The sequence below is a fragment of the Streptomyces sp. Y309 genome (assembly GCF_056712025.1).
In genome coordinates, this window is sequence record NZ_CM160048.1 from 3,673,588 (window position 1) to 3,785,465 (window position 111,878).

Below are 111,878 nucleotides of genomic sequence, written 5' to 3' on the forward strand. Positions count from 1 at the left end.
TCGCGGCGGACTTCACGGACCTGCTGGTCCGGGACCGGGCGCGCTGGACGGCCGCCGCGATCACGCCGCCCGCGCTGACGGCGGTGGCGGCGACGACGGTGGTCGGCACCCGCTTCTCGCTCCTCGGCTGGCAGTGGCTCGCCATCACCCTCCTGGTGATCGCGACCGTGGTGTGGCCGGTCCTCCTGCTCGCCGTCGTACGGCACTGGCAGCGCGGCATGCCCGGCGGCGTGTTCCTGGTGTGCGTGGCGACGCAGGGGCTCTCCATCCTCGCGGCCACGCTGTACTTCGCGGGCGAGGGCGAGTGGCTGGGCGACGCGGGGCTCGCGCTGTTCGCGCTGGGGCTGCTGCTGTACGCCGACGCGCTGCTGCGGTTCGACTTCCGGCAGGTGTGGGCGGGGGCCGGGGACCAGTGGGTGGCGGGCGGGGCCCTCGCCATCTCCGCCCTTGCCTGCTCCAAACTGACGGCTTCGCCGCTGTGGACCGGCGCTGGCCACGAATTCCTGCGGAACCTCACCTACGTCTTGCTCGGCCTCGCGCTCGCCTGGTACGCCGTCCTCGCCGCCGCGGAGGTGGCCCGGCCGCGCTTCCACTACGACGTCCGCCGGTGGGCCACCGTCTTCCCCCTGGGCATGACGGCCGTGGCCACCCTGTCCACGGGCGTCGTGACGGACGTGCCCTGGCTGCGGACGCTGGGGCGGGTGCTGTTGTGGGTGGCGGTGGCGGGGTGGGGGCTCGTGTGGGTGGGGTTCGCTTGGGCGCGGGCCGAACCTGGGGCTCCGCCCCAGACCCCGCTCCTCAAACGCCGGAGGGGCTAGATTCTTGCGGCACGTTGTCAGCCCGTCCGGCGTTTGAGGACGAGGCCGTTCAGGCCGATGGTGTGGCCGTCACCGCCGTCAACAGGACCACCGAGTCCTCCAGGCCCAGCAGCCCATGCCGCTCCCGCGGCACCGCGCACAGCTGCCCCGCGGCAAGCACACTGTCGGCCCCCGACCCGGTGGTCAACCGCACCTTCCCCCGCAACACCTGCAGACTCGCCGCAGGCGGCGTGCTGTGCTCGTCGAGCGCGGAGCCGGAGGCCAAGGCGATCACGCTCTGGCGCAGCGCGCCGTCGTGCACGATCAGCTGCGCGCTGCGGCCGTGGGCGGCGGTGCGGGCCTGATTGAGGTGCTCTTCGGCGAGGGCGGTGAGGTCCTGGGTCTCGTGCATCGGGGGTCCTCCGTACGTCGGTGGGGCCGGTCGGGACGGTCGGGTACCAGGGTTCACGGCCGGAAACGCGCCGTACGGCATTGACGCGGCGGCAACACCGCACCCGACCCGTATTCTGACGTTATGTCAGACAATCAGCCGTCCCGCGCCACCCAGCTCGCCGAGGCCCCCGAGCCATCCGGGCCCTCCGACACCGATCTGCTCGGCATCGACAACGCGCTGTTCCCGGTCGGCGACCTGGACGAGGCCGTCGGCTTCTACGAGCATGCCGGGTTCCCGGTCGCGTACCGCCTCGACGAGGCCGGTCTCGCCATCCTGAAGGCGGGCGCCGAGACCCCCGGCGTGCTGCTGCGCGTCGAGGACGGCATCGGCCGCCGCCCGCCGCCGTGGCCCGCCCCGCGCTTCTGGCTCGAGGTGCGGGACGCCCGCGCCAAGGCCCGCGCCCTCGCGGCGGCCGGCATCCCCGCCCTCACGGAGCCGTTCTCCACGGCGACGGGCTGGACGGTGGAGATCACCGACCCGTGGGGCAACGTCGTCGGCTTCACGGACTACTCGAAGAGGCCGGAACTGGCCCGCAGTTAGGACCCTCCCTCCGCCACCACCATGATCCGGCGCAGCAGATCCGACAGCTGCGCCCGCTCCGCCTTCGACAACACCCCGAGCAGCCGGTACTCCTCGTGGCCGAGTACGTCCATCGCGCCCAGCCACACCGCCCTGCCGGACTCGGTCAGCTCCACGTCCACGCGGCGGCGGTCGGCCCTGGACGGCGTGCGGCGCACCAGGCCGCGCCGCTCCAGTCCGTCGAGCCGCCCGGTGACCGAGGCCGGCGCGAGGTCGAGGTCGGCGGCCAGCTCGGACGGGGAGGCGCGGCCGTCGCGGCCCGCCAGCTTGTGCAGGGTCTCGAACTCGTGGCGCTCCAAGTCGAAGTCCACGAGGGACTGTTCGCGCACGCGGCGCAGATGGACGGTGAGCCTCTTCATCCGCGTGACGGCGCCCTCGACGTCGGGGTCCAGGTCGGGCAGCACCGGCTGCCAACGGGCGACGTGCCCGTCGGTCCAGTCCTGGGCGCGGGCCCCGCCGGGCCGCTTCGTCTCATCGGTCATGCCCACAGATTACGTCGGCCTACTTCGGCGCCAGATAATTCGTTGACGAATTATTCGCCAACGAATTAAAGTCCGGCACCATGCCTCCGCGCCTGCTCCGCCGCAACCGCCCCTTCCGGCTCTTCTTCATCGGCCGCTCCCTCTCCCTCGTCGGTGACGCCGTCATCCCGGCGGCGCTCGCCCTGGCCGTCCTGCGGATCACCGACTCCGCGTCCGCGCTGGCCCTCGTCCTCGGCTGCGCGATGGGCGCGCGCCTGGTGCTGCTGCCGCTCGGCGGAGTGGCGGGCGACCGCTTCGACGTACGGAAGATCGCGCTCACCACGGACCTGGTGCGCTGCGCCACCCAGCTCTTCGTGGGCGCCCAACTCCTCTCCGGCAGCCCCGAGGTGTGGCACCTCGCCGTGGCGGAGGGGGTGAGCGGTGCGGCCTCGGCGTTCGCCCTGCCGACGCTGCCGCCGCTGATCACCGGCATGGTGGCCGGCAAGGACCGGCACGCGGCCAACGCCGCGCTCGGCGTGGTCAGGAGCGGCACGCGGGTCGGCGGGCCCGCGCTGGCCGGGCTGCTGATCTGGGCGGCGGGGCCGGGCTGGGCGTTCGTGCTCCAGGGGCTGTGCTTCGCGGCGAGCGCGTGCCTGCTGTCGGCGGTGCGGGTGCGGCGGGCGGCCCCTGGCCAGGAGCGGCGCTCCCTGCGCAAGGACCTCGTGGAGGGCTGGCACGAGGTGCGCTCCCGCGACTGGTACTGGACGAGCCTGGTGGCGCACGCCGCGTGGAACGGCGCGGCGGCCGTCCTCATGACGCTAGGACCGGCCCTGGCGGTGCGGGAGTTGGGCGGAGAGGGGGCGTGGGTGGTGATGCTGCAGACGGGCGCCGTCGGACTGCTGCTCGGCTCCCTGCTCGCGGGCCGCGCCCGCCCGCGCCGCCCGATCCTCATGGCCAACCTGGGCCTGGCGACGTACGCGCTCCCCTTGAGCCTGCTGGCCGCCGGGGCCCCCGCTGCGGCCGTCATCGCCGCGTACGGCGTCGCGCAGGCCGGGCTCGGCTTCCTCTCGCCCGTGTGGGAGACGTCGGTGCAGGCGGCGATACCGCCGGGCGTGCTCGCCCGCGTCACGTCGTACGACTGGCTGCTCTCGCTGGCGGCGATGCCGCTCGGCTACACCCTCGGCCCGCTCGCGGCCGACGCGTGGGGTCCGTCCGTCCCGCTGTACGCGGCAGCGCTGACGGTGGGCGTGCTGTGCGCGGGGACAGCGGCGGTACCGGGCGTACGCACCTTCCGGCAGCCGCCCTCCACACGGCCGCGCACCTCCATGCCCGAAGGCACGACCGACGCGGAAGCCGACGGGCCGGCCGAGGCCGAACCCGGGGCCGGAGCCGAGGCCGAACCCGGAGCCGGAGCCGAGCCCGCAACCGTGGCCGTGGCCCACAGGCCGACCGACGCCGGAGCCGCTCCCGGCACCGACCCCCCGACCGAAGCCCACCGCCCCTGACTCCCACACCAGCCCCGCCCGCCACCGACCCGGCACCCGGCCGCCCACACCAGCCCCTCACCCCAACCCGGCCCCCACCCCGCCCCGACCGCCCCGGACACCACGCCCCCGCGCCCCTGACCAGGCCTCACCCCTCCCCGCCCGCACCCCCCGCGCTGCACGTCGCCCGCCCGAACGCCCCAACCGCCGCGTCCCGGTGGCGGTGTTCGCCGCCGACGGCGAGCGCGCAGCGCGCCTCCCCGCCCCGCTCGCCGAGCCGGACGCTCACCACGGGACGTGCCCCGGCCGGCACGAACACCGTCTTGCGCCAGGGCAGTCGTACGTCCGCCTCCACGGCGGGCCGCGCGCCGTCGCCGGTCTCGCTGCGCGCGAGGTACGAGATGTCGGCGCTGCCCTTCCCGGTGATCTCGTAGGTGACGGCGGCGACGGGCGGCCGGCCCCGGGCGACGTCCTCCGGCCGGAAGCCGTTGCCGCCGTCGCCGCCGTTCCCACCGTTCCCGTCCCCGAACATCCCGCGGACGACGAAGGCCGCGCAGATCACGAGCAGCACGGCCCCGGTCGCCACCACACGGCGGTCCGGGACCTCCCCCACCAAGCGCGCCTTCTCCTCCTCGGTCAGTTCGACCACGGTCTCCGAAAGCTCCGGCATCCCCACCCCTTGAGCCCCCCTCACACGTCCTCGACCGGCATGAATCCGGTGAGCGCGGCGGTTATACAACAGCTCGGCGGCCCGTCACCACGCCCGGTGGAAACCGGGCATATCGCGGCCCGGGGGACGGGTTTGCGGCAGCGGTTCGCGGACCGACGATCAGGGCGAAAGGTTGTACGGGCAGGGGGAGTTGGGCATGTGAGAAGGGACACCGGTGGCGGCCGTGACGGTGGGGATCCTGGTTGCGCTTGTTAAGCGGAGAGTGCGTTCGGTGCTCTCGCACAGGGTGAGGCGGAGCCGAAGGGGTGGGGACGACGTGGCCGGTGAGGGGACGAGAGCACCGAGAGCGGAAGCACCGAGAGCAGAGGTGCCACCAACAGCGGAACAGATGCGCGGGTACGCGCGAAGATTCGTCGCGCGTGTGACGGAGCGCGAGCGCGTGGCGGAGCGCAATCGATTACCGCTGGACTTCTCCGTACGGAGCCTGCGCGTCGTGGACTTCGTGATCGACGGACTGCGCAGGAGCGGGCGGGAGCGGGCCGAGGTCGCGGGCACGCTGTTCGGGTTCGGTGCGTACGTCGGGGAGGTGCTCGTGCGCCGCGCGGGGGCCACGTGGATCGACTTCGACGCCGGTCAGCGGGAGTTCTTCGGGCAGGCCGTCGGCGTACGGATGCCGGACGGGCGGGTGTGGAGCCCGCTGGGGAAGGTCGTGAACCGGTACGAGGTCGGGGCCGCGGAGTCGCTGCAGACCTTCTATCTGACGCTGCCGGGGCGGCACGCCGCCCGGATGCCCGACGCGGAGCCGGAACCCGCCCGCCGGTAGGCGCCGCGGGGACGGGAACGGACATGGGGGCACGGGCACGGTGCGCAGTGTCAGCGGGGGTTAAGAGGAGCGCGTGGGCGCGGGTGGGGACCAGCAGCGTGGGGGCCGGGGACGGGCGGACCACAGACGTGGGCGGGGGGGATTTTGGGGACCGAGGAGGACGGAGCAGGATCGGTGACGCGGCGCTGACGCGCGCGCTCGCCGACGCCAGGGAAGGCGACGAGGCGGCCTTCGCGCTGGTGTACCGGTGGGTGCACCCGGGGCTGCTCGGCTACGTACGCTCCCTCGTCGGCGACGAGTCGGAGGACGTGGCCTCCGAGGCGTGGCTGCAGATCGCCCGTGATCTGGGGCGGTTCACCGGCGACGGGGGCGACTTCCGCCGCTGGGCCGCCGCCATCGCCCGCAACCGCGCCCGCGACCACGTCCGCCGCCGCATGAGCCGCCCCCGCCTGAGCCTCACCGACGGCGACGCGCTCGACGTGCCGGACACCCGCGACACGGCCGAGGAAGTCCTGGAGTCGCTGGCCACCGACGAGACCGTGGAGCTGGTCGCCGCGCTGCCGCCGGACCAGGGCAAGGCCGTCTTCCTCGGCGTCCTCGTCGGCATGGACAGCCCGTCCGCCGCACGCGTCCTCGGCAAGCGGCCCGGCGCCGTCCGGATGGCCCTGCACCGCGGACTGCGGCGGCTGCGGGCGCAGTTGACCGGTGCGGCGCAGCGGGAGCGGCGGGGGCGGCGGGAGGACGGTGGTGGGCCCGACCCGGACCACCGGCACTGCCCGAACGGCGGTGGCCGCCCACGGGGGAGGGCGGCCACCGCTGTGCCGGTCGTCCCGCTCGCCGCCCCGTGGGCTCGGGTGGTCGCCGGCGCGCGGGCGTCCCGGCTGTGAGACCGGCGGGCGGGTGCAGCTCCGCCCCCGGCCGGGTCCGGTTCAGGTCACGGCGCCCACCCCGCCGCCGACCGCCTCCACCAGCTCCAGGTCGTACGTCAACGGCCCGTCGCCGAGCATGATGTGGCGGGCCCTGGACGCGTATCCGGGGGCGGTCGCCGCGAGCAGGTACACGCCCGGGGCGGGGGCCGCGAGGATGTAGGAGCCGTCGGCCAGGGACGACACGCGGTCCAGCCGGCGGCCGCCCTTGGACAGCAGCGTGAGCGTCACGCTGTGGATGGGTTCGCCGTCCGGCGTGACGATGAAGCCGTGCACCACGGAGGCGCCCGGGCGGGTGCCCGCGGGCACTTCGGCGCCGCAGCCCGCCGCGTCCCCGAAGGTGTCGCGGGGAGCGTCCCCCGTCTCGTACGCGTGCGCGGCGTCCCCTGTCTCGTACGCGTACGCGGCGTCGTACGTCTCGTACGCGTGCGCGGCCTCGTACGGATTGACCGCGGCGCAGGCCCCGGGCGGGACCGTGCATCCGGGCGGGGCCGTGCACCCGCCCGCCGAGCCAGGGGAGGTCGGCGGGCGGGAGTTTCCCAGGGCGGCCGCGACCAGGACCTCCAGGTCTTCCGGGGCCGGTGGCTCGGCCTCCTTCGGTTCGACGGCGAGGTGCGGCAGGCGGCGCTCGAGCCAGGCAGGGAGCCACCAGTTGGCGCGGCCGACGAGGTGCATCACGGCCGGGACGAGCGCCATGCGCAGGATGAAGGCGTCGAGCGCGACGGCCGCGGCAAGCCCGATGCCCGCCATTGCGCCCTCCAGGTCGCCGCTGAGCACGAACGCCGCGAAGACACAGATCATGACGATCGCCGCGCAGTTGATGACGTGGCCGGTCTCCGCGAGGCCGACGCGGACGGCGCGCGCGTTGTCGTGGGTGTGCACCCACTCCTCGCGCATGCGGCTCACCAGGAACACCTGGTAGTCCATCGACAGGCCGAAGAGCAGCGACAGCATGACGACGGGCAGGAAGGCCCCGATGGGCCCCTCTTTGCCGAGGCCGAGGACGTCCATGCCCCAGCCCCACTGGAACACCGCGACGAGCACCCCGAACGACGCGGCCGCCGCGACCAGGTTCATCAGGGCCGCCACGAGCGGCACGAGGAGCGAGCGGAAGGCGACCAGGAGCAGCAGGAAGCCGAGGGCGACGACGGCGCCCACGAAGTACGGGAGCCGGTCCGAGGTGACCGCAGCGAAGTCCTTGAACACGGCGGTCACGCCGCCGACATGGGCGTCCGCGCCCGCCTGCGGCAGGACGTCGCCGCGCAGCCGGTCGATCAGCCGGTCCGTCTCCTGGGACTGCGGGGAGGTGGTGGGCACGACCTCGATGACAGTGGCGTCGGGGGTGCCGGGGGTGTCCGCCGCGGCCGGTGGCGGCGGGGCCGCCGTGACGTGGGCGACGCCCTCGGTGTCCCGGATCCGCTCCACCAGGCCTTCGGTGTCCGCGGGGCCCGGCTTGTCCACGACGACCTGGAGGGGCCCGTTGAAGCCGGGGCCGAAGCCCTCCGCGAGCAGGTCGTAGGCCTGCCGGGTCGTCGTCGACTCCTGATGGTTGCCCTGGTCGGTGGCGCCGAGGCGCAGGGAGAGCAGCGGGATCGCGAGCGCGGCCATGACCGCGACGGCGAGGACGGCGACGGTGCGCGGGCGCCGCTCCACGGTGGCGGACCAGCGCGCCGCGAGGCCGTCCGGCTCCTCCGGCTCGGTCCCGGACTCGGCCTCGGACTCGGCGAGCCGGCGCCGCTGGCGGCGGCTGAGCACCCGGGCGCCGAGGAAGCCGAGCAGGGCCGGGAGCAGCGTGATCGCGGCGAGGACGCTGAGCACCACCGTCAGGGACGCCGCGATCACCACGCCGTCGAGGAAGGGCAGGTCCATCACGAGCATCCCGGCGAGCGCGACGCACACCGTGCCGCCCGCGAACAGCACGGCCCGCCCGGAGGTGTTGAGGGCCTGCGTCACCGACTCGCCCGGTTCCAGGCCGCGCAGGATGCCACGCCGGTGCCGGGTGACGATGAACAGCGCGTAGTCGATGCCGACGCCCAGGCCGATCAACGAGCCGAGCAGCGGCGCCACTTCGGGCACGTCCGTGACGTGGCTGAGCAGCATCGTGGCGAGCATGCCGGTGCCCACCGCGCACACCGCGGTGACGATCGGCAGGAGCATCGCGAAGAGCGAGCCGAAGGCGAGGAACAGCACCACGGCGGCGGCCGCGACGCCGACGGCCTCGGAGATACCCGCGGGCGGCTCCTGGGTGCGCGTGACGGCCTGGCCGCCCAACTCGACCTGGAGCCCGTCCCGTTCGGCGGCGCGGGCGGTGTCGACGACCCGCTCGATCAGGCCCTTGGGGATCTCGTCGGCCTGGCGTACGAAGGTGACCTGCGCGTAGGCGATCCGCCCGTCCGCGCTGACCTGGGCGGCGGCGGCCCGCCCCGGTCCGTACGGGCTCGTCACGGCGCCGACGCCGTCCAGGGCGGCGATCTTCTCCAGCGCGGGCTCGATCCGGTCGCGTACGGAGCCGTCGCGGACCGAGGAGCCCGCACGGGTCCGCCACACCACGGTGTCGGTGTCGCCGCTGCGCTCCGGGAACGCCTCGGTCATCAGGTCGTGGGCGCGCGCGGAGTCGGTGCCGGGCAGCGAGAAGACGTTGGAGTAGGCGGTACCGGCAGTGCCGCCGGCGGCGCCCAGGCCGAACAGGGCGCCTAGCCAGAGCACGAGGACCACAAGACGGTGCCGATGGCACCACCGTGCCCATGCCTCCACGTCGCACGCTCCTTCCCGCCGCCTGCCGAAATCCGATACCCCGAGGCCCGGACCCCCGGGGGAACGGGGTCCGGACCCGGGAGCTCTACGGGTTTCCGCGCCCAGCATCAGGGATCCGGCACGACGGCGGCGCGTCGCGGAAGTGATTCTCAAGGAACTCCAAAGCGGAGACCGGCCCTTCGGGCGACGAGCGTGCGGATACTGGGGGTCATGAGCCACGCCGAAGGTCACCGGGGAGCACCTGTCGCGGCGGCAGGACCGGCCGGGCACGGCGACGCGGCGCGGGGCCGCGCGACCGTCCTGGTCGTCGAGGACGAGCCGAGCATCGCCGACGTCCTCGCCATCGCCCTGCGCTTCCACCACTTCGACGTGATGACGGCGGGCACGGTCCGCGAGGCGCTCGCGGCGGCCGAGCGCACCCGGCCGGACTGCGCGCTGCTCGACGTGATGCTGCCGGACGGCGACGGGCGCGCGCTCGGCCGTGAACTGCGGGCGCGGCGGCCCGAGTTGGCACTGGTCTTCCTCACCGCCCGGGACGCCCCGGCGGAGGTCGTGGGCGCGCTCGGCTTCGGCGACGACTACATCACCAAGCCGTTCAACATCGACGAGGTCGTCGCCCGCATCGGCGCGGTGCTCCGCCGGGTGCGCCCGCACGACGTGCTGCCGCAGCGCCCGCCGCTCAGGTACGGCGACCTGGAGCTGGACGAGACGACGTACGTGGTGCGGCGCGAGGGCGGCTCGGTGCAGCTCACCCCGACCGAGTACGCGCTGCTGCGCTTCCTGGTCCGCAACGGCGGCCGGGTGGTGCCCAAGGAACAGCTGCTGCGCCATGTGTGGCACATCGAGCACACCGCGGAGTCGACCGTCGTCGAGACCTACATCAGCTATCTGCGGCGCAAGCTCGACCGGGTGGGGCCGCCGCTGATCACCACGCGGCGCGGCGTCGGGTACGGGCTGGCATGAGGCTCCGCGTCCCCGGCACACCGGCACTCGCAGGCGGCGGTCGGCGCGGGCGGCCCGGCCCCGGTCAGCGCATGCGCCCCGGCATGAACTCGCTGCGCGCCAAGCTCACGCTCGTGAACGTGGCGCTGCTCGCCCTCGGCATAGTGGCCGCGACCGCCGTGAGCCTGATGGGCATGCGGCACTACCTGCTCGACAACGTCGACACCGGGCTGACCGAGTCGCGCTCCACGATCCAGCACAGCGGCCTCACGCTCGACAACCTCCGGTACCTCACCGGGCTCGGCTCGCTGGAGGGCCTGTCGCCCGACTCCAAGCGGGCCGAAGGGGTGCCGCCCCCGGATTCGACGTTCGTCGTGATCGACCGCGACGGCAGCCCGGCCGACATCGGTCCGCTGCGTCTGACGGGGCTCCAGCGCGCGCTCGCGAAGGCCGCGGGCGACCCGGCGGAGCTCGCGCGCGACGCCTCGCCCCGGGACGTGACGGTGGGCGGCGACGCCTACCGCGCCATCGGGGTGAGGCTCGACGACGACTCGGTGATGCTCCTGGCGGTGTCGACGGAGAACGTCCAGTCGGGCGTCGCCAAGGCCCTCAAGCTCGACCTGGCCTTCGGCGCCGTGCTGCTCGGGCTGCTCGCGGTCCTCACGATGATCGCCGCGCACCAGCGGCTGCGGCCTCTGGAGGACATGGTGGAGACGGCGTCCGCGATCGCCGACGGCGACCTGAAGCGGCGCGTTCCGGCCCACCCCGGGGCGGTCCTCGAGACCGAGCAGCTCCGGCTCGCCCTCAACTCCATGCTCCAGCAGGTCGAGGCGGCCTTCGCCACCCGTGAGCGCAGCGAGGCGCAGCTCCGCCAGTTCGTCGCGGACGCCTCGCACGAACTGCGTACGCCGCTGTCGGCGGTCCGCGGCTATCTCCAGCTGTACGACAAGGGGATGCTCAGCGATCCGGAGGACCGCTCGCGGGCGTGGTGCCGGGTGCATGCCGAGACGGACCGCATGAACCACCTCGTGGAGGAGCTGGTCACCCTGGCCCGCCTGGACCAGCAGCCCGAACTGCGGTTCCGCTCGGTCGACCTGAGCCGGGTGGTGCGGGATGCCGCGGACGATCTGCGGGCGCAGGAGCCGGACCGGCCGCTGACGGTGCGCGCGGACGGCGCGATCCTCGTGCAGGCGGACGAGCAGGGGCTGCGCAAGGTGCTCGCGAACCTGCTGGCCAACGTCCGTACGCACACGCCCGCCGACGCGCCCGTCCGGCTCGGCCTCGACCGGTGCGAGGGCGTGGTGCACCTGACCGTGGCGGACCAGGGGCCGGGGATGGCGTCCGAGGACGCGGCGCGGGTGTTCGACCGGTTCTTCCGGGCGGGCCGGGGCGCGGGCAGCGGGCTCGGGATGGCGATCGTGCAGGGGGTGGTGGCGGCCCACTGCGGCGAGGTCGCCGTCCGCACGGCCCCCGGCAAGGGCCTGATGGTCCTGGTCACCCTGCCCCGGGTGCCCGCGCCGCCGCGCCCGGCCGCCCCGCCGCACCCCACGCGGCCGCCGCGCCGTACGCCGCCGCTGCCCGAGTCGGCGGCGCCGCTCACGCGTGCCGGGACGCCAGCTCCACCACGGTGATGTCGGACGGGGCGCCGACCCGGACCGGCGGGCCCCAGGCCCCGGCGCCGCGCGTCACGTACAACTGCGTGTCGCCGTAGCGCTCCAGGCCCGCGAGGGTCGGGTTGGCGAGGTCGGCGACGAAGTTGTTGGGCCAGAGCTGGCCGCCGTGGGTGTGGCCGGAGAGCTGGAGGTCGACGCCGTGCTCGACGGCGTCGTGGACGACCACGGGCTGGTGGGCCAGCAGCACGGACGCGCGGGTCCGGTCGCGGTCGCCGAGCGCCTTGCCGAAGTCCGGGCCCTCGCCTTCGCCCTCGCCCTGGACGTCGTTGACCCCGGCGAGGTCGAAGTACGGCAGCTCGGTGCGGGCGTTCTCCAGGGGCCGCAGGCCCAGGCCGCGCACGTGCTCGACCCATTGCTCGGCGCCGGAGAAGTACTCATGGTTTCCGGTAACGAAAAAGCTTCCGAAGCGCGCCCGCAGGTCCGCGAGCGGGCGGGTCGCGGGGGCGAGGTCCGCCACGCTTCCGTCCACCAGGTCGCCCACGACGGCGATCAGGTCCGGCTGCGTGGAGTTGATCGTGTCCACCACGCGGCGGGCGAAGGCCTCTCCGAGGACGGGGCCCAGGTGGATGTCGCTCACCACCGCGATGCGGAAGCGGTGCGCTGCTCGCGGGAGTTTGGCGAGGGGGACCGTGATGTGCTTCACGCGTGGGCCGCGTAGGACGCCGTAGGCTCCGTAGCCGACTGTCGCCGCGGCCACCGTGGCTGCGCCCGCGGCCACTGTGCGGGACACGAACAGGCGCCGTGTGACTTCGGCGTTCTTCTGGGGCTGCGCCCCTTTCCCCGCCTCATCGGCCCTTCGGGCCTCGTCCTCAATCGCCGGACGGGCTTGATCTGGGGTCCCGTCGTCAGTCGCCTGACGGGCCTGATATCTCCGCCGCACCGCCAGGTGTACGAGTTCCCCTACCAGCAGTGCCAGCAGCAAATACAGGGCGAATGCCATCCACAGGAAGCCCGGCCAGGCCAGGATCTGCTGGAGGAGGAACGGTGCCCCACCCCGTTCGGCGGCCAGGGCGGCGAACATCAGCAGGGGGCCCGTGAAGAAGACGACGGAGCCTCCCAGCCGCCAGCGTGAGCCGCGCTCCGTCGTGTCGCGCACCATGCGTCGCCACACGTACCAGAGCAGGCCGCCGAACGCGGTGAGCACGGCGGCGGCGGTGAGGATCGCCAGGGCGATGGTCACGGCTATGACGTTCGGCGCAGTGCGCGCACGCCACGGAACCCGATGGTGCCAACCACCGTCCCCAAGACAAAGGAGACAACGGCGAGCGTCAGGTGCACCCAGAAGTACCCGGTCGGATCGCCCGCGTCGTCGAAGGCGAGCCCGCTGCCGTCCTTCCACAGGTTCTTGACGAAAGTGATCCAGATGAACCAGCTCCACACGCCGAAGGCGAGCAGGAACCAGGAGACGGGGCGGCTGAGCTTCATGGGCTCAGTATCGCCAGCCGGCCTGACACGCGGCCTTCGGGGTGGGGAGTCGGGCGAAGGGGACGGGTCGCCGGAGCCGACCTCGGCCGCGGGGCGCCGGAACCGGCCCCGTACGCTCGCGTCCGTGCCCGCCTCCAAGAAGACCGCCGTGCTGCTCGCCACGGCGACGCTGCTTTCCCTGTCCACCGCCGCTCCCGCGCTCGCCGACGACAAGCCCGGCGGTGCCCCCGGAAACAAGGACAAGCCGAAGCCGCCCGCGTCCATGTCGACGGTCGGCGGCGCGCGGCTCGGCGAACCGGGCACGCAGGTGGACCTGAAGGCGGGCGCTCCGGTGCTGCCGAAGGATCTGTCGGCCCGCTCCTGGATGGTGTCGGACGCCGAGTCGGGCGAGGTGCTCGCCGCGCACAACGCGCACTGGCGGCTCGCCCCGGCCTCCACCCTGAAGATGCTGTTCGCGGACACGGTGCTGCCGAAGTTCCCCAAGACCGCCAAGCACCGGGTCGAGCTGAAGGACCTGGAGGGCGTCGGCGCGGGCAGCAGCATGGTCGGCGTCAAGGAGAACGAGACGTACTCGGTCCACGACCTGTGGCTCGGCGTCTTCCTGCGCTCCGGCAACGACGCGGTGCACGTCCTGTCGTCGATGAACGGCGGCGTCGCCCAGACCGTGAAGGACATGCAGGCGCACGCCGAGGAGCTCCAGGCCCTCGACACGCACGTCGTGACGCCCGACGGCTACGACGAGAAGGGCCAGGTGTCGTCCGCGTACGACCTGACCCTGTTCGCCCGCTCCGGCCTGCAGAAGAAGGACTTCCGCGAGTACTGCTCGACGGCCACCGCGAAGTTCCCCGGCGAGACGAAGAAGGTCAAGAAGGGCAAGGACAAGGGCAAGACGAAGCGCGGGGCCTTCGAGATCCAGAACACCAACCGGCTGCTCACGGGCGACCTGGGCCTGGACCCGTACAAGGGCATCGCGGGCGTCAAGAACGGCTCGACGACCAACGCGGGCACGACGTTCACAGGTGTCGCCGAGCGCAACGGCAAGGTGCTGCTCGTCACGGTCATGAACCCCGACTCCGGCGAGGACCACGCGGTCTACAAGGAGACGGCCCGCCTGCTCGACTGGGGCTTCGCGGCCAGCGGCAAGGTCGAGCCGGTCGGCGAGCTGGTCGCCCCGAAGGGCGCGCACACGGGCACCGGCAAGGGCGCGCCGGGCAAGGGCCAGGCGGGCGGCACCGAGGGCGCGGCGAAGGCGTCCGACGAGGGGTCGGGCGGCGGCATGGGTGTCGCGCTCGGCGTCACCGGCGGGGTGCTCGCGCTGATCGCGGGCGGCCTGTTCCTGCTCAACCGCCGCTGGCCGCTGCCCGACCTGGTGCGTCGCCGCCGCCCTTGACGGCCTTCGCGGGCTCCTCCGCGGTGGAGGGGCCCGCTTCGTCCTTCGCTCCGGAAGGGGCCGCTTCGTCCTTCTGCGCGGAGGGTCCCGCTTCGTCGTCGGTACGTTCCGTGTCCGCCGTGTCCCCGCCCCTGCGCGTCGCCGTCCACGCCGCGCAGAACAGCAGCAGCTTCGCGGTGAAGTTGATCCACAGCAGCAGGGCCACGGGCACGCCGAAGGCGCCGTACATGCTCTTCGCGGCGACGCCCTTCATATAGCTGCCGAGCAGCACCTTCAGGAGCTCGAACCCGGCCGCGCCGATCAGCGCGGCGACGATGAGCGCGCGCCGGGGCGGCTGCACGCCGGGCAGCAGCGTCAGGACGTACAGCAGGAGCAGGAAGTCCGCGAGGACGGCGATGGCGAACGCGGCGATCTGGAGCAGCACGCCGCCCGCGCCGTCCCGGTCCACGCCGAGCCGGTCGGCGGTCCATCCGACCGCCGTCGAGGCCACGGCGGAGGCGATCAGCGAGGCGAGCCCGGCGCCACCGAGCCCGGCGAGCACCCCGGCGTCCTTGAGCTTGCGCAGGACCGGGTTCTCCTCGATGTCCTCCAGCTCCCACACCGCGCGCAGGCACTCCCGCATCGAGCCGACCCAGCCCACGCCGGTGAACAGCAGCAGGGCGCCCGCGACGAGGCCGACGGTGCCCGCGTTGGCGATCAGCGCGTCCAGGTCCAACTGGTCGGAGATCCCCGGCACCTGCTCGGAGATCTTGTCCTTGGCGCGCCGCACCTGGCTGTCGCTGAGCGTCGCGGCGGCGACCGCGGCGGCCACGGTGATCAGCGGGAACAGCGCGATGAAGCTGATGAAGGTCATCGCGGCCGCGAGCCGGGTCCAGTGGACGCGGTCGAGCCGTTCGTAGGAGTGCCACGCGTGCGTCCGCGTCAGCCGCTCGACGAGCGGCCCGATGCCGGGAAGCTTCTTCAGCCAGTCCATGTCACCCCGTCGATGTCATCTGTCTCGGCCGCCCCGCCTGTCCGGCCTGCCCGCGCGCGGCACGCCGGTAACGGAATACCAGAGTCCGAGTACCCCAGAATCGCAGGACAGTGGCCATCGCCATGCCGATTCCCGCTCCCGAGACGGTGTCCGCGTGCCGCGAGGTGAAGCCGAGGCCGTAGTGGGAGACGGCCAGGCACAGGAGCTGGACGAGGGCGCCCGCGACGTTGACGGCGAAGAAGATCCCGTACTGCCGCAGCCGCGACACGCCCGCGGAGGAGCCACCGCGGTAGGTGCCGAGGGCGTTGCCGGTGTACGCCACCGTGCAGCCGGCCACGAAGGAGAGGGCCTTGGCGGTCAGCGGGTCCAGGCCGACGGGCCCGCGCAGCCACACGAAGAGCCCGAGGTCGGCGGCGTACGCGCAGAGCCCGACGACGGCGAAGCCGGTCAGCTCGGGCCCGGCGGCCCGCACCCGCCGCGCCAGCGCACGCGGCCCTGAGCCCATCCCCCTCACCAGTCCGCGACCGCGAACCCGTACATGGCGAGCCACACCACGCCGATCAGCGCGAGCGCCCGGTCGCGCAGCACGACGTCCTCCGGCTCGCCCGCCGTGCCGCGGTCGGCGAAGACGGCGTACCGCAGGATCGCGAGGATGAAGGCGACCATCGAGAGCTGCCGCCACGGCAGCAGGCTGGTGCCCGCGATGCCGCCGCTCTCCATGGCCCACAGGCAGTACGCGAGGACGGCGACCCCGGCCGCGAGCTGCCACACGAAGCGCAGATAGCCGGTCGTGTACGAGGTGAGCAACGCCCGGGTGGCACCGAGCCGTTCGGGCCGCCCGTCGGCCGCCGCGTCCGCTGCGGCCTGTGCCATCTGCACGGCCTCCGAGTACCGCTTGGCCGACACCATGAACAGCGCCCCGAACCCGGTGGTGATCAGGAACCAGCGCGAGAGCGGAATGCCGAGAGCGACCCCGCCGATCATCGCCCGCATCAGGAATCCGGTGGTGACGACGGCGAGGTCGACGACGAGTACGTGCTTGAGGCTCACGCAGTACGCGAGCTGCATCACGACGTACGCGGCCAGGAGCGCCGCCGTGAGCGGGGTGCACAGGACCGCGGCGGCCGCGGGCGCGACGGCGGCGAGCAGCCCGCCCGCGGCGTACGCGACGGGCACGGGGACCTGTCCGGCGGCGACGGGGCGGCGGCACTTGGTGGGGTGGGCGCGGTCGGCCTCGGCGTCGCGGGCGTCGTTGATGAGGTAGACGGCGGCCGCGGCGGCGGTGAACAGGGCGAATACCAGGGCGACTTGGGCCAGGGCGTGGTGCGAGAAGAGCTCGCCGGCGGCCGCGGGGGCGGCGATGACCAGGACGTTCTTGACCCATTGGCGGGGGCGGGCGGTCTTCAGGAGGCCCAGCGGGACGCCGCCGGGGCCGGGCTTCGGGGAGCGGGGGCCGCCGGGGCCCTGCCGCTCCGGGACGGCGGTGCGTTCGGCGGCCGTGGCGGTGCGTTCGGCCGTGGCGGCTCGTTCAGGCATCGGTGCGGGCTCCCATCCAGGTCCGGCCCGCCCGCGCGGCGAACGCGCCGAGGGCCGCGCCCGCCGCGACGTCCGACGGGTAGTGGACGCCGACGACCATCCGGGACACGCACATCGCGGCGGCCAGCGGCGGCACAAGGCGGGCGCAGGCGGGGCGCAGCGCGCCGTACGCGAGCGCGGCGGCGACCGCGGACGAGGCGTGCGAGCTGGGGAACGAGTGACGTCCCGCGGTGCGCACCAGCGGCTCGACGTGGCCCGGCCGGGGGCGCCGCACGATCCGCTTCACGCCCATGCTGGCCAGGTGCGCGCCCGCGGTGAGCGCGGTGCCGCGCAGCCAGTCGGCGCGCCGCTCGCGGTCGAGCGCCGCCCCGGCGAGGCCAGCGGCGAGCCAGAGCGCGCCGTGCTCGCCGCTCCACGACAGGGCGCGGGCGGCCGCGGCCACGCGCGGGTTGGCGCCGCAGTCGCGCAGCGCGGACAGGAGTTGGTGGTCGGCGTCGCGGAGAGCACCTCTCCTCCGGAGGGAGCTCCCGCTCCCTGAACTCTTCGCATTCATCACATAACGACTCTTCTCCGTAAAGCCTCAATAACTACGTCAATCTTTCGTGACACTCCCTCAATCACCCATTTCGGTGAGAAGGCGGAGAGGAGCGATCAAACAGCTCATTTGCCCTCTGATGCGGGCGATACGGTCGCTTTCATGTCAGCCACCCCCGCGCCCCAGTCCGTGTCCGCGCCCGATTCCGCGCCGGTGTCCGTCTCCGGCTGGGGCCGCACCGCCCCCAGCACCGCCCGCGTGGTGCGGCCGCGTTCGCGGGAGGAGGCGGTCGCCGCGGTGGGCGCCTGCGCGGAGCGCGGTGGCATCGCGCGCGGGCTCGGGCGCGCGTACGGGGACGCCGCGCAGAACGCGGGCGGCACCGTCCTCGACATGACGGGCCTGGACCGCGTGCACGCCATCGACGCGGCGGGCGGCACCGTCGTGTGCGACGCGGGCGTCTCGCTGCACCACCTGATGGAAGTCCTGCTGCCGCTCGGCTGGTTCGTGCCGGTGACGCCCGGCACCCGCTACGTCACCGTGGGCGGCGCGATCGGCGCCGACATCCACGGCAAGAACCACCACGTCGCGGGCTCCTTCGCCCGCCACGTCCTGGCCCTCGACCTGCTCACCGCCGACGGCACCGTGCACACCGTCGAGCCGGGCAGCCCGCTCTTCGACGCGACCACGGGCGGGATGGGCCTGACCGGCGTGATCCTGTCCGCCACCCTCCGGCTGCACCCCGTCGAGACGTCCCTGATGGCCGTCGACACCGAACGCGCCACCGACCTCGACGACCTGATGGCCCGCCTCACCGCGAGCGACCACCGCTACCGCTACTCCGTCGCCTGGATCGACCTCCTCGCCCGCGGGGCGGCGACCGGCCGCGCCGTCCTGACCCGCGGCGACCACGCGCCCCTCGCCGCCCTGCCCGACCGCGCCCGCACCGCCCCCCTGGCCTTCCGGCCGCGCCGACTGCCGCCCGCGCCCCGCTTCGTACCCGAAGGGCTGCTGGGGCGCCGCTCGGTCGGCCTCTTCAACGAGCTCTGGTACCGCAAGGCGCCCCGCTCCCGCACCGGCGAGCTGCAGAAGCTCTCCGCCTTCTTCCACCCCCTCGACGGTGTGCCGCACTGGAACCGCGTGTACGGGCGGGGCGGGTTCGTGCAGTACCAATTCGTCGTCGGGTACGGCGAGGAGGAGGCGCTGCGCCGCATTGTGCGCCGCATCTCCGCGCAGCGGTGCCCGTCCTTTCTCGCCGTCCTCAAGCGCTTCGGCGAAGCGGGGGCCGGCTGGCTGTCCTTCCCCGTGCCCGGGTGGACGCTCGCCCTCGACATCCCCGCCGGCCTGCCCGGGCTCGGGCCCTTCCTCGACGAGCTCGACGAAGAGGTCGCCTGCGCGGGCGGGCGCGTCTACCTCGCCAAGGACTCCCGGCTCCGTCCCGGCGCGCTCGCCTCCATGTACCCCCGTCTCCCCGACTTCCGCGCCCTCCGCCAGGAACTGGACCCGCACTCCCTGTTCCGCTCGGACCTCTCCCGCCGCCTGGACCTGTGACGCTGCCCGTTCCTGGGGCTCCGCCCCCAGACCCCCATTTCCCACCCACCCGCCCTAACTGCTCCTAACGGGACGTAGTCGGCACACCCCGGCAACTACCAGCCCTCCCGGCGACGTTCCAGCCCGCTCCAGCAATGTTCCAGCCCGTCCGGCGTTTGAGGACGAGGCCGCAGGCCGATCGGCGGGGGCCTGTCCCACCCGCCCGGGACACCCACCCCGGGGGCCCGGGGGCGGAGCCCCCGGTTTCGGGAAGGGGCGGGACTGGGGAAAGCCCCGCAGGGCCGCCACCCGCACCGAACCACCGCCCCCCACCCCCAAAGGACCCCCATGAAAGACGCCTTCGGTACCCCCCAGTCCCTGCTGGTCCTCGGCGGCACGTCCGAGATCGCGCTGGCCACGGCCCGACGCCTGGTCGCCCGCCGCACCCGCAAGGTCTGGCTGGCAGGCCGCCCGTCCCCCGCCCTGGAAAAAGCGGCGGAACACCTCCGCGACATGGGCGCGGACGCCAGAACGGTCCCCTTCGACGCCCTGGACGCGGAGTCCCACACCGACACCCTCGGCGCCCTCTTCGCCGACCACGACATCGACATGGTCCTGCTGGCCTTCGGCATCCTCGGCGACCAGGCCCGCGACGAGGACGACCCGCTCGCGGCGGTCCGCGTGGCGCAGACGAACTACACGGGAGCGGTCTCGGCGGGCCTGATCTGCGCCCGCGCGCTGCAGGCCCAGGGCCACGGCTCCCTGGTCGTCCTCTCCTCCGTCGCCGGCGAACGCGCCCGCCGCTCCAACTTCATCTACGGCTCCAGCAAGGCGGGCCTCGACGCCTTCGCGCAGGGCCTGGGCGACGCCCTGCACGGCACCGGCGTGCACGTCATGGTCGTACGCCCCGGCTTCGTACGCTCGAAGATGACGGCGGGCCTGGAGGAGGCGCCGATGGCGACGACTCCGGAGGCGGTGGCGGAGGCCATCGAGACGGGCCTGCGCCGCCGCTCGGAGACGGTGTGGGTGCCGGGCGCCCTGCGCGTGGTGATGTCGGCGCTGCGCCACGTGCCGCGCCCGGTGTTCCGCCGCCTGCCCGTCTGACCAGGGCTCAGGGCTCGTACACCGCCACCGCGGGCATCGTCAGCGGATTCCCGCTCTGCATCACGTACACCTTCCCGGCCGCCACGAACCGCTTCGCCCCGGGCACCCGCGCCACCTGCTCGAACCAGAGCTGCTGCTTGCCGCCCGCGGTGACCTCGCCGGTGGCGGGCAGGCGCTGCCAGGAGAGCTTGGCGCAGGTGCCGTCGGCGGCGCGGAACCGGTGGCGTTCGAAGAGGATGCCGCCCGCGCCGTCGTGCGCGACGGGGGCGCGGGACAGGCAGGGGTCGGTGCCGGCGCCGGGCTGCTTGCTCCAGCGTGTGCCGTCCCAGCGGAGCAGGATGTGCTCGATGGACGGCTCGGGCCCGCCCTCGCCGTGGTTGAACGTGTGCGAGCCGTACGCCCACACCTCGTCCCGGTCCACGGCGAGCAGCCCGGCGAGCGAGGCGCCGGGCTCCGGCGGGACGGGGTCGGGGAAGCGGTAGACGGGCGTCGGCGTGAGCTTCCAGACGCGGGCGCGGGCGTCCCAGCGCATGGCGGCGGGCTGTACCGTCTCGCCCTCCTCGCCACCGCCGCTCACTCCGGGTCCGCTGTCGCGGTGTCCGACGGCCCACACGTCGTCCCCGGACGTCCCGTCGAGCGCGGCGGCGGTGGCGGGCAGCGGGGTGACGGTCCAGCGGGTGCCGTCCCAGTGCGCGGCCTGTTCACCGCCGAGCGCCCAGACGTCGTCGGGCGCGAAGGACTTGAGGCCGGCGACGGTGCCCTGGAAGGGCGGCTGTGGGACGGCGTGCCAGCGGCTGCCGTCCCAGCGGGCGAGGCGGGAGCCCTGCGTGGACGCCATGCCGTAGAGCCACACGTCGTCGGGCCCCGACGCCTCGATCCGGGTCTGTGTGACGTCTCCGCCGAGCTCGGCGGGCAGCGGGCTCCGCCGCCACGTGCGGCCGTCGTAGCGCAGCAGGTAGTGGTCGGACCGGTCCGCGCTGTCGCCCTGGTCGTTGCCCGTGGCCCAGATGTCGTCGGCGGCGACGGCCGCGACGCCTTCCAGCGTGCCCTTGGCCCGCTTGTCGATGTGCACGATCTTCCAGGAGCCGCCCTTGACGGGCGCGGCGGCCGACGCCGTGCCGCCGGGCGTACGGGAGGCGGGCGCTTCGCGCGCGCTGTCGCCGTCCCCGCCGCCGCAACCGGCCAGGAGCAGCGTCCCGGCGACCGCGACCGCCACGCCTGTGCGCACCCTCACTGAAGCCACCGTCCGCCCCCCGGGTCGGCTCGTCCGGCCGGGCGCTCTGGGCCCGGTCAGCGGGCGGGCAGCGTACCCCGCGCGGCCGGGGCGGACGCCTGCGGGGGCACCGTCGAGCCGCCGAAGACGAATTCGCGCAGCTTGCGCCACACGCCGTCGGCCCCCTGCTCGTACAGCGCGAAGCCGGTGCAGGGCCACTCGGCCTCGTACTCGGAAAGGTCTTCGTACGCGCGGTCCATGGCCTCGTCCTCGATGGCGTGCGCGATCGTGACGTGCGGGTGGTACGGGAACTGCAGTTCGCGTACGAGAGGTCCGGAGGTGTCGCGGACCCGCTCCTGGAGCCAGGAGCAGGCCGAGCCGCCCTCGACGACCTGCACGAAGACGACGGGCGACAGCGGACGGAACGTGCCGGTCCCCGAGAGCCGCATCGGGAACGGCCGGCCGGCGGCCGCGACCGACGTCAGGTGCTGCTCGATCGCGGGCAGCGCGCCGGAGTCCACCTCGGTCGGCGGCAGCAGCGTGACGTGCGTGGGGATGCCGTGTGCGGCCGGATCCCCGAAGCCGGCGCGCAGCTCCTGGAGCAGGCTGCCGTGTGGCTCCGGGACCGCGATCGACACACCGATCGTTACGGTCCCCACGTCGTACTCCTGTCGTCGTGTTGGTGGGCAGGGGGCTCCGCCGTGCCGGACGGCGGGGTGGTGCCCGGTCGGGTGGGCCCGGGGTGGTGCTCGGCCGGGTGGCCCGGGGTGGAGCTCAGTGCTTGGCGGGCAGGAAGCCCACCCTGTCGTACGCCTGGGCGAGGGTCTCCGCCGCGACGGCGCGCGCCTTCTCCGCTCCCTTGGCCAGGATCGAGTCGAGCGTCTCCGGGTCGTCCAGATATTCCTGGGTGCGGTCCCGGAAGGGGGTCACGAACTCGACCATGACCTCGGCGAGGTCGGTCTTCAGCGCACCGTAGCCCTTGCCGGCGTACTTCTGCTCCAGTTCCGCGATACCCGCGCCCGTGAGCGTCGAGTAGATGGTGAGCAGATTGCTGACGCCGGGCTTGTTCACGGTGTCGTACTTGATCACCGTGTCGGTGTCGGTGACGGCGCTCTTGACCTTCTTGGCGGTGGCCTTGGGCTCGTCGAGGAGGTTGATGAGTCCCTTCGGCGTGGACGCCGACTTGCTCATCTTGATCGCCGGGTCCTGGAGGTCGTAGATCTTCGCGACTTCCTTGAGGATGTGCGGCGCCGGGACGGTGAAGGTCTCGCCGAAGCGGCCGTTGAAGCGCTCGGCCAGGTCGCGGGTGAGCTCGATGTGCTGGCGCTGGTCCTCGCCGACCGGCACCTCGTTGGCCTGGTAGAGCAGGATGTCGGCGACCTGGAGCACGGGGTACGTGAACAGGCCCACCGAGGCGCGGTCGGCGCCCTGCTTGGCCGACTTGTCCTTGAACTGCGTCATGCGGGAGGCCTCGCCGAAGCCCGTCAGGCAGTTCATGACCCAGGCGAGCTGGGCGTGCTCGGGGACGTGGCTCTGGACGAACAGCGTGCAGCGCTCGGGGTCGAGGCCCGCGGCGAGGAGCTGGGCGGCGGCGAGGCGGGTGTTCGCGCGCAGCTCGGCCGGGTCCTGCGGGATCGTGATCGCGTGCAGGTCCACGACCATGTAGAAGGCGTCGTGGGACTCCTGGAGGGCCACCCACTGGCGGACGGCGCCCAGGTAGTTGCCGAGGTGGAACGAGCCTGCGGTGGGCTGGATCCCGGAGAGCACGCGAGGACGGTCACCGGGGAGCGAGCGGGGACGATCAGAGGCCATGCCCAGCATTCTCTCAGGTGCCGCCCGTTGGTCGGGAACTGGTGCGTGACGGGTGGGAACCGATTCGGTCCGGGCGGTGTACCAGGAGTGTGAGTGCACGGGGGAAGGCTCTGGAGGGCGCGGCTCCGGGGCGGGCGTTGGAGGAGGCTCCGGGGCGCGCGGCGGCGCGGGCGGCGGGGCGGGCGCTGGAGGGGGTCGGTATCGGCGTCGACGAGGCGGCGGTGATCGCGCGCGTACGCGCCGGCGAGGCGGAGGCGTACGCCGAGCTGGTGCGCGCCTTCACCGGCGTGGCGCTGCGCGCGGCGACGGCGCTGGGCGCGGGGCCGGACGCGGAGGACGTGGTGCAGCAGTCCTTCTTCAAGGCGTATCGCGCGCTGGGCCGGTTCCGGGACGGCTCGTCGTTCAAGCCGTGGCTGCTGTCGATCGTCGCCAATGAGACGAGGAACACAGTGCGTTCGGCGGCGCGGCACCGCTCGGCTGCGGGCCGCGAGGCCGCGCTCACGGAGCCGGAGCCGCTGATACCGCCCTCGGCGGACCCGGCCGTGGCCGCCGTGGAGCGCGAGCGCCGCGCCGCGCTCCTCACCGCCCTGGACCGCCTCGGCGAGGACCACCGCCGGGTCGTGACGTACCGCTATCTCCTGGAACTGGACGAGGCGGAAACGGCTGAGGCCCTCGGCTGGCCGAGGGGCACGGTCAAGTCCCGGCTGAACCGCGCCCTGCGCAAGCTGGAGCGACTGCTTCTGGAACAACGGCTCCCGGAGGGACCGGCGGGAGGTGAGGGGAGGTGAGAGACGTGGCGGACGGAGACGGTCCGGGCGGCCGGGACGGGCGGGAGGAACTGCTGGCCGAGGAGTTGCGGGCGCTGGGGCGGGCCCTGGACCGGCCCGAGCGCGGCGAGACGATGGTCGAGCGGGTGCTCGCGCAGATAGTGGCCGAGGGTGCCGGGGCCCCGGTGGCGGAGCCGTCCGGCGCGGGGATGCGGATACGGCGGGCGCTGTGGCGCGTGCGGCTCGGTCTGCGGGCCCGGTGGCGTGCCCTCGTCGCGTCCCTGTGCGGCCTGCTGACCGTGCTCGCGCTGACGCCTCCGGTGCGGGCGGCCGTCTTCGAGTGGTTCGACTTCGGCGGCGTCGAGGTGCGGTACGACCCGTCGCCGCCCCCGTCCGGAGCGCGCACGCCCGGGTGCGGCGAGCACCAGGTGTCGCTCGCGCGGGCCGCGCGGGAGGCCGGGTTCCGGCCCGTCGTCCCGACCGCGCTCGGCGCGCCGGACGCGGTGGCGGTGACGCGCGAGCCGTCGGGCCGCTTCCTGGTCACGCTGTGCTGGCGCGAGGGCGGCGGGACAGTCCGGCTCGACGAGTTCCCGGCCCCGCTCGACCCTGGCTACACCAAGCTGCTGCCCGGCCCGCCCGAGTGGCTCGACCTCGGCGGGGACACGGGCCTGTGGTTCGCCCGCCCCCACCGCCTCGAACTGTGGATGCGGGACACCGCCGACGGCGACAGCTGGAAACGCACGGTGCGCCCCGCGGGCCCGACGCTGCTGTGGACGGAGCAGCAGGAGCTGACGTTGCGGCTGGAAGGGGTGCGGTCGAAGGCGCGGGCGACGGAGATCGCGAAGTCGGTGCCGAAGGCGTCGGCCGGAACGGAAGAGTCCGCGGCCTAGCTCGGATTGGGCGATCGCGGAGGGGAACCTGCGGGGCTCGACCGGTGTACCAGAAGTGAACCGGTACGGAGGCGCCGTGCCGGAGAGCCGCAGGGGGTCGGACATGCGAACAGCAAGGGGACTGACCGCGCCGGGACCGACGGCGTCGGCACTGGCCGCGCTGGTGGCGGCGCTGACGGTGGCGCTGGCCATGGTGCTTCTGTGCGCGCCTCGGGCGGTGGCGGGCGGGTCGACGAGCGTGCTGCTCACGTCGCCGGAGAGCGCGGAGACGGCGTCGCTGTACAACAGCCGGGAGGAGTATGCCGAGTTGACGGCCCTGCTCGGCCCGACGGCGGCAAAGAGCCGCAGCGAGCGGCCGCCCGGCCTGAGCGTGGGCGCCACCCGCCAGATCAACGTGACCTGGCTGGCGCACGACGTGCGGCCCTGGCGCGTGGACCGCGTGTATCCCGAGCCGTCGGCGGCGAAGGGCGCGATATGGATCCACACGACGATGGACCCGGAGACGATGAACGGCTACTGGCACCGGACCCGGAACCCCTCGGCACTGCGGGCCCTCCTGAAGGACCTGGGCCTCCTCGGCAAGCTGTCCGAGCAGAGCCATGCGGGGATACGCCCCTCCGAGTGGGCCCCACCGTCCGAGGCACCCGACACGTCCGACACGTCCGACGAGGAGAGCCGGTCCCCCGCCCGGGCGGCGGCTCCCGGTGGCGGCAGCGGGGGCGGGGGTGCCTGGGACGGCGACTCGGGCTGGGGGTGGGCGATACCGAGCGCGGCGGTGGGCGCGGCGGCAGGCGCGGGTGCCCTGCACTGGTTCCGCCGCCACACCCGGGAGGAGCAGCCCGGCCAGGAGCTGGTCGACGCGTGACGGGCCACGTGGGCGGGCCGGGCCTGAGCCGCAGCGTGGGCGGGCCTGACCGGACGCGTGGGCGAGCCTGACCGGACGCGTGGGCGAGCCTGACCCGCCGGGTGGGCGAGCCTGACCCGCCGGGTGGGCGAGCCTGACCCGCCGGGTGGGCGAGTCCGCGCCGCCGCGCGGCCGGGCGGCGGTGGGCCGCCGCGCCGCCCGGCCGCCCCGCCCTCAGGCCGTGGGCAGCCCCGGTGCCGGGAACGCGGCCATCAGTTCGGCCACCTCGCCGCGGATCTTCAGGAGGGCGTCTTCGTCGCCTGCACCGGCGGCACGGACCCCGCGGTCGATCCAGTCGGCGACGGTGTCCATGTGCGCGGTGCCGAGGCCGCGGGAGGTGAGGGAGGGGGTGCCGATGCGGACGCCGGAGGGGTCGAACGGCTTCCTGGGGTCGTAGGGGACGGTGTTGTAGTTGACGACGATCCCGGCCCGGTCGAGGGCCTTCGCGGCGACCTTGCCGGGGACCTCCTTGGGGGTGAGGTCCATCAGGATCAGGTGGTTGTCGGTGCCGCCGGAGACGAGGTCGAAGCCGCGGGCGAGGAGGGCGTCGGCGAGGGCCTTGGCGTTGGCGACGACGGCGTGGGCGTAGTCACGGAAGGAGGGCTGGGCGGCCTCGTGGAGGGCGACGGCGATGGCGGCGGTGGTCTGGTTGTGGGGCCCGCCCTGGAGACCGGGGAAGACGGCCTTGTCGATGGCCTTGGCGTGCTCCTCGCGGGCGAGCAGCATCGCGCCGCGGGGGCCGCGCAGGGTCTTGTGGGTGGTCGTGGAGATCACGTCGGCGTGCGGCACGGGTGACGGGTGGGCGCCGCCGGCGATGAGCCCCGCGATGTGGGCGATGTCGGCGACGAGGACGGCGCCCGACTCCCGGGCGATCTCGGCGAAGGCGGCGAAGTCGATGGTGCGGGGCAGGGCGGTGCCACCGCAGAAGATCAGCTTCGGCCGCTCCTTGAGGGCGAGTTCGCGTACGGCGTCGAAGTCGACGAGGCCGGTGTCCTGACGTACTCCGTACTGCACGCCGCGGAACCACTTGCCGGTGGCCGAGACGCCCCAGCCGTGGGTGAGGTGGCCGCCCATCGGCAGGGCCATGCCCATGACCGTGTCGCCGGGCTCGGCGAAGGCGAGGTAGACGGCGAGGTTGGCCGGGGAGCCGGAGTAGGGCTGGACGTTGGCGTGGTCGGTGCCGAAGAGGGCCTTGGCGCGGGCGGCGGCGAGGCGCTCGACCTGGTCGATGTTCTGCTGGCCCTCGTAGTAGCGGCGGCCGGGATAGCCCTCGCTGTACTTGTTCTGCAGGACGGTGCCGGAGGCCTCGAGGACGGCGGCGGAGACGTAGTTCTCGCTGGGGATCAGGCGGAGCGTGTCGGCCTGAAGGCGTTCCTCGGCGTCGACGAGGGCGGCGAGTTCGGGGTCGGCGGCGGCGAGAGCCGGGTGCTGGGGGGCAGGGGGCTGCGTCATGGCGTCCTCCGGGGCGAGCGGTGAGAGTGTCCGGTCGTGGTCCCGGGGTGCCCAGGCGGGCGGCACCTCGAAGGCATTGCCTCGCACGGCTTCCTCAGGGTCGATTCCCTGTACGCCAGTCGCCGTGCTGTGAAAAACCAGCCTATCGGGCGCTCCACCGTGTCGGGGTCCTTCGCCCGGGCCCTTCGTCCAGGATGCGAGCGACGATAGAAAGCAACGACAGAAAACAACGACAGGAATGGGCCACGTGCCCGCTCCATCCCTTCCTGTCCCGTCCCGTCCTGTCCTGCCCCGGAAGAACGCGCATCGCGCCGTGAACAGCCGGAAAGAGTGCGCACAACGACGTGCGCCCGCGAGAAACGGAGCCCCCCGTGACTGCTACGGAAGACCTCATCGCCTCGGCCGAAGCGCACAGCGCGCACAACTACCACCCGCTCCCCCTCGTGGTCGCCTCGGCGGAGGGCGCCTGGATGACGGACGTGGAGGGCCGCCGCTACCTCGACATGCTCGCCGGGTACTCGGCGCTGAACTTCGGCCACGGCAACCGCCGCCTGATCGAGGCGGCCAAGAAGCAGCTGGAGCGCGTGACGCTGACGTCGCGGGCGTTCCACCACGACCGGTTCGCGGAGTTCTGCACGCGCCTCGCCGAGCTGTGCGGCAAGGACATGGTGCTGCCCATGAACACGGGCGCGGAGGCCGTGGAGACGGCCGTGAAGACGGCGCGGAAGTGGGGGTACCGCGTCAAGGGCGTGCCGGACGGCCGGGCGCGGATCGTGGTGGCAAGCGACAACTTCCACGGCCGCACGACGACGATCATCAGCTTCTCCACGGACCCCGAGGCACGGGCCGACTACGGCCCGTACACGCCGGGATTCGACATCGTGCCGTACGGCGACCTGGACGCGCTGCGCGAGGCCGTCACGGACGACACGGTGGCGGTGCTGATCGAGCCGATCCAGGGCGAGGCGGGAGTCCTGGTGCCGCCGCCCGGCTATCTCCGCGGCGTCAGGCAGCTGACCAGCGACTACAACATGCTGTTCATCGCGGACGAGATCCAGTCGGGGCTCGGCCGGACGGGCCGGACGTTCGCGTGCGAGCACGAGGGCGTGGTGCCGGACGTGTATCTGCTCGGCAAGGCGCTCGGCGGCGGGGTGGTGCCGGTGTCGGCGGTGGTGGCGGACGCGGACGTGCTCGGCGTGTTCCGGCCGGGCGAGCACGGGTCGACGTTCGGCGGCAATCCGCTGGCGTGCGCGGTGGCCCTGGAGGTCGTCGCGATGCTGAACACCGGCGAGTTCCAGCAGCGGGCCACGGAGCTCGGCGAGCACCTGCACGCGGAGCTGGGCCTCCTCGTGGGCTCCGGCAAGGTCACCGAGGTGCGCGGGCGCGGCCTGTGGGCGGGCGTCGACATCGACCCGGCGCACGGCACGGGCCGCGAGATCTCCGAGAAGCTGATGGACCGCGGGGTGCTTGTGAAGGACACCCACGGCTCGACGATCCGGATCGCGCCGCCGCTGGTGATCAGCAAGGAGGACCTGGACTGGGGCCTCGACCAGCTCCGGACGGTCCTCGGCTGACGCCGGATTCGGTCGGCTCTCGGCTAGCCCGCGGCCCCCTTCTCGTACTCGTACGAGGCCTCGTACGCGACTTTGTACGCGGCCTCGAACGCGGCGGCGCCGAGGGCCGTGCGGGAGCGGGTGGTGGCGCGGTCGACGTCGGCGCCTTCGGCCGGGGGCAAGGGGGCGCCCTCGGCCGCGCGGAGGGCGGCGGCCTCGCCGAGGAGGGCGGCGGCGCCCGGGTGGTCGCCGGCCAGGGAGCGGGCGCCCGCCAGGCCTTCGAGGGCCAGGGCCACGGCCCGGTTGTCGCCGGTGCCGCGGGCCACGGCCAGGCCCTCGCGGTGCAGGGTCTCGGCGCGCGGGGCGTCGCCGCGCTGCTCGGCGACGTACCCGAGCTGGGCGAGGAGCAGCGCGGTGCCGGAGTCGATGCCGAAGCGGCGGTTGAAGTCGAGCCAGGGCAGCAGGTGCCGTTCGGCGCTGTCGAGATCGCCGCGGCGGCGGGCGCCGAGGGCCAGGCCGATCTCGGCGAACTGCTGCGCGGGCCGGTGCGACTGCTGGGCCGCGAGCCGGGCGGCCCGTTCGTGGTACTCGGTGGCGCGGGCGTCGTCGCCGGTGAGGAGGGCGAGGCGGCCGAGGCGGGAGAGGCGGAAGGAGACGTCGGTCCACAGTTCCAGCTCTTCGGCACCGGCCATGCCCTCGCGTTGCAGCCGGGCCGCCTCGTCGTAGTCGGCGGCGATCTCGGCGAGGATGCCGAGCTGTTCGGAGGACTGCAACTGCCCCCAGCGGTCGCCGAGTTCGGCGAACAGGGTGGCGGCGCGGGTGGCGTCGGCGCGCAGGGCGGGGAGGTCGCCGCCGTAGAGGGCGCGGGTGGCGCGGACGCTGAGCGTGGCGGCCTCGCCCCAGCGGTCGCCCGCGGCGCGGAACTCGTCGAGGAGCGCGTCGACGCGGGCCGCCTCGGCTTCGGTGCGGTCGAAGCCGCAGCGCGCGAAGGCGAGCAGCCAGCGGGCGCGGCGGTCGGCGTGCCCGCCCTCGGTCGCGCAGTCCGCGCCGTGCGCGCAGCGGCCCTCGCCGGTGAGGAGGCCGAGGGCGGCGCGGGAGGCGGCGGCGGTGGCGCGGGGCGTGGCGGCGGTGGCGCGGGCGGGGTCGCCCTGCGCTCGTGAGGTTCCGGTCGTCGCTCGCGAGGTCCCGCCCGCCTCCGGGGCGAGGGCGAGCCGGAGCCAGCGCAGCGCCTCGCTCAGGCGGCCGCGCAGGAACCAGTACCAGGTCAGGGAGTTGACCAGGCGCAGCGTCAGGGTGGCGTCGGCCCGGGTGGTGGCCCAGTCGAGGGCGGCGCGCAGGTTGACCGTCTCGGCGTCGAGGCGGCGCAGCCAGCGGCGCTGGTCGGGGCCATGCAGGGCGGGGGCGGCGCGTTCGGCGAGGTCCGCGTAGTGAAGGGCGTGGCGGTGGCGCAGGGTCTTCGACTCGCCGGCCTCGTCGAGGCGTTCGAGGCTGTAGGCGGCGACGGATTCCAGCATGCGGTGGCGGACGGTGCCGTCGTCGGGGGTGGGGGGTGCGGGGGTGAGGAGGGAGCGGTCGATGAGGCGGGTTACGAGGTCGAGGACAGGGGGGTTGTGCGGCGCCGTGTGCGGGGTCTCGTCCGGCCCCTTGTGCAGCGCTTCCTGCGGCGCCTCGTGGTGCAGCGCTCCGTCCGGCGCCTCGCCCGGCGCTTCGTGCAGCGGCTCGTGCAGCGCTCCGTGCGGCGCCTCGTCCGGCGCCGCGTGCAGGGCTTCGTCCGGCGCTCCGCCCTGAGCTTCGTACGGCGCCTCGCCAGGCGCTTCGTGCGGCGCTCCGTGCAGCGCTCCGTGCGGCGCCTCGTGCAGCACCGCTTCCGCGCTCTCCAGCGTGAATCCGCCCGAGAACACCGCCAGTTGGCGCAGCGCCCGTTGTTCCGGGGCGGTGAGGAGTTCCCAGCTCCAGTCGATCATCGCGCGCAGGGTGCGCTGGCGGGCCGGGGCGTCGCGGCGTACCTGGTTCAGGAGGCGGAAGCGGTCGTGCAGGCGGTCGGCCAGGGCGTGCACGCCGAGGGTGCGGACGCGGGTGGCGGCGAGTTCCACGGCGAGCGGGATGCCGTCCAGGCGGCGGCAGATCAGGGCCGCGGCCTCGCGGTTGTCGTCGTTCAGGGTGAACCCGGGGGCGGTGGCCGTGGCGCGTTCCGCGAAGAGGCGCAGGGCTTCCTCCTCCGCCAAGGGGGCGACGGTTTCCAGGGTTTCGCCGGCCAGGGCGAGGGGTTCCTGGCTGGTGGTGAGGATGTGCAGGTGGGGGGCGGTGCGGAGGAGGTGGGCCACCAGGTCGGCCACGGGGTCGAGTAGGTGTTCGCAGTTGTCCAGGAGCAGGACGGCGTGGCGCTGGGCGAGGGCTTGGGCCAGGGGTTCTTTCCCCAAGCCCGCCCCTTCCCGAGACCGGGGGCGCTGCCCCCGGGCCCCCGGGTTGGTGTCCCCTTCGGGTGGGACGGCTTCCCTTGATCGGCCTTCGGCCTCGTCCTCAAACTCCCCCAAGCTCTTAAGGAGCAGGGAGGGACCCCCTCGACGGGCTGATATGTCCTCGCGGATGCCCAGGGCCGCCGCCACCGTCTCCGCCACCCCCTCCCCCGTCCCCGCCAGTTCCACCAGCCAGGCGCCGTCCGGGAATTCGTCCGCGTACTCGTTGACGAGGGTGCGGCTCGCCTCCAGGGCCAGGCGGGTCTTGCCCACGCCGCCGGGGCCGGTCAGGGTCACCAGGCGGGCCGAGCGGACCAGGTCGCGTACGCGGGTGATCTCGGCGTCGCGGCCGATGAGGTCGGTGACGCGGGCGGGCAGGTTGGTGCGGGGGCGGGCCGGGGCGGGCACCAGGGCCGGGGACGGGGGCGCGAGCGCCGGGTCCTGGCGCAGGATCGCGGCGTGCAGGGCGGTGACTTCGGGGCCCGGGTCGATGCCCAGGTCGTCGGCGAGGCGACGGCGCAGGTCCTCGTACGCGTCCAGGGCCTCCGAGGGGCGCCCCGCCCGGTAGAGGGCGCGCAGGTGCGCCGCGCGGAGGCGTTCGCGCAGCGGCTCGCGGGCCACGAGATCGGCCAACTCGTCGGCGAGCAGGGCGTGTTCGCCGAGGTCCAGGCGCAGCTCGGCCAGTGTCTCCGCGGCGGTGAGCCGCTGTTCCTCCAGGCGTGCGGCCGCCGCCCGCGTGAACTCGGCGTCGCGGAAGTCGGCGTAGGCGGGTCCGCGCCACAGGGCGAGGGCGTCCCTCAGGAGGGCGACCCGCGTACGGGGGTCGGCGGCGCCGTCGTACGCGGCTGCCGTCAGCGCCGTGAAGCGGCCCGCGTCGACGGCGTCGTCGGCGATCCGCAGTGCGTAGCCCGCCGGACCGTACGTCACCAGCTCCCGGCCGCCCGGCTCGGCGGCGAGGGCGCGGCGCAGCTGGGAGACCTTGGTCTGGAGGGAGTTGGCCGGGTTGGACGGGATGCTGCCCTCTCCCCAGAGGTCCTCGACCAGGGCGTCCACCGACGCGGGGTGGCCGGCGCGGACGAGCAGGGCCGCGAGCAGCGTCCGTACCTTCGCCTCCGGCACGGGGACGGCCGTGCCGTCGTCCGTGCGCACCGCCAGGGGGCCCAGCACCTCGAATTGCATGCGGCAACCGTAGTCGTGGGGCCTCGCGGGGCGCCCCTGGCCCGCCCCTTTCCCGAAACCGGGGGCTCCGCCCCCGGGCCCCCGGGCCGCTTCTCATGGGGCTGCGCCCCTCTCCCCCCTTGTCGCGCTTCGCGCTCGTCCTCAAACGCCGGACGGGCTTCGTCGTGCGTCGGCCGTCAGTTGTTCGTGCGCGGGCTCCGGCACCTTGTCCTCATCGCCGAAATCGCCACCGAAGGAGCCCCAATGACCGCCTCCCGTGAGATCCGCCTCGCCGCCCGTCCGGTCGGCTCGCCCTCCCCCGCCGACTTCGAACTGGTCACCACCAAGATCCCGGACACCGTGGCCGATTGCACCGATGGCCGGATCCTTGTGCGCAACACCTGGATGTCCGTCGACCCGTACATGCGTGGCCGCATGGACGACGTGCCCTCGTACATGCCGCCGTTCGAGCTGGGCGCGGCCCTGGAGGGCAGCGCACTCGGCGAGGTCGTCGCCTCGGGCAGCCCGGACGTGCCGGTCGGCGCGACCGTCACGCACTTCGCGGGCTGGCGCGAGTACGCCGTCCTGGACGCGGCCGCCGTGACGGTCGTCGACACCTCGCTCGCCCCGGCGTCCGCCTACCTCGGGCCGCTCGGCGCGACGGGCCTGACGGCGTACGCGGCGCTGACCCGCACCGCGCCGGTCAAGAAGGGCGACGTCGTGTTCGTCTCGGCCGCGGCGGGCGCGGTCGGCAGCGTCGCGGGGCAGGTGGCCCGCGCGCTCGGCGCGTCCCGCGTGATCGGCTCGGCGGGCGGTCCGGCGAAGACGAAGAAGCTGCTCGACACGTTCGGGTACGACGCGGCCATCGACTACCGCCAGGGCGAGCTGGCCGCCCAACTCGCGCAGGCCGCGCCCGACGGCGTCGACGTCTACCTCGACAACGTGGGCGGCGACCACCTCCAGGCCGCGATCGGCGCGATCCGGCGGGAGGGCCGCATCGCCCTCGTCGGCGCCATCAGCACGTACAACGCCACGACGCCCGCGCCGGGACCCGACAACCTCTTCCAGGCGGCGAAGCAGGAGGCGACCCTGCGCGGCATGCTCGTCACCAGCCACCTGGACCTGTTCCCGGAGTGGATCGCGAAGGCGGTGGAGCTGCGGGCGCAAGGTCTCCTGCGCACCGAGGAGACCGTCGTCCACGGCATCGAGCAGGCGCCGGAGGCTTTCCTCGGCGTCCTGCGCGGCGCCAACACCGGAAAGATGCTGGTCCGCCTGGACGGCGGGGCCAAGTGACGGCCCAAGGTGGCGGGGGCGCGTTCAAGGTCCTACCAGCGGCGTCCACTCCCGCACGGCGTGGACGCGTACGCCCGGAGCGTCGTAGTACGGATCGGCGGCCATGATCTGCTCCAGTTCGGGGCGGTCGACGTCGAAGATCAGCACCGCGCCCGAGTCGTCCGCCCAGGGCCCGGCGGCCACCAGCCGTCCTTCGGCGTGCAGTTGAGTGAGGCGCTCGCGGTGGGCAGGGCGCGCGGCGAGCCGTTCAGGGCGGCCGCTGAAGGCGAGTTCGAGTATCCACATGCGGGGGACGGTACGGTCGCGCTGTGACCAGGTCTGTATCGCGTGATACACGCGGGCGGTGGCACTCCTTGGGCGGCGTGCCGCTCTTCGCGGCTCTTCCGGACGACGTCCTGCGGCAGTTGTGGCGGGCGTCCGTGCCGTACGCGGTACCGGCCGGGCAGGTCCTGCGCCACGCGGCCGACCCGGCCGCCCGTCTCCTGCTCCTCCTGCACGGCTCGGTGGCCGCCTCCGCCACGACCGGCACCGGCCGGGTCGTGCGCTTCGGGGAGTGGGCGGCCCCCTGCGCCCTCGACAAGATCGCCGTGATCGACGGCGGCGGACACACGGCCACGCTCACCGCGCTCACGCCCTGCGCCGTGCGGAGTCTCCCTCGGGAGCGCTTCCTGGCACTGGTCGACGACGAGTCGTCGGTACGCCGCCACGTGCTGCGGGTGCTCGCGGGGAGCGCCCGCCGACAGCAGGAGCGGCTGGCCCGTACGGCCACGCTGCCCGCCGAGGCCCGGGTCGCGGCCTGGCTCCTGGAGCGGAGCGCGGCGGCGCCCCGCGGCGGCCCGGTGCCCTTGCCCGGCGGCACCCAACAGGCCCTCGCCGAACTGCTCGGCGTGACCCGCGTGACGGTCAACCGCGCGCTGTCCCGCCTCCGGCGCGACAGGCTGATCGACGTACGGCGCCGTGCCGTCACGGTCCTCGCCCCCGAGTTGCTGGAACTCCGCGCCCACGGCTGAGGGCCCTCAGGGCCGCGGCCGTCACACGGTGACGCGCGGCGCCTCGGCCGGCCGCCGCCGCTCCGGCGGCTCCGCCGCCAGCGCCTCGCCCTCCATGTCGACCCGGGGAACAAGCCGCTCCCTGGTGCCGGTGACGGCAATGTCCGCGCCGGTGCGCTGCTTCAACTCGGCGCGCTGGTCACGGATGTCGGTCACGAGCTGCTTGATGCGCTCGCTGTCGGAGCCGGTCTGCGGTACGGCGGTGACGACGGCCGTGCGGCCCTGGGCGTCGTACGCAGGCGGCAGCGTCGCCGCCACCCCCGGCAGCCGCCCGACCTCGTCGGCGACGCGGGCCACGGCCTGCTTGGGCTGCGCCGCGCCGGAGGCGTCGACGACCACCGTGAGCGGACCGTTGTAACCAGGACCGAAACTGTCCGCGACGACGTCGTACGCCTGGCGCGCGGAAGTGTCGGACGCGTGCGAGCCCGGGCCCGGCAGCCCGAGGCGCAGGTCGGCCGCGGGCACGGCGAGCGCGCCCAGGCCGAGCAGTCCGAGGAGCAGCACCGCCACCGGCCGCCCGGTGACGAGCCGCGCCCAGCGCACCCCGAACGCCTCCTTCCGCGGCGACCCGGCGACTCCCCACGCCGTGTCCGCATCAGGGGCGTCCTGCGACCCGCCCGTCCCACGGCCACCCCCGCCTCGCGCACGCCGCCCCACGATCCGCTCCCCCGCGAACCCCAGCAACGCGGGCACCAACGTCACCGCCACCACCATCGCCACCAGCACGGCCGCCGCCGACGCGACGACTCCATCGAGGCCGGCCTCGATCTCCTGGTCGCCGCCAGCCTGGCGATGGCGTGCAAGGACCCCAGGGACTGAAGAACCTCAGAGACCAAGGACCCCAGGGACCAGTGACCCCGGAGACCGGCACTCCTCGTCGTCGCGAGCGAGGGCTTGACCATCACATCAGTGTGAACGTTTAACCATGTTCACCGGACGCCGACGGCCCGTCGGCGTCCACGGACAGTTCCGAGGTGAATGTGATGGACAACCAGCTCTACGACTACAGCCCCATCGTCGGCCGCGAGCCGATCCGGTGGCCGGACGGCGCCAAGGTCGCCTTCTATGTCGGGCTCAACATCGAGCACTACGAGGTCGACAAGCCGTCGACCTCCACGTTCCCGGGCACGGCGCACCTCGCGCCGGACCCGCTCAACTACGGCTGGCGTGATTACGGCCCGCGCGTCGGCTTCTGGCGCACCCTGGAGACCCTGGACCGGCACGGCGTCCGGGCGAGCGTGCTGCTCAACTCCGATGTGGGCGACCGCTATCCGCAGATCATCCAGGCCGGCCGGGAGCGCGACTGGGCGTGGCTCGCGCACGGCAGGAACAACTCGATCTTCCAGGCGGACATGACGGAGGACGAGGAGCGCGCGTATCTCAAGGACGTGGTCGGGACCATAGAGCGGACCACCGGCACGCGGCCGCGCGGCTGGATGGGCCCGGCCCTGACGGAGACCTTCCGCACCCCGCACCTGCTCAAGGAGCTGGGCCTCGACTACGTACTGGACTGGACGAACGACGACCAGCCGTACGCCCTGAACGTCCCCGGCATGTTCAGCGTCCCGTACTCCGTCGAGCTGAACGACATCAGCCTGTTCGTCGGCAAGAGCACGACAGGCCCCGACTTCGTGCAGATCGTCAAGGACCAGCTCGACCAGCTGCACGCCGACGCGGAGGCGGCGGACAGCGGGCGCGTGCTGGCCCTGGCCCTGCACCCGTTCGTGATCGGCCAGGCGTTCCGCGCCAAGTACCTGGACCAGGCTCTTGAGTACGTGGTGAACCACCCCGGTGTGTGGGTGACCACGTCGGACGAGATCGCCGGGCACTACCGGTCGACCCGGCCCGCGCAGGCCTGAGGGCGCCTACCGGGGGCGCGCGGGACCGTGGGTCACCTCCACCGGTCGGCCGACGCTGGCCGCGCCTTCTTGTCGCTTCCGCCCCGGTTCGGGACTGTTGCGCTCATGATGAAGCGAACGAAGCTGGCGGTGGCGGGAGCCGCCCTGCTCCTGACCCCGCTCACCGCCGGGTACGCGAGCGCGGCCCCCGCCCCCACCACGGCGCCCGCCGCCCCGGCCGCCGCCCCGGCCCCCGTCGCCTGCGAGATCGGCGGCCCCCACACCGACTTCAAGGGCACCACCATCCACATGCGCAACCGCCCCGGCGGCGACCACGTGGGCTGGGCCAACCAGGGCGACTGCGCGTACTGGTACCAGACCGACTCCGGGCCGACCGTGCAGTGCCCCGACGGCAGCAGGACCGCGGCCTGGCAACTGGTGCAGAACAAGCGCACGGGCGTGGTGGGTTACGTCTCGGCCTGCTATCTGGGCTGAGGTTCCGCAGGCCTGCCCGGGCTGTCGGCAGGCCTACCTGCGCCGCGGCCGGTACGCGTCGTGCGTGTCCACCGGCGCGCCCCCGTGCATCGTGCCCCCGCCCGGGATGTGGATCGTCCCGGCCACGGCGGCGGCCGCGGTGCCGTGCCGGGGTACCGGCATGGGCGCGAGGACGTGCCAGCGGTCGCGGACGGTGTCGTACGCCTCGGTCTCGCCGAAGACGCCGTGCGAACCCTCGGCCGGATTGCCCTCGCCGCCGAAGGTGTACACCCGCGTGCCCACGGCCGCGGCGGCGATGCCGCCCCGGGGCGTCGGCATCGGGGCGCGTTCGCCCCAGCGGCGCGGGCGCGCCAGGTCGAGCGCGTAGACCTGGTCGCGGACGTTCTCCTGCCCCCGGTCCCGGCCGCCGAGCACGTACAGGGACCCCTCGACGACCGCGCCCCCGACGTGGTCACGGGCCTCGGGCAGACGCGGCAGGGAGTCCCAGGCCCGAGTCCGCACGTCGTACGAGGACACGGTGTCGACGGTGTCCTGGAGGCCGCCCGGAACCGGCGCGAGGCTGCGCATCCCGCCCGCCAGGTAGACCTTCCCGCCGTGCACGCCCACGGCGGCGCTGCCGCGCTCGGTGCCCGTCGGCATGGGGGCGAGCCGCGTCCACCGGTCCGCGCGCGGGTCGTACGCGAACGCCTCGCCCGTCGCCTCCCAGGACGCCCCGCCCGCGAGGCCGCCGATGACGTACAACCTGCCGCCGACGGCCGCCACGTTGGGGTGGTTCATGGCGACGGGCAGCGGGGCGGCCGTCGACCAGGCGCGGGTGCGGGGGTCGTAGACCTCGACGCGGCCGGTCGTGACGAACGTGCCGTCGGCGGCCGGGACGATGCCGCCGACAACGTAGATCCTGCCGCCGACGGCGGCGACGCCGTGCTCCTGGCGGGGGCCGCCGCCGACCGGGGGCATCGGCGCCCAGCCGCTTCGATGCGGCGCCCGGCCGCTTGCGTGCGGCGCCCAGCCGCTTCCGTGCGGGCGGTCCAGGCGGTCCAGGGCCCGCGCGGCGGTCGGCACGGTGAGCGCCGCCGTCACGGCCACCGCACCGGTCAGCACGGTTCGGCGCCGCATCACAGGGACCTTGAGGTTGGCGAATGGCATGGGTGGGCCCTCTTCCTGACGGTTCGGGATCTGACGTTCGGGATCTGTCGTTCGGGTTCCGACGGTTCGTGTGCCGAGGCCCACCCTGCGCGGACCCCGCGTCCCCAGCCAGCCCCCTCCCCACCCAGGGGTCGCCACCCCCTGGCTCCGCGCCCCCGCGCCCGGCACGATGGCGGGCGTGGACCTCCCCGAACTCGCCGCGTTCCTCCGCTCCCGGCGCGACCGCGTCCGGCCCCGCGACGTCGGCCTGCCCGTCGGCCCGCGGCGGCGCGTGCCGGGCCTGCGGCGCGAAGAGGTGGCCCAACTGGCCGGACTCTCCGCCGACTACTACACGGAGCTGGAGCGCGGGCACGGCGTCCAGCCGTCCGACCAGACGCTGGCCGCGCTGGCCCGCGCGCTGCGCCTGGACGGCGACGAGCGCGACCACCTGTTCCACCTCGCCGAGCGGCGCGTGCCCCCGGCCGCCCACGGCCCGGCCGCGCACGTGCAGCCCGGCCTGCTGAACCTGCTCGACCAGCTCTCCGCGACGCCCGCCCTGGTCATCACGGACCTGCACGAGACGCTGGCGCAGAACACCCTCGCGACGGCGCTGTTCGGGCCGCCGCCCGCGCTCCGGGGCCCGGCCGCGAGCTGGGTGTACCGCTGGTTCACCGACCCGGCGTCGCGCGCGCTCTATCCGCCCGAGGACCACCCGCACCACTCGCGGGTCTTCGTCGCCGACCTGCGGGCGGTCGCCGCCCGGCGCGGCCGGGACACCCAGGTCGCCCGCATGGTGGCCGAACTACGCCGCCGCAGCGAGGAGTTCGCGACGCTGTGGGACACCCGGGACGTCGCCGTACGCAGGGCCGACCACAAGCGGGTCGTGCACACGACGCTCGGGATCCTCGAACTCGACTGCCACAGCCTGCTCAGCGAGGACGGCCACCAGCGGCTGCTGTGGCTCACCGCCGCGCCCGGCTCGACGGCGGCGTCCAAGCTGGAGCTGCTGACGGTCGGGGGCATCGCGGCCCTGGGCTGAGGCGCGTACATGAGCTGAGGCACGTACAACTGAGGCCCGCGCGACGGCTCACCGGCCCCCCCCCCCCCCCCCCCCCCCGGCGCCCCGCTCACCGCGCCCAAGCCGGCCGCCAGGTCTCCGCACCCCCGAGGTCCGGCCGGGTGGCGAGCAGGTGGTCGCGGAGTGCGGCGAGGCCGGGGTGCGGGTTGTCGGTGTGCCAGAGCAGGGAGTGCGGGTAGACGGGCGTCGGGTCGCGCAGCGGGATGAGCCGCAGGTCGTGGCCCGCGGGCCAGACGAGCGGGGTCCGCTCGCTCAGGAACGTCGCCAGCGTCGCGGAGTCCGCGATCGTGTCGAGGAGCGACTCGACGCCGAAGTTCGGGCCGAGCACGTCGATCGTGAACCCGAAGGTGGCGGCGAGTTCGTCGTAGTACGCGGCCCACTCGGTCCCGGACGTGTTGCCCGGCATCCAGATCCGGCGCCCGGCGAGCTGCGCCGGGGTGACCGAGCGGGCGCCCGCGAACTCGTGGGCGGGCCCGGTGAACAGCATCATCGGCTCGTCGAACACGGGGACGGCCTCGATGTGCTCGGGGAGCCGCCGCCCCGGCATGGTGACCGCGCGGAAGGTCGCGTCGATCGTTCCGTCCAGGAGGGCGGCGATCGCCGCGTCGGCGCCGAAGAGGGTCACGACGTCGAGGTCGGTCCCCGGGTACGCGCGGTGGAAGTCCCGCAGCAGACCGGCCGTCGCCACCCGGCGGCCGACCACGTCGACGCGCAGCGCCCGGCTGCCGGGCCGCACGGAGGCCGCCGCCCGCTCCTCGGCCTGGAGCAGCGCGCGGGCGTGCGGCAGGAACGCCTGCCCGTCGATGGTGAGCCGGGCGCCGCGCGGCGTGCGCGTGAACAGCCGCACCCCGAGGTCCGCCTCCAGCGCGGCGACCCGCTTGGACACGGCCTGCTGGGTGATCTCCAGGTCGGCGGCGGCCTCCTGGAACTGCCCGGTGTCGGCGGCGGCGACGAAGGTGCGTACGGCGTTGAGATCCACACCGCCACCTTACGCGGTACGTGCACAACTCCTGGTTGTACGGGATGTCCCCCTGGTTGTTTGCGGGGGAGGCCAGCGCCTGGCTTTGATTCCCCGGGTCAACGCGAGGTTGTCCTGGAAGGGGGAAGCCAGGGATGGGGAAGCCGGGGATGGGGAAGCCGGGAACGGCGGACGGGCGGCGGCGGTCACTGGGCCGGGGCTTCGGGTGGCTGTGGGCCGCGTACGGGGTCAGCGCGTTCGGGACGCGGTTCGCGTTCGACGCGTTCGCGCTGATCGCGATCCTGGCGCTGCACGCGGGACCGGCGCAGGTGTCGCTGCTGTCGGCGGCGGGGCTCGCGGTGGGGGCGGTGGTGGCGGTGCCGCTCGGTCCGTGGGTGGAGTTCCGCCGCAAGCGTCCGGTGATGGTGGCGATGGACCTGATCCGCTGCGCGGCGCTCCTGACCGTGCCGGCCGCCTACGCCCTCGACGCCCTGACCTTCGCCCAACTCCTCGCGGTCTCCGTGCTGGTGGCCGCGGCCGACATCGCGTTCGGTGCGGCGGCCGGGGCCTGCCTGAAGTCGCTCGTACGCCCGCAGGACCTGCTCACCGCCAACGGCCGCCTGGAGTCCACGTCCTGGACGGCCACGGCACTCGGGCCGCCGCTCGGCGGGGCGGCGGTGGGGATGTTCGGCCCGGTGGTGACGGTGGCGGCGGACGCGGTGAGCTATCTGCTGTCGGCGGCGGGGATCCGCGCGATCGGCGGCACCGAGCCGCACCCGGCCGACGGCGGCACCGAGCACCCGGCCACCCGGCAGGCCGCGCGCACCCCACCCCGCCTCCGCGCCCGCGACCTCCCGGAAGGCTGGCGGTTCATCCTCGCCGACCCCACCCTGCGCCCCCTGTTCCTCAACACGGTCCTGGTGAGCGCCCTGATCATGGCGGCAGCTCCCCCGCTCGCCGTCCTCATGCTCGGTCAACTGGGCTTCGCCCCCTGGCAGTACGGCCTAGCCTTCGCGCTCCCCTGTGTGGGCGGTCTGATCGGCTCCCGCCTGTCCCGCCCCCTCGTCCGCCGCTTCGGCGAGCACAGGATCCTGCGCACGGTGGGAACCCTGCGCGCCTGCTGGTCCCTGGGCCTGGCCTTCGTCCACCCGGGCCCCACCGGACTCGTCCTGGTCGTGGTCACCGAGCTCGGCCTGATCACCTGCATGGGCGTCTTCAACCCGGTGTACGCCACTCACCGCCTGAAGCACATCCCGCCCGACCGCGTCGCCCGCACCCTGTCCGCCTGGACGATCACCACCAGGACGACGGTCGCCGCCCTGACCGCCCTGGGCGGCCTCCTGGCCACCGCCACCACCCCCCGCACGACGATCGCCGTGACCGGACTCCTCCTCCTGGCGACCCCGTTCCTGCTCCGGCTTCCCGAGCCGCCGGGCGGCCTTCCCGACCGCAAGGGGCCGTACCCCCTGGGCGCCCCGCCCCCCGTCCGAAACCGTTGACGTCATGACGGAAACCGTGGCGGGCGCCACGGCTTCCGGCGCCGCTCAATTCTCTCCAAGGAGTGCCTTCATGCGCCTTCTTTCCACCGCCGGCGCCGCCCTCGGCGCGCTCGCGCTCGCCATCGCCCTGCCCACCTCCGCCTCGGCGGCGGAGGGCCACTTCTTCTACACGTACAGCGGCCTCGACGGCTCCCCGCGGATCGGCGTCCTGGCCGACCCGCCGAGCTACGAGTGCCTGACCCTGCCGGAGGTCGGCAACCCTTCCTCGTCGAGCCCGGCGCACTCGCCGCTCAACCACACCGACGAGTACGCCACCGTCTTCACCGGCCCGCACTGTGACGGAGACTCCTACGTCCTGCGTCCCCACGGCGGCCAGGCCTCCGAGCGCCTGAAGCTCCGCTCGGTGCGCTTCAGGTAGCGCCTCAGGCGGTACGGGACCGGCCGACGGGGGCGCGGAGAGGCCCAACTCCACACCCCTGTTGGCCGACTTGGCGCCCTTGATCGCTTCCCGTGGCGGCGCCCACGCTTGGGGAGCCGCCACAGCGGCGGCACGGGGAGGAGCGAGGGGACAGCGCGCATGAACGAGAACAAGACCGACACGACCGCCAAGACCGCCAGGGCCGACAAGGCCACCGCACTGGGCAGCAACGAGGACGCGACCCGCAGCTACTACGAATCCAGCGACGTCGACGGCTTCTATGACGCCGTGTGGGGCGGCGAGGACATCCACACCGGCATCTACGCCCACGACGCGGAGCCGGTCGCCGACGCCTCCCGGCGCACCGTCGAGCGCCTCGCCGACCGGCTCGCGGACCGGCTCGCGGACCGCCTCGGCCCCGGCCGGAGCGTCCTCGACCTCGGCTCCGGCTACGGCGGCACCGCCCGCTACCTCGCCGACCGCTTCGGCTGCCGCGTCGTCGCCCTCAACCTCAGCGCCGCCCAGAACGAGCGCCACCGCGCGGCCAACGCCAAGCGCGGCCTCGACGGGCTCATCGAGGTCGTCACCGGCTCCTTCCACCAAGTGCCGTACGCCGACAACCACTTCGACGCGGTCTGCTCCCTGGAGGCGTTCTGCCACAGCGGCGACCGGCCCCGCGTCCTGGGCGAGGCCGCGCGCGTACTGAAGCCCGGCGGGGCCCTCGCCTTCACCGACATCATGGCCGCCGAGGACACGCCCGCCGAGGCGCTGCACCCCGTCGTCTCCCGCCTCGGCGTGGACGCCCTGGCCACGCCCAACTTCTACGTCGACCAGCTCACGGCGCTGGGCCTGGCGCCCGTCGAGTTCGACGACCACAGCGACCAACTCACCCGGCACTACGTCCGGTTGCTGGCCGAGACCCGCGCCCACGAGGCCGACCTGCGCGCCACCATCAGCCCCGCGTACGTCGACGGTCTGCTCGCCAACCTGCCCCTCTGGGTCGACGCCGCCCGTGCGGGACACCTGCGCTGGGGCATCTTCGGCGCCCGGCGCGGGGCCGCCTGAGCGGCGGATCCTGCCGGTGCGCCCGATCCTGCCGACGCGGCGGATCCTGCCGGTGCGGGCAGCCGTGGCCCCGGCCCGCGGAACCACTCCCCATGGAGCCGCGGCCGGGTTGCCTCGACCGGGACGCCGGGCGCGGGAATACCCGGCGACGGGAGGCGCACGGCAGACCGGGGTCCGGGGCCGCTTGGTGAGCGTAGTCTCGCCGGGGGCGCGGGCCCAGGGCGATTTCGCGTCGGTCAGGCCGCGGCCTGTGGCGGTACGGGGACGGGAAGCCGGTCCAGGATGTCGAATTCCAGGCGCAGTTGGGGATGGTTGAGCAGCTGCAGGGTCGCGGGGCGGGTGCAGATCAGACGCAGGCGCCCGTCGGGGCCGCTGATCCGGGCTCGGGTGCGGTCGAAGAGCCGTACGCCGGAGCAGTCCATGAACTCGACCGCACGCAGGTCGATCAGCAAGTCGGCGCCGATGGTGTGGGTGAGGGCGTCGAGGTGCCAGGTGATGCCGGGTGCGGTGTGGACGTCGATTTCGCCGCACAGGACCACCAGGGTGCAGGTTCCGTGGGGGCGGACGTCCTTGACGCAGACCATTGCAGGGGGTGGGGTCATGGCGACCCTCTTCTCCGGAGGTAGGTGTCCATCAGGACCGGTCACCAACGGGATCTGGGTCGGCACTCCAGGGTAATGCGCCGTGGTTGGCCTGCCGACGGGTTGCGCGAACAAGCTGCGGGCAGGCCGGCCCTCCTGCTACATGCCGTTCCCGTTGTCGTCCAGGTGCAGTCGGCGCGCCAGCACGTCACGGGCGATGTCCAGGAGGGGCCGGTCGCTGCTGAAGGCGTGGCCGCGCAGCCGGATCAGGGCGTGGTCGCAGTCGGTGCCCAGCTGGTCCGCGAGCATGCCGGTGGCCTGGTGGACCTCGGCGAAGTGGAGACCGGGGTCGTCGAGGAGTGGAGTGCGGGGCAGCGCCGCGTGGGTGGCGGTGGTGACGGTGATCTGGGCGATGGTGTCGGCCAGGCCGAAGGCGTCGGTGAGCTGGTCGGTGGACATCGGTCCCGGCCGGGTGCGATGGCCGGTGAGCGCGCCGAGCGCGATGACGCCGATGCGCAGGGGGAACGAGAACACCGCGCGTACGCCCAGCGCCTCGATGGCGCCCGGCAGGCCGGGCCAGCGGTCGGCGGCGAACGTGGCGGCGTCGGACACGTCGGGCAGCAGCATCAGGGCGCCGTGGCGGGCGGCGTCCAGGCTCGGGCCCTGGCCCTGGACCTGCTGCAGGTCCTCCAGCGCGAGCGTGCGCTCGCCGTAGGACTGCACGAGTTCGCCCTGGCTGCCGCCGGGGGCCAGGAGCAGGCCGAGCCCGTCCAGACCCAGCATGTCGGCGCAGGCCGCGAGGGGCATTGGTGCCAGACCGGGGCCGGTGTGGGAGCTGAGGGTGCGCAGATAGTCGGCCATCACCGGGTGGGCCACAGGAGGCACCCCCTTCCCAACACCATGCAGGTCGGCGGGCGTTGAGCCCACCAGTCGGCACCGATGGGCCGACGCTTCACCGATCGCGCCCCGTGAGCAGCGACGCGTCGGCCGTGCCCTGCAGGACCTGGCGGGCGATCTCGGTGAGCCGTGTCTGGTGGTCGCGGGCGTAGCGGCGCATGAGGGTGAACGCCTCTTCGACACCGGTGCCGCGGCGGTTCGCCAGATAGCCCTTGGCCTGCTCGATGATCACGCGGCTGTCCAGGGCGGCCTGCAGTTGCGCGGTCACCGTCATCTGCTCACTCACCGCCCGCTGTTGCAGGACACCGATGGTGGCGGTGTCGGCCAGTGCCTGCCCCAGCCGCAACTGGGGTTCGTCCAGGGGTCCTGGCCGGTCCCGGAACAGGTTCAGGGCCCCGATCACCTGGTTGTGCAGCCGGAGCGGGGCCGCCACGACCGAGGTGAACCCCAGTTCCACGGCCCGCGGGGCGAACCGGGGCCACCGCAGCTCGGCTCCCTGCGTCGCCAGCGGCACGTCGGGAACCTGCTTCTTGGTCCGGAAGCAGTCCCGGCAGGGGCCCTCGTCCCACTCGATGCTGGCCAGTTCCAGCTCGCGGGTGCGCTCGTCCGAGGCCGCGGCGTCCACCAACTGGCCGCCGGGAGTGGCGAGCAGGACCCCGGCGGCGGCCACCTCCAGAAGGTCCACGCAGTGCTCGGCGAGCGAGTGCAGGAATCCGATGACGTCGAAGTCCCGCACCAAGGTGTCGGCGAGGTCGACGAACGCGGCCGCCAACTGCTCCTCACGCGGAAGCTCAGGCATGCCCCACCCACCTCCAAGAGTGATACGCCAACACCTTCCCACAGGCCGAGTTCACCCGCCGCCGCCCAGCCGGACCGCCCCGCGCACCCACCGGTCCCAGCCGCCCTGACCGTCCCAGCCGCCCTACCCGTCCCGTAGCCGGACCACCGCGCGCCCGGACGCCGGGTCACGCTCAAGCAGCACGTACCGGCTCAGGACGGCGAGGGCGACGAGGCAGCCGCCCATCTCAAGCCCCTCCTCCACGAGCGTGCCCAGCATGAGCGTGGTGCTGTGACTGTGCGCATGCGCCCAGCCGTTGAACGCCTCGACCAGCAACGCCCCGCCCAGATACACCCCCAGCGCGCCGAGCAGCCCGTACCTCAGATCACGCGTGAGCTTCCGCGCCCACAGCACGGCGCACACCGTGCCCGCCGCCGCGAGCACCGCGCCCGGCAGCACCCACGCGTGCGTGGGCAGCGAGCCCCCCGCCCATTCCTTCCACGACTTGCCGACCTCGCCGAGGCGCTCGTGCAGCGACGCCGTCTCGTCGATGCTGAGCAGTGCTGTCGCGGCGACAAGTCCCAGCCAGGACAGCCGCCCGGGCCGCGCGTCGCGCCCGCTGAGCAGCGCGGCGGTCAGCGCCACGCCCGCCACGGCCAGCAGCAGCGTGCTGTTCCACCAGGTGGCCAGGTTCGCCTCGACGTCGACGTTCACGAACCTGCGTACGCCCGGGATGGCGTCGTAGTGGTTGTAGGCGCGCGTGGCGAGGTCGGCGAGGAGTAAGGCCGCGGTGGCGCCCGCCGCGAACCGCAGGACGCGGCGGGCCGGGGGTCTCGCGAGCTCACCCCCGAGTTCGTCGCGAGTTTGAATTTCGGTCATACGTACGGAGATTAGCGACTTGACCGAAGCCCGAAGCGCCCGGGGCGCCCCGTACGGCGCCGTTCCAGACAGATCTCCCGCGACCGCGCGTACGCGCTGAACTCGCCCCAGGCGTCAGCGAATCGCCCGGAACATCCAGCTCCGCCCACAGCGGCGACCGGCCCCGTCATGCGGCCTGCTGGGCGCGGTGGCAGATCAGGCAGGTCAGGCGGCGGGCCGGGACGGGCGAGGTGGTGCGTCCCAGGCCGGCTGCCGCCCGGCGCGCCTCGCGCTCGACGGTGACGGTGTGCCGGTGGCACAGGGCCGCGCCGCATTCCTGGCATATCGCCGTCGAGGTCGTGTGATGGCCGAGTGCGGCGCAGTCGAAGCAGTGCATCAGGCCGTCACCGGCGCGCTCTGCCGCAGGAGCGCGAGGAATGCGCGGAAGAGCTGCGGGTTCTCCGACCAGTCGCGTACGCCGACGAGGTTGCCGTCGACGACCGGGGCGTCGTCGACGAAGGTGCCGCCGCCGAGTTCGACCTCCGGGGAGACGCCCGGGAAGGTGGTCGTCGTACGGCCCTTGAGGACGCCGAGCGGGGCCAGGGCGATCGAGGCGTGGCAGGTGTGGGCGACGGGCTTGTCTGCGGCGAAGAAGTGCTTGACGACGCGCTGGAAGTCGGGGTCGTGGCGCAGGTATTCGGGCGCGCGTCCGCCGGGCACGAACAGGCCGGCGTAGTCGTCGGGCTCGACGTCGGCGAAGGCGAGGTCGGCGGGCCAGGACTTGCCGGGGAATTCGGTGAACGTGCCTTCATAGGTGCCGTCGAAGTCGTGCGAGACGAGCTTGAGCTTCTTGGCCTTCGGGGCGGCGATGGTGACGTGGTAGCCCTCTTCGGTCAGGCGCTGGAGTCCGTAGAACAGCTCCAGGTCCTCGGTGGCGTCACCGGCGACGATGAGGATCTTCGGGGCGGGCATGGGTGTCTTCCTTCGGTTGCAGGAGTGGAACTTCGGTTGCAGGAGTGGAATCCGAGGGCTGGGTCAGGCGCCTTTCTGGGCGTACTCGGCCTCGTAGGCGACCATCGCGTCCATCAGCGGGGCCCACTCGGAGGTGGGGTCGTAGCGCAGGCCGAGCCACTGGTCGACCAGGGCGAGGGCGTGGTGCAGGCTCACGCTCATCTGGCCCATGGTCATGACCTGGGCGTTGTTGAGGAGGACCGAGCCCTCGACCTGGTACGCGTCGTTGACGGTCACGGCGCGGATGCCGGGGACCAGGCCGGCGCTGATGGCCATGCCGAGGCCGGTGCCGCAGATCAGCAGGGCTCGGTCGGCCTCGCCGTCGGCGACGATCTCGGCGGCGTCGACGGCGATGTGCGGGTAGCCGGTGTTGGTGTCCTTGGTGACGCCGACGTCCTGCACGGAGGCGACCCGCGGGTCGTTCTGAAGGAATTCTTTGATGGCTTCCTTGTACTCGAATCCGCGGAAGTCACTTCCGATGACGATACGCAGCTTGTCGCTCATGACATTTCCTTCAGGTGGGGGGATTGTCCTTAAGAATCCTTCCGCCGGTTCGCCCCTATCGGCTTTTCCGGCGATACATCCACTGTGCGCGCACACCCACCCCGGAGCCAAGCTCAGACGTATGCCCGCTCTCCCCCTAGGCACGCGAAAACCAGCCTCCGATAACCCTGGGTACGCCCATCCTGGGTTTCCCGGTACCACCCTCGCCGTACGGCATGATGGACGCATGGATCGTCGATCGGAATTGCGCGAATTCCTGCGTTCCCGGCGGGCGCGGGTGCGCCCGCAGGATGTGGGCCTGAAGGGATATGGGGTTCGCCGCCGGGTGCCGGGACTGCGGCGGGAGGAGCTCGCGCAGCTGGCCGGGGTGAGCGTGGACTACTACGTGCGCCTGGAGCAGGGACGCGGCGGCAAGGTGTCCGCCGAGATCCTCGACGCCATCGCCCAGGCGCTGCAGCTGGACGAGACCGAGCGGCAGCATCTGCACGCCCTGGTGCACTCCAGGAGCGGCGCCCCCAGGCCGAGCGACGCGGGCTCCTCGCCGGAGCAGCAGGTCAGGCCGGGCCTGCAGCGCATCCTGGACACCCTGGAGAACGCGCCCGCCTATGTGGTGGGCCGCCGCCTGCAGATCCTCGCCTGGAACGACCTGGCCCGCATCCTCATCGCGGACTTCCCTCACCTGCCGTACGAGCGCCGGAACCTGGCGCGGCTGACCTTCCTCGACGAGACGGCACGGCAGCGTTACGTCAACTGGCAGAAGAAGGCCGACGACACCGTGGCCTTTCTGCGCGTCGACGCCGGCCGTCACCCGCACGACGAGGAAGTGGTGCAGCTCATCGCCGAACTGTCCGAGGAGAGCGAGGATTTCCGCCGTATGTGGGCCGACCACACCGTCCGCGACGAAACCCACGGCCACAAACCCCTCTACCATCCGGCCGTAGGCGCACTCGACCTCTCCTTCGAGACCTTCCGCATTCCCGACGACCCCGACCAGGCCCTGACCGTCTACGCCGCCGAACCCGGCTCTCCCGCGGCGCGCGGCTTGCACGTGCTGGCGACCAAGGCGAAGGCGGGAGAGTGGGAATGAACGGCCGGGGACTTCTCGTCTAGACGTCCAGTTCCGCCCACACTGTCTTGAGCGGCTCCGGGCCCAGCTCGACGCCCCACCGGTCCGCCAGCGCCGCCACGATCAGCAGGCCCCGGCCCGTCTCGTCCTCCCCGTCCGGCTCCCGCACCTCCGGCAACCGGTCACCCCGCGTGTCCATCACCTCGATACGCAGCACCTCATCGCTCGCCGTCAGCGCGAGCCGGAAGTCCCTCGCGGGCACGCGTCCGTACACGGCGGCGTTGCTCGCCAGCTCGGCGATGATCTGGCCTGCGGCCTCGAACGGGACCTCCCACGACCGCAGTTGCTCGGTCGCGAGCAGCCTCGCGAGGCGGGCTCCCCTGCGGGTGGCGGACAGCTGCACGCTGAAGCGGCGGACGGGGGCGGGCATTTGGGCCTTGGGGCGGGTGATTTCTCGGTTCACATAACTCAGCGTGGCCGCTGGCGCTTAGCCTGAACAGTGATGATTCGTGTGCGTACGGTGACTGTACGGTCCTGTCCCCGACCCGTACCGGCCGTACCCGTGACCTGGGGAGGTCCGCCTTGAGCATGGACGAGGACGACATCGGCTGGGAGGTTGACGCCGACGACGAGTCGAGCGCCATCGCCGAGCTCATCGGGCGGCAGATCAAGCTCTGGCGGGAGGCCGCTGGGCTGCGAGCCGTTGAGTTCGGCGACTTGATGGGGTACGGGGAGAACCTCATCCACAAGGTGGAGCGCGGGGCACGGATTCCCAGGCCGGAGTTCCTGGACCGGGCGGACGAGGTTCTCAACACCAACGGGCACTTGCGGGCGTTGAAGCCCGACGCGGAGCGGGCGCGGTACCCGAAGAAGGTTCGGGACCTCGCAAAGGTGGAGCAGCAGGCGGTGGAGCTCTGCACGTACAACAACTCGGTGATCCATGGGCTGCTGCAGACCGAGGAGTACGCGGAAGCTGAGGTACGGAACCGGCAACCACCCTTCCCTGAAGACGAGGTGGAGCGGCGAGTAGCCGGTCGCATGGCTCGACAAGGGATCGTCGACAACACGTCAGGGCTGCCTGTTTTCGGCTTCGTGCAGTGCGAGTCGACGTTGCGGCGCTCCAACGGGGGCAGAATGGTGATGCGCAGGCAGCTCGAACGTCTGTTGGAGGTCGGGCAGTTGCGGAACGTGTCCATTCAGGTCCTGCCGTTGGACCGCGAGGAGAACGCCGGGCTCGGCGGGTCGCTCACCGTGTTCAAGCTCAAGAACGGAACCACCCTCGGACACCTCGCAGTCCAGCTAATCAGCCGAGTGATCACCGATCCGCGAGAGCTCCAGACCCTCGAAATGCGCTATGGCATGATCCGGGCACAGGCTCTCACGCCCCGTGAGTCACTGGCCTTCATCGAGAAAGTGCGGGGAGAGACATGACGCTGGAGTGGGTCAAGAGCAGCTACAGCACGGCCGACGAACCCGAGTGCGTAGAAGTTGCCACCACCCCTGACACCATCCACATCCGCGACTCCAAGAACCCCGACGGTCCCCAACTCGCCATAACCCCCGCCGCATGGAGCGACTTTCTCCCCTGCGCGTGCAGGTGAACGTGGCCGCCCGGAGGTCGGCAGAATGGCGCTTCCGGGACGGAAGTCAAGGGCGCCCTTCGGGCGTCGGCTGCGCCGATTCCGCTGCGCTCCACCCTTGACTGCCGCCCCTCCAGCGCAAGTTGCTGTTGTCCGGGCGGCCCGGGGAGGGGGCGGCGGGCAGCCTCCGGTGGCGGCCAATCGGTCTCGTCGCCGAGTGCGGACCGGATCTTCTTGCGTGACCCCTCACGGTCGGGGGAACGGACGGGCCCGGCTGGTGGGAGGGCACGGTTTCGCCGCCGGGGGCGGACCGGATCTTCTTGCCTGAACCCTCGCGGCCCGGGGGAACGTGCGGGCCCGGTAGCGGGGTGGCTACCCATCACCGCCGGGTGCGGCTCCTCCGTCGGCTTCGCCGCCGACTGCGGCCAGCCCCCACCCCTTGCCCCTCCTCCGACACCTACTTCGGAAAAGTTGCGAGCAGCGCGCGAGGTGGCGCACTCCAACCCATTCGCGCCCCCTCCCCACCCGCACTACCCCACGCACGCCTCGCACAACTTTTCCGAAGTAGGTCAGAGAGCCCGGCCCAGCGCCCCAACGACCGACCCGCCACCCGGCGAATCAGGCGGACCGCCCACCCAGCGGCACCGTTGGGTCACCTTCCGGGGGTGCTGTGTGCGTCTGTGCCGGGCCGCACCCGGCAAAGAAACCGAATCGCCGCCACCGGAGGCCCCCCGCCGCCTCACCCCCGGCCGCCCGGCCAACGGCAACTCGCGCTGTAGGGGTGGGGGTCAAGGGTGGAGCGCAGCGGAATCGGCGGAGCCGACGCCCGAAGGGCGCCCTTGACGCCCGCCCCGGAAGCGCCACACTCCCCAACCCGGGCGGCCTCGGTCACTCCTTGTCACTGGCCCACCAAGCCAGAGCCCCGGGCACAGGCACGGGCACGGGCACTTCAGCGGAGCTGGGGATTTCCCCCCGGAAGGCCGGGGGTTGTCCGGAGTGTGCGTGAACGCCCGGACTTCTAGCGTTTTCCGTATGAAACTGAAACTCGCCCTGTGCACAACGGCGTTCACGGTCATGGGAGTGACCGCGACGACGGCCCTCACCGCCCAGGCGGCGAACGCCACCCCGGCGGCGCCCTCGCCGGAATCCGGGCTCGCCCGGTACTACGACCAGCGCCTCGACTGGCGCAGCTGCGTCCTCGGAGCCGACGACGAAGGCGGCAAGTACCTGGAGAAGGCGGGCGCGCGCTGCGCGAACGTGACGGTGCCGCTCGACTACGCCGACCCCGGCGGCCGTACCATCACCGTCGCGATATCGCGGATCAAGGCCAGCGACACCCGCCACCGCGTGGGCCCGCTGCTGCTCAACAACGGTGGCCCCGGGGGCCAGACGCTCTACTCGGGGCCCGAGATCCGCAAGGCGATGAAGGGCGTGGGCGCGCGCTACGACGTCATCGGCATGGACCCGCGCTTCGTCGGCCGCAGCACCCCGCTGGACTGCGGATGGCCCGTCAGCACGACCGTGTTCTCCGCCGGACTCGGCAGGGCGAGCTTCGAGCGCCAAGTCGGTCTGCACAAGCGGCTCGAGGAGAAGTGCCGGGCGACGAACGGTGATGTGCTGCCGCATGTCACCACTCGCAATACGGCTCGCGACATGGACGTCATCAGGGGCGCGCTCGGCGAGAAGAAGATCTCGTACTTGGGCTACTCGTACGGCACCTACCTGGGCACGGTCTACACGCAGATGTTCCCCGGCCGCTACGACCGGATGGTGCTCGACGGCGCGCTCGACACCGCGCGGTACCAGCCCCGGCTGATGCGGGGCGCCGAGCGCGAGAACGAGCGGGCCCTCGCCGACTGGGCCACGTGGGCGGCGAAGCGGCACGGCACGTACGGACTCGGCCGCACCCGCACTCAGGTGCTCGCCACCATCGACCGAGTCGTCGAGAAGTCCGCGGACGGGCTGACACTCGGCACCGCCCCGGGTTCCCCGCACAGGTACCGCATCGACGACACCCATGTGCCGCTGCTGCTCGTGAACGGCAACGCGGACGACACCGACACGGGCCGCGCGGCCCTGGCCGACACGGTGTCCGTGCTGGCCAGGGCCACGGCGGGGAAACCGACACGAGTGTCGCAGAGCCTCGGCGACACACTGCGGTTCGCGCTGACCGGTGTCGAGTCCCCCTTCGGCAGCTCGCAGACGGCGATCCTCTGCGGGGACGTGGCGGCGCCGCGCGACCCCGAGCGCTACTGGCGGGACGTACAGCGCAGCCGCGCCGCCCACCCGCTGTTCGGCCCGCTCGCCAACAACATCACCCCGTGCGCCTTCTGGGACGCCCCGCGCGAGCGGCCCACCGAGGTGCGGCACGACGCCCGCGCGCTGATCGTCGCCGCCACCGGCGACCCCCGCGCCCCGTACAAGGGCAGCGTCGCGCTGCGGCACCGGCTGCCCGGATCCAAGCTGCTCACCGTCAAGGGAGCCAACCGGCACGGCCTCTACGCCGAGTACGGCAACGCCTGCGTGGACGGCAAGGTCAACGCGTACCTGGCCACGGGCAGGCTCCCCGCCAAGGACCCGACCTGCGTGAAGTGAGCTACTTGACCGCCCACTTGAGGGGCTCCTTGTAGAAGCCCTGGGAGTACGTCACGGACGTGACCTTGTCGGCGGCCGGAAGAAGGTACGGCTCGCACACCGTGCGCTCCTCGCCCTTCTTCCAGAGGTCCTCGCCGCCGAGCTCCTTCTGGCCGTCATTGCCGACGCAGTCGGCGGGGCGGCTGGAGAGGTCTCCGATGAGGATGAACTTCGTGGCGGGGGCACCCGCGCTGGTCTCGGCGCCGACGTCGCTCATCACCGTCGGGCTCTTGATCGCGGCGGTCCCGCCGACGTGCTTGGCCTTGACGTAGATCCAGGCGACCTTCTTGCCCTTGTACTTCTTGTCGTCGCCGAGTTCCTTGAGGTCCGCCGGCTTGCCCTCGGTGACCTTCGTCGGCGTGAGGGAGAACTTCGCGGTCTTCTTGTAGCTGGTGATCTCCTGCTCGGGGCCCGCCTGACCGACCTTGAGGTTCTTCGGCGCCTCGGACTCCTTGGCGGCGCCGGGCTTCCCGTCCTTGCCCGAGTCGTCGTCCGAGCCGCCGCCGCACGCGGTCAGCGCCAAGGCGGCGATCACGCCGACGGCCGTCAGTCCGAGGTGCTTGTGGTGCGTGTGGTGGTTCCGGTGCTTCCGCATTCCGCGCTGAGTCCTCACATGTTTCCTGTCGATGCGACCGCCCATAGTGCCCTGCGCGGCTCCCGACCAATCCAGCGGCCCCTCGGCGCCCAGAGGCCAAAGGGGGCGTACGAGGGTGAATTTCGCGCACGGGATATGGGCAGCCCGCGCTCCCGGTGCCATTCTTCGCTCACACACTGTGAGGACGTTCCGGTGTGAGGGGGAACGTATGCGCGTACGTCAAGGTGTCGCAGCCGGAGGAGCCCTTTCAGCGGCCGTCATGGTGGTCGTCCTGGGCCTCGGAGCCGCCGCGTGCGGCCAGTCGGGCGGGCCGGGAGGAGGCACGCCGGAGCGGCAGGGCGGGTCGTCGGGCCCCGGGACGGTCCCGTCACAGGGGGTCCCCGGCGAGTCCGCCGCCGCGCCCGGCGGGCCGTCGCCCGGTACGCAGGGCAACGGCGGCGACCCCGGCGTTCCGCCGGTGCAGCCGCCGCCGGTCGACACCGGCCCGATAGGCGCACCCGGCCCCGGCGTCACCGGCTCGACCCCCGCGGCCCCGCCGGGCTGCACCTCGCCCCCGGCCACGGGGGCCGAGGAGATTCCGTGCGTGCGTACGCCGGAGACGACCGAGCCGGGGGCGTCGCCGGGGTCGGGCGCCGTGTCAGGCGGTGGCGGCTCCGCGCCGTCGCCCTCACCCGACGGGAACTGACCGGGGTGGGCGGCCAATCACCGGGCCCGACCGGGGCGGGGCGTACACCCCGGCTGCGGCGGGCGCCGCGTTCGCCCGAGGTACGGCGGGCCGCCACCCGGCGCGGCCCCGCCCCCGCGCGCGTCCCGGAACCGCGCCCGGCGCCCACCGCCACCACTGTCGGCGGTGGCGGCAGTGGCAGAAACGGCAGCGGCGGCCCCGTAGAACTCGTCAACGCCGTCGTCGGAGCCGCCTCGTTCGCCGGCGCCCTGATGCTGTACGCGGGCTACATCTACACCAGCGCCTACTTCGGCTACTTCCACCTCGACAGCTTCGCCGTCGGCTTCGACACCTTCGAACTGGTCATCCGCAGCCTGAGCCTCGCCGCCCTGCCCGCCCTGGAAGCCCTCGTCCTGGCCCTCCTGGTCCCGTACCTGCCCCGGCTCCTGACGGCCCTGCGGGTCCCCGCCCGCCATGTGGGCCGGCTGCGCAGGGCCGGGCGGGCGGTGGCGCGGGCCCACGTCGGGTTCGTCGCCGCCGGAGCCGTCCTGTTGCTGCTGTGGCGGTGGATCCAGCCGTACGCCTGGTCCGCGCCGCTGCTCGTGGCGGCGGGGCTGCTGCTCGGCCGGTCCCGCGCCGCCAATCCCCCGGGCACCGCGCCCCCGCCGCCGTGGCGGCGCGCCGCCTCGCTGCTGGCCGCGGGCCTCTTCCTGATCTGGGTCGTGGCCCTGCTGGCTGGGGAGCGCGGCCGCCAGGACGCGCGCCACGACGCCGACCAACTCGTGCGCCGGGTGGCCGTGGTCGTCCTCAGCACCGACCGCCTCAGCTTCGCCCCGCCCGGACCGCAGGTGGAGGACCTGGGCCGCGGCACCCACTACCGCTACCGGTACAGCGGACTGCGCCTGCTCGTCGAACGCGACGAGCGCTACTACGTACTGCCGCTGGGCTGGCACAAGAGCACCGACCCCACGTACGTCATCAAGGACGACGACTCCGTACGCGTCGAACTCCACCCCGGCACCCGGCCACGCCTCTAGCTCCGGGCCGGAGGATCGTCAGAGGATCACGTGCGGCAGAAACCTCGCGTACTCGTCCGTGACGAGCCCCGACGACTCCCGGATGCCGAGGCCCGCCGCCTCGCCCTCGACGACCCACGCGCCGAGGACGACGCGGTTGCCGTCGAAGTCGGGGAGCGGCGCCAACTCCTGGTAGCAGCAAGGCTCTTGGGGAGGGGCGGGCGTCGGGGTGGTCGCCGCGTCCGGCTCGTGGATGGTCACGCCCGCGCCCTCTCGGCCGAGGAGCGGCTTGGCGACGTATCCGGTCGTGGTGGCCAGTTCCCGGGGGCCGTCCAGGTAGGCGGGGAGCAGGTTCGGATGGCCGGGGTACAGCTCCCAGAGGACCGCGAGCAGCGCCTTGTTGGAGAGCAGCATCTTCCAGGCGGGCTCGATCCACAGCGTCGTACCCGTACCGCCGCCGTTGTCGAGCGTCTCCAGGACGTGCGGGGCGAAGCGGTCCGTGGTCAGCCACTCCCAGGGGTAGAGCTTGAAGCAGGAGCGGATGAAGCGGAGCTTCTTGTCGACGAAGCGGCGCGAGAGGCGGTCCCAGCCGATGTCCTCCATGGAGATCGCGTCGGTGGCGAGCCCGGCCTGGTCGGCGGTCTCGCGGAGGTACGCGACGGTCATCAGGTCCTCGCCCAGCTCGTCGCCGGCGGAGTGCGCGAAGTAGAGAGGGCCGCCGGGCGGGAGCAGGCGGGCCTGCTTCTTCCAGGCGTCGACGAGCCGTTCGTGCAGGGAGTTCCACTGGTCGGCGCCGGGGAAGCGCTCCTCCATCCAGAACCACTGCGGGCTGGCGGCCTCGACGAGGGAGGTGGGGGTGTCGGCGTTGTACTCGAGGAGCTTGGCGGGGCCGCCGGTGCCGCCTCCGTCCCCGCCGTACCGCAGATCGAACCTGCCGTACAGGGACGGCAGTTCGTCCCGCCGCCGCCAGGCCTCCGTCACCAGGGCCGCGAGGCGCGGCTCCGTGATGCCGAGGTCGGCGAGGCGGTCCTGCCGGACGATGTGGTCGGCCGCCGCGAGGCACATGGCGTGCAGCTCCTCGACGACCTGTTCCAGGGCTTCCACCTCCGGGAGGCCGAAGACGTAGTACGCGGACTCGTCCCAGTAGGGGCGCAGGGTCCCGTCCGGGTGGCGGGTGAGCGGATAGATGAGCCCCTGCTCTTCGACGGTCTGCTGCCAGCCGGGGCGGGGGGTGGTCGTGCGGCGCTCCACGGTCGGGCCTCAGCCGCCGCCGGAGCCCGAGCAGCCGAAGCCGTCGCGGTCGACGGCCTCGCTGCGGCTGAAGGTGCCGTCGTCGGCGTAGCGGCCGTCGACGTCGGGGTCGTAGTACCAGGCGGCGTCGGCGCGGGCGGCTGTGCCGGTGCTGGTGCCTGTGCACTTCTTACTGCTGACGATCTTGTAGCCGGTGAGGAAGTCGTAACTGTCGCGGTCCACGCAGCGCTTGTCCGGCTCGGAGCCGCAGGAGGTGAGGGCGGCGGCGAGGACGCCCATGGAGCCGAGGGCCACGGTGCTGGAGCGCAGCCGCCGCCGTCGTCGTATCTCTTCGGCCATGTCCTTGCCGCTCCCCCGTGAGTTCTTCGCCGTACCGAGCCGTACCGGCCGTACCGAGCCCTACCGAGCCTTACCGACGACGCAGGGTAGATGACCGTCGGCACCGCCCCGCCGACGGGTCCCGTACCGCCCCCTGATCTACTGTCCTTTCGTGTCTCTTGGGATGATTTGCGCGCTCGGTTCGGCGGTCTGCTTCGGTACGGCGTCGGTGTTGCAGGCGGTCGCGGCGCGCTCGACCGCGCCCGGTACGGGGTCCGGGGTCGACCCGGCGCTGCTGTGGCGGGCGGTGCGGCAGTGGCGGTACGTGGCCGGGCTTGCCCTGGACGGCCTCGGCTTCCTGCTCCAGATCGTGGCGCTCCGCTCCATCCCCATCTACGCGGTGGGGGCCGCCCTGGCCGCGTCGCTCGCCGTGACGGCGGTGGTCGCGGCGCGGCTGCTGCGGGTGCGGTTGAGCGGGGTGGAGTGGGGGGCCGTGGGGGTGGTGTGCGCGGGGCTCGCGATGCTGGGGCTCGCGTCGGGCGCGGAGGGCGACGAGAGCGGGTCGACGGCGCTGCGGTGGGCGATGGTGGGGGTGGCCGTGGCCGTCCTGGTCCTCGGGGCTGTGGCCGGTCGACTGCCGGACGGGGGGCGGGCGTTGGCCCTCGGGCTCGGCGCGGGCTGCGGCTTCGGCGTCGTGGAGGTCACGGTCCGCCTCATCGACGACGTGTCGCCGGGAGCGCTCGCCGCCAACCCCGCGACGTACGCGTTGCTGGTGGGCGGCGGCGCGGCCTTCCTGCTCCTCACCTCCGCCCTCCAGCGCGGCTCGGTCACCACGGCCACGGCGGGCATGGTCATCGGCGAAACGATCGGCCCCGCCCTGGTAGGCGTCATCTGGCTGGGCGACCGCACCCGCGAGGGCCTGACCTGGCTGGCAATCCTGGGCTTCGGGGTGGCGGTGACGGGAGCACTGGCCTTGGCCCGCTTCGGGGAGGCCCCGGTGGCGGTGGAGGCGAAGGTGGAGGCCGAGGCCGAGGCCGAGGCAGACGCCGACCGCTAGCGCGAAGCGCACCTCCGACCTCACCCTCCAGCCCGAGGTATCGGCGCGTCATCGGGCAAGTCACTGAGTATCGGGCATGTCACTGGATGTCCAGGACAGGTCCATGCCGTGGATCGCTCCGGCAGACGAAGATCCGCATCTCTCCCGCCCTGCCCACCACTGCGCCTGTCGGTCGGCAGGCATCCTCGCTGTCCGCTTCGTCGAGCAGCGCGACCTCCTGCGGCTGCCAGCGGTTGCTCCCGCCGTCCCACTCGCAACTGTCGGCCTTGAGAAGGAGATCCACTTCGGCGCCACAGTCGGGACACTCGAGGTCGAGCTTGTCGGTCGAGTGCCAACTGGGCCACCCTCCCACCTTCCAGCCCATGGCGATCGACAGCGCGTACTGGTAGTCGAGGTCTTCGCGTTCGTCCAGGGCGGTCAGCCGCTCCTGGACATCGGCGGTCAGCTCATCCCTGTCCGGGAACTCGGCCACTCGCTCGGGGAAGACCACACAGGGGCGTATCAGATACGACTCCTCCACCGGCCGCACGCCCGCGCCGCTCTCGATCTGCTCGGCGCCGCAGGCCGCCGAGGAATCGAGCCATCTCAGTACGGCATCCGGGCCGCCGTACTCGGAGTTCGGGTACTCGATGTAATGGTCGTTGGGGCACCAGTAGATCTGCAGGAGATCCGTCCCCGACGGGAAGGGGATTTCCGGAAAGTCCTTCGCCCACAACTGCGCCACGGGCGCCATCGGCCGCGGCCCGATCGACTCACCGTCCACGTCGGCCGGATGTTCCTCGCACACCGGCCAAGTACTGTCCCGGACCCGCAGCATAGGGCCACCGACATGGCTCTCGTCGAGGCCCGGCCGCCCGGCCCGCGGATGCAGCCTGACGGTTTCCCGGCGCCATTCACCCAGCTCTGGAACCAGCTCGGCCACATTCACCGAGGGGGCAGGGGTGGTAAAAGACACCGGACGACCTCCAAGCGTGCACGGGGTATACAGGTCAAGAGGTGCTGCGGCCCCATCGTAACGTCCGGGACCGCAGCACCGCAGGTCGACTCAGGCGATCAGACACTCACCCCAGGGGCGTCCAAACTCCTCTGCGGTACGCCCAGTTGGGGAATGTGTTCTCCCTGGTCTCGCCGCCGCTGGTGGCGTAGAACATGCTCACCGCATAAGGGCGAGAAGCTCCTTCCTTATAGAGCGGCGTGACGTTGTAGTAGACGTTCTTGTTCGCTGCAACTTGCTGCTCCACTTCCGACTCGAAACGGTGGTACATGTTCGCCGAATTCGTCGGATTCTGAGCGCAGGTGACCAGGTTCTCGTGGATCTTCCCATTGCCGCCCAGGGTCTTGGCGATCAGATGGCAGCGAGAGACATTGAACCCCTTGCTGCGCGCGTCCTGATAGCCGGAGATGTTGATTTGAGCGGCCTTGGATCCCTGCCCCAGCGGCTTGCTGAGGCACGCCTGCGCACCCTGCGCCTTCCCGTCGACCAGCGGGTCGTAGGTGATGGCGGAGCCTTTCCAGTTGCCCGACAGGCAGTCCTCGCGATCCTGGTTCATCCGCTTGGGCGGAGGTGACTTCTTCTTCTCCTCCTCACCGAAGATCGCGCTCGCCGCCCGGTCCACCGCCGAGTCGACGGCCCTGTCCCACGGGTTCTGGTCGATGGCGCCGAGGATCTTGAGCAGGCTGAAGGTGGTCCCCACGGGATTGCGTTTGCCGACCAGCTTCGCGCCGCCCTTCACGGCCCCCTTGAAGCCCTTCGTCAGGCCTTCCCGCATGCCTTTGAAGGTGTTGGTGACGGAGGGGATGCCGAAGTCGTGGCCGTCCAACTCCAGGAAGGTGGTGGGGTTGCCGCCCGCGAACGCGTACCGGTTCCCCGTAAGCGGATCCGACCCCAGCTCCATGTCCGCCAGCGCCCCGTTGTACATGTCCCGCGTCATGAACCGGTTCAGCCCCGGGCTGTAGTCCCGGAAGCCCATGTCGTACGTGCCGGAGGCCCCGTCCCAGCGCTTGGAGTTGAAGCGGTAAGGGTTGTAGGCCTCCTTTGTCGGATCCGTCGCCGTGGGCTTGTCGATGCCGGTGAAGTCGGCGGGGTCGGCGTTTCCGTAGGCCGTGTAGCCGTAGGTGGCCTTCGCGTTGCCGTCCTTGTCCGTCAGGGACTCGACGTCCGTGTGGCTGTTGTAGCCGTAGAAGGTGTCCTCGGTCTTGCCGTCGGCGGCGTGCTTGACCTGGGAGAGGCGCTCGCCCCAGGGGCTGTACTGGTAGGACTTCGTGAGCTTGCCCGCCACGTCCTCGCTGAGGACCTCGCCCGACATGCCCAGGTAGTTGTAGTCCGTCTTCTTGCCGGCGGCATCCGTGCGGTTCGCGGTGCGGTCCAGCGGGTCGTACGCGTACTTCGTGGTCTTGAGGGCACCCGCCGTGCCGTCCGACTTCTCGTGCTGCGTCACGCGGTCGAAGCCGTCGTAGGTGTTGCGCTCGATGACCTTGCCGCCGGACGTCACCGACTCCTGGCGGCCGAAGGGGTCGTACGTGTACCAGGCCTCCGTGCCGCCCGACGCCGCCTTCAGCAGGCGGTTGCGGTCGTAGCCATAGGTCGTCGTCTTGCCCTTGACCGTCTGGGAGACGACGTTCGCGTTGTCGTCGTGGACGTACGTCTCCGTGCCCGCCCCGTCGCCCGTGCGGGCCGACTTCGAGAGGCGGTCGGCGGGGTCGTACGCGTAGTCGGTGGTGGACGACACGTACTTCGTCGCGTCGTCGGCGTTCATCTTCTTCGCCACGTCCTGCGCCTTGTTGCCGTTCGGGTCGTAGGCGTAGGTGTGGGAGGAGACGAGCGTCCCGTTCGGCTTCTTCTCCGTCTGGGACTTGAGGGCGCCGTCCAGGAAGTAGCCGTAGTCGACGGTGTTCTTGTTGGCCTTGGTCTCGCGGCTCTTCTCGCCGCGCCAGGTGTAGTCGTACGACGTGACCTTCGGGGACGCGTCGGTCGGCGACTTGCCGACCGAGGCCGTCTTCACCAGCTCCCGCAGGTCGTAGGTGTACTTGGCGTACTGGTCGGGGTGCTTGAGCGTCTCCGGCTGGCCGTTCGCGTCGTACGTGTACGACGTCGACTTCCGCTCCTGGCCCGCCAGCGCCTCCACGACCTTCTCGACCTGGTTCAGGCCCGTGTACGAGATCGTGTACGCGTCGACCTTCGTGCCCGTCGACTTGTCGTCGATCGACGTGAGGTTGCCGTTGACGTCGTAGGCGTACGCGAAGCGCTTGCGCTCGGCGTCCGCCTCGGCCGAGGCGTCACGGACCAGCTTGACCTTGGACGCGCCGTCGGCCTCGACCGTCGTGATCTCGTTCTTCTTGTACGTCTTCTCGCCGAGCTTGATCCAGCTCTTGCCGTCCCCGGGACGGTCCGCGTACGCCGTGTACGTGCCCGACTTCGGGATCGGCAGCTTCCACCCATCACTCCCCCGCTGCTGCGACTTCTCGCCCAGGACCTCGTTGCGGCCCACCGGAATCCCGTCGTCGTCCAGCGACTTGAGGTTCCCGTCCGGGTAGTGGCCCCAGCGCATGGTGCGGCTGGAGGAGCCCGCGGCCGAGGTGAGCTGGCGCGCGCTCTGCTGCCCGAGCTGGTTGTAGTCGTACTCGGTCGTGATGTTCCACGCGTCCTTGGACGACTTCACCCAGCCGTTGTCGAAGTACGCGTACGTCGTGTCGTTGCGGGTCTGCTCGCCCTCGGACGGCGGCATCGACACCTTGGCCACGCGGCCCACCGCGTCGTACGTCGTCTCCGTCCAGACCTTCCGGTTGTAGCGGGGGTCCTTCGGGTCGTAGGGCTGGATCTGCCGCTGGGGCCGGTTGAGCTGGTCGTACGTGGTCTCGGAGACGAAGGCGTCGGGGCGGTCGGCGGCCACGCTGCGCGGCGAGAACACCTTGATCCGGTTGCCGACTTCGTCGTAGCCGAACTTCGTCGTGCGGGTCGCCTTGTCCGTGTGCGGGGCTTCGGTCACGGCGAGCTTGCCGCGCTCGTCGTAGTGGTTCTTGGTGGTGTTGTTCTCCTGGTCGGTCACCGAGACGACCAGGGAGTCCTTGTCGTAGGCCTGCTTGGTCGTGCGGCCTGCCGCGTCCGTGACGGCGACGACCCGGTGGTTCATGTCGTAGTCGGTCTTGGTGGTGTAGTCGTCCGGGTCGGAGGTGTTGTTCTTCTTGGGGTCGATGACGCGGACCGGATTGCCCACGCCGTCGTACACATAACTGACCTTGTCCTTCTTGGCGTTGACGACCGACGTGAGCTGGTAGACCTCGTCGTACGTGTTGGTCGTGACGTAGTCGTCGGGGTCCGACGGGGTCGCCACGCCCTTCGGCTCCGTCGTCGTCCGCAGGTTGCCGACCTTGTCGTACGTGTAGGCCGTCTTCCGCTCCCCGGAGCTGTCCGTGTCCTTGGGCGCGGTGGCCGACACGACCTGGTCGGCCTTGTCGTACGCGGCCGTCGACACCGCGCCGTTGGGGGCGATGGACTTCTCGACGTTGTCGTTCGCGTCGTACGTGGGCGCCGGGGTCGTGACGAACTCGCCCGCCGCCTGGTCCTTGGGCACCTTCGACACCAGCGGCCGCCCGTAGGTGTCGTACGTCTGCGTGGTCTTCTTGTTCAGCGCGTCCGTGACCGCCGTGACCTGGCCGCGCTCGTCGTACTCGGTCTTCGTGACCTTGCTGAGGGCGTCCGTGGTGGTGCGCGGGTAGCCGGCGGGCGCGAAGTCCGAGTAGAGGACCGGGTTGCCGTTGGCGTCGGTGGCCTTGGTGAGCTGGCCGTACGCGTCGTAGTCGTACGTAGTCGTGTAGTCGCCGTCCTCGGGCGTCGACAGACCCTTCGGGTCGGTGACCTTCTTCAGGTTGCCTTTGGCGTCGTGGCCGAACTCCCAGGCCCGGTTCTCCGCCGAGGTCTTCTTCTTCAGGTCGGCGACGTAGCCGTCCTCGCGGGTCTGGTACTCGTAACGGGTCGCGTGGGCGGGGTGCTTGCCGGGCGCGCAGTCGTCCGCCGACGGCACGCCGTCCTTGTTCTCCTCCGCCGAGCGCTCCCACAGCGGGTAGCCGGTCTTCTGGTCGTAGCAGTAGGCCGTCTTCGCGCCGTTGTTCTCCTCCAGGAGCGTGACGTTGTTGTCGCCGTCCCAACTCATCTTTGTGTACTGGGACTTGGCGTTGACGACCTTGACCGGCCGGTCGCCGTCGTCAGTCTCGTACGTGGAGGAGTGCCGCTCGGCGTCGGTGACCTTCGTCTCGTCGCCGCCGCCTTGGCGCTTTCTGTACGCGAAGTCCGTGGTGCCGTCGAGGCGGTCGGTGACCGTCTTCGTCGACCAGCGGTAGTCGGTCTCAGGGGTGACGGAGTAGTCGAGGCCGGTGCTGTTGCCGCGCGGGTCGGTGACCTTGGTCAGCTTCGCGTTCTTGGCGCCCTGTGCCGCGTCGTACGTGAACGAGAAGACCTTGGGCTGCTCGGATCCCTCACCGTCGGTGAGGCGGCCGAGGTGCCCCTTCTCCGTGTAATGGAAGGAGATCCTGCGCCCCGAGACATCAGTGACCGACTTCAAGTGGTCGTAGATCTTGGGGTTCCACAGATCCTTCCCGGAGGCCTTCTCACCCTTGTCGTCGATGTACTCGTACGTGGCGTCGCCCGGCCGGAAGTAATCCAGCTTCATCGTGGTCCGGGCCGACGGATCCTTGATCTCTTTGAGGAACTTGACACGCCGGTTGCCGGAGTCGCGCAGTTCGTAGCTGTACGTCTGGGTGTTGCCGTTCTTGTCGACGACGGAGGTCAGGTAGCCGTCGCAGCCGATCAGGAAGCGGGTGCCGTCCGGGCGGGTCAGCGTCCAGGCGTCCGGCACCTCGGGGTCGACGCCGGGCAGGCACGAGGTACGCGCGCCTTCCTTGGCCGTCAGCCGATAGTGATAGCCGGCCGAAGGCTTCCACTCCCCGCTTGCCCCCTCCCTCCGGAAGATCTGCTGGGTGCCGTCGCCGTCGACGACGTATGCCTGGTCCGGGTTCACGTCCGGGTGGAAGTCGAGCATGGTGCCGAGGCGCAGCGGGCCCGAGGCCTGCGCCGACCAGCCGTGGCCGAGGTGGCTGTCGGAGGTGTCCTGCGCGTTGTAGGTGAAGCGCGCGAAGGTGTTGATGCCGCGGCCCGGGTTGCTGAAGGCGTCGTACGTCCAGACGGCGTTGCCGGAACCGACGTTGGACATCAGGGTGGAGCCCGCGCCGGTGTTCTTGCCCGTGTACGCGTGGTACTTCTCCAGGCCGAGCCGGTCGGCGGTGGGGTCCTCGACGGCCGTGGTCTGGGCGAGGCCGCCGATGCCGGGCTTCTGGGAGAGCCAGGTGTCGTCGGCCTTGTTGTAGACGTCCCAGGTCAGGGTGTAGCCCGCGCGGCGGTTGCCGTCCACGGGCGGGGCCTTGACGGTGGCCTTCACGGTCGCGGAGGCGCCCGCGGCGAGGGCGGGGATGTCCGTCTTGAGCTGGTTGTCGCCGGACGTGGCGTCCGAGCCGTCGGGGTGGGCCCACCGGTAGCTGAGCTCGCGCTCGCCCGCGGGCCAGGCGGAGCCGGTGGTGTTCGTGACGGTGACGTCCACCGGGTAGGTGTTGCGGGCGGTCATGCGGGTGGGCGTGCCCGGGGCGTAATAGGTGTCCCAGGGGGTGGGGGTCGTGTAGACGACGCTGTGCCGGGTGGCCTTCAGGACGCGCGCCTTCTTCGGGATGCCCGCCTTCGGGTCGTCCCCCGCTTTCGGGACGCGCAGGGTGTGGCCGGCCTTGGGCACCCCCACGCGGCGCACGGGCGAGCCGAGCAGGTGCCCGTCCTTGGTCTGCGCGAGGATCCGGTAGGAGTAGCGCCGGGAGACCTCGGAGCGGCCACCGGGTGGGCTCGGCTCGGTCGTGGTGTCCCTGAAGCGTGTCGCGCCCTTGCCGAGCGTGGCCACGAGGGTCGAGGTGGTGGGCCGGAACCCGGGGCGGGGCGAACGGTGCAGCTGGTACGCGACGACGCCGTCGGCCGTGGCCTTGGGCCAGGAAAGCTCGGGGCCCGTCCCCCGCACGGCCTTCGGTGCGTCGAGAGCGGTGGCGCCTTCCTTTCCGTACGTGACCTTGAGGTGCGGGGAGTTGGTGGGGTAGCTGCGCTTCGGCGGGTCCTTCGGCGGGGCGGCCCGGGGTGCCGGGGCCTCTACCTGTCTCTGTTCCGGTACGGCGTCGGGCTCCGACGCGAAGGCGAGTTGCGGCAGCGCCGTGGCGACGACCGCCGAGACGGCGAGGGCGGCTAATGGCCCGCGATGACCAGTTCTCACTGTGCCGACTACCTCTCTGTGCTTCCGAGTTGCGGGCAGCACGGAGTGCCGCCCGTGGAATTCCAGGAGCAGTGAACGGAAAACTGTGAGGAGTTCTAGACAGGTGTACGAAGGGGCGTCAACTGCGCGCAGAAATGGTGCAGTTGGCCTCAATGGCGACAGTTACCCTGCGCGTGCAGGTGAACGTGGCCGCCCGGAGGTCGGCAGAATGGCGCTTCCGGGACGGAAGTCAAGGGCGCCCTTCGGGCGTCGGCTGCGCCGATTCCGCTGCGCTCCACCCTTGACTGCCGTCCCTCCAGCGCGAGTTGCTGTTGTCCGGGCGGCCCGGGGAGGGGGCGGCGGGCAGCCTCCGGTGGCGGCCAATCGGTCTCGTCGCCGAGTGCAGCCCGGCACAGCCTTGGTGCGCGGCGCTGGCCTGTGGCCCAACGGGGCGCTGGGTGGGTGGCTCGCCTGTTCCGCCGGGCGGGCGGCCGGTTGTCGGGGCGCCGACCCGGGCTCTCTGACCTACTTCGGAAAAGTTGTGCGAGGCGTGCGTGGGGTAGTGCGGGTGGGGAGGGGGCGCGAATGGGTTGGAGTGCGCCACCTCGCGCGCTGCTCGCAACTTTTCCAAAGTAGGTGTCGGAGGGGGATGAGGGCTGGCCGCAGTCGGCTGCGAAGGGTGGCCGCCCGCTACCGGGCCCGCACGTTCCCCCGGCGGCGAGGGGTCAGGCAAGAAGATCCGGTCCGCACCCGGCGGTGAAACCGTGTGCTCCCGCTACCGGGCCCGTCCGTTCCCCCGACCGTGAGGGGTCACGCAAGAAGATCCGGTCCGCACTCGGCGACGAGACCGATTGGCCGCCACCGGAGGCTGCCCGCCGCCCCCTCCCCGGGCCGCCCGGACAACAGCAACTCGCGCTGGAGGGACGGCAGTCAAGGGTGGAGCGCAGCGGAATCGGCGAAGCCGACGCCCGAAGGGCGCCCTTGACTTCCGTCCCGGAAGCGCCATTCTGCCGACCTCCGGGCGGCCACGTTCACTCGACGGATCAGGGCAACACCCGGCACAGCGCCTCCAAGGCCCCCGGCCAGCCCCGCTCCGTAGGAGTCCCATAGCCCACGACCAGGGCGTCCAGGCGGGGCCCCGCCGCCTCGGGGTGCCGGAACCACCCGAGGCCCTGCACCCCCAGCCGCTGCCAGTTCGCCGCCTGGATGACCGACTGCTCGGTCCCGGACGGCAGCCGGAGCACGGCGTGCAGCCCGGCGGCGATACCGGTGGCCCGGACATCGGGCGCCCGCTCGGCGAGGGCGGCGACGAGTTGGTCGCGCCGGCGCCGGTAACGCAGGCGCGAGGCACGGACGTGCCGGTCGTACGCCCCGGACGTGAGGAATTCGGCGAGCGTGAGCTGGTCGAGGGCACCCACGGACCACCCACCGCCACCGGTGTGCGCGGCGACCTCGGCGGCCACCTCCGGCGGCAGCACCATCCAGGCGAGCCGCAGCCCGGGCGCGAGGGACTTGCTGGCCGTGCCGAGGTAGACCACCCGGTCGGGGTCGAGGCCCTGGAGCGCGCCGACCGGCTGCCGGTCGTAACGGAACTCGCCGTCGTAGTCGTCCTCCAGGATCAGCCCGCCCGCACGCCGCGCCCAGTCGACGACGTCCGCGCGCCGGGCAGGGCTGAGGGGCACGCCCATCGGGAACTGGTGGGAGGGGGTGAGGAGCGCGGCGGTCACCGCGCCACGGCCACCGCCACCGGATCGGCCACCGGCCCCCGACGCCCCCGACATCCCGGACAGCTCCTCCGTCCGCGTCCCGAGTTCATCAAGCCCGAGCGGCCTCGTACGCAGCCCCGCATCCCGCATGATCCCCCAGTGGAAACTCAGGCCGTAGGAGTCGACGGCCACGTCCCGCACGCCGAGGCGGTCGTGCAGCACCGCGGACAGCAGCCGCAGCGCACCCACGAAGCCCGCGCAGACGACGATCCGGTCGGGGTCGGCGCGCACGCCGCGGGCGCGGGCGAGGTAGGCGGCGAGGGCGGTGCGCAGCTCGACGCGGCCCCGGCGGTCGCTGTAGCCGAACGCCTCGTTCGGGGCGTGCGCGAGGGCGCGGCGCGCGGCCTTCAGCCACTCCGCGCGCGGGAACGCCGACAGGTCGGGGCTGCCGGGCGTCAGGTCGTGGGTCAGGCCGCCCGGGACGCGCTGCGGCCGGGCAGGGCCCGCCGGACGCGGTACGTCGCGCCCGGCGACCCGCGTGCCCGAGCCCTGCCGCGCGGTCAGCCAGCCCTCGGCGACCAGGTCCGCGTACGCGTCGGCGACGGTGTTGCGGGCGACGCCCAGGTCGGCGGCCAGGGAGCGGGAGGAGGGCAGCCGGGTGCCGGGGGTGAGGCGGCCGCCGCGCACGGCCTCGCGGAGGGCGTCGGTGATGCCCTTGCGGACGCCAGAGCGGGAACCGGCGCCGCCGCCCGTCTCCACGTGCAGATCGAGGCCGAGCCCCGAGCGCAAAGTGGCCCATGAATCTTCCATGGAAATGGACCATACCGGTGGGCTAATCGCGGCGTAGGTTCACAGTCATGACGACGACGGAGACGGCACAAGCGGCACAGGCGGCACAGGCGGCACAGGCAGCCCAGCAGAACGACAGCGGCCTGCTCCCCGAGCACACCCCCCGCCTCAACATCGCCGAGCACGCCCCCGAGGCGTACAAGGCCATGATCCGGCTGGCCACCGCCGCGAAGAAGGGCGTCGACCCGGTCATCTTCGAACTGGTGCAGCTGCGCGCCTCGCAGATCAACCACTGCGCGTTCTGCATCGACATGCACACGAAGGACGCGCTCGCCGCGGGCGAGAGCGTCGAGCGGATCGTGCAGCTCAGCGCGTGGGAGGAGTCCAAGCACTTCTACACGGCCAAGGAGATCGCGGCGATCGAGCTCACCGAGGCCGTCACCGTCCTCACCGACGGCTTCGTGCCGGACGAGGTGTACGAGCGGGTGGCGAAGCACTTCGACGAGACCGAGATGGCGCACCTGATCGCGGCGATCACCCTCATCAACGGCTGGAACCGCTTCGCGGTGACCTCCCGCATGGTGCCGGGCCACTACACGCCGGGTTCGACGGCCCACCGCCCCGCCAACTGACCCGATCACGGCCAACCTTCCCAACTCACCTATTCAGAAAGGAACTTGTAATGAGCAGCAGCAAGCGCGGCGCCAAAGTGAGCCTCGACGTCATTCAGGCCCTCCAAGCGGCCACCCAGGCCGCCTCCAAGGGCATGGACATCCACCTCAAGCACCTCATGGAGATCCGCGCCTCGCAGATCAACCACTGCGCGTACTGCATCGACATGCACATCAAAGACGCGAAGCTCGCGGGCGAGACCGACGAGCGGATCTACTTCCTCAACGCCTGGGAGGAGGCGAGCGATCACTACTCCGAGAAGGAGCAGGCCGCCCTCGCCCTGACCGAGGCGATCACCGTCCTCACCGACGGCTTCGTGCCCGACGAGGTGTACGAGCGGGCGGCGAAGCACTTCGACGACCGCGAGCTCGGGCAGCTCATCTCGACGATCACCGCGATCAACGCCTGGAACCGCCTCAACGTCAGCGTCCGCAACCCGCCCACCTACAAGCCCGGCGAGCACGCGTGACGGGCGGCGCGGTGGAGGCGTTCCGCGCCCTGCACCACGGCAGGGCGGCCGGCGATCCGCTGATCCTCCCCGGGCCCTGGGACGTCGCGAGCGCGCGGACCTTCGAGGACGCCGGGTTCCCCGCGCTCGCCACGCCCAGCGCGGGGATCGCGGCCTCGCTCGGGTACGCGGACGGGTCGGTGCCGCCGCAGGAGATGTTCGCGGCGGTGGCGCGGATCGCGCGGGGTGTGTCGGTGCCCGTCAGCGCGGACGTCGAGGACGGGTACGGGCTTCCGGCCCGCAAGCTGGTCGACCGGCTGCTCGACGCCGGGGTCGTGGGGTGCAACCTGGAGGACTCCTGGGGCAGCAAGACCGATCGCAGCGGAACCCTCAAGGAGGCCTCGCGGCAGGCGGACTACCTCGCGGACGTGCGGGCCGTCGCCGGGGCCGGGTTGTTCATCAACGCGCGCGTGGACACGTACGTACGCGGCATCGCGGACCTCGACGAGACCCTCGCGCGGGCCCGCCTGTACGTGGAGGCCGGGGCCGACTGCGTGTACGTCATCCTCGCCCCGTCCGACGTACTCCCCGCCCTGCGCGCCGGCATCGACGGCCCCCTCAACGCCATCGCCACCCCCGGCGGCCCCTCCCCCAAGGAACTGGGCGAACTGGGCGCCACCCGCATCACGTTCGGGCCGGGCCTGCTGCGCCGCACGATGGAAGCGCTGCGAGGCATCGCGTCGGACCTGCGGTAGGACCGTGGACCTGCGGTAGAACCGCGGACCCGCACTGGCCTGTTCCGGCCGTGCGGGTCCCGGCCATTGTGCACCGCGTCGCCCTTGAGCGCGCGGTGTTACGTGTGGGGTGCACGCTGCACCAAGGGGCGTGCGGGGCGGAGGCGTTGAGTCCGCGTGGTACGCGTGTGGCATAGGGCGTCGGCTGATGCAGGGCTCGGCCACGTATCCGCGTGGCAGAGAACGATCTTCGCGCCCCCAGTCCTTCTTTCACGGAAGCCCGGATCCGGATAAGCCTTATCCGGCACACCGGGCATCCACGCGGAAGGACACAGGAAATGGCGCAGGGTCACGAGACGTTTTCACAGTCCCTCGACGAGTTTCTCGACAAAATCAAGAAGTGGTACGCGGAGGACTACGACTCCTTCAAGACCAAGTACGACCTGGCGGTCCAGAACGTGACGCCGTTCCCGGACGACACGCCGGTCGATGTGCAGTTCGACTGGAAGAACAAAGGCATCGATGTGCTGTGCCAGTTCTTCGCGGACTGGTACGGCTGGGAGTCGGGCGTCCACAACGGACTCGACTACATCGAGATGTTCAGCTGGCTCAACTACGAGAACCAGCACGGAATCGACTTCGTGACCTCCGGCCCAGGGCGTGAGATGACCGCCGACTTCACGAATCTGCAAGGCATGCAGATGGACGGGAAGCTGGACGGCGACAAGTGGCAGAAGAACATCGGGAACTGGATCGAAGAGCTCGGCCCGAAGCGTATGGACGAGTACAAGGTCGAGAACTGGAAGACCTTCAACGACTTCTTCGTCCGGGAGATCAAGGAGGGCCGGCGGCCGATCGACGCCAAGGACGACGCCGAAGTGGTGGTCGCCCCGGCCGACTGCGTCATCAACATGATCGTCGACGACCTGACCGCGGAGACGCAGATCAACGTCAAGGGGGTGAACTTGCGCGTCGACGAGCTGCTCGCCGGCTCCAAGTACGCGCACTCCTTCAACCGCGGGACGGCGGTGTCGTGCATCCTGATGCCCGACAGCTACCACTGGTACCACTCACCGGTGGCGGGTGAGGTGGTGGAATCCTGCGAGGACGTCGACGGCGCGTACTACGGGTTCCGGGACTTCCCCGACCTGCTCGACAAGGGAAACGTCGGATACGGCTACGACTACTCGGACTTCGAGAAGTTCCGCCGGGGATACCTCATCATCAGGACGACGTACCTGAACGCGTCGGGAGGGCCGGACGGCGAAGGGTTCGTCGGGATGGTGCCCGTCGGCCTCAACTCGATCGCCTCCGTGAACTTCCTGGAGAAATTCAAGCCCCCGCTGCACTCCCCGGTCACGGTGGAAAAGGGCGAGCGGATAGGGAACTTCAAGTACGGCGGCTCCCTGAACATCCTGCTGTTCGAAGCGGGCCGGTTCCCAGCGCTGCAACTGCTCCAAGGGCAGCGCATCGGCGTCCTGGAGCAGAAGGCAAGGACGGCCAAGCTGTTCCGCGGCGCCTATCACACGCGGTCCCGCCGACGCGGGCCCCTGGCTCCCTGACTCGCTCCCCGCCCCTGCTGCCGAACGGAAGGTGAGCCATGTCGGACCAAGACCAAGACCGGGAACAAGACCAACACCAGGACCCGCACCTTGTCGCCTCGATTCCGGCGAACGTCCTCAACACCCAGAGCATCGACTTCTGCACCGACGACACCAAGAAGGCGCGCTCCTACGCCGGTCACGTCGACATCGAAAGCACGGTGCACCCGAATACCAGGAACCACCTGTTCTACTGGTTCTTCGAGAGCCAGACCTGCGACCCGCACGTCCCGGCCCCCGACCAGCAGGAGCTGATCAGCCGGACGCCGCTGCTGATCTGGCTCAACGGCGGGCCCGGCGCCTCCTCACTCCTCGGGCTCTTCCTGGAGAACGGGCCGCTGTCCATCGGCGACGACGCCGCCGGGACGATATCGGTGCGCCCCGAATCCTGGAACCAGGAAGCGCACGTCGTCTTCTGGGACCAGCCCATCGGCACCGGATACAGCTACTCCGACACCGACGAGTACGTCGACAGCGAGGACTCCCTGGGCGAGATGTTCCGGCAGGCCCTGCAGGAATTCTTCGGCCTGCACCCGGAGTACGGGCAATGCCCGCTGTACGTCTGCGGCGAGAGCTACGCCGGCAAGTACGTGCCGGCCATCGCCCTGGAGATCGACAAGCACAACGGCCGGGTCCCGGAAGAACAGCGCATCAACCTCAAGGGCATCGCCGTCGGCAACGGCTGGATCAAGCCCGAGCTGTCGCTCCGCGTCCTGATCGACTACGCCTACACGACCGGGTTCATCGGCATCGGCCAGAAGGGCACCCTGGAGAAGTCCTACGCCGATTTCCAGGACGCCCTCGGAAAGCAGGACATGGCGGAGGCCACCAGGCTCGGCAACGACCTGGTGACCAAGACCCAGGCGTACGGAGGGAACTTCGACGTCTACGACGTCCGGCGCTGGGACGATCTGCCCATGGGCGCGCTGAGCGCCTACCTGAACAGCGAGGACGTGAAGAACGCGCTGCACGTACCCGCGAACGTCGACTGGCGGAGCGCCGACGATCACGGCCCGGTGGCCGAGGCGCTGGTGCGGGACAACATGGCGGACGGCTCCTGGCGGTACACCGAGATCGTCGACAAGGGCTACAAGACCCTGCTCTACACCGGCAACTTCGACACCGCCTGCGGATACCGGAGCACCGAGGAGATCCTGGACGACCTCATGCGGCAGAAGGGCGACGACGCACACGCGGAATGGCGCGACGCGCCCCGGCTCGTCTGGACCCACGCGCAGGGCAACCCGAAGGGCTTCGTCCGCGCCCTCAGGAACCTGACACAGGTCGGCGTGCCCGACTCCGGCCACCAGGTACCCGCGTTCCAGCCCCGGATCTGCCGGGAGATGCTCTACAACTGGCTCTTCGACCGCCCCTTCCCCGGCCAGGTGCCGCCGAAGTGACACCGCCCGCCCACCCGCCCCTTTCAGGGCGGGTGGGTAGGTCTTTCCAGCCCGTCCGGCGATTGAGGACGAGGCCGTTCAGGCCGATCCCGGGGGTCCGGGGGCGGAGCCCCCGCCCGCGGCGGAGCCGCTATTCGATGCAGCGGGAAGGGGCGGGACTGGGGCGCCCCCGCGAGGCCACCGCTACTTCGGCAGCCACGACCTCCACTTGGACTCGTTCGCGTCGATCCACTTCTTCGCCGCGTCCTCGGGGGACATCTTCTTGTCGGCGATCATGAGGGAGACCTCGTTCTGGTCGGCCTCGGACCACTTGAACTTCTTCAGGAACTCCGCGGCCTTCCCGCCGTTCTCGGCGAATTCGGCGTTGAGGTACTTCTGGAGCGGCGTGTGCGGGTAGGCGCACTTGACCTTGGCGGGGTCGGCGTCGCAGCCCTCCTTGTACGGCGGCAGCTTCACCTCCGTCATGGGCACCTTCTCGAACAGCCACTGCGGCTTGTACCAGTAGGTGAGGAACGGCTTCTGCTGCTTGGCGAACTGCTCGATCTGGGTGATCTGCGCCGCCTCGGAGCCCGCGAAGACGACCTTGTAGTCCAGGCCGAGGTTCTCGACGAGGGCCTTGTCGTTCGTCACGTACGACGGGGAGCCGTCCATGAGCTGGCCCTTGGCGCCGCTCTCGGGGGTGCGGAAGTCCTTCGCGTACTTGTTGAGGTTCTTCCAGTTCGTGACGTCCGGGTGCTTCTTCGCGAAGTACGTCGGCACGAACCAGCCGATGTGCCCGGTCACGCCGACGTCGCCACCGGGGACGATCGTCTTCTTGTCCTTGATGTAGAGCTGTTCCTGGTCCGGGTGGCCCCAGTCCTCCATGATCGCGTCGACGCGGCCCTGGCTGAGCGCGTCCCAGGCCGGGATCTCGTCGATCTGGACCTTGTCGACGCGGTAGCCCAGCTTCTCCTTGAGGATGTACTCGGCCACGGCGACGTCGGCCTGCGCGCCCACCCAGGACTGCACGGACAGCGTCACCGTCTTGGCGCCCGCCGCGTTCGCGTACGGGGACGACTGCTTGGACATGTCGGCGGCGCCGCAGCCGGAGAGCACGACCAGGGTGCCCACACCGGCCAGCGCGGCCGTCACTCGCGTACGTACCCGCATGGTCACGCTCCCTTCTTCGCGCGGCGTTCCGTCGGCTGTGTCACGCGGTCCAGCATCAGGCCGAGGCAGACGATCGCGATACCGCCCACCAGGCCGATCGCCAGGTCGCCGCGCGCGATGCCGGCGAGCACGTCGTAGCCGAGCGCGCCACCGCCGACCAGGCCGCCGATGACGACGACGGCGAGGACCAGGACGACGCCCTGGTTGAGGGCGAGCATCAGCGCGGGGCGGGCCAGCGGCAGCTGGACCTGGCGCAGCTGCTGCCAGTTGGTGGCGCCGAGGGACTTCGCGGACTCCATCGCGGCGGGGTTGACCTGGCGCAGGCCCTGCGTGGTGATGCGGATGACGGCCGGCAGCGCGTACACGACGGCGGCGAAGACCGCCGGGGCGCGGCCGACACCGAAGAGCGCGACGACCGGGATCAGGTACACGAACTGCGGCATCGTCTGGAAGACGTCCAGGACGGGGCGCAGGGTGCGTTCGAGGCGGCCGCTGCGCGACGCCGCGATGCCGATCAGGAAGCCGAGGACAAGGGTCACGGCCACGCCGGCGAGGACCTGCGACAGCGTGTCCAGGGAAGCGTTCCACACGCCGAGGACACCGATCGCCGCCATCGCGAGGACCGCGGTGAGCGCCGTCTCCCAGGTGCCGATCACCCAGGCGAGGGCCGCCACGATGAGCAGCACCGACCACCAGGGCAGGCCCTGCAGGCCGTCGCGCACCGGGTCGAGGACGTACGTGGTGAAGTGCGCCGCCCAGTCCGCCGTGCCGCCGACCACGGGAACGCCCGTGTAGATGTGGTCGACCATCCAGTCCTTGGCGGTGTTCACCGGCTCGGCGATCTGCACGACCCAGCTCGTCGGCCATTCCAGGCGGTCCGCGAACCTGGCCGCGAGGGCGCAGGCCAGGGTCGCGGCACCGGCGATGGACCAGCCGCGCCAGCCGCGCAGCGGCGAGCTGTCGTGGGCGTGCGCGCCGAGGCGTTCGCCCGCCGCGCCGGTGACGCGGTCGAGGACGACGGCGAGCAGCACGATCGGGATGCCGCCGGCGAGGGCCTGGCCGACGTCGACCGAGGCGAGCGCCTGGTAGACGCGGTCACCGAGGCCGCCCGCGCCGATCACGGACGCGATGACGGCCATGGAGAGCGCCATCATGATCGTCTGGTTGAGGCCGAGGAGGAGTTCCTTGCGGGCCAGCGGCAGGCGCGCGGACAGCAGGCGCTGGCGGGCGGTCGCGCCCAGCGAGGCCACCGCCTCCATCACGCCGCCGTCGGCGCCGCGCAGGCCGAGGGCCGTCAGGCGGGCCATCGGCGGGGCCGCGTACACGACCGTCGCGAGGACCGCCGCGGGCACGCCGACGCCGAAGACGAGCACGACGGGCAGCAGATACGCGAAGGCCGGGAACACCTGCATGGTGTCGAGGACCGGGCGCATCATGCGGAAGATCCGGTCGTTGAGGCCCGCGGCGAGGCCGAGCAGCATGCCGAGGATCACCGACGCGAGCACGGCGACGACCATCAGCGCGAGCGTCTGCATCGTCGGCACCCACATGCCGAGCAGCCCGCAGATCGCGAAGGCCGCGGCGGCCGTCACGGCGAGCTTCAGGCCCGCGACGCGCCAGGCGATCGCGCCGGCGGCGACGGTGACGCCCGCCCAGCCCGCGGCGAGCAGCACCAGGTAGACGCCGCGCACGGACAGCACGATGGCGTTGGAGATGTGCCCGAAGAAGTAGATGAACAGCGGGTGGCTGTCGCGGTTGTCGATGATCCAGCTGCTGACGTCGCCGAGCGGCTCGGTCAGGTCGACGGTGAGCGCGTCCGGCCAGGCGCCGGAGGCCCACTTGGCGTTGACGATCGGGACGGCGATTGCCGCGACGACGGCGAGCAGCAGGAGCTTGACGACGGCGCGGCGGCGCAGCAGGGCGCCGATGCCCGTATCTCGTACGGGTCCGGATGCGGTTGCGGTGGCCATCAGGAAGCCACCTCGCCGGTTACCTCTTTACGTATCTGCGTGCGCGCCTTGTCGGAATTCTGGCCCTTGGGCCGCATGCCCGCGACCACGCCGATCAGCTGCTCGTGGTCGACGACGCCCAGGCACCGTCCGGCGTCCATCACGCGCGCCGGGTATCCGGTGCGGGCCACGGCCTCGATGGCCTCGGACACCGTCGCGTCGGGCGCGATCGCCGGGCCCTTGGTGTCCTCGTCGGTGCCGGCGTCGGCGGGCCGCATGGCGCTGCGGCAGGTCATGACCTGCTCGCGCGGCACGTCCCGGACGAAGTCGCGCACGTATTCGTCGGCGGGCGAGCCGACGATCTCCTCGGGCGTGCCGAGCTGGACGACGCGGCCGTCGCGCATCAGCGCGATGCGGTCGCCGAGCTTCAGGGCCTCGCTGAGGTCGTGCGTGATGAAGACCATCGTGCGGCCCTCTTCGCGGTGCAGGCGGACGACCTCTTCCTGCATGTCGCGGCGGATCAGCGGGTCGAGGGCGCTGAACGGCTCGTCGAAGAGCAGCACCTCGGGGTCGACGGCGAGGGCGCGGGCGAGGCCGACGCGCTGCTGCTGGCCGCCGGAGAGCTGACCGGGCTTGCGCAGCTCCAGGCCCTCCAGGCCGACCTTCTCGATGACCTTCATCGCCTTCTCGCGGCGCTCGGCGCGCGCGACGCCCTGGATCTCCAGGCCGTACGCGACGTTGTCGAGGACGGTGCGGTGCGGGAGCAGGCCGAAGTGCTGGAAGACCATGGACGCGCGGTGCCGGCGCAGTTCGCGCAGCCGGTTCTTGTCCATGGCGAGGACGTCCTCGCCGTCGATCTCGATCGCGCCGGACGTCGGCTCGATGAGGCGGGTCAGACAGCGCACGAGCGTGGACTTGCCGGAGCCCGACAGGCCCATGACGACGAAGACCTCGCCCTTCTTCACCTCGAAGGACACATCACGCACGGCGGCGGTGCAGCCGGTGCGGGTCCGCAGCTCGGCGGGCGAGAGAGCGGTCAGCTCCGAGTCGCCCGGCACGCGTTCGGCCTTCGGCCCGAAGACCTTCCACAGATTCCGGACGGAGAAGACGGACTCACCGGCTCCGCCGGGCTCGGATCCGTCGTCCGGTGCGGCCTGGGCGTGAGTGGTGGCGTCGCTCATCGGCCTTCACCTCCTCGCATCGCGGCGGCCGCGGCCGCAGGCGTCGCGGCCGCCGCGCGCGTTCCGGCGGCCGTGGTCATCGCTCGGCTCCCCGCCAGGGGCATCGCCTCGCTCATCGGCCGTCACCTCCCTGGGCCGCGGCTTCCAGGATCTCGGCACATTTCTCCCCGACCATGAGCACTCCGATCATCGGGTTCACGGCGGGCATCGTCGGGAAGACGGATGCGTCCGCGATACGGATTCCTTGCAGGCCCCGGATCTTCAACTCCGGGTCGACCACGGCGAGTTCATCACCGGAGGCACCCATCCGGCAGGTGCCGGCCGGGTGGTAGACGGTGTGCGCGGCCTTGCGCACGAGCTCGCTGATCTCGGCGTCGTCGGTGACGTCCGGGCCGGGGAAGACCTCGCGCTTGAGCCACTTCTTGAAGGGCTCGGCCTGAGCCACCTTGCGGGCGAGCTTGATGCCGTCGACCAGGGTCTGGCCGTCGTAGTCGCCCTCGTCCTCGAAGTACTTGAAGTCCAGGGCGGGCTTCACCTCGGGGTCCGCGGAGGTGAGGTAAAGGCGGCCGCGGGCGCGGGACTTGGGGATGTTCGGGGTCATCGACACACCGTGCTCGGGGCGTTCGTAGCCGAGCCGCTCCGGGTTGTCGGTGAACGGAATTTGGTAGAAGTGGAACATCAGGTCCGGGCCCTTGTGGTCCGGGTCCCGCTTCACGAACAGGCCCGCGTCGGAGTCCATCGCGGAGTTGCCGGGGATCGGCCCGTTCGTCTCCCAGACGATGACCGACTCCGGGTGGTCGATGAGGTTCTCGCCGACGCCCGGCAGGTCGTGCACGACCGGGATGCCGAGGGCTTCGAGGTCCTTCTTCGGGCCGATGCCGGAGTGCATGAGCAGGCGGGGCGTGTCGACGGCGCCCGCGCACACCAGGACCTCGCGGCGGGCGCTCAGCAGCTTCTCGGCGCCGTCCTTGGTGCGCACGTGCACGCCGCGCGCGGTCGTGCCGTCGAGCTCGAGCTGGTACGCCCACGTCTCCAGGAAGAGGTGGAGGTTGGGGCGGTCACCGGCCTCCATGTGGGGGTGCAGGTAGGCGACGGACGCCGAGGAGCGCTTGTTGTTCTCCGGGTGGTACGCGAGGTCGAAGAAGCCGACGCCCTCCTCGAAGGGCTTGTCGTTGAAGCCGCAGACCTCGGGGACGCCGAGCGCCGTCTGGGCGGCCTCGACCCAGTCGGTGGCGATCTGGTTCTGGTCCTTCTTGGCGACGCGTACGACGTTGTTGCGCAGCTTGCCGTAGAAGGGGTCCATCGTCTTGGCGTTCCAGCCGGTGGCGCCCGCCTCCTCCCACTCGTCCCAGTCGGACGGCAGCGGCTTGAAGGAGATCAGGGTGTTGTGCGAGGAGCAGCCACCCAGGACCTTGGCGCGGCTGTGCAGGATGTGCGAGTTGCCGCGCGGCTGCTCGGTGGTGGTGTAGCCGTAGTCGAGCTCGCCGCCGAGCAGGCCGAGCCAGCGGCGCAGCGTCAGGACGTCGTCCCGGTCGATGTCGCTGGGGCCGCCCTCGATGACGGCGACGGTGACGTCCGGGTTCTCGGTGAGCCGGGAGGCGATCACCGATCCGGCGGTGCCGCCGCCGACGATGACGTAGTCGTACTCGTTCGTTTCAGCCATGGGGGAACTGCTCCTCTTCCTGCGAGGTCGTACAAGGTGCTTTCGCGTAAGGGGGACGGGCGGCTCAGCCCGCGAACCAGCGCACCGGCTGCGGCGCGAGGTTCTCGTAGACGTGCTTGGCCTCGCGGTACTCGGCGAGCCCGGCGGGGCCCAGCTCGCGGCCGACGCCGCTCTTGCCGAAGCCGCCCCACTCGGCCTGCGGCAGGTAGGGGTGGAAGTCGTTGATCCAGATGGTGCCGTGGCGCATCCGGCGGGCCATGCGGCGGGCGCGGCCGGAGTCGGTGGTCCACACGGCGCCGGCGAGCCCGTACTCGGTGTCGTTGGCCAGCGCGACGGCCTCGTCCTCGGTACGGAACGTCTCGACCGAGAGCACCGGACCGAAGACCTCCTCGCGGACGACCTTCATCCCGCGGTGGCACTGGTCGAGGACGGTCGGCTCGTAGAAGTAGCCGGTGGCCGGGCGGGCGTCGGTGGGCTCGGGGCGCTTGCCGCCGCAGCGCAGCACGGCGCCCTCCTCCAGCGCGGAGGCGACGTACATCTCGGTCTTCTCGCGCTGCTGCTGCGAGACGAGCGGGCCGCACTCGACGCCGTCCTCGGTGCCCCGGCCGAGCTTGATCTTCTCGGCGCGGCGGGCGAGCTCGGCGACGAAGCGCTCGCGCACCGACTCCTCGATGATGAGGCGGCCGCCGGCGGAGCAGACCTGCCCGCTGTGGATGAAGGCCGCGTTCAGGGCCTGGTCGACGGCGGTGTCGAAGCCCTCGTCGGTGGCGCAGGCGTCCGCGAAGACGACGTTGGGGTTCTTGCCGCCGAGCTCCAGGGCAACCTTCTTGACGCCGACGGCGGCGGCCTGGGCGACCTTGGTGCCGCTGACCAGGCCGCCGGTGAAGGAGACCAGGTCGACGTCGGGGTGGTCGGCGAGGCGGGCGCCGACGGTGTGGCCGGGGCCGGTGACGATGTTGGCGACACCGGCGGGCAGGCCGGCCTCCACGAGCAGCTCGATCAGCGCGACCGTCGTCAGCGGGGTGACCTCGCTCGGCTTGATCACGAAGGTGTTGCCGGCCGCGAGGGCGGGCGCGATCTTCCAGCTGGCCTGGAGGAGCGGATAGTTCCAGGGGGTGATCATCGAGCAGACGCCGATGGGCTCGTGCACGACGACGCTGTGGATGTCGGCGGACCCGGCGTCGACGACGCGTCCGGCGCCCTCGCCGATCACCAGGTCGGCGAAGTACCGGAAGGCGTCGGCGACGCAGTCGACGTCGACGCGGCCCTCTTCGAGGGTCTTGCCCGCGTCGCGGCTCTCCAGGAGGCCGATCTCCTCGCGGTCGCGGACGAGGAGGTCGGCGACCTTGCGCAGCAGCGCGGCGCGCTCGGCGACCGGCGTGCTCGGCCAGGGGCCCTCGTCGAAGGCCTTCCGGGCCGCGGCGATGGCGGCGTCCGCGTCCTCGGCGCCGCCCTCGGCGATGATCGCGAACGGCTTGGCATCCGCGGGGTCGATGATCTCGCGGGTGGCGCCGGATGCGGCGCTCAGCCACTCTCCCGCCACGTGGATGGTCTGTTGTGCGGACACGTCCCTGTTGCCTTCCGTTCCTGTCATATGCCCCACCTGTCACTCGTGGTAGCCGGGAGCACCTGCCCCGGGCCGGGAAAAGCATGCCTATTCGATGGCCGAAAGTGCGCTGTGTCACTGCGTATGCGGGTACGCGGGGTGAAACGTACGCTCGAAGCACGTTCTGTCACCGGAGGTGACGTTATGAGTACATTGTCCCGTATGCGGCTGCGGACCGCAGGCGCGGTCTGCGGCGCCGCCGCACTGGCGCTGCTCGTCCCCGCCTGTTCGGACGACGACGGCGGCGACAAGGGCGACAAGAAGGACGGCACGGCGGACCTGAGCGCCCAGGAGATCTCCGACAAGGCGAAACAGGAGCTGCTCGACGCCAAGTCTGTCCATCTCACGCTGACGGACAAGGGCACCGACGTCGAAAAGGACGATCCGGCGGCCATGGACCTCGCCCTCGACCGCGACGGCAACTGCGCGGGCGACCTGAAGTTCGGCGGCACCGGCGGCTCGGCGGAGCTGGTCAAGCAGGGCGACAAGGTGTGGATGAAGCCGGACCAGGCGTTCTGGAAGAACCAGGTGCCCGGCGGCCAGGGCGCGGCGGCGGCCGAGCTCTTCAAGGACCGCTACATCCACGGCAGCACGAACGACGACATGCTCAAGGGTCTGGCGGAGGTCTGCGATCTCAAGGAGCTTCAGAAGAGCGTGAGCGACGACTCCGACGGGGACGGCTCCGACGGCGACGACGCGAAGGACCTGAAGAAGGGCAAGGTCACGACCGTCGACGGCACCCGGGTGGTCCCCCTGACCGGCAAGGACGACGGCAACGACACCACGCTGTACGTCGCCACCGAGGGCAAGCCGTATCTGGTCCGCGCCACGGAGAAGGGCAAGGGCACCGACAAGACGACGACGCTCACCGACTACGACAAGCCGGTGCCGACGAAGACGCCGTCGCAGAAGGAGTCGGTGGACGTCTCGAAGCTCCAGGAGGAGCTGCAGCAGACCTGACGGCGGAGCGAGTGAGGCGGAGGCGGGGCACGGGCGGACCCGCGCCCGGCGTCACCCGGCTACTCGTCGCCGTCGAGACCGTCGAGGCCGTCCGGCTCGTCCCGGACGGAGAGGCCCGCCACCCACATCGGCATCAGCCAGTGGACGACGAAGACGCTGAGCGTCACCTGGAACACCAGCGCCTCGACGTCCACGCCCGACGACTGGGCGACGCCCGTGCCGACGACAGCCGCGAGCAGCAGCCAGGTCATGATCCCGTGAGCGCGGGCCTTCACCCGGTCGCGCTCGGCGCGCTGCCGCTCGTCCAGGGCGCGGGGCCGCAGCTCCAGGAGGCCACGGGTGGCGCCGTTGATGATGCCGGTGGCGACGCACCACGGCACGATCAGCGCGAGCATCACCCAGGCGGCCCAGCCCTGCTGCCCCACGACCGTGGCGAGCCAGCCCGCGACGGAGGCGACGGTCAGCACGACGTGCGCGCCGACGACGGCGCGGCGGCGGGCGGCGGTGCGGTACAGCGACGCACCCTCGCCCCGGTTCATCAGGGCGTACAACCGCCGGTCGTACGCGCTCAACTGCTCCTGCTGCGCCATGACTTAACTGTCCCTCCCGTGCCCGTACACCTGATCCGTGAGCGGCTGGAACGGCTCCAGCGAGAACAGCGCCTCGACGGGCAGCCCGAAGTACTTCGCGACCTTCAACGCGAGGTCGAGGCTCGGGTTGTACTGCCCCCGCTCGATGTAGCCGATGGTCTGGTAATGCACGCCCACGGCCTCCGCGAGGCTCTGCCGGGACACCTTCCGCTCGGCGCGCACCATCGCCAGTCTGTTGTGGACTTGCTCGCTCATGTATAAGAAGTACTACATTCCAGAGTGGTTCAGCAACAGCTAGCAGCGTCGGGCCGGGAGTCAGTCCGGGAGCCAGTCCCGGGCGGGGTCGTGGTCCAGCCAGCGGTGGGTGGCCGCGAGGGTGGCGCAGGCGCGCAGGAGTCCGGCCACGCGCGGGTCGGTGTCCGGGGTGGGTCCCGGGTGGACGACGGACCAGGCGTACAGGGGCGTCGGCTCGTGCAGGGGGATGCTGCGCAGGCCCGGTACGTCGGGGAGCGGGGCGTCCGCCGGGAACAGGGAGAAGTGGGTCGGGTCCGCGCGCAGGCGGGTGAGGAAAGGGTCCAGGCCCAGGTTCGGGCCGCCCACCCGGTGCGCGATGCCGAAGTGGTCCGCGAAGCGGGTCAGGAAGTCCAGGCGGGCCGGGTCCCCGGGGAAGCGCAGGACGCTGTCCCGGAGGTCGGCCGGGCGCAGCGCCGGTGCGGCGGCCAGGGGGTGCGCGGCGCTCAGGAGCACGTCCACCGGCTCCACGCGGACCAGGTGCGCGGACAGGCCCGCCGGGAGCCGGCCCGGCGGGACCCGGCCGAACCCCGCCTCCGCCTCGCCCCGCCGCAGCGCCCGCGCCACCGACGGGAGGTCCCGGCCCGCCCCGGGCTCCAGGCCCAGGTGCGGCGCCGCCTCGATGACCGTGGCGAGCGTGCGCATCGGGCCGTACAGATGGCCCCACGCGTCCACCCGCAGCCCGCGCCGCCCCGGCCGCACCGCCGCGACCGCCGCCCGGCCCGCCGCGAGGGCCCGCCGGGCGGGCTCCAGGAAGCGGCGGCCCTCGTCCGTCAGGTCCACGCCGCGCCCGGTCCGCTCGAAGAGCCGTACGCCCAGGGCGGTTTCGAGGCGGGCGACGCGCTTGGACAGCGCCTGCTGGGTGATGCCGAGCCGGTCGGCGGCGCGACCGAAGTGCAGCAGATCGGCGGCGACGACGAAGGCCCGCGCCTGCGCCAGGTCCAGCTCGGCCCCGGCGCCGCCCGCCTCGGCCCGCGCCTCTCCCCCGCCCGGCGGGCGGCCCACCGCTTCTCCATTCGTCGTGCCCACCCCCTCACCATAGGGAACAACCACCAGTTGTCGCCCACGAACAGCAGTTGTTGGACGCCCCGACCGCCCGCCCGCTTCCCTGTCCCCGTGCCTCAAGACGACACCCTCACCCCGTTCGCCGACCTCCCCGGGATGCTCCAGGAGTTCGTGCCCCTCAACCGCTCCCGCGTCCTCGCCGCGGGCCTCGACCCGTTCGAGTACGACCGGGTCACCGGCGCCCTGCGCGGGCTGCGCGAGTGGCCCGGCGCCTTCCGCGCGGCGGGGCTGCGGCACCGGGCGGCCGCCGAGCGGGACGCGGCCGCCGGGCGGACCGTCTCCGCGGGCGAGGGCTTCCGCACCGCGGCCCGCTGGCTGCACTGCGCCGTGCTCATGCCGCACCCCGACCTCGTACTCAAGGAGCGGGCGGCGGCCGAGGCCGACGAGGCGATGGGGCGGTCCCTCGCCCTGCTGGAGCCCGCGACGGCGGTACGGGTCGAAGGCGAGGGGTTCGTGGGGTGGCTGCGGAAGCCCGCGGCGGGGAAGCCCGAGGGGGCGTCAACAGCCGTCGGTCGCCGGGTAGTTGTTATGATCCCCGGCCTCGACTCCGGCAAGGAGGAGTTCCACGCCGTCGCCGACGCCCTGCTCCGCCGCGGGGTCACCGTCTTCGCCATGGACGGCCCCGGCCAGGGCGCCCTCGCCACCCGGGCGCGCGTCGACGCCGACTACCAGCACGTCGTCGCCCGCGCCCTGGACACCCTCTCCGAAGGGCACGGCCTCGGCCCCGAGCCCCGCTTCGGCCTCATCGGGCTCAGCCTCGGCGGCTACTACGCCTCCGTGTCCGCCGCCCACGACCCGCGCGTCCGCGCCACCGCCGCCATCAGCGGCCCCTACCGCCTCACCGCCTGGGAGGACCTGCCCGCCTTCGTCACGCAGACGCTCACCGAGCGGGCCGGATCGGCGCGGGCCGCGGCGGAGTTCGTGCGCCGCGTCGACCTGCGGGACGTCGCGCCGCGCATCGCCTGCCCGCTGCTCGTCGTGGACGGCGCGACGGACAGGACCCCCGGCGTGGTCGACGGGTCCGGGCTCGCGGCGGCCGCCCCGCGAGGCGAGTACCTGCTGGTTCCCGGCGGCGACCACCTCCTCGGCAACGCCCGCGCGGACTGGCTGCCCCACACGGCGGACTGGCTGGCGACCCGGCTCACCCCCTGAGACCGGCTCACCCGGGCGCCGCGACCAGCTCCCGCACACACCCCCGCAGCCACGCGTGCGCCGGATCCGCGTCGTGCCGGGGATGCCAGGCCATGGCGATCCTCAGCGGCGGCAGCTCCAGCGGGACGGGGAAGGTGACCAGGCCGAGGGCGTCCGTCAGCGGACGGGCCCAGGACATGCTCAGGCCGACCAGGTCGGTCCGCAGGAGGATGAAGAGGGCGGCGGGGTACGTGCCCACGTTGCCCACGACCCGGCGGCGCAGGCCGCGTTCGGCCAGGGCGGTGTCGACCGGACCGGCCATCCTCCCCTTCCGCGACACCGTCAGGTGGTCGGCGGCGGCGAACCGCTTCGGCGTCAACTTGCCCTGCGACAGGGGGTGTCCGGGGCGTACGACGCCGACCATCACGTCGTCGAAGAGGTGCTCGACCCGCACCTCGGGCGCGGCCGTGTCGATCACGCCGACCTCCAGGTCGGCGACGCCCTCGCGCAGCACCGGCGCGTCCAGATGGCTCTCGGTCAGGAACCGCAGCCGGATCCCCGGCGCCTCCGCGGCCGCGCGGGCGAACAGCGCGGGGGCGTACGCGGCGGCGAGCGCGTCGTGGCCGACGAGCGTGAGCGTGCGCGAGAGGGCCCGCAGGTCCTGGGCGCCGGGACCGGCGAACACCGCCCGCGCCCGCTCCACCACCGCGCCCACCTCCGCCTGCACCGCGAGCGCGTACGGCGTCGGCACCATCTGGCGGCCCGCCCGCACCAGGACCGGGTCGCCGAGCGCCTTGCGGACGCGGCCGAGCGTGCGGCTCATCGCGGGCTCGGACAGATGCAGCCGGCGGGCGGCGCCGCGCACGCTGCGCTCGTCGAGCAGGACGTCGAGCGCGAGGAGCAGGTTCAGGTCGAGGCCCGCACCGTCCGCCGGGCGTTCCACTTGCGTCACACGCAATCATCCCTTGCAGAACTTGCACTGGAAAGCAGGTACCGGGCGAGCCTACGGTGGCCGTACATCCCCTGCCACACCGCTCCCGAGGAGGAGCCTTGCCTTCGCCTGCCCCGGCGCCGGTCCCCGCCGCGCCCTCCCCTTCCGACCCGTCAGCGGCGCCCGAGCCCCCGGCCGCCCTGAAGCGGTCGACGCTCGTCGTGCTGTGCGCCTGCGTGATGGTCGCGCAGAGCATGGTCGCCGCCATCAACCTCCTGATCCCGCAGCTCGGTTCGTCCGGCCTGCACCCGTCCGCGAGCGAGATCCTGTGGACCGTCGACGCATACGTCATCGTCTTCGCGGGCCTGCTCATCCCGGCGGGCGCGCTCGGCGACCGGTACGGCCGCAAGGGCGCGCTGCTCGCCGGGCTCGGCCTGTTCGCCGCGGGCGCCACGGTCAGCGCGCTCGCCGGGTCCCCCGCCCTGCTCATCGCCGGACGCGGCGTCTCCGGCGCCGGGGCCGCGCTGATCATGCCCGCGACCATGTCGATCCTGATGCGTGTGGCGCCGCCCGAACAGCGCCCCCGCGCCCTCGCCTCCTGGACCCTCGCGGTGGGCCTCGGCGGCCTCGCGGGGAACGTCGGCGGCGGTCTCGTCGGCGAACACCTGTCCTGGCGGGCACTGTTCTGGGTCATGGTGCCGCTGGGCGCGCTCCTCGCCCTGGCCGTGGCGCGCACAACTCCGCGTACGGACAAAGCAGTTGAAGCAGCCGCCCCCTCCCTCGACCCCCTCGGCACGCTCCTGCTCACCGCGGGTCTCGTCGCCGTCCTCTTCGGCATCATCGAGAGCCCGATGTGCGGCTGGGGCGCCCCGCGCATCCTGTGCGCCTTCGCGGCCGGAGCCGTCCTGCTCGCCGCCTTCACCGCGCACGCGCTGCGCTCGCGCGCCCCGCTGTTCGACCCGCGCGTCTTCCGCTCCGCCCGGCTGCGCGCCGCCGCCCTCGGCACGGCGGCCGGCTTCTTCGGCCTGTTCTCGCTCTTCTACGTCAACTCGCAGTACCTGCAGTACGTGAAGGGGTACGGGGCCGCGCGCGCCGGGTTCGCCATCGTGCCGCTGACCGTCGGCATGGCGCTCCTGCCGCGGCTCGCGGCGCGCTGGTCCGGCTCGCCGCGGCCGGTCGTGGGCGGCGGGCTGCTGCTCATCGGCGGCGGGCTGCTCGGCGCGTCCACGGCGGACGCGGGCACGCCCTACGCGGTGTACGTCTGCTGGCTCCTGGTCATCTCGGCGGGCACCGGCCTGTGCATGCCCGCCCTGACCATGGGCGTGGTCTCCTCGCTGCCCCCGCACCAGGCGGGCCTCGGCTCCGGCCTCGGCACCTCCGCCCGCGAGATCGGCGCCGCGCTCGGCGTGGCCGTCACAGGCACGGTCCTCGCCGCCCACACCGGCACCGGCCACACGAACGGCACCGCGGACTTCACGTCCGGGATGGCGGTGGCGCTACGGGTGGTCGGGATCGCGGTGATCGTCGCGGCGGGGGTGGTGACGGCGGGGTTCGGCTCGGCGCGTCCTGAGCGGCCTAACTCCCGCCCGGCTCCGGGCAGTGCGTGAACGCCGGGCAGAACCACTCCAGGGCCGTCGCGACGAGCTCCCGCTCGTCCTGCCTGCCGTCCGCCTCCGGACCATACGCCGCGAGGGCGTACAGCTTGTCGTCGTCCGCCTCGAAGCGGTGATCGACGACATGCCAGGTACCGACGTCCGGCTCGTTCCTGATCCGGTCGGTGAGGTACGTGAGCCTCGCGGCGGGGCGCGGACCGTCGTCGGGCCGGGTCAGCGAGAGCCGCCGGAAGCCCTCCGACTTCGGGATCTTCGTGTCGTCGAGGAACGCCCGCAGCGAGTCGTACGGCGTCGGCTCGCTCACCTCGTACACCTGGAGCCGCCGAGTGCCGTCGAAACTGCGGTAGTTGACGATGGTGATGCCGTTCAGGCCCTCCGCGCCGCTGCGGCTCCAGCCGCGCGGCACGGCGAGGCGGAAACCCTCGTCGTCGGTGACCGACTCGTAGCCGGGCGGCGGCCCGCCCTCCGGGGACGGCTGCGCGGCGTCCTCGGTGCCGGGCACCCCCGCGTCCGTGCCGGGGCTCTGCGCGGGCTGCCGCTCCGTCAGGTACGCCGTCGGCTCCGGCTCGTCCTTCCAGCCGAGCGCCCAGGTGCCGAAGGCGAGCCCGCACACCGCGAGCACCGCGACGGCGTCGCGCCAGGCCCGGCGCTGGCGCGTGGCGTCCCGGTCGTGCAGCGCCGCGAGCTCCCGCTCGCGTTCCCACCCGACCCACTCCTGCCGGTCCCTGTCGTAGATCCGCACCACCGACCGCCGTTCCTTCCCATGCTCTCGCTCGCGTTCAGCCCAGGACCCCGGCGACGGCCTGGAGGAAGGCCGTCACGGACGCGGCCGTCGTGGCGGCGGGCGCGTACTCCGTGAGCCGGTCGCGCAGCCGGACGAGCAGCCCGCGCTCGGTGCGCCCGCCGCGGGTGATCTCCCCCTCGACCTCGTCCAGTTGGGCCGCGATCTCGTCGTCCACGGCCGTGCGCTCGCCCTCGCGCAGCTCGCGGCGCAGGGTGCGGACGGCGGTCAGGAGGTCGCTGTGGGCCCGGTCGGCGACCACCGTCGTGTAGTTGGTGGATTCCGCCTTGCCGTGGTCGCCGAAGGCCTGGGAGCCGCCGTGGATCGCGTTGATCTGTACGTTGGCTCCGCCGCCGCCCGTCGGCCGGTTCTCGCTGCTCATGGGTGTTCCTTCCGTGGGTCGTTCATGCCGCCCCGCTCACGCGAGGGTCTTCTCCGTGTGCGTGGCCCGGCCGTACGTGCCGGTGGCGAGCGCGCCGCCGGACATCTCCTTGATGTAGACCCCGCTGTTGTTGATCTGCGTGATGTGCTGCTCGAAGCGGTCGGTGCGGTAGCCGCCCGCCGCCAGCGCGTCGCGTACGCCCTCGCCGATGCGGTCCTGGAGGGTGCGCGTGTAGCGGGCGACGTCCATCTCCTGGAAGAGGGAGAGGCTGTCGGTGGCGGCGAGTTGGCGCAGGGAGACCAGCGGGGCGTCGGGGGCGAGGTCCGGCGCCGGGAAGAAGCGGGAGCCGAAGCCGTAGAGGGCGCGAAGGGCACGGGTGACGGGTCGCAGGACGCGGGCTGTCCTGTCCTTGGTCGCCTCCGCGTCCGTGGCGGGCATCGACAGCCACAGGCGCAGCGCCGTGCCGAGGGACGGGAGCCAGCGCAGGGCCGTGATGCCGACGGCCACGGACAGGGCGGGGGCGGCGACACACGCGCGGGCGGCGTCGCGCAGCGGGCCCGCCGGTTCGCTCGCGACGAGCGCGTCCACGCCGCGGAACTCCGGCCTGATGGGGCCGAGTACGTGCGGCACGACCTCCAGGACCAGCATGCCGCCCTGCGTGTGCACCCGGACCAGGAGCGAGACGACGACCTGTTCGTTCCAGGCGCCGACCCGGATGCGCAGGAAGTGCCGCCGGGCCTCGCCGCCCTCACCCGCCGCCTCGTCGAGATGGCGGTCGGCCTGCTCGTCGTCGTACACGACCGCCGTCCGCGTGCCCTGCCCGGTGTACAGCTCCTCGTCGCGGCCCGCGCCCGCCGGAAGATAGACGAACTCCTCGATCTCCAGCTGCCGCAGCCGGTCCCGGCTGGTGGCGGCGGCCGCCGTGCTCAGGTCCTCCAGGCGGGGCTCGATCATCCTGATGACGTCGCGCGCGGTGAGCAGGACGGGGGTGCCGCTCCCCTGCCGGGGAAGGGCGGCATGCGGGCCGGTCCCGTTCACACCGGTGCCGTTCGGACCGGCCGCCGTCGCGTCAGTGGCCTTCCCCGTGGTGGCGCGCTTCAACTCCAGTACGACCGACCAGGGTTCGCGGGGCGTTCCGGCGCCGACGAAGGGGCGGTTCACGTCGTACAGGGTCAGGGAGGCGCGCTGCTCGCGGCGGACGCACCGCTCGATGCGGCGGTACCAAGCGGGCAGGCGCGGCTGTGCGGTCACGGCGAAGGTCCGCGGGGCGAGCCGGGCGCGCAGCAGCCGTGTGCGCAGGAACTGCTGGCGCCAGACCACGGCCGCGATGAGCAGCGGGAAGATCACCGGGTAGGGCGTCTCGGCGATCCCGGCGAGCGCCGCGATCCCGTACACCACCGCGGCCGACCAGGCCGTGTACGTCAGGAACCAGCCGAAGCGGCGCCGCAGCCAGGCCAGCGGCGCAGGCAGCGGCACCGGTCGCAGGGGCGCACCGACGCCCGTGTCCCGGCCCCCGCCGACGCGCGCGCACCACAGCAGCAGGACGACGACCGCGTACGCCAGTGCCCAGCCGCCCGGCACCAGGCCGCCCAACTCGCCGCCGGGCTCCGGGCCTTCGGCGGCGGCCGCGTCGGTGCCGAAGGGAAGCTGGGCGATGTCGCCGGCGGACAGCCCCGCGTCGCCGCCGGAGCGGTCCTCCAGGCCGTCCCAGATCATCACGGCGTCCGTGGCCAGGAAGCCGAGCCAGACCGTGAGCAGCAGCAGCGCGGTCACCAGCTCGTCGCGCCGGGCGCGCAGCGCGTGCGCGAGGACGGGCAGCACGTCGGCGCCGAGCGGCGGTGCCACGGGGCGCTCGGCGTGGCCGACGAGTTCGTCGACGACGCGTCTGCGGAACGCGGCGCTGAGGTGGGCGCCCGCGCAGAGCAGCCGGGTGGCGTCGGTGTGCGCGTACTCGTGCCGGGGCTTCTTCGGGCGGGGCCGCCGCTCGGATGGATCGGCTCGCATGCCGCGCAAGTTAATGGAGCGGCGGGTGGGTGTCCCCGGAATGCGGCGGCTGTCCCCCGAAAGAAAATGCCGGAGGGAACTTGCCCGGGACACAAACCGCCCTCCGGTGACCGCGGTGCGCGGCCGCCGGAGGGCGGTTGGCTGCCGTCGGGCGTGCGTCAGGCGTGCGCCTGGACGACGGTGCCGTGGACGGCGACGGTGCCTTAGATGAGGCCGAGGCCGCGGACCGCCTCGCGCTCCTCCTCGAGCTCCTTGACGGAGGCGTCGATGCGGGCGCGCGAGAACTCGTTGATCTCCAGGCCCTGGACGATCTCGTACTTGCCGTCCTTGGTGGTGACGGGGAAGGAGGAGATGAGCCCCTCCGGGACGCCGTACGAACCGTCGGACGGGATGCCCATGGACGTCCAGTCGCCGGCGGCCGTGCCGTTGACCCACGTGTGCACGTGGTCGATGGCGGCGTTGGCGGCGGAGGCGGCCGAGGACGCGCCACGGGCCTCGATGATCGCCGCGCCGCGCTTGGCGACGGTCGGGATGAAGGTGTCCGCGAGCCACTGCTCGTCGTTCACGACCTCGGCGGCGTTCTTGCCGGCGATCTCCGCGTGGAAGACGTCCGGGTACTGCGTCGCCGAGTGGTTGCCCCAGATGGTGAGGCGCTTGATGTCGGAGACCGAGGTGCCGGTCTTCTTCGCGAGCTGCGACAGCGCGCGGTTGTGGTCAAGGCGGGTCATCGCCGTGAAGCGCTCCGCCGGTACGTCCGGGGCGGCGGCCTGGGCGATCAGGGCGTTGGTGTTGGCCGGGTTGCCGACGACGAGGACCTTGATGTCGTCCGCGGCGTGGTCGTTGATGGCCTTGCCCTGCGGCTTGAAGATGCCGCCGTTGGCCTCCAGGAGGTCGCCGCGCTCCATGCCCTTCGTACGCGGGCGGGCGCCGACGAGGAGGGCGACGTTCGCACCGTCGAAGGCGACGTTCGGGTCGTCGCTGATCTCGATGCCGCTGAGCAGCGGGAAGGCGCAGTCGTCGAGCTCCATCGCGGTGCCCTCTGCGGCCTTCAGGGCGGGCGTGATCTCCAGGAGGCGCAGGTTGACCGGCACGTCCGGGCCGAGCAGGTGGCCGGACGCGATGCGGAACAGCAGCGCGTAGCCGATCTGGCCGGCCGCGCCGGTGACGGTGACATTCACGGGAGTGCGGGTCATGGCGATCTCCGTAAGACAGCTGGCGGTGGGGGTCCCTGCCCCATGTGCTGGATCCCCGCCGACGCCTCTTCGATCGCCTCTCGATGATCGATCTCTTGGCATCAAGAGAGATCCGCGGTCAGGCTACCGCGAGGGTTCTCGCCGGGGGCGTCAGGGGGCTGTGGCTCACCCCACACGCCGGGGGCGAGGCGGTCGCCCCCCGCACGCCGGGCCGAGGCCGAGGTGGCGGCCGCCACCTCGGGAGAGGAGACGTGGCGGCCGCCTGGGGGTGTGACCACTCCCGTGGGGGTACGGTGCGCCTGCCCGGCGGGGGGCCACGCATGCCTCCCCGCCGCGCGGAGTTTCGTCCCCGCCACTACCGCGGCGGATCCCTCCCACCCGCCCACCCGTTCACCGGAACAAGAGGCATCAGGCCGCCCCTTGCGCCCACCCATGCCAACCCACTCGCGCGGGCCTGCGCTTCCGGTGCCACAAACGCCCGTCCGGCGTCGACGAGCCGAGTGGACACATCCGTCCCCGCCGCTGCCGCGGCGGATCTTTCCCACCCGCCCACCCGTGACAGTCGTCCGACGGCCTCGCGCCGCAGTGCGTGGGAACAACGCCGCCCCCGCTGTGGGCAGCCCACGCCGTCGGTACCTGCTGTGGGCAGCTGGGCCGCCAGGGGCGGCACGGGTGGGCACAGCCCCAGGCCGACGGTGCCGATATGTGGAGGGGGCACCGTCCGGGCCGAGGGGACCATTACGGCTTGGGGAGGGGCACCCCTAGGCCGACGGTGACGTTACGGCTTGGGGAGGGGCACGCCCCGGGCGGCGGGCGCTGTGGGCCGGCCTTGGCCCACGACCCCGCGGCCGGCGGCAGTCACTTCGTGCAGGCCGTCCGGCCGGACTTGAGCGTCGCGCACGCCTTCGCCGCCGCCGCGTTCTTCACGGCGACCATCGGCGTGTACGCGTCGAGGTCGGCGCCCACGGTCCCGTTCTGCCGCGCGGCCGAACCCGCCCCGGTGATGTGGACCTTGTCCCCGGGCGCGGCCTGGGTGATCCGCGCCCACGCGGCCCCGCAGGTCTTGCTGTACCGCACCTCGACGAGCGTCTTCGTCGTCCCCACCGTCGCCCGGGACGTGGTCTTGGCGAACTCGCCCCCGCACCCCATGTTCTCGGGATCCTTGCCGGTGCAGTCGGCCCCGCTGCACTCGACCCCCGCGGGCAGCTCCGCGGTGGACGTCGTCGGCGAGGCGGACGGCTTCGCCTTGCCGTCGCCACCGTCGTCGTCCTTGCCGAGGTCCGTGAGGAACACCGCCGCGGCGATCACCACGAGCGCCCCGACGACCCCCGCGAGGAACATCGTCAGCTTCCGCTTGCGCCGCTGCCCGTCGGGCGACTTCCCGTCGGGCCCGAGTCCGGGCCCGGCCACGGCCCCCCGCCCCCCGGCCCCGTACGCCGGCGGCACCGTCGACGCCGTGGCGGCAGCGGCGGCAGGCGGCGCCGACGCCTCGTACGAACACGACGAAGGCGTCGACGGAGCCTGAGCCGAAGCCGCCGCCGAAGCCGCCGCCGAGGCCGAAGCGGCGGACCCGGCCGCCCCGGAAGGCGCCGCGTACCGCACCCCCTCCGGATGCTGCTGCCCGACCGGCGGCACCGTCGGCGACACCCCGGCAGGACCCGCGATCCCGGTCACGGCCCCGACCCCGCCGCCCCGCGCCGCCTTGTCCGAACCGCCGTTCCCCTTGGGAGCCTTGGCGTCCTTGGAGCTCACCGGCGGGTTCGCCGCGAGCTCGCCGAGCGCGGCCCGCGCCTGGGAGATCCGTATGGCCTGCATCGTCATGTCGTGCCGCATCTCGGAGCGGCTCCAGGCCCGCTCCGCCAGCTCCCACATGGTGATGAGGTGCACCGGCGGCGTGCCGGTGACTTCGGCGAGCGCGACGATCGCGCCCTTGGGGGCGAGCAGCCGCCCGTTCAGATAGCGCTCCCACGACGTCTTGCTGTAGCCGGTCCGGTCCGACACGGCCGCGATGCTGAGACCGCTGCGGTCAACCAGCCTGCGCAACTGGCTCGCGAACTCCCTGACCTGCGGATCGAGCTCATCCGGTAGCGCCTTCCAACGAGGCATTGCTCCCCCTGTTCCCCCCCGTACGTGCCTGCCTGCCCCCGCGCGTCGTGCCCTCTGCCCCGGCTCCCCCAACCCCCCGGAGCCCCGCACAAGCCCCGAACGCTCCGGTCCTGAACTACCCAGAGGGATGCGCCGAGCCAGGATGTCAGTTCCCGGAAAGGGAGCGCACAGGAGCATTTGGGACAGAGTGTGCCCCGTCGCACGCCCCGCGGTCCACGGCCCAGTGTCCCACCGACGTCCCGCTCCACGATGCGGAACCCCTGCTCCCGGTCCGGGACGTCCCGGAACCGTCCCGGATGCGGCGGTTGACCCTGTTCGGGGGTGCCCCGATGCCGAAGCATCGAACCCGGCACCGCTGTGTGCCGTGACCGAACCACCAGGGGGGAACCACCATGCAGCACCGCACCACCACCCGCACCCGCCGCCCGCACCGGCTCCTCGCCGCCGCCGTCGCCGTGACCGCGGGCGCCGGCCTCGCGCTCGCCGGCACCGCGCCACTGGCCCAGGCCGCCGGGCCGCACGTCATCGACGGCGGCGGCGACGCCTTCAACGACTGGGGCGACGAGGGCACGCTCTCCCGCCACCGCCACGCGCACTCCAACGCCACCTGGCTGTGGCAGAGCGTGCTGTACGCGGACGGCGCCAAGTGGCGCGACGGCAACGGCGTCCGGCACACCTTCACGAAGGCCGACGTCGACGGCCGCTTCGGCTGGAAGACGGCGTCCGCCACGAAGTGGTGGCAGGCCCACGAGGACCTGGAGGACGTCGACGGGGTCGTCGGCAAGGAGACGTTCGGCGCCGCGGACAACTTCCTCAGCGGCCCGCACTCGGGCGGCAAGGTCGTCTACACGGGCTTCGTGCACCACGTCGGCTTCAAGCGGATCGCGGGCACGTACTACGTGAAGATCGACGGCCACTGGAAGAAGGCCTCGTACAACCGCCTCGGCTGACGACCGCCGGGGCCGTCACTCGGTGGCGGTCCCCGGCGTCCGGCGCTTGCCGAGCGGCTCGGAGACGCTCGCGCCGGGGTCGAGCGACGGCTCTCCGCCGGTGCCGCCGCGCTCCGCCGCCACCTGCCCGACGGCCCACAGCAGGCCCGCGAGCAGCAGCGCGATCACCGCGAGCGCGGAGCAGGCGACGAGCCGCCAAGAGGGCGCGGGGCGCCGGACGGGGGCGGGGGCCGACGCCGCCACCTCAGCCGTACGCGGCTCGGCGTCAGCGGTACGCGGCTCGGCGTCATCAGCCGTACGCGGCGCACCGTCAGCGGTACGCGGCTCAGGCGTCCGCGGCCACACCCGCACCGCCAGCTCCCGCCCCGCCGCGAGCCGCGCGCCGTCCGTCCCCGCGACCCGGCACAGCGCGAGCACGGCCTCCCGGGGCGGGGGCTGCCGGCCGTTGAGGTACCGCTGCCAGGAGGACTTGCTGTACGCGGTTCTGGCACCGAGCGCGACGAGGCTCAGGCCCGTGTGGTCCTTGAGCCGCCGCAGCTGCTCGACGAAGTGGCGCACCTCCGGCGGCAGTTCGTCCGGAAGCGGTTGCCAGGCACCCGCGCGTGTCCCCATGGCGCACCCCCCAGCGCGACCCGGTCGCCGGCCGGCGGCGGTCGCGTCGACCGACTGACGGTCGCGGGGCCCGGTTCGGTTCCGTCCGGGTCGCCCGTTTCGCCCGGTCCGGCGAGGCCGTCTCGCACCCGTAGCGGGCCAAGGACACCGCTGCGGAATGGTCACTTCCGTGCCACAGGGACCTGGCGCGACTTGCTGCCGGGATGGCGCGTCCATGACGCTTGAGGCACAGGGCGAGCACACGGCTCGCTCCCGCGAACCGACGGCGCCCGTCCTCCCACGGGGGAGAGGACGGGCGCCGTCTTGCGTACGTCACCAGCGGAAACAGCGGACACAGCGGATACGGGGCCCGACCGACGGTCAGATGCCGGAGCCGCCCGGGGTCACGAGACCGGTCTCGTAGGCGATCACCACGGCCTGCGCCCTGGTGTCCAGATCCAGTTTGTTCATGGTGCGGTTGAGGTGCGTCTTGACGGTCGCCTCGCTGATGTACAGGCGGTCGGCTATCTCCGCGTTGGACAGGCCGCGCGCGATCAGCTTCAGGACCTCCAGCTCGCGCCCGGTGAGCGCGGCGAGGTCGGGCGGCGGCGCGTCCGCCTCGGCGACGGCCCCGGCGCGTACCGCGAAGGCCTCCACCAGGCGGCGCGTGACGCTCGGCGCGAACAGCGCGTCGCCGCTGCCCACCGCGGCCACCGCGGCGAGCAGCCGCTCCGGACCGGAGTCCTTGAGCAGAAAGCCGGCCGCGCCCGCGCGCAGCGCCCCGTACACGTACTCGTCGAGGTCGAAGGTGGTGAGGACCAGGATGCGCGGCGGGGGGTCCGCGGCCTCGGCGAGGATGCGCTCGGTGGCCGTGATGCCGTTCATGCCGGGCATGCGGATGTCCATGAGGATCACGTCGGGGCGCGCGGACGCGGCCAGTTCGACGGCCTCCGCCCCGTCCCCTGCCTCACCGACGACCTCGATGCCGGGCGCGGCCCTGAGCACACCGACGAGCCCGGCGCGGATGAGGAACTGGTCGTCCACGACAAGCACCTTGATGTGTGCTGGGCTCATTCGGTGGCATCGTCTCCTGGCGGTGCGGCCCGCGCCGATGTCGGCAGGGTGAGCCTGACGGCGAACCCTCCCGCGCTGCGCGGTCCGATGCTGATCGCTCCGCCGTAGAGCTTGGCTCGTTCTCTCATACCGATCAACCCATGTCCACCACTGCTCCTCACTCTGTCCGGAATCACCTCCTCCCCGTTGTCGGTGACGGACACCTCGATGTGGTCGCGGTGGTAGTGCAACTCCACGATCGCGCTGGCATGACGCGCGTGTTTGAGCACGTTGGTGAGGGCTTCCTGCACCACGCGGTACGCGCACAACTCGACGCCGGGCGCGATCGGCCGCGGCGTCCCCGTGACTCTGAACTCGACGGGCACGCCGCCCGCCCTGACCCGGTCCGTCATGTCCTTGATGCGGTCGAGCCCCGGCATCGGCGCGTCCGGCACCTCTCCGCCGTCCTCCCGGGCCCGCAGCACGCGCAGCATGCGCCGCATCTCCTCCAGGGCCTCGGTGCTGGTGGCGGATATGGTGCCGAGCGCGGCGCGCGCGGTCTTGGCGTCGGACTCGAAGACGAACGTGGCGAGCCCCGCCTGCACGGAGATCACCGACATGTGGTGGGCGACGACGTCGTGCAGCTCCCGCGCTATCCGCCCGCGCTCCTCCACCACCGCGTCCCGGGCCCGTTCCTGCTGTTCGGCGCGGGTCTTGCGGGCGAGTTGGTTGGAGCGGCGGGCCAGGTATCCCATGCGCCACACCAGGGCGTTGGCGCAGATGCCCTGCGCCGCAATCGACGGCAGGGAGCCGTGGTTGCCGTCGCCGCTGATGTAACCGCCGAAGATCCAGATGCAGGCGAGCAGCGCCGCGCAGCAGCCGGTCGTGCGCGTCGGGCGCTGCACGGCGACCGTGTAGAGACAGACAATCGGGGCGAACGACGTCACCCCGGGCCAGTAGCCCTCGAGGACGTACACCCCCCAGATCACGTACGTCACCAGACAGACCGCGACCGGTGCCCTCGAGCGGACGACACCCGGCGCGATCGCGAGCAGCGCGAGCGCATAGCCGCGGGCGTCCAGGTCGGACCAGCCGATCGCGGCGGCCTCGGGCCCCACCACCGCCAGCATGCCCACTTGCGCGAGGGCAAGCAGCACGTCGACGGTGAGCGGGCGGAGGCGCATCGTCGCAGCGTAGCCCGCGTACCCGCCGGTATACGTCCATCGGTCGCCGTACCGCGAAAGTTGTAGACGAGGTCGTTGTACGACCCCGGGCGTAGCCGAACGTCAACCCGGCACGGGACGACGGGGGCACGCGCTCAGCGTAAGTTTTTGGCTCAGCACCACCCACCGCGTCGCCTTGACGAACGGCGCGCACGGGGGAAGGGGGCGTGGGCCCGCAAACGGGGGTTTGCACGGGGGACCGGGCCTGCGCCCCGCAAGCTTCAGCACGGCACGACCGGCTGGATCCGCACCGCCAGGTGCGACAACTGAAGACCACTGAGGTTGCGGCTCCGTGCAGGGGCGCACGGAGGAACGGGCCCGCGACCGCCGCACCACCCCCTGCCCCCACGGCCAACGGCCCGTACTCTCCTGGCGAGTACGGGCCGTTGGTGTGTGCCGACCGGTGCGCCGGCCCTTAGGGGCCGACGGCTCCCGGCTAGCTGCTGATCGTGAAGTGCAGTGTGTCGTCGAGGAACGGGATCTCCAGCCACGGGTTCGGCTGCGCCATCATCGCGAGCAGCACGATCACCAGGCCGAGACTGCCGTACGTCACCATGTCCGTGAACCGCGAGCGGACCGCCAGCATGCCGACGCCCGGCAGCCACCAGCGCATCACGGCCCCCGCGAGCAGCGCGAGCCCGATCAGCAGCGTGCCCACACGGAACACGTCGAAGGCGGTCAGGAGCAGCCCGAGCCCCACCAGGGACACGACGCCGAGCAGCGGCCACTGCCGCGCCGGGGCGGGCGCGTCCCCCGACGCCGCGCGTCCCCCGCCCTCGGGCCGGGCGGTGTCCCGCGTGAACAGCGGGAACCGCCGGGACACCTTGCGGGGTTCGCCGTCGGGGCCGGGGGCGCTGACGGCGCCCTTGGCGGACCCGGCGTCGACGTCGGCCTCGGCTCGGGGCTCGGCGTCGGCCGCGGCGTCGGAACCGGCCTCGGGCTCGGCACCGGCCGCGCCCTCGGGTGTGGCTTCCGGCTCGGCCGCGGCGTGCGGGCCGTCCTTCGCCTCCACGTTCATCCCGTCATCCCCCTCCCCCCGCTCAGCCCTCGGCAGCGACACGTTCCGCGGCCTCGACGACGTTGACGAGGAGTTGGGCGCGCGTCATCGGGCCCACGCCGCCCGGGTTGGGCGAGATCCATCCGGCGACCTCGGCGACGGCCGGCTCGACATCGCCGACGATCTTGCCGTTGCCGTCCCGCGAGACGCCGACGTCGAGCACGGCGGCGCCGGGCTTCACGTCCTCGGCCTTGATGAGGTGCGGCACCCCGGCCGCCGCCACGATGATGTCGGCCCGCTTCAGGTGGGAGGAGAGGTCACGGGTGCCGGTGTGGCACTGGGTGACCGTCGCGTTCTCCGACTTGCGGGTGAGCAGCAGCGGCATCGGCCGCCCGATGGTCACGCCGCGCCCGACGACGACGACCTCGGCGCCCTTGATCTCCACGTTGTGCTGCCGCAGCAGCCGGATGATCCCATAGGGGGTGCACGGCAGCGGTCCCGGCTCGTTGAGGACGAGCCGGCCCAGGTTGGTGGGGTGCAGGCCGTCCGCGTCCTTGGCCGGGTCCATCAGCTCCAGGATGCGGTTCTCGTCGATGCCCTTGGGCAGGGGCAGTTGGACGATGTAGCCGGTGCACGCGGGGTCGTCGTTGAGCTCGCGCACGACGGCCTCGATCTCCTCCTGGGAGGCGGTCGCGGGCAGTTCGCGCTGGATGGAGGCGATGCCGACCTGCGCGCAGTCGCGGTGCTTGCCCGCGACGTACTTGTGGCTGCCGGGGTCGTCGCCGACCAGGACGGTACCGAGGCCGGGCGTGACGCCCTTTTCCTTCAGGGCCGCCACGCGGGCGGTCAGTTCGGACTTGATCGCTGCTGCGGTGGCCTTGCCATCGAGAATCTGGGCGGTCATGACTCCATCCTCGCGGATGAGCCCGCCCGCGTACCAATCCGGGGGCACTCGCGCACCCCCCGCCACCCGCTGTGATTGCACTTGCACAACGCGCGGAGGCACGGCTGGACAAATACCGCGGCGCTGAAGAACGATGAGTGCCACAGTGCCGCGGCCGGTGTCGGGGGGACCGACGCTTCTGTGAACGTTTCCTCCGTGCGTGTCGCGACGTCCCCGCACTCCCCGACGGAGGAATCCCCACCATGAGCAACCCCTACGGGCCGCCACCCCAGCAGCCCCAGCCGGGCCAGGGCCCCGGATACGGCTACCCCCAGCAGCCCCCGCAGGGCGTACCGCCCCAGCAGGGCGGCTACCCGGGCCAGGGCTACCCGGCCTACCCCCAGCCGACGCCCGGTCAGTCCCCGTACGGGGCCTACCCGCAGCAGCCCGGGTACGGCTACGACCCCGCCGGATACGCGGCGCGTCCGGAGCTGGCGCACTGGGGGCTGCGCGCGGGCGCGCTCCTCATCGACGGCCTGGTCTTCGCCGCCGCCTACCTCGTCATCGGCATCGGCGCCGCGGTGGGCCGGGGCGGCGCGGGAATCGTCATCATCCTCGTCGGTGTCCTCGCCGTGCTGGCCTTCGTGATCTACCAGCTGGTCCAGGAGGGCAGGACCGGCCAGACGATCGGCAAGAAGGCCGTCGGCATCCGCCTGCTGCGTGAGCTGGACGGCCGCCCGGTCGGCGTCGGCATGGCGTTCGTGCGCAGGCTCGCGCACTTCCTGGACAGCCTGCCGCTCTACCTCGGCTGGCTGTGGCCGCTGTGGGACGACAAGAAGCAGACCTTCGCCGACAAGGTCTGCGGCACGGTCGTCATCAAGGGCTGACCCAAGGGCTGATCTTCCCGGCACCGTACGCGGGTGGCCGCACCCCGGCGTGGGGTGCGGCCACCGGCACGTACGCCGCAGTGGACAGGCAGCACTAAATAGAACGTCCGTTTTAGTGGAAGAAGTGCCGCGTCCCCGTGAAGTACATCGTGACGCCCGCCTTCTTCGCTGCCTCGACGACCAGTTCGTCGCGGACCGAGCCGCCGGGCTGGACGACGGCCTTGACGCCCGCGGCGGTGAGGACCTCCAGGCCGTCGGGGAAGGGGAAGAACGCGTCGGACGCGGCGAACGCGCCGCGGGCCCGCTCCTCGCCCGCCCGCTCGACCGCGAGCTTCGCGGAGTCGACGCGGTTGACCTGGCCCATGCCGACGCCGACGGACGCGCCGTCCTTGGCGAGCAGGATCGCGTTGGACTTCACGGCGCGGCAGGCGCGCCAGGCGAAGGCCAGTTCGGCGAGCTCGCCCTTGGAGAGGGCGTCCCCGGTGGCGAGGGTCCAGTTGGCCGGGTTGTCGCCGTCGGCCTGGAGGCGGTCGGTGACCTGGAGCAGCGCGCCGCCGTCGATGGGCTTGACCTCGACCGGCGCGGAGGGCGCCTGCGGGGCGCGCAGGACGCGGATGTTCTTCTTCTTGGTGAGGGCCTCCAGCGCGCCGTCCTCGTAGTCGGGCGCGACGATGACCTCGGTGAAGATGTCCGCGACCTGCTCGGCCATCTCCCGCGTCACCGGCCGGTTCACGGCGATGACACCGCCGAACGCGGACAGCGGGTCGCAGGCGTGCGCCTTGCGGTGCGCCTCGGCGACATTGCCGCCGATCGCGATGCCGCACGGGTTGGCGTGCTTGATGATCGCCACGCACGGGTCGTCGTGGTCGTACGCGGCACGGCGCGCGGCGTCCGTGTCCGTGTAGTTGTTGTACGACATCTCCTTGCCGTGCAGCTGCTGGGCCTCGGCGAGGCCGCCGCGGCCGTCCCCCGCGGCGAAGCCGCTATCAGACACATAGAGGGCGGCCTTCTGGTGCGGGTTCTCGCCGTAGCGGAGCTGGTTCTTCAGGTCGAAGGCGGCGCCGATGAAGTCGGGGAAGCCCTCCTTGCCGGACTGCTCGGTCTCCAGGAACCAGTTCGCGACGGCGATGTCGTACGCGGCGGTGTGCTGGAACGCTTCGGCAGCGAGCGCCCGGCGCTCCTCGAAGCCGAAGCCGCCCGCGCGGACGGCGGCAAGCGTGTCGGCGTACCGGGCCGGGCTGGTGACGACCGCGACCGACGGGTGGTTCTTGGCGGCGGCGCGGACCATCGAGGGGCCGCCGATGTCGATCTGCTCCACGCACTGGTCGTAGCTCGCGCCGGACGCGACGGTCTCGCGGAACGGGTAGAGGTTCACGACGACCAGGCCGAACGGCTCGACGCCGAGCTCCTGGAGCTGCTTGCGGTGCGCCTCCAGGCGCAGGTCGGCGAGGATGCCGGCGTGCACGCGCGGGTGCAGCGTCTTCACCCGGCCGTCCAGGCACTCGGGGAAGCCGGTGAGCTCCTCGACCTTGGTGACCGGCACCCCGGCGGCGGCGATCCGCGCGGCGGTGGAGCCGGTCGACACGAGCTCGACGCCCGACTCGTGGAGCCCGCGCGCGAGGTCTTCCAGGCCGGTCTTGTCGTAGACGCTGATGAGTGCGCGCCTGATCGGGGCTTTCGTACCTTCGGCGGTGGCCGTACCTTCGGCGGTCACGGGATAACTACCTTTCGTCCCTCAATCGAGAAGCCGTCGCGGGCCAGGCGCCCCACGACTTCGACGAGCAGCCTTCGCTCGACTTCCTTGATGCGCTCGTGCAGCGCGCTCTCGTCGTCCTCGTCCCGAACCTCCACCACGCCCTGCGCGATGATCGGGCCGCTGTCGACGCCGTCGTCGACGAAGTGGACGGTGCAGCCGGTGACCTTCGCGCCGTACGCGAGCGCGTCGCGCACGCCGTGGGCCCCCGGGAAACTGGGCAGCAGCGCCGGGTGCGTGTTCACCGTGCGGCCGCCGAACCGGGCCAGGAATTCCTTCCCGACGAGTCGCATGAACCCGGCCGAGACGACCAGATCGGGGTCGTACGCCGCGGTGGCCTCGGTGAGGGCGCGGTCCCACTCGTCCCGGTTCGCGTAGTCCTTCACCCGGCACACGAACGTCGGCAGGCCCGCGCGCTCGGCACGCTCCAGGCCCGCGATGCCGGTCCGGTCGGCGCCGACGGCCACGACCTCGGCGCCATAGGCGTCCGCGCCGCGCTCCGCGATGGCGTCGAGCAGTGCCTGCAGATTCGTACCTGATCCGGAGACCAGCACGACGAGGCGCTTGGCCTTGGCCACGGCGGGGCCCTTTCTCGGGAGTTCTCTTTGTACGGTCGCACGAAGGCTTCGTGTCCCCCGATACGGGGAACCCTACGAAGCGGCCGACCGTCAGCAACGATACCGGCACACCGGACGGCCCCTCACGGGACGGGGGCGCGGCCGGAAGGTAGCGTCTGTGGGGGCAGACTCCTGAACTCCGAGTTGCCAAGCTCCATCGCCGAGTTGCCCGGTCCGCCGAACCGGGCCGCCGAGCTCTATCAAGGGGAAGACGCACACCTGATGCCGGACCGTAGCCTCCGCCTCCCGCTGCCTTTCGCGTACGACCCGCCCCGCACGCAGGGCTCGACACGCGACGGAGTGGGCTCGCCCCTGCTGCGGGACGGGGGCGGGCAGCCTTCCTCGCCGCCGCGAGACTCCGGCGGGGCCGGGGCTTCCGGGTCTTCCGGGGAAGCCAGTGGATCTTCCGGAAACAGTGGATCTTCCGGAAGCCGTGGGTCCTCCGAGGACAACCCCTTCGCGCCGCCGCCCGAGGGCGCGCCGGAGCAGCCCTGGCAGCCGCGGCGGCCCACGGGCGGGCAGGGGTCCGACGGCAACAACGGAGACAACGGCGGCAACGGCGACGACGGCCGGGGCGAATCGCCCTGGGGCAGCCAGTGGAGCGACCGGCAGCCCGGCCGGTCCTCGGGCGGCGGCTTCGGCGAGCGGCCCCGCGGCCAGGGTCCCGACGGCTCGGGGTCCGGCTCCGGCGGCCAGGGCGGCGGGATGCGCTGGGACCCGAAGGACCCGGCCCAGCGCCGCGCCCGCTACGCGCTGCTCTCCGGCATGTGGGCGTTCTTCTTCGCGCTCTTCGGGTGGCGGTACGTGGCGTTGCTGCTCGGCGCGCTCGGCCTCTACTGGGCGATCAGCGCGCTGCGGGCCAAGCCGCGCCTGCCGGACCCGACGGCTCCGGTGCCGACGGCCGCGCAGGGGTCGGCAGGCGGCGCGGGTGCTGGGGGCTCCGGGGCGTCCGGCGGCTCCGGCAACGGCTCGCGGCCGCAGACCACGGCGGCGATCAGCGGTCTGGTCACGGCTTCGCTGGCGCTGGTGATGGTGCTCGCGACGTTCGCCGCGCAGCTCATCTACCGGGACTACTACACGTGCCGTGACGACGCCCTGACCACCGAGTCCCGCCAGTCCTGCGAGGACCTGCTCCCGAAGGAGCTGCGCCCGCTCCTGACGGACCGCGACTGACGCGTACGTCCACGCCGCTCCCCTGGCCGGCGGGGGCGGCGCGGACGTGCTCACGCGCACGCACAACGACGAAGGTCCCCTCACTTCACCCGTGAGGGGACCTTCGTCAATGGAGCGCCCGGCAGGCCTTGCACCTGCATCTCCCATCGGATGATGGACGTCTTTCCTTGGACCACAGACGCGCGACTCCCGTGCTGTGCACCGAAGTTACGCCATGATCATACACACGGACGCCGCCCCAAGTACAACTCCCGCCAGGGCAGACACCCGCCACCCGCCCTCGCTTCCCGCTCCCCACTGTGGGCAGTCGTGCCGCAGGGCGGCTCCCGCCCCTTAAAGGCAGCCCAGTCCGACGCCCACTGTCACGACAGGGGGTCACCCCGCTCGGGCCCCGCGGGCGCAACCGCCTGCGGTGCCGGAACCGCTGCCTCACCGCACACGGCCACGCCCCGCTTCCACCACCACCGCACCCCCAAAGCCACCGGCACCCCCACCACCCCGGTCCACGCCACAGCCGCAAGCCCGGTGAACCACCACACCGGCCCGAACTCGGCCAGCACCCGCACCCCCATCGGCCCCCCGGCCACCCCCGCGAGCCCGCCGCAGACGACCCCGCACAGCACCGCCGCCACCCCGGCCCCCAGAGCCGTCCGCCCCACCGACCAGGGAGCCTCCCCGCCCGTCGCCGCCCGAGCCGTGAACCACCCGAGCACACCCCCGGCCGCCACCGGCACCACCCCCACCGCCCACGTGAGCGGCGACCCGCCCCCGCCCTCCGGCACCGCCGCGAGCAGCGGAAACGCGGGTAGCAGCGGAGCGGTGTCCGCCCCGAGCGGCCCCACCACCGTCCCGGCCCCCAGCACAAACCCCGGCCCGAGTCCGTACGCCGCCCCCCACACCGCCGCGTTCGGCACCAGCGCGAGGGCAAGCAGCAGCACCGCGAACCGCCCCGACCACCCCGTGGTGACGTCCAGGAACGCGTCCCGCACCAGCCCCCCGTGCAGCACCACCGACACCCCCACCAGCAGCGCTCCCCCGCCCACCAGCACCGCCGTCCCCGCGGCGGCGGCCCGTCCCACGGCGGCCCCCCGTTCCCGTACGAAGCGACGTACCGCGTCCGGAATCCGCAGCCCGTCCACCGCGCGCCGCACCACCCCCGGCAGCGGCCCCGGCGGCCGCCCGTGCGCCGTCCACACGCCGAACCCGGCGGCCGCCGCCGCGAGCAGCGGCACGTGCCCCATCGCGCTCAGCCACGAGGGGCGCAGCTCGCCGCCCGCCGCGTACACCGTGGCCGCCGTCGCCACCAGCAGATAGCCGCCGACCACGCCCGCCAACGAGGTCCGTACCCCCATCGCCCGCTCGTCCGGGTCCGCCGCGTCGCGTGCCGCGCGGTGCACCAGCCAGGCCGGCAGGGCGAGCAGCAGCAGCGGCGTGACGCCCACCGGTGCGGGCGCGCCGGACAGCGTCTCGGTGCGGACCAGCTCCGTGCCGTGCGCGAGCAGCCACAGCGCGGCCGCCACGTGCAGCGCGCCGCCCGGCCCGCTGTCCGGGTACGGCGAACTGATCCACAGCCCCATCACCAGGACCGCGAACGCGCCGAGCCCGAGCCCCGCGGCGATCGCCCCGCCGAGCAGGCAGGTGCCGAGGCCCGGCGCCGCCTGCTTCCGATAGAGCGTCAGAGAACCAGCGTCATCGGTCATATGGGTCACGCGGTCATGGTCCCAACGACACGCGCTTTCGCCATGTAACGGGCGAATGCCCGAAGTGTCGCTCAATATACGTTTATGTACTTTTTCGGACGACGGATCGGCTAGCCATGTCACAGAGCCCTGCCATGCCGCTGCCGTCCCCCAAGGAACGCCGCAGGCTGCGCGAGGCGAAGTCGCTGAGCCAGGCCGAGGTCGCCGCGAAGATGGGCGTCTCCCGCGAGACCGTCCGGGCCTGGGAGGCGGGCCGCAAACACCCCCGCGGCCGCAGCCGCGTCGCGTACGCCCACCTCCTGGCGGGGCTCGCCGACGGCGGACCCGGCGAACAGTCCGCCGCCCCCGGCACGGCCCCCGGTACGGCCCCCGACTCCGGCCCCGCCGACGCGGGCCCGCCGAGGTCCGCGCGGAAGGCGCCCGGGACGGTGGCCTATGACCAGGAGGCAGGACCGGGACCGAAGCGAGGCGGGGGAGGCGGGGCGGCCGAGGCAGGCCCGAACGCGACTGCGGACGCGGCGGCGGGCCGGGACCCGGAGGCGGCCGCGGAACTGGTGGGCGCCCAGGAACCGGCGGCACCCCCGGCCACCGCGACGCACCTGGCGCCGGACCTGGACCAGAACCGGGACCTGGACCAAGACCAGGACCAGGACCGAGACCGGGTCCAGAACCGGGTCCAGGACCGGGTCCAGGACCGGGACCTGGACCGGGACCTGGACCGGGTCCGGGACCGGGACCTGGACCGGGTCCGGGACCGGGACCTGGACCGGGTCCGGGACCGGGACCTGGACCGGGTCCGGGACCGGGACCTGGACCGGGTCCGGGACCGAGTCCGGGACCGAGTCCGGGACCGGGACCAGGACCGGGACCAGGACCGGGACCAGGACCTGGACCGGGACCTGGACCGGGACCAGGACCTGGACCTGGACCTGGACCGGGACCGAGTCCGGGACCTGGACCTGGACCTGGACCGGGACCGGGACCGGGACCGAGTCCGGGACCGAGTCCGGGACCGGGACCGGGAGCCGGACCGGGACGCGGTCCCCGACCCCATGGCCGCCCCCGACCCCTACGCCAAGCGCCCCGTCCCCTCCCCCCACACCCCGGAAGCCGCCTTCGACGCGCTGTGCACGCGCACCGCGCCCTCCCTCGTACGGCAGGCGTACGCCCTGACCGGGCGCCGCGGTCTCGCCGAGGAATCCGTCGAGCGGGCCTTCCAGCACGCCTGGCAGCGCTGGCCGGAGGTCGCCCTGGACCGCGATCCGGCGAGCTGGGTGCGGGCCGCCGCGCACGAGTACGCGCTGTCCCCCTGGCACCGCTTCCGGCGCGCCCACCGCGCCCCCGGCACCCCGCCCGCGGAGGCCGCGCACCGCGCGGTCCTCACCGTGCTGCTGAGCCTGCCGCCCGCCCGGCGCCGTACGCTCCTGCTCTACGACGGCGTCGGCCTCGACCTGCCCGAGACCGCCGCCGAGACGGAGGCGACCACACCCACCGCGGCCTACCGCCTGCTGCACGCGCGCCGAGCCGTCGCCGATGCGCTGCCCGATGTCGGCGAACAGCCGGACCTCCTGCACCGGCACCTCGACGCGCTCGGCCGCACCGAGCGGCTGCGGCAGCCGCGGCCGGAGCGCGTCCGGCTCGGCAGCGAGCGCCGGGCCCGCCTCTGGACCCGCGCGGCCATCGCGTTCACGGCCCTGATCATCGGCGCCACCGCCCTCACCGTCCGCACCGCCCCCACCCGCTACGAGCCCCCGCAGTCCCCCGGCAGGGCCATCAGCGGCGTGCCCCCGCGGATGGGCCCGGGGCCGTTGTCGTACGAGGACGAGGCCCTCCGCGAGAAGCTCCGGGCCGAGCCGTACCACGGACCGGAACGCCTGCTGCCCGAGCTCAGATGACGTCAGCTCCGATGACCACGAAAGCGGGCCCGCACCCCGGCGAGGGGTGCGGGCCCGCTTTCAGTGACGGAAAGCCGTCAGCCAGTGACGGAAAGCCGTCGGCCGGGAAGACGAAGACGTCAGCCGGCGAGGATCGCGCGCGCCAGCTTCGCCGTCTCGGTCGGCGTCTTGCCGACCTTCACGCCGGCGGCCTCGAGGGCCTCCTTCTTCGCGGCGGCGGTGCCGGAGGAGCCGGAGACGATGGCACCGGCGTGGCCCATGGTCTTGCCCTCGGGCGCCGTGAAGCCCGCGACGTAGCCGACGACCGGCTTCGACACGTTCTCCTTGATGAAGTCCGCCGCACGCTCCTCGGCGTCGCCGCCGATCTCACCGATCATCACGATCAGGTCGGTGTCGGGGTCGGCCTCGAACGCGGCGAGCGCGTCGATGTGCGTCGTACCGATGATGGGGTCGCCACCGATGCCGACGGCCGACGAGAAGCCGATGTCACGGAGCTCGTACATCATCTGGTACGTCAGCGTGCCGGACTTCGAGACCAGGCCGATGCGGCCCGGCTTGGTGATGTCGCCCGGGATGATGCCGGCGTTGGACTGGCCCGGGGTGATGAGACCGGGGCAGTTCGGGCCGATGATCCGCGTCTTGTTGCCCTTCGTCTTCGCGTACGCCCAGAAGGCGGCGGAGTCGTGGACGGCGATGCCCTCGGTGATGACGACCGCGAGCGGGATCTCGGCGTCGATGGCCTCGACGACGGCGGCCTTGGCGAAGGCCGGCGGCACGAAGAGGACGGAGACGTCGGCGCCCGTCTTCTCCATGGCCTCGGCGACGGAACCGAAGACCGGGATCTCGGTGCCGTCGATGTCGACGTTGGTGCCCGCCTTGCGCGGGTTCACGCCGCCGACGATGTTCGTGCCGTCACCCAGCATGAGCTTGGTGTGCTTCATGCCCGTGGCACCGGTCATGCCCTGGACGATGACCTTGGAGTCCTTGTTGAGGAAGATAGCCATGGCTGTGGTTTTCCCTCGTCCCTTACTTGGCCGCGGCCAGCTCGGCGGCCTTGTCGGCCGCGCCGTCCATGGTGTCCACGCGCTGCACCAGCGGGTGGTTGGCGTCCGACAGGATCTTGCGACCCAGCTCGGCGTTGTTGCCGTCGAGACGGACGACGAGCGGCTTGGTGACTTCCTCGCCCTTGTCGGCGAGCAGCTGCAGCGCCTGGACGATGCCGTTGGCGACCTCGTCGCAGGCGGTGATGCCGCCGAAGACGTTGACGAAGACGGACTTGACGTCCGGGTCGCCGAGGATGATCTCGAGGCCGTTCGCCATCACCTCGGCGGAGGCGCCGCCACCGATGTCCAGGAAGTTGGCGGGCTTCACGTTGCCGTGGGCCTCACCGGCGTACGCGACGACGTCCAGGGTCGACATGACCAGACCCGCGCCGTTGCCGATGATGCCGACCTCGCCGTCGAGCTTGACGTAGTTGAGGTTCTTGGCCTTGGCGGCAGCCTCGAGCGGGTTGGCTGCGGCCTTGTCCTCGAGCTCCTCGTGCCCGGGCTGGCGGAAGTCGGCGTTCTCGTCGAGCGAGACCTTGCCGTCGAGGGCGATGACCTTGCCGGAGGCGACCTTGGCCAGCGGGTTGACCTCGACGAGGAGGGCGTCCTCCTTGACGAAGGTCTCCCACAGGGTCACGAGGATGTCGGCGACCTGGTCGGCGACGTCGGCCGGGAACTTCGCCGCCTTGGCGATCTCCTGGGCCTTCTCCTTGGTCACCCCCTCGTTGGCGTCGATCGGGGTCTTGGCGACGGCCTCGGGCCGGTTGGCCGCCACCTCCTCGATCTCCACGCCGCCCTCGACGGAGGCGATGGAGAGGAAGGTGCGGTTGGTGCGGTCCAGGAGGAAGGAGACGTAGTACTCCTCCACGATCTCCGGGGCCGTCTCGGCGATCATCACCTTGTGGACCGTGTGGCCCTTGATGTCCATGCCGAGGATGTTGGTGGCGTGCTCAACGGCCTCGTCGGAGGTGGCGGCCAGCTTCACGCCGCCGGCCTTGCCGCGGCCACCGACCTTCACCTGTGCCTTGACGACCGACTTGCCACCAAGCCGCTCGGTGGCCTCGCGCGCCGCCTCAGGCGTGTCGATGACTTCACCGGCCAGCACCGGTACACCGTGCTTGGCGAAGAGGTCCCTCGCCTGGTACTCGAACAGGTCCACGCGCGTCCGTCCCTTTTCAGTGATCTCGCGCCGCTGTCGCTAGTGCAGCGGCTTCAGTCTCTGCGTGCTCTGCGTGGGCGTGCCGCGAAGGGCAACGTGACTGCGCTGTCACAAGGGAGGCGTAGCCGAAGAGTCCGGTACGCGGCATGTCCGTCTCGCAGGTTATCGCCGTGGGACGTGGGTCCCTAAATCGCAGATCACATTTGCGCGGTGATGACGGTCACAGATCGTGCGGCGGGGGTGCGGGCGAGGGCTGCGGGGCGGGGTGTGTGCCGGGGCTGCGTGTGCCGGGGTGGGCCGGAGCTGCGTGTGCCGGGCTGCGTGCCTGGGCTGCGTGCCAGGGCTGCGGGCCGGGGCTGCGGGCCGGTGGCTCCGGGCGCCGCCCGGCGGTGTCCCGTCCGCGGGGATGCGCGCGCGGGCCCGTCGCAGGGGAGGGCGACGGGCCCGCGCGTTTGCTTGCGTGATCAGCCGTTGTACGTCGCCTGGTACGCGGCGTCGTACAGCGGGAGGCCGGTCGCGCCGCCGCCCGGCAGGTAGTCCGGGGTGACCGAGCGGGTCACGTCCTGGGCTCCGGCGACGGCGTTCCCGGCGAGCGACCGGGCGTCGGCGCCCACCGTGCCCGTCAGGTCCTGCGCGAACGGCTGCACGTCGGCGACCACGCCGCCCGCGAACGGCTGTACGTCGCCGACGGCGCCCCGGGCCAGGCCCTCGGCACTGCCGCCGACACCGGCCACGACCGGCTGGACCTGGTCGGTCACCGACTGGACGACCGGCTGCACCGAGCCGACCACGCCCCCGGCGAACGGCTGCACGTCCTCACCGACGACCGCCTGCGCGAACGGCGGCACGTCCGCGACGACGCCGCCCGCGAACGGCTGCACGTCACCGAGCACGCCCTGCGCCAGATAGCTCACGTCCCCGACCGCCTGCAGCGCCACCGGGACCACGCCGTCGACGGCGGTCCGGGCGATCGGCGGCAGCACGGATTCGGCGGCGCCGTCCACGACCGGGCTCGCGGTGGTGAGGGCGGCGCCGGCCAGGGTCTGGACGTCCTGCGTGGCGCCGCCCGGGACGGCGTCGACGATGCCGGGCAGGTTGTCGACGGTGCCGGGTGCGTTGCCGAGGGCGCCGGTGGCTGTGCCGGTGGCGGTGGCGACGGTGCCGTCGACGTTCCCGAGGTCCGGGGCGAAGGCGGAGAGGGGGCCGAAGAGGTAGTCGATCTCCCCTGCGTCCTTGACCTCCGTGACGTCCTCGACGCCCTTGATGTCGGGCACCTGGGACTCGACCTCGGACACCTTGCCCTGGACGTCCCGCACGCCGGAGAGGTCGACCTTGTCCTCGACGCCGGAGACGGTGCCCCGCACGTCGGAGACCTTGCCCTGCACGCCCGAGACCGTGCCCCGCACGTGCTTCACCGAGGACGCCTTCTTCTGCACGTCCTGCACGCCGCCCGGCACGACCTTCTTGACGTCGCCGAGCGTTCCCTTGACGTCCTTGACCGTTCCCTTGACGTCCTTGACGTCGTCGACCGAGTCAACGGCGTCGGACGCCTGGTCGGGCACGGCGACGGAGTGCGCGGGCAGTTCGTCCGCGCTGGCGACGGCCGAGCCGAGCGCCCACGCGCCGGTGACACCGGCGGCTATGACGATGGAACGGCGAATGTTCTTGTTCATGTGTACGTCGGATCCTTCGGATTCGTACTGGCTGTGGAACCGGCCCAAACGACCGGCGGGCAGACCTGTGCCGCCCCCGCGCGCGGCAGGTCGAGCAGGAGAGAAGGCCTGCCCTAGCCAGGGAATTCGAGGATGTCCCGGTGCCTCTCGCGTACCGGATCGGCACCGGCCGACGCACACGCTCCGGCCACCAGCCGGACCTCGCCGCGGCCACCGGGACCGGCCGCGCACTGATCGGCGTGACGCTGCGAACTCCCGTCACCCGCCGACTGACCACTCACACAACCGCCCGGCCGACCGGGCAGCGGCCCCGGCCCCTGCCCTCCGGTCCCGTGCTCACCGAACGCGGCACCGTCCAGGGCATCGCCCCACGCCCGCTCAACGGATCCGTCGCCACCCGGCGGCGTCCAACCGCGGTGCGGATACGAGGAGTCGAGGCTCGGCCCGTGAGCCGCCAGGCCACCGCGACGCTCTTCGCCGCCACGAGCCCCGCTCTCGCCCCCGCTGTCCTTGCCGCCCCTGCCGTCCTTACCGCCTTCAACGGCAGGCGGCGCGGGCGTCGTTGTCCCGGCCCCGGCGTCGTCGCCCTGCCCGGCACCCGTACCCGGCCGGGTCGGCTCGGGCAACAGCTCCTGGGGCTCGGGCAGTACGCGACCGGGCTCGGGACGCACCCGCCGGGCATCGGGCAGCGCGCCCGACCGCACGTCGTCCACGGCCCGCGCCGCCCCGTCGACGACGCCGCGCACGGGACGTACGACACGCTCCACCGCAGGCCGCGCACCGGACTTGACGGCGGGCTCGACCACGTCGGCCGTGGCGGCGGACTCGGTCGCCTCGGCCTTGCCGACAGGCTCGGTCGCCTCGGCCGTGGCGGCGTCCGAAGCACCGGAGGTACCCGGCGTACCGGGCACGCCCCGCGCCACCGACCGCACTACATCCGTCGTCCCGCCGACCGTCGTCGCCCCGCCGTCCGCCGCCCGCGCCCGCTCCCCGCACACGAGGCCGATGACGACAAGCCCGGCGAGCAGCACGAGCACCTGCAGCGCGCGCCGCCCGGCGGCCGCGCGCACGAAGCGCGCCGCCGCACCGGGCTGAACGGCTGCGGAAACCAAGGCGGGACGACCTTCCGTACAGCTATGAGGACTGGGGGGGGACGGGCACAGCGCGCGGAAC

Annotated in this window: 99 protein-coding genes, 2 pseudogenes and 1 riboswitch (1 of these 102 running past the window's edge); of the genes and pseudogenes, 42 read left to right on the top strand and 59 right to left on the bottom strand. The window is 72.4% G+C overall.

Annotated elements, in window-relative coordinates; genetic code table 11:
• Positions 1-818 carry the 3' portion of a tellurite resistance/C4-dicarboxylate transporter family protein gene (locus AC0KTA_RS14235; RefSeq protein ID WP_481055501.1) on the top strand. 154 nt of this gene lie to the left of the window's left edge, so 818 of the gene's 972 nt are visible here — the last part of the coding sequence; its start codon lies off the left edge, out of view; it ends in the stop codon at positions 816-818.
• A 49-nt stretch (positions 819-867) separates the two neighbouring features.
• On the opposite strand, the gene AC0KTA_RS14240 is transcribed toward AC0KTA_RS14235, so the two are convergent.
• Positions 868-1,209 (bottom strand): cupin domain-containing protein, encoded by a 342-nt coding sequence (locus tag AC0KTA_RS14240; protein ID WP_481055502.1) that lies wholly within the window; start codon positions 1,207-1,209, stop codon positions 868-870.
• Between the two features lie 123 nt (positions 1,210-1,332).
• Here AC0KTA_RS14240 and AC0KTA_RS14245 point away from each other — a divergent pair, with 123 nt between their 5' ends.
• The gene (locus AC0KTA_RS14245; protein WP_481055503.1) at positions 1,333-1,791 is read left to right on the top strand and encodes a VOC family protein; all 459 of its coding nucleotides are present in this window, start codon (positions 1,333-1,335) and stop codon (positions 1,789-1,791) included.
• On the opposite strand, the gene AC0KTA_RS14250 is transcribed toward AC0KTA_RS14245, so the two are convergent.
• The gene (locus tag AC0KTA_RS14250; protein ID WP_481055504.1) at positions 1,788-2,312 is read right to left on the bottom strand and encodes a MarR family winged helix-turn-helix transcriptional regulator; all 525 of its coding nucleotides are present in this window, start codon (positions 2,310-2,312) and stop codon (positions 1,788-1,790) included. The genes AC0KTA_RS14245 and AC0KTA_RS14250 overlap by 4 nt on opposite strands.
• Positions 2,313-2,392: 80 nt before the next feature.
• Between AC0KTA_RS14250 and AC0KTA_RS14255 the strand changes: the two genes are divergently transcribed.
• Positions 2,393-3,796, top strand: a complete 1,404-nt coding sequence (locus tag AC0KTA_RS14255) for an MFS transporter (protein WP_481055505.1) — start codon at positions 2,393-2,395, stop codon at positions 3,794-3,796.
• A gap of 127 nt (positions 3,797-3,923) precedes the next feature.
• Here AC0KTA_RS14255 and AC0KTA_RS14260 read toward each other — a convergent pair whose 3' ends face one another.
• On the bottom strand, positions 3,924-4,445 hold the full coding sequence (locus AC0KTA_RS14260) for a hypothetical protein (protein WP_481055506.1): 522 nt from the start codon (positions 4,443-4,445) through the stop codon (positions 3,924-3,926).
• A 388-nt stretch (positions 4,446-4,833) separates the two neighbouring features.
• On the opposite strand from AC0KTA_RS14260, the gene AC0KTA_RS14265 reads away from it, so the two are divergent.
• The gene (locus AC0KTA_RS14265; protein WP_481055507.1) at positions 4,834-5,268 is read left to right on the top strand and encodes a hypothetical protein; all 435 of its coding nucleotides are present in this window, start codon (positions 4,834-4,836) and stop codon (positions 5,266-5,268) included.
• 23 nt (positions 5,269-5,291) lie between these two features.
• Positions 5,292-6,155 carry an RNA polymerase sigma factor gene (locus AC0KTA_RS14270; RefSeq protein ID WP_481055508.1) on the top strand — a complete coding sequence of 288 codons (864 nt, stop codon included), beginning with the start codon at positions 5,292-5,294 and terminating at the stop codon, positions 6,153-6,155.
• A 42-nt stretch (positions 6,156-6,197) separates the two neighbouring features.
• Here the strand turns inward: AC0KTA_RS14270 and AC0KTA_RS14275 are convergent, their stop codons facing one another.
• Positions 6,198-8,948 (bottom strand): MMPL family transporter, encoded by a 2,751-nt coding sequence (locus AC0KTA_RS14275; protein ID WP_481055509.1) that lies wholly within the window; start codon positions 8,946-8,948, stop codon positions 6,198-6,200.
• Positions 8,949-9,158: 210 nt separating this feature from the next.
• Between AC0KTA_RS14275 and AC0KTA_RS14280 the strand changes: the two genes are divergently transcribed.
• Entirely contained in the window at positions 9,159-9,911 is a 753-nt protein-coding gene (locus tag AC0KTA_RS14280; protein WP_481055510.1) for a response regulator transcription factor, read from the top strand.
• Between the two features lie 71 nt (positions 9,912-9,982).
• A complete protein-coding gene (locus AC0KTA_RS14285) occupies positions 9,983-11,521 on the top strand; it encodes a sensor histidine kinase (protein ID WP_481055511.1) in 1,539 nt (512 codons plus the stop codon).
• Here AC0KTA_RS14285 and AC0KTA_RS14290 read toward each other — a convergent pair.
• Both AC0KTA_RS14290 and AC0KTA_RS14295 read right to left on the bottom strand, forming a co-directional pair.
• Entirely contained in the window at positions 11,487-12,743 is a 1,257-nt protein-coding gene (locus tag AC0KTA_RS14290; RefSeq protein WP_481055512.1) for a metallophosphoesterase, read from the bottom strand. The two genes, AC0KTA_RS14285 and AC0KTA_RS14290, sit on opposite strands and share 35 nt — an antisense overlap.
• 2 nt (positions 12,744-12,745) lie before the next feature.
• Positions 12,746-12,988, bottom strand: coding sequence for an SCO4848 family membrane protein (locus AC0KTA_RS14295; RefSeq protein ID WP_229862193.1), 243 nt, complete (start codon positions 12,986-12,988; stop codon positions 12,746-12,748).
• Positions 12,989-13,112: 124 nt separating this feature from the next.
• On the opposite strand from AC0KTA_RS14295, the gene AC0KTA_RS14300 reads away from it, so the two are divergent.
• The gene (locus AC0KTA_RS14300) at positions 13,113-14,378 is read left to right on the top strand and encodes a D-alanyl-D-alanine carboxypeptidase family protein (RefSeq protein WP_481055513.1); all 1,266 of its coding nucleotides are present in this window, start codon (positions 13,113-13,115) and stop codon (positions 14,376-14,378) included.
• On the opposite strand, the gene AC0KTA_RS14305 is transcribed toward AC0KTA_RS14300, so the two are convergent.
• The 4 genes from AC0KTA_RS14305 to AC0KTA_RS14320 are packed head-to-tail and all read right to left on the bottom strand — an operon-like array spanning position 14,329 to position 17,440.
• Entirely contained in the window at positions 14,329-15,351 is a 1,023-nt protein-coding gene (locus AC0KTA_RS14305) for a YihY/virulence factor BrkB family protein (protein ID WP_481055514.1), read from the bottom strand. The two genes, AC0KTA_RS14300 and AC0KTA_RS14305, sit on opposite strands and share 50 nt — an antisense overlap.
• A 1-nt stretch (position 15,352) precedes the next feature.
• Positions 15,353-15,856: a GtrA family protein gene (locus AC0KTA_RS14310; RefSeq protein ID WP_481055515.1), complete on the bottom strand. Its 504-nt coding sequence runs from the start codon at positions 15,854-15,856 to the stop codon at positions 15,353-15,355.
• Between the two features lie 5 nt (positions 15,857-15,861).
• Positions 15,862-16,887, bottom strand: coding sequence for a decaprenyl-phosphate phosphoribosyltransferase (locus AC0KTA_RS14315; protein ID WP_481055516.1), 1,026 nt, complete (start codon positions 16,885-16,887; stop codon positions 15,862-15,864).
• Positions 16,880-17,440, bottom strand: coding sequence for a phosphatase PAP2 family protein (locus AC0KTA_RS14320; RefSeq protein ID WP_481055517.1), 561 nt, complete (start codon positions 17,438-17,440; stop codon positions 16,880-16,882). Before AC0KTA_RS14320 ends, AC0KTA_RS14315 begins: the two co-directional genes overlap by 8 nt.
• A gap of 144 nt (positions 17,441-17,584) precedes the next feature.
• Between AC0KTA_RS14320 and dprE1 the strand changes: the two genes are divergently transcribed.
• Positions 17,585-18,970 carry a decaprenylphosphoryl-beta-D-ribose oxidase gene (gene dprE1, locus AC0KTA_RS14325; RefSeq protein WP_481055518.1) on the top strand — a complete coding sequence of 462 codons (1,386 nt, stop codon included), beginning with the start codon at positions 17,585-17,587 and terminating at the stop codon, positions 18,968-18,970.
• 327 nt (positions 18,971-19,297) lie between these two features.
• Positions 19,298-20,053, top strand: coding sequence for a decaprenylphospho-beta-D-erythro-pentofuranosid-2-ulose 2-reductase (dprE2, locus tag AC0KTA_RS14330; protein ID WP_481055519.1), 756 nt, complete (start codon positions 19,298-19,300; stop codon positions 20,051-20,053).
• A gap of 7 nt (positions 20,054-20,060) precedes the next feature.
• On the opposite strand, the gene AC0KTA_RS14335 is transcribed toward dprE2, so the two are convergent.
• The 3 genes from AC0KTA_RS14335 to trpS form a co-directional block, all read right to left on the bottom strand.
• Positions 20,061-21,287, bottom strand: a complete 1,227-nt coding sequence (locus tag AC0KTA_RS14335; RefSeq protein WP_481055520.1) for a hypothetical protein — start codon at positions 21,285-21,287, stop codon at positions 20,061-20,063.
• 56 nt (positions 21,288-21,343) lie between these two features.
• Entirely contained in the window at positions 21,344-21,925 is a 582-nt protein-coding gene (locus tag AC0KTA_RS14340) for a 2'-5' RNA ligase family protein (RefSeq protein WP_481055521.1), read from the bottom strand.
• A 115-nt stretch (positions 21,926-22,040) separates the two neighbouring features.
• Positions 22,041-23,078, bottom strand: a complete 1,038-nt coding sequence (gene trpS, locus AC0KTA_RS14345) for a tryptophan--tRNA ligase (RefSeq protein WP_481055522.1) — start codon at positions 23,076-23,078, stop codon at positions 22,041-22,043.
• 221 nt (positions 23,079-23,299) lie between these two features.
• On the opposite strand from trpS, the gene AC0KTA_RS14350 reads away from it, so the two are divergent.
• The 3 genes from AC0KTA_RS14350 to AC0KTA_RS14360 all read left to right on the top strand — a co-directional run bounded on the left by AC0KTA_RS14350 (position 23,300) and on the right by AC0KTA_RS14360 (position 25,600).
• Positions 23,300-23,866, top strand: a complete 567-nt coding sequence (locus AC0KTA_RS14350) for an RNA polymerase sigma factor (RefSeq protein WP_481056422.1) — start codon at positions 23,300-23,302, stop codon at positions 23,864-23,866.
• A 5-nt stretch (positions 23,867-23,871) separates the two neighbouring features.
• On the top strand, positions 23,872-24,735 hold the full coding sequence (locus AC0KTA_RS14355; protein WP_481055523.1) for a hypothetical protein: 864 nt from the start codon (positions 23,872-23,874) through the stop codon (positions 24,733-24,735).
• Positions 24,736-24,838: 103 nt separating this feature from the next.
• The gene (locus tag AC0KTA_RS14360; protein WP_481055524.1) at positions 24,839-25,600 is read left to right on the top strand and encodes a hypothetical protein; all 762 of its coding nucleotides are present in this window, start codon (positions 24,839-24,841) and stop codon (positions 25,598-25,600) included.
• A 213-nt stretch (positions 25,601-25,813) separates the two neighbouring features.
• Here AC0KTA_RS14360 and AC0KTA_RS14365 read toward each other — a convergent pair whose 3' ends face one another.
• Entirely contained in the window at positions 25,814-27,091 is a 1,278-nt protein-coding gene (locus AC0KTA_RS14365) for a serine hydroxymethyltransferase (protein ID WP_481055525.1), read from the bottom strand.
• 42 nt (positions 27,092-27,133) lie between these two features.
• A riboswitch (ZMP/ZTP riboswitch) is annotated at positions 27,134-27,224 on the bottom strand.
• Between the two features lie 238 nt (positions 27,225-27,462).
• Between AC0KTA_RS14365 and rocD the strand changes: the two genes are divergently transcribed.
• Positions 27,463-28,665 (top strand): ornithine--oxo-acid transaminase, encoded by a 1,203-nt coding sequence (gene rocD / locus AC0KTA_RS14370; RefSeq protein WP_481055526.1) that lies wholly within the window; start codon positions 27,463-27,465, stop codon positions 28,663-28,665.
• Positions 28,666-28,688: 23 nt separating this feature from the next.
• Here rocD and AC0KTA_RS14375 read toward each other — a convergent pair whose 3' ends face one another.
• The gene (locus tag AC0KTA_RS14375) at positions 28,689-32,279 is read right to left on the bottom strand and encodes an AfsR/SARP family transcriptional regulator (protein ID WP_481055527.1); all 3,591 of its coding nucleotides are present in this window, start codon (positions 32,277-32,279) and stop codon (positions 28,689-28,691) included.
• A gap of 243 nt (positions 32,280-32,522) precedes the next feature.
• Between AC0KTA_RS14375 and AC0KTA_RS14380 the strand changes: the two genes are divergently transcribed.
• Positions 32,523-33,551, top strand: a complete 1,029-nt coding sequence (locus AC0KTA_RS14380; RefSeq protein WP_481055528.1) for an NADP-dependent oxidoreductase — start codon at positions 32,523-32,525, stop codon at positions 33,549-33,551.
• A 24-nt stretch (positions 33,552-33,575) separates the two neighbouring features.
• On the opposite strand, the gene AC0KTA_RS14385 is transcribed toward AC0KTA_RS14380, so the two are convergent.
• Positions 33,576-33,836: a YciI family protein gene (locus AC0KTA_RS14385; RefSeq protein WP_481055529.1), complete on the bottom strand. Its 261-nt coding sequence runs from the start codon at positions 33,834-33,836 to the stop codon at positions 33,576-33,578.
• 23 nt (positions 33,837-33,859) lie between these two features.
• Between AC0KTA_RS14385 and AC0KTA_RS14390 the strand changes: the two genes are divergently transcribed.
• Positions 33,860-34,561, top strand: a complete 702-nt coding sequence (locus tag AC0KTA_RS14390; protein WP_481055530.1) for a Crp/Fnr family transcriptional regulator — start codon at positions 33,860-33,862, stop codon at positions 34,559-34,561.
• A 21-nt stretch (positions 34,562-34,582) separates the two neighbouring features.
• On the opposite strand, the gene AC0KTA_RS14395 is transcribed toward AC0KTA_RS14390, so the two are convergent.
• Positions 34,583-35,302 carry a hypothetical protein gene (locus AC0KTA_RS14395; protein WP_481055531.1) on the bottom strand — a complete coding sequence of 240 codons (720 nt, stop codon included), beginning with the start codon at positions 35,300-35,302 and terminating at the stop codon, positions 34,583-34,585.
• A gap of 281 nt (positions 35,303-35,583) precedes the next feature.
• Between AC0KTA_RS14395 and AC0KTA_RS14400 the strand changes: the two genes are divergently transcribed.
• Both AC0KTA_RS14400 and AC0KTA_RS14405 read left to right on the top strand, forming a co-directional pair.
• Positions 35,584-36,459: a polysaccharide deacetylase family protein gene (locus tag AC0KTA_RS14400; protein ID WP_481055532.1), complete on the top strand. Its 876-nt coding sequence runs from the start codon at positions 35,584-35,586 to the stop codon at positions 36,457-36,459.
• Between the two features lie 105 nt (positions 36,460-36,564).
• The gene (locus AC0KTA_RS14405) at positions 36,565-36,933 is read left to right on the top strand and encodes a hypothetical protein (protein WP_481055533.1); all 369 of its coding nucleotides are present in this window, start codon (positions 36,565-36,567) and stop codon (positions 36,931-36,933) included.
• Positions 36,934-36,966: 33 nt separating this feature from the next.
• Here AC0KTA_RS14405 and AC0KTA_RS14410 read toward each other — a convergent pair whose 3' ends face one another.
• On the bottom strand, positions 36,967-38,049 hold the full coding sequence (locus tag AC0KTA_RS14410) for a Kelch repeat-containing protein (protein WP_481055534.1): 1,083 nt from the start codon (positions 38,047-38,049) through the stop codon (positions 36,967-36,969).
• Positions 38,050-38,257: 208 nt separating this feature from the next.
• Between AC0KTA_RS14410 and AC0KTA_RS14415 the strand changes: the two genes are divergently transcribed.
• The gene (locus AC0KTA_RS14415) at positions 38,258-39,097 is read left to right on the top strand and encodes an MmyB family transcriptional regulator (RefSeq protein WP_481055535.1); all 840 of its coding nucleotides are present in this window, start codon (positions 38,258-38,260) and stop codon (positions 39,095-39,097) included.
• A gap of 88 nt (positions 39,098-39,185) precedes the next feature.
• Here AC0KTA_RS14415 and AC0KTA_RS14420 read toward each other — a convergent pair whose 3' ends face one another.
• Complete coding sequence (locus AC0KTA_RS14420; RefSeq protein ID WP_481055536.1) at positions 39,186-40,115, bottom strand: LysR family transcriptional regulator; 930 nt, start codon at positions 40,113-40,115, stop codon at positions 39,186-39,188.
• A 149-nt stretch (positions 40,116-40,264) separates the two neighbouring features.
• On the opposite strand from AC0KTA_RS14420, the gene AC0KTA_RS14425 reads away from it, so the two are divergent.
• The 3 genes from AC0KTA_RS14425 to AC0KTA_RS14435 all read left to right on the top strand — a co-directional run bounded on the left by AC0KTA_RS14425 (position 40,265) and on the right by AC0KTA_RS14435 (position 43,076).
• A complete protein-coding gene (locus AC0KTA_RS14425; RefSeq protein WP_481055537.1) occupies positions 40,265-41,593 on the top strand; it encodes an MFS transporter in 1,329 nt (442 codons plus the stop codon).
• A 70-nt stretch (positions 41,594-41,663) separates the two neighbouring features.
• Positions 41,664-42,011 carry a hypothetical protein gene (locus AC0KTA_RS14430; RefSeq protein ID WP_481055538.1) on the top strand — a complete coding sequence of 116 codons (348 nt, stop codon included), beginning with the start codon at positions 41,664-41,666 and terminating at the stop codon, positions 42,009-42,011.
• Between the two features lie 159 nt (positions 42,012-42,170).
• Complete coding sequence (locus AC0KTA_RS14435) at positions 42,171-43,076, top strand: SAM-dependent methyltransferase (protein WP_481055539.1); 906 nt, start codon at positions 42,171-42,173, stop codon at positions 43,074-43,076.
• Positions 43,077-43,312: 236 nt separating this feature from the next.
• Here AC0KTA_RS14435 and AC0KTA_RS14440 read toward each other — a convergent pair whose 3' ends face one another.
• From AC0KTA_RS14440 to AC0KTA_RS14470, 7 genes are all read right to left on the bottom strand, one after another.
• The gene (locus tag AC0KTA_RS14440; RefSeq protein ID WP_481055540.1) at positions 43,313-43,678 is read right to left on the bottom strand and encodes an STAS domain-containing protein; all 366 of its coding nucleotides are present in this window, start codon (positions 43,676-43,678) and stop codon (positions 43,313-43,315) included.
• Positions 43,679-43,816: 138 nt separating this feature from the next.
• Entirely contained in the window at positions 43,817-44,533 is a 717-nt protein-coding gene (locus AC0KTA_RS14445) for an ANTAR domain-containing protein (RefSeq protein WP_481055541.1), read from the bottom strand.
• Between the two features lie 76 nt (positions 44,534-44,609).
• Positions 44,610-45,353 (bottom strand): GAF and ANTAR domain-containing protein, encoded by a 744-nt coding sequence (locus AC0KTA_RS14450; RefSeq protein ID WP_481055542.1) that lies wholly within the window; start codon positions 45,351-45,353, stop codon positions 44,610-44,612.
• Positions 45,354-45,476: 123 nt separating this feature from the next.
• Entirely contained in the window at positions 45,477-46,211 is a 735-nt protein-coding gene (locus tag AC0KTA_RS14455) for a hypothetical protein (protein ID WP_481055543.1), read from the bottom strand.
• Positions 46,212-46,377: 166 nt separating this feature from the next.
• Positions 46,378-46,587 (bottom strand): DUF2180 family protein, encoded by a 210-nt coding sequence (locus AC0KTA_RS14460; RefSeq protein WP_481055544.1) that lies wholly within the window; start codon positions 46,585-46,587, stop codon positions 46,378-46,380.
• A complete protein-coding gene (locus AC0KTA_RS14465) occupies positions 46,587-47,162 on the bottom strand; it encodes a DJ-1/PfpI family protein (RefSeq protein WP_481055545.1) in 576 nt (191 codons plus the stop codon). The genes AC0KTA_RS14460 and AC0KTA_RS14465 overlap by 1 nt, the downstream gene beginning before the upstream one ends.
• A 63-nt stretch (positions 47,163-47,225) precedes the next feature.
• A complete protein-coding gene (locus tag AC0KTA_RS14470) occupies positions 47,226-47,705 on the bottom strand; it encodes an RpiB/LacA/LacB family sugar-phosphate isomerase (protein WP_481055546.1) in 480 nt (159 codons plus the stop codon).
• Positions 47,706-47,931: 226 nt separating this feature from the next.
• On the opposite strand from AC0KTA_RS14470, the gene AC0KTA_RS14475 reads away from it, so the two are divergent.
• Positions 47,932-48,792 (top strand): helix-turn-helix transcriptional regulator, encoded by an 861-nt coding sequence (locus tag AC0KTA_RS14475; RefSeq protein WP_481055547.1) that lies wholly within the window; start codon positions 47,932-47,934, stop codon positions 48,790-48,792.
• A gap of 19 nt (positions 48,793-48,811) precedes the next feature.
• Here AC0KTA_RS14475 and AC0KTA_RS14480 read toward each other — a convergent pair whose 3' ends face one another.
• Positions 48,812-49,234, bottom strand: a complete 423-nt coding sequence (locus AC0KTA_RS14480; protein ID WP_481055548.1) for an ATP-binding protein — start codon at positions 49,232-49,234, stop codon at positions 48,812-48,814.
• A gap of 125 nt (positions 49,235-49,359) precedes the next feature.
• On the opposite strand from AC0KTA_RS14480, the gene AC0KTA_RS14485 reads away from it, so the two are divergent.
• From AC0KTA_RS14485 to AC0KTA_RS14495, 3 genes are all read left to right on the top strand, one after another.
• On the top strand, positions 49,360-50,202 hold the full coding sequence (locus tag AC0KTA_RS14485) for a helix-turn-helix domain-containing protein (RefSeq protein WP_481055549.1): 843 nt from the start codon (positions 49,360-49,362) through the stop codon (positions 50,200-50,202).
• A complete protein-coding gene (locus tag AC0KTA_RS14490) occupies positions 50,199-50,372 on the top strand; it encodes a DUF397 domain-containing protein (RefSeq protein WP_481055550.1) in 174 nt (57 codons plus the stop codon). Before AC0KTA_RS14485 ends, AC0KTA_RS14490 begins: the two co-directional genes overlap by 4 nt.
• A 1,011-nt stretch (positions 50,373-51,383) precedes the next feature.
• Complete coding sequence (locus tag AC0KTA_RS14495) at positions 51,384-52,946, top strand: alpha/beta hydrolase (protein WP_481055551.1); 1,563 nt, start codon at positions 51,384-51,386, stop codon at positions 52,944-52,946.
• A gap of 1 nt (position 52,947) precedes the next feature.
• Here AC0KTA_RS14495 and AC0KTA_RS14500 read toward each other — a convergent pair whose 3' ends face one another.
• Positions 52,948-53,580, bottom strand: coding sequence for a hypothetical protein (locus tag AC0KTA_RS14500; RefSeq protein ID WP_481055552.1), 633 nt, complete (start codon positions 53,578-53,580; stop codon positions 52,948-52,950).
• 208 nt (positions 53,581-53,788) lie between these two features.
• On the opposite strand from AC0KTA_RS14500, the gene AC0KTA_RS14505 reads away from it, so the two are divergent.
• Both AC0KTA_RS14505 and AC0KTA_RS14510 read left to right on the top strand, forming a co-directional pair.
• Complete coding sequence (locus AC0KTA_RS14505; protein WP_481055553.1) at positions 53,789-54,265, top strand: hypothetical protein; 477 nt, start codon at positions 53,789-53,791, stop codon at positions 54,263-54,265.
• Positions 54,266-54,270: 5 nt separating this feature from the next.
• Complete coding sequence (locus AC0KTA_RS14510) at positions 54,271-55,281, top strand: hypothetical protein (RefSeq protein WP_481055554.1); 1,011 nt, start codon at positions 54,271-54,273, stop codon at positions 55,279-55,281.
• Between the two features lie 18 nt (positions 55,282-55,299).
• On the opposite strand, the gene AC0KTA_RS14515 is transcribed toward AC0KTA_RS14510, so the two are convergent.
• Together AC0KTA_RS14515 and AC0KTA_RS14520 are read right to left on the bottom strand one after the other, a co-directional pair.
• Positions 55,300-56,511 carry a glutathionylspermidine synthase family protein gene (locus AC0KTA_RS14515; protein WP_481055555.1) on the bottom strand — a complete coding sequence of 404 codons (1,212 nt, stop codon included), beginning with the start codon at positions 56,509-56,511 and terminating at the stop codon, positions 55,300-55,302.
• Between the two features lie 9 nt (positions 56,512-56,520).
• Positions 56,521-56,850, bottom strand: a complete 330-nt coding sequence (locus tag AC0KTA_RS14520) for a hypothetical protein (protein ID WP_481055556.1) — start codon at positions 56,848-56,850, stop codon at positions 56,521-56,523.
• A gap of 163 nt (positions 56,851-57,013) precedes the next feature.
• Between AC0KTA_RS14520 and AC0KTA_RS14525 the strand changes: the two genes are divergently transcribed.
• Complete coding sequence (locus AC0KTA_RS14525) at positions 57,014-57,886, top strand: DMT family protein (protein ID WP_481056423.1); 873 nt, start codon at positions 57,014-57,016, stop codon at positions 57,884-57,886.
• A 79-nt stretch (positions 57,887-57,965) separates the two neighbouring features.
• Here the strand turns inward: AC0KTA_RS14525 and AC0KTA_RS14530 are convergent, their stop codons facing one another.
• The 3 genes from AC0KTA_RS14530 to pdxR all read right to left on the bottom strand — a co-directional run bounded on the left by AC0KTA_RS14530 (position 57,966) and on the right by pdxR (position 67,676).
• The gene (locus AC0KTA_RS14530; protein WP_481055557.1) at positions 57,966-58,814 is read right to left on the bottom strand and encodes a DUF1963 domain-containing protein; all 849 of its coding nucleotides are present in this window, start codon (positions 58,812-58,814) and stop codon (positions 57,966-57,968) included.
• Positions 58,815-58,947: 133 nt separating this feature from the next.
• Complete coding sequence (locus tag AC0KTA_RS14535; RefSeq protein ID WP_481055558.1) at positions 58,948-65,181, bottom strand: DNA/RNA non-specific endonuclease; 6,234 nt, start codon at positions 65,179-65,181, stop codon at positions 58,948-58,950.
• 1,022 nt (positions 65,182-66,203) lie between these two features.
• Positions 66,204-67,676, bottom strand: coding sequence for a MocR-like pyridoxine biosynthesis transcription factor PdxR (gene pdxR / locus AC0KTA_RS14540; RefSeq protein ID WP_481055559.1), 1,473 nt, complete (start codon positions 67,674-67,676; stop codon positions 66,204-66,206).
• A gap of 47 nt (positions 67,677-67,723) precedes the next feature.
• On the opposite strand from pdxR, the gene AC0KTA_RS14545 reads away from it, so the two are divergent.
• The 5 genes from AC0KTA_RS14545 (at position 67,724) to AC0KTA_RS14565 (ending at position 72,510) form a co-directional block, all read left to right on the top strand.
• A complete protein-coding gene (locus AC0KTA_RS14545; protein ID WP_481055560.1) occupies positions 67,724-68,287 on the top strand; it encodes a carboxymuconolactone decarboxylase family protein in 564 nt (187 codons plus the stop codon).
• 50 nt (positions 68,288-68,337) lie between these two features.
• The gene (locus tag AC0KTA_RS14550) at positions 68,338-68,796 is read left to right on the top strand and encodes a carboxymuconolactone decarboxylase family protein (protein ID WP_481055561.1); all 459 of its coding nucleotides are present in this window, start codon (positions 68,338-68,340) and stop codon (positions 68,794-68,796) included.
• Positions 68,793-69,530, top strand: coding sequence for an isocitrate lyase/PEP mutase family protein (locus AC0KTA_RS14555; protein WP_481055562.1), 738 nt, complete (start codon positions 68,793-68,795; stop codon positions 69,528-69,530). Before AC0KTA_RS14550 ends, AC0KTA_RS14555 begins: the two co-directional genes overlap by 4 nt.
• A gap of 317 nt (positions 69,531-69,847) precedes the next feature.
• Positions 69,848-71,071: a phosphatidylserine decarboxylase gene (locus AC0KTA_RS14560; protein WP_481055563.1), complete on the top strand. Its 1,224-nt coding sequence runs from the start codon at positions 69,848-69,850 to the stop codon at positions 71,069-71,071.
• A 38-nt stretch (positions 71,072-71,109) separates the two neighbouring features.
• On the top strand, positions 71,110-72,510 hold the full coding sequence (locus tag AC0KTA_RS14565; protein WP_481055564.1) for a S10 family serine carboxypeptidase-like protein: 1,401 nt from the start codon (positions 71,110-71,112) through the stop codon (positions 72,508-72,510).
• Positions 72,511-72,693: 183 nt separating this feature from the next.
• Here the strand turns inward: AC0KTA_RS14565 and AC0KTA_RS14570 are convergent, their stop codons facing one another.
• From AC0KTA_RS14570 to AC0KTA_RS14590, 5 genes are all read right to left on the bottom strand, one after another.
• Positions 72,694-73,659, bottom strand: coding sequence for an ABC transporter substrate-binding protein (locus AC0KTA_RS14570; protein WP_481055565.1), 966 nt, complete (start codon positions 73,657-73,659; stop codon positions 72,694-72,696).
• Between the two features lie 2 nt (positions 73,660-73,661).
• Positions 73,662-75,629: an ABC transporter permease gene (locus AC0KTA_RS14575; protein WP_481055566.1), complete on the bottom strand. Its 1,968-nt coding sequence runs from the start codon at positions 75,627-75,629 to the stop codon at positions 73,662-73,664.
• Positions 75,629-76,789, bottom strand: coding sequence for a quaternary amine ABC transporter ATP-binding protein (locus AC0KTA_RS14580; RefSeq protein WP_481055567.1), 1,161 nt, complete (start codon positions 76,787-76,789; stop codon positions 75,629-75,631). The genes AC0KTA_RS14575 and AC0KTA_RS14580 overlap by 1 nt, the downstream gene beginning before the upstream one ends.
• 112 nt (positions 76,790-76,901) lie before the next feature.
• Entirely contained in the window at positions 76,902-78,452 is a 1,551-nt protein-coding gene (locus tag AC0KTA_RS14585) for a GMC family oxidoreductase (RefSeq protein ID WP_481055568.1), read from the bottom strand.
• 64 nt (positions 78,453-78,516) lie between these two features.
• The gene (locus AC0KTA_RS14590; protein ID WP_481055569.1) at positions 78,517-80,046 is read right to left on the bottom strand and encodes an aldehyde dehydrogenase family protein; all 1,530 of its coding nucleotides are present in this window, start codon (positions 80,044-80,046) and stop codon (positions 78,517-78,519) included.
• A 156-nt stretch (positions 80,047-80,202) separates the two neighbouring features.
• Here AC0KTA_RS14590 and AC0KTA_RS14595 point away from each other — a divergent pair, with 156 nt between their 5' ends.
• The gene (locus AC0KTA_RS14595) at positions 80,203-81,018 is read left to right on the top strand and encodes a LolA-like protein (RefSeq protein WP_481055570.1); all 816 of its coding nucleotides are present in this window, start codon (positions 80,203-80,205) and stop codon (positions 81,016-81,018) included.
• Between the two features lie 59 nt (positions 81,019-81,077).
• Here AC0KTA_RS14595 and AC0KTA_RS14600 read toward each other — a convergent pair whose 3' ends face one another.
• Genes AC0KTA_RS14600 through AC0KTA_RS14610 form a run of 3 tightly spaced genes read right to left on the bottom strand, consistent with a single transcriptional unit; the run spans position 81,078 to position 82,928 of the window.
• Positions 81,078-81,608, bottom strand: coding sequence for a hypothetical protein (locus AC0KTA_RS14600; RefSeq protein ID WP_481055571.1), 531 nt, complete (start codon positions 81,606-81,608; stop codon positions 81,078-81,080).
• Positions 81,609-81,611: 3 nt separating this feature from the next.
• A complete protein-coding gene (locus AC0KTA_RS14605) occupies positions 81,612-81,863 on the bottom strand; it encodes a helix-turn-helix transcriptional regulator (protein WP_481055572.1) in 252 nt (83 codons plus the stop codon).
• A 60-nt stretch (positions 81,864-81,923) separates the two neighbouring features.
• Positions 81,924-82,928 carry a LysR family transcriptional regulator gene (locus tag AC0KTA_RS14610; RefSeq protein WP_481055573.1) on the bottom strand — a complete coding sequence of 335 codons (1,005 nt, stop codon included), beginning with the start codon at positions 82,926-82,928 and terminating at the stop codon, positions 81,924-81,926.
• Positions 82,929-83,015: 87 nt separating this feature from the next.
• On the opposite strand from AC0KTA_RS14610, the gene AC0KTA_RS14615 reads away from it, so the two are divergent.
• Positions 83,016-84,116: an alpha/beta hydrolase family protein gene (locus tag AC0KTA_RS14615; protein WP_481055574.1), complete on the top strand. Its 1,101-nt coding sequence runs from the start codon at positions 83,016-83,018 to the stop codon at positions 84,114-84,116.
• A 7-nt stretch (positions 84,117-84,123) separates the two neighbouring features.
• Here the strand turns inward: AC0KTA_RS14615 and AC0KTA_RS14620 are convergent, their stop codons facing one another.
• Complete coding sequence (locus AC0KTA_RS14620) at positions 84,124-85,053, bottom strand: LysR family transcriptional regulator (RefSeq protein WP_481055575.1); 930 nt, start codon at positions 85,051-85,053, stop codon at positions 84,124-84,126.
• A gap of 212 nt (positions 85,054-85,265) precedes the next feature.
• On the opposite strand from AC0KTA_RS14620, the gene AC0KTA_RS14625 reads away from it, so the two are divergent.
• Complete coding sequence (locus tag AC0KTA_RS14625; RefSeq protein WP_481056424.1) at positions 85,266-86,633, top strand: MFS transporter; 1,368 nt, start codon at positions 85,266-85,268, stop codon at positions 86,631-86,633.
• Here AC0KTA_RS14625 and AC0KTA_RS14630 read toward each other — a convergent pair.
• From AC0KTA_RS14630 to AC0KTA_RS14650, 5 genes are all read right to left on the bottom strand, one after another.
• Positions 86,602-87,384, bottom strand: coding sequence for a hypothetical protein (locus AC0KTA_RS14630; protein ID WP_481055576.1), 783 nt, complete (start codon positions 87,382-87,384; stop codon positions 86,602-86,604). The two genes, AC0KTA_RS14625 and AC0KTA_RS14630, sit on opposite strands and share 32 nt — an antisense overlap.
• 34 nt (positions 87,385-87,418) lie before the next feature.
• Entirely contained in the window at positions 87,419-87,802 is a 384-nt protein-coding gene (locus AC0KTA_RS14635; protein WP_481055577.1) for a hypothetical protein, read from the bottom strand.
• A gap of 36 nt (positions 87,803-87,838) precedes the next feature.
• On the bottom strand, positions 87,839-89,806 hold the full coding sequence (locus tag AC0KTA_RS14640; protein ID WP_481055578.1) for a hypothetical protein: 1,968 nt from the start codon (positions 89,804-89,806) through the stop codon (positions 87,839-87,841).
• A gap of 203 nt (positions 89,807-90,009) precedes the next feature.
• Positions 90,010-90,999 carry a malate dehydrogenase gene (locus AC0KTA_RS14645; RefSeq protein WP_481055579.1) on the bottom strand — a complete coding sequence of 330 codons (990 nt, stop codon included), beginning with the start codon at positions 90,997-90,999 and terminating at the stop codon, positions 90,010-90,012.
• An 858-nt stretch (positions 91,000-91,857) separates the two neighbouring features.
• The gene (locus tag AC0KTA_RS14650; protein WP_481055580.1) at positions 91,858-93,105 is read right to left on the bottom strand and encodes a helix-turn-helix domain-containing protein; all 1,248 of its coding nucleotides are present in this window, start codon (positions 93,103-93,105) and stop codon (positions 91,858-91,860) included.
• Positions 93,106-93,497: 392 nt separating this feature from the next.
• Between AC0KTA_RS14650 and AC0KTA_RS14655 the strand changes: the two genes are divergently transcribed.
• Positions 93,498-94,055 (top strand): peptidoglycan-binding domain-containing protein, encoded by a 558-nt coding sequence (locus tag AC0KTA_RS14655; protein ID WP_481055581.1) that lies wholly within the window; start codon positions 93,498-93,500, stop codon positions 94,053-94,055.
• Between the two features lie 15 nt (positions 94,056-94,070).
• On the opposite strand, the gene AC0KTA_RS14660 is transcribed toward AC0KTA_RS14655, so the two are convergent.
• The 5 genes from AC0KTA_RS14660 to AC0KTA_RS14680 form a co-directional block, all read right to left on the bottom strand.
• Positions 94,071-94,667 carry a helix-turn-helix domain-containing protein gene (locus tag AC0KTA_RS14660; protein ID WP_481055582.1) on the bottom strand — a complete coding sequence of 199 codons (597 nt, stop codon included), beginning with the start codon at positions 94,665-94,667 and terminating at the stop codon, positions 94,071-94,073.
• 360 nt (positions 94,668-95,027) lie between these two features.
• The gene (locus tag AC0KTA_RS14665; protein WP_481055583.1) at positions 95,028-95,720 is read right to left on the bottom strand and encodes a response regulator; all 693 of its coding nucleotides are present in this window, start codon (positions 95,718-95,720) and stop codon (positions 95,028-95,030) included.
• Positions 95,717-96,883 carry a sensor histidine kinase gene (locus AC0KTA_RS14670; RefSeq protein WP_481055584.1) on the bottom strand — a complete coding sequence of 389 codons (1,167 nt, stop codon included), beginning with the start codon at positions 96,881-96,883 and terminating at the stop codon, positions 95,717-95,719. Before AC0KTA_RS14670 ends, AC0KTA_RS14665 begins: the two co-directional genes overlap by 4 nt.
• A 475-nt stretch (positions 96,884-97,358) precedes the next feature.
• Entirely contained in the window at positions 97,359-97,940 is a 582-nt protein-coding gene (locus AC0KTA_RS14675) for a DUF3017 domain-containing protein (RefSeq protein WP_481055585.1), read from the bottom strand.
• Positions 97,941-97,962: 22 nt separating this feature from the next.
• Positions 97,963-98,823: a bifunctional methylenetetrahydrofolate dehydrogenase/methenyltetrahydrofolate cyclohydrolase gene (locus tag AC0KTA_RS14680; RefSeq protein WP_481055586.1), complete on the bottom strand. Its 861-nt coding sequence runs from the start codon at positions 98,821-98,823 to the stop codon at positions 97,963-97,965.
• A gap of 242 nt (positions 98,824-99,065) precedes the next feature.
• Here AC0KTA_RS14680 and AC0KTA_RS14685 point away from each other — a divergent pair, with 242 nt between their 5' ends.
• Positions 99,066-99,689 carry an RDD family protein gene (locus tag AC0KTA_RS14685; protein ID WP_481055587.1) on the top strand — a complete coding sequence of 208 codons (624 nt, stop codon included), beginning with the start codon at positions 99,066-99,068 and terminating at the stop codon, positions 99,687-99,689.
• Positions 99,690-99,801: 112 nt separating this feature from the next.
• On the opposite strand, the gene purH is transcribed toward AC0KTA_RS14685, so the two are convergent.
• Both purH and purN read right to left on the bottom strand, forming a co-directional pair.
• Entirely contained in the window at positions 99,802-101,403 is a 1,602-nt protein-coding gene (gene purH / locus AC0KTA_RS14690; RefSeq protein WP_481055588.1) for a bifunctional phosphoribosylaminoimidazolecarboxamide formyltransferase/IMP cyclohydrolase, read from the bottom strand.
• A complete protein-coding gene (gene purN, locus AC0KTA_RS14695) occupies positions 101,400-102,020 on the bottom strand; it encodes a phosphoribosylglycinamide formyltransferase (protein WP_481055589.1) in 621 nt (206 codons plus the stop codon). The genes purH and purN overlap by 4 nt, the downstream gene beginning before the upstream one ends.
• A gap of 261 nt (positions 102,021-102,281) precedes the next feature.
• On the opposite strand from purN, the gene AC0KTA_RS14700 reads away from it, so the two are divergent.
• Positions 102,282-103,232 carry a hypothetical protein gene (locus AC0KTA_RS14700; protein WP_481055590.1) on the top strand — a complete coding sequence of 317 codons (951 nt, stop codon included), beginning with the start codon at positions 102,282-102,284 and terminating at the stop codon, positions 103,230-103,232.
• A gap of 362 nt (positions 103,233-103,594) precedes the next feature.
• Here the strand turns inward: AC0KTA_RS14700 and AC0KTA_RS14705 are convergent, their stop codons facing one another.
• Positions 103,595-104,932: a cell division protein PerM gene (locus tag AC0KTA_RS14705; RefSeq protein ID WP_481056425.1), complete on the bottom strand. Its 1,338-nt coding sequence runs from the start codon at positions 104,930-104,932 to the stop codon at positions 103,595-103,597.
• Between the two features lie 116 nt (positions 104,933-105,048).
• Between AC0KTA_RS14705 and AC0KTA_RS14710 the strand changes: the two are divergent.
• Together AC0KTA_RS14710 and AC0KTA_RS14715 are read left to right on the top strand one after the other, a co-directional pair.
• A pseudogene (locus AC0KTA_RS14710) lies at positions 105,049-105,280 on the top strand (helix-turn-helix domain-containing protein); the annotation flags it as partial.
• A gap of 670 nt (positions 105,281-105,950) precedes the next feature.
• Positions 105,951-106,827 (top strand): annotated as a pseudogene (locus AC0KTA_RS14715) (SigE family RNA polymerase sigma factor); the annotation flags it as partial.
• 119 nt (positions 106,828-106,946) lie between these two features.
• On the opposite strand, the gene sucD reads toward AC0KTA_RS14715, so the two are convergent.
• The 4 genes from sucD to AC0KTA_RS14735 form a co-directional block, all read right to left on the bottom strand.
• Entirely contained in the window at positions 106,947-107,831 is an 885-nt protein-coding gene (gene sucD, locus AC0KTA_RS14720; protein ID WP_481055591.1) for a succinate--CoA ligase subunit alpha, read from the bottom strand.
• Between the two features lie 22 nt (positions 107,832-107,853).
• The gene (gene sucC, locus AC0KTA_RS14725) at positions 107,854-109,032 is read right to left on the bottom strand and encodes an ADP-forming succinate--CoA ligase subunit beta (RefSeq protein WP_481055592.1); all 1,179 of its coding nucleotides are present in this window, start codon (positions 109,030-109,032) and stop codon (positions 107,854-107,856) included.
• 464 nt (positions 109,033-109,496) lie between these two features.
• Positions 109,497-110,705, bottom strand: coding sequence for a hypothetical protein (locus AC0KTA_RS14730; RefSeq protein ID WP_481055593.1), 1,209 nt, complete (start codon positions 110,703-110,705; stop codon positions 109,497-109,499).
• 113 nt (positions 110,706-110,818) lie between these two features.
• Entirely contained in the window at positions 110,819-111,817 is a 999-nt protein-coding gene (locus AC0KTA_RS14735) for a hypothetical protein (protein ID WP_481055594.1), read from the bottom strand.
• Positions 111,818-111,878 lie beyond the last annotated feature (61 nt).

Excerpts from the sequence above, each read along its gene's own strand:
- dprE2 (WP_481055519.1), top strand. The coding sequence starts at position 19,298 with ATGAAAGACGCCTTCGGTACCCCCCAGTCCCTGCTGGTCCTCGGCGGC.
- AC0KTA_RS14260 (WP_481055506.1), bottom strand. The coding sequence starts at position 4,445 with ATGCCGGAGCTTTCGGAGACCGTGGTCGAACTGACCGAGGAGGAGAAG.
- sucD (WP_481055591.1), bottom strand. The coding sequence starts at position 107,831 with ATGGCTATCTTCCTCAACAAGGACTCCAAGGTCATCGTCCAGGGCATG.
- AC0KTA_RS14490 (WP_481055550.1), top strand. The coding sequence starts at position 50,199 with ATGACGCTGGAGTGGGTCAAGAGCAGCTACAGCACGGCCGACGAACCC.
- AC0KTA_RS14450 (WP_481055542.1), bottom strand. The coding sequence starts at position 45,353 with ATGCCTGAGCTTCCGCGTGAGGAGCAGTTGGCGGCCGCGTTCGTCGAC.
- AC0KTA_RS14625 (WP_481056424.1), top strand. The coding sequence starts at position 85,266 with ATGGTCGCGCAGAGCATGGTCGCCGCCATCAACCTCCTGATCCCGCAG.
- AC0KTA_RS14605 (WP_481055572.1), bottom strand. The coding sequence starts at position 81,863 with ATGAGCGAGCAAGTCCACAACAGACTGGCGATGGTGCGCGCCGAGCGG.
- AC0KTA_RS14685 (WP_481055587.1), top strand. The coding sequence starts at position 99,066 with ATGAGCAACCCCTACGGGCCGCCACCCCAGCAGCCCCAGCCGGGCCAG.
- AC0KTA_RS14440 (WP_481055540.1), bottom strand. The coding sequence starts at position 43,678 with ATGACCCCACCCCCTGCAATGGTCTGCGTCAAGGACGTCCGCCCCCAC.
- AC0KTA_RS14670 (WP_481055584.1), bottom strand. The coding sequence starts at position 96,883 with ATGCGCCTCCGCCCGCTCACCGTCGACGTGCTGCTTGCCCTCGCGCAA.
- AC0KTA_RS14460 (WP_481055544.1), bottom strand. The coding sequence starts at position 46,587 with ATGCACTGCTTCGACTGCGCCGCACTCGGCCATCACACGACCTCGACG.
- AC0KTA_RS14315 (WP_481055516.1), bottom strand. The coding sequence starts at position 16,887 with ATGCCTGAACGAGCCGCCACGGCCGAACGCACCGCCACGGCCGCCGAA.
- AC0KTA_RS14495 (WP_481055551.1), top strand. The coding sequence starts at position 51,384 with ATGAAACTGAAACTCGCCCTGTGCACAACGGCGTTCACGGTCATGGGA.
- AC0KTA_RS14430 (WP_481055538.1), top strand. The coding sequence starts at position 41,664 with ATGCGCCTTCTTTCCACCGCCGGCGCCGCCCTCGGCGCGCTCGCGCTC.
- AC0KTA_RS14400 (WP_481055532.1), top strand. The coding sequence starts at position 35,584 with ATGGACAACCAGCTCTACGACTACAGCCCCATCGTCGGCCGCGAGCCG.
- AC0KTA_RS14270 (WP_481055508.1), top strand. The coding sequence starts at position 5,292 with ATGGGGGCACGGGCACGGTGCGCAGTGTCAGCGGGGGTTAAGAGGAGC.
- AC0KTA_RS14280 (WP_481055510.1), top strand. The coding sequence starts at position 9,159 with ATGAGCCACGCCGAAGGTCACCGGGGAGCACCTGTCGCGGCGGCAGGA.
- AC0KTA_RS14680 (WP_481055586.1), bottom strand. The coding sequence starts at position 98,823 with ATGACCGCCCAGATTCTCGATGGCAAGGCCACCGCAGCAGCGATCAAG.
- AC0KTA_RS14360 (WP_481055524.1), top strand. The coding sequence starts at position 24,839 with ATGCGAACAGCAAGGGGACTGACCGCGCCGGGACCGACGGCGTCGGCA.
- AC0KTA_RS14700 (WP_481055590.1), top strand. The coding sequence starts at position 102,282 with ATGCCGGACCGTAGCCTCCGCCTCCCGCTGCCTTTCGCGTACGACCCG.
- AC0KTA_RS14635 (WP_481055577.1), bottom strand. The coding sequence starts at position 87,802 with ATGAGCAGCGAGAACCGGCCGACGGGCGGCGGCGGAGCCAACGTACAG.
- AC0KTA_RS14565 (WP_481055564.1), top strand. The coding sequence starts at position 71,110 with ATGTCGGACCAAGACCAAGACCGGGAACAAGACCAACACCAGGACCCG.
- AC0KTA_RS14320 (WP_481055517.1), bottom strand. The coding sequence starts at position 17,440 with ATGAATGCGAAGAGTTCAGGGAGCGGGAGCTCCCTCCGGAGGAGAGGT.
- AC0KTA_RS14505 (WP_481055553.1), top strand. The coding sequence starts at position 53,789 with ATGCGCGTACGTCAAGGTGTCGCAGCCGGAGGAGCCCTTTCAGCGGCC.
- AC0KTA_RS14255 (WP_481055505.1), top strand. The coding sequence starts at position 2,393 with ATGCCTCCGCGCCTGCTCCGCCGCAACCGCCCCTTCCGGCTCTTCTTC.
- AC0KTA_RS14435 (WP_481055539.1), top strand. The coding sequence starts at position 42,171 with ATGAACGAGAACAAGACCGACACGACCGCCAAGACCGCCAGGGCCGAC.
- AC0KTA_RS14730 (WP_481055593.1), bottom strand. The coding sequence starts at position 110,705 with ATGAACAAGAACATTCGCCGTTCCATCGTCATAGCCGCCGGTGTCACC.
- AC0KTA_RS14645 (WP_481055579.1), bottom strand. The coding sequence starts at position 90,999 with ATGACCCGCACTCCCGTGAATGTCACCGTCACCGGCGCGGCCGGCCAG.
- AC0KTA_RS14425 (WP_481055537.1), top strand. The coding sequence starts at position 40,265 with ATGGGGAAGCCGGGAACGGCGGACGGGCGGCGGCGGTCACTGGGCCGG.
- AC0KTA_RS14240 (WP_481055502.1), bottom strand. The coding sequence starts at position 1,209 with ATGCACGAGACCCAGGACCTCACCGCCCTCGCCGAAGAGCACCTCAAT.
- AC0KTA_RS14455 (WP_481055543.1), bottom strand. The coding sequence starts at position 46,211 with ATGACCGAAATTCAAACTCGCGACGAACTCGGGGGTGAGCTCGCGAGA.
- AC0KTA_RS14665 (WP_481055583.1), bottom strand. The coding sequence starts at position 95,720 with ATGAGCCCAGCACACATCAAGGTGCTTGTCGTGGACGACCAGTTCCTC.
- AC0KTA_RS14405 (WP_481055533.1), top strand. The coding sequence starts at position 36,565 with ATGATGAAGCGAACGAAGCTGGCGGTGGCGGGAGCCGCCCTGCTCCTG.
- AC0KTA_RS14520 (WP_481055556.1), bottom strand. The coding sequence starts at position 56,850 with ATGGCCGAAGAGATACGACGACGGCGGCGGCTGCGCTCCAGCACCGTG.
- AC0KTA_RS14265 (WP_481055507.1), top strand. The coding sequence starts at position 4,834 with ATGCGCGGGTACGCGCGAAGATTCGTCGCGCGTGTGACGGAGCGCGAG.
- AC0KTA_RS14600 (WP_481055571.1), bottom strand. The coding sequence starts at position 81,608 with ATGGCGCAGCAGGAGCAGTTGAGCGCGTACGACCGGCGGTTGTACGCC.
- AC0KTA_RS14650 (WP_481055580.1), bottom strand. The coding sequence starts at position 93,105 with ATGCCTCGTTGGAAGGCGCTACCGGATGAGCTCGATCCGCAGGTCAGG.
- AC0KTA_RS14385 (WP_481055529.1), bottom strand. The coding sequence starts at position 33,836 with ATGTGGATACTCGAACTCGCCTTCAGCGGCCGCCCTGAACGGCTCGCC.
- AC0KTA_RS14375 (WP_481055527.1), bottom strand. The coding sequence starts at position 32,279 with ATGCAATTCGAGGTGCTGGGCCCCCTGGCGGTGCGCACGGACGACGGC.
- AC0KTA_RS14470 (WP_481055546.1), bottom strand. The coding sequence starts at position 47,705 with ATGAGCGACAAGCTGCGTATCGTCATCGGAAGTGACTTCCGCGGATTC.
- AC0KTA_RS14545 (WP_481055560.1), top strand. The coding sequence starts at position 67,724 with ATGACGACGACGGAGACGGCACAAGCGGCACAGGCGGCACAGGCGGCA.
- AC0KTA_RS14560 (WP_481055563.1), top strand. The coding sequence starts at position 69,848 with ATGGCGCAGGGTCACGAGACGTTTTCACAGTCCCTCGACGAGTTTCTC.
- AC0KTA_RS14245 (WP_481055503.1), top strand. The coding sequence starts at position 1,333 with ATGTCAGACAATCAGCCGTCCCGCGCCACCCAGCTCGCCGAGGCCCCC.
- dprE1 (WP_481055518.1), top strand. The coding sequence starts at position 17,585 with ATGTCAGCCACCCCCGCGCCCCAGTCCGTGTCCGCGCCCGATTCCGCG.
- AC0KTA_RS14295 (WP_229862193.1), bottom strand. The coding sequence starts at position 12,988 with ATGAAGCTCAGCCGCCCCGTCTCCTGGTTCCTGCTCGCCTTCGGCGTG.
- AC0KTA_RS14595 (WP_481055570.1), top strand. The coding sequence starts at position 80,203 with ATGAGTACATTGTCCCGTATGCGGCTGCGGACCGCAGGCGCGGTCTGC.
- AC0KTA_RS14475 (WP_481055547.1), top strand. The coding sequence starts at position 47,932 with ATGGATCGTCGATCGGAATTGCGCGAATTCCTGCGTTCCCGGCGGGCG.
- AC0KTA_RS14550 (WP_481055561.1), top strand. The coding sequence starts at position 68,338 with ATGAGCAGCAGCAAGCGCGGCGCCAAAGTGAGCCTCGACGTCATTCAG.
- AC0KTA_RS14580 (WP_481055567.1), bottom strand. The coding sequence starts at position 76,789 with ATGAGCGACGCCACCACTCACGCCCAGGCCGCACCGGACGACGGATCC.
- AC0KTA_RS14250 (WP_481055504.1), bottom strand. The coding sequence starts at position 2,312 with ATGACCGATGAGACGAAGCGGCCCGGCGGGGCCCGCGCCCAGGACTGG.
- AC0KTA_RS14705 (WP_481056425.1), bottom strand. The coding sequence starts at position 104,932 with ATGACCGATGACGCTGGTTCTCTGACGCTCTATCGGAAGCAGGCGGCG.
- AC0KTA_RS14500 (WP_481055552.1), bottom strand. The coding sequence starts at position 53,580 with ATGCGGAAGCACCGGAACCACCACACGCACCACAAGCACCTCGGACTG.
- AC0KTA_RS14485 (WP_481055549.1), top strand. The coding sequence starts at position 49,360 with ATGGACGAGGACGACATCGGCTGGGAGGTTGACGCCGACGACGAGTCG.
- AC0KTA_RS14305 (WP_481055514.1), bottom strand. The coding sequence starts at position 15,351 with ATGGACTGGCTGAAGAAGCTTCCCGGCATCGGGCCGCTCGTCGAGCGG.
- AC0KTA_RS14380 (WP_481055528.1), top strand. The coding sequence starts at position 32,523 with ATGACCGCCTCCCGTGAGATCCGCCTCGCCGCCCGTCCGGTCGGCTCG.
- AC0KTA_RS14570 (WP_481055565.1), bottom strand. The coding sequence starts at position 73,659 with ATGCGGGTACGTACGCGAGTGACGGCCGCGCTGGCCGGTGTGGGCACC.
- AC0KTA_RS14310 (WP_481055515.1), bottom strand. The coding sequence starts at position 15,856 with ATGGGCTCAGGGCCGCGTGCGCTGGCGCGGCGGGTGCGGGCCGCCGGG.
- AC0KTA_RS14585 (WP_481055568.1), bottom strand. The coding sequence starts at position 78,452 with ATGGCTGAAACGAACGAGTACGACTACGTCATCGTCGGCGGCGGCACC.
- AC0KTA_RS14660 (WP_481055582.1), bottom strand. The coding sequence starts at position 94,667 with ATGGGGACACGCGCGGGTGCCTGGCAACCGCTTCCGGACGAACTGCCG.
- trpS (WP_481055522.1), bottom strand. The coding sequence starts at position 23,078 with ATGGCCTCTGATCGTCCCCGCTCGCTCCCCGGTGACCGTCCTCGCGTG.
- AC0KTA_RS14590 (WP_481055569.1), bottom strand. The coding sequence starts at position 80,046 with ATGACAGGAACGGAAGGCAACAGGGACGTGTCCGCACAACAGACCATC.
- AC0KTA_RS14655 (WP_481055581.1), top strand. The coding sequence starts at position 93,498 with ATGCAGCACCGCACCACCACCCGCACCCGCCGCCCGCACCGGCTCCTC.
- AC0KTA_RS14285 (WP_481055511.1), top strand. The coding sequence starts at position 9,983 with ATGCGCCCCGGCATGAACTCGCTGCGCGCCAAGCTCACGCTCGTGAAC.
- AC0KTA_RS14465 (WP_481055545.1), bottom strand. The coding sequence starts at position 47,162 with ATGCCCGCCCCGAAGATCCTCATCGTCGCCGGTGACGCCACCGAGGAC.
- AC0KTA_RS14365 (WP_481055525.1), bottom strand. The coding sequence starts at position 27,091 with ATGACGCAGCCCCCTGCCCCCCAGCACCCGGCTCTCGCCGCCGCCGAC.
- AC0KTA_RS14525 (WP_481056423.1), top strand. The coding sequence starts at position 57,014 with ATGATTTGCGCGCTCGGTTCGGCGGTCTGCTTCGGTACGGCGTCGGTG.
- pdxR (WP_481055559.1), bottom strand. The coding sequence starts at position 67,676 with ATGGAAGATTCATGGGCCACTTTGCGCTCGGGGCTCGGCCTCGATCTG.
- AC0KTA_RS14575 (WP_481055566.1), bottom strand. The coding sequence starts at position 75,629 with ATGGCCACCGCAACCGCATCCGGACCCGTACGAGATACGGGCATCGGC.
- AC0KTA_RS14410 (WP_481055534.1), bottom strand. The coding sequence starts at position 38,049 with ATGCGGCGCCGAACCGTGCTGACCGGTGCGGTGGCCGTGACGGCGGCG.
- AC0KTA_RS14640 (WP_481055578.1), bottom strand. The coding sequence starts at position 89,806 with ATGCGAGCCGATCCATCCGAGCGGCGGCCCCGCCCGAAGAAGCCCCGG.
- AC0KTA_RS14675 (WP_481055585.1), bottom strand. The coding sequence starts at position 97,940 with ATGAACGTGGAGGCGAAGGACGGCCCGCACGCCGCGGCCGAGCCGGAA.